Origin of the sequence: Bradyrhizobium sp. SYSU BS000235, assembly GCF_049747295.1 — a bacterium.
Taxonomy (GTDB): Bacteria; Pseudomonadota; Alphaproteobacteria; order Rhizobiales; family Xanthobacteraceae; genus Afipia.
Map to the genome: position 1 here is coordinate 683,563 of NZ_JBMHJM010000001.1, position 115,343 is coordinate 798,905.

The 115,343-nt window shown below is 59.6% G+C and carries 100 protein-coding genes and 1 pseudogene (2 of these 101 only partly in view); 44 read left to right on the forward strand and 57 right to left on the reverse strand.

Features of this window, described 5'->3' with window-relative positions; translation table 11 throughout:
• Nucleotides 1-4,233, forward strand: partial view of a methyl-accepting chemotaxis protein gene (locus ACP0KA_RS03160; RefSeq protein ID WP_424627383.1) — the 3' portion only. 1,065 nt of this gene lie to the left of the window's left edge; the window shows 4,233 of its 5,298 coding nt (coding positions 1,066-5,298); its start codon lies beyond the left edge, outside the window; the stop codon is at nucleotides 4,231-4,233.
• A gap of 110 nt (nucleotides 4,234-4,343) precedes the next feature.
• On the opposite strand, the gene ACP0KA_RS03165 is transcribed toward ACP0KA_RS03160, so the two are convergent.
• From ACP0KA_RS03165 to ACP0KA_RS03185, 5 genes are all read right to left on the reverse strand, one after another.
• Nucleotides 4,344-5,402 carry a SphA family protein gene (locus ACP0KA_RS03165; RefSeq protein ID WP_424627384.1) on the reverse strand — a complete coding sequence of 353 codons (1,059 nt, stop codon included), beginning with the start codon at nucleotides 5,400-5,402 and terminating at the stop codon, nucleotides 4,344-4,346.
• Between the two features lie 409 nt (nucleotides 5,403-5,811).
• A complete protein-coding gene (locus tag ACP0KA_RS03170; protein WP_424627385.1) occupies nucleotides 5,812-7,245 on the reverse strand; it encodes an outer membrane protein in 1,434 nt (477 codons plus the stop codon).
• Nucleotides 7,246-7,542: 297 nt separating this feature from the next.
• Nucleotides 7,543-8,385, reverse strand: a complete 843-nt coding sequence (locus tag ACP0KA_RS03175; protein WP_424627386.1) for an MlaD family protein — start codon at nucleotides 8,383-8,385, stop codon at nucleotides 7,543-7,545.
• Nucleotides 8,386-8,402: 17 nt separating this feature from the next.
• A complete protein-coding gene (locus tag ACP0KA_RS03180; protein WP_424627387.1) occupies nucleotides 8,403-9,173 on the reverse strand; it encodes an ABC transporter ATP-binding protein in 771 nt (256 codons plus the stop codon).
• Between the two features lie 8 nt (nucleotides 9,174-9,181).
• Nucleotides 9,182-10,315, reverse strand: coding sequence for an ABC transporter permease (locus ACP0KA_RS03185; RefSeq protein ID WP_424627388.1), 1,134 nt, complete (start codon nucleotides 10,313-10,315; stop codon nucleotides 9,182-9,184).
• Nucleotides 10,316-10,455: 140 nt separating this feature from the next.
• Between ACP0KA_RS03185 and dgcA the strand changes: the two genes are divergently transcribed.
• Nucleotides 10,456-11,448 carry an N-acetyl-D-Glu racemase DgcA gene (gene dgcA, locus ACP0KA_RS03190; protein WP_424627389.1) on the forward strand — a complete coding sequence of 331 codons (993 nt, stop codon included), beginning with the start codon at nucleotides 10,456-10,458 and terminating at the stop codon, nucleotides 11,446-11,448.
• On the opposite strand, the gene ACP0KA_RS03195 is transcribed toward dgcA, so the two are convergent.
• The gene (locus tag ACP0KA_RS03195) at nucleotides 11,437-12,645 is read right to left on the reverse strand and encodes an MFS transporter (RefSeq protein ID WP_424627390.1); all 1,209 of its coding nucleotides are present in this window, start codon (nucleotides 12,643-12,645) and stop codon (nucleotides 11,437-11,439) included. The two genes, dgcA and ACP0KA_RS03195, sit on opposite strands and share 12 nt — an antisense overlap.
• A 106-nt stretch (nucleotides 12,646-12,751) precedes the next feature.
• Between ACP0KA_RS03195 and ACP0KA_RS03200 the strand changes: the two genes are divergently transcribed.
• Nucleotides 12,752-14,554 carry a hypothetical protein gene (locus tag ACP0KA_RS03200; protein WP_424627391.1) on the forward strand — a complete coding sequence of 601 codons (1,803 nt, stop codon included), beginning with the start codon at nucleotides 12,752-12,754 and terminating at the stop codon, nucleotides 14,552-14,554.
• Nucleotides 14,555-14,601: 47 nt separating this feature from the next.
• Here ACP0KA_RS03200 and ACP0KA_RS03205 read toward each other — a convergent pair whose 3' ends face one another.
• From ACP0KA_RS03205 to thiD, 5 genes are all read right to left on the reverse strand, one after another.
• Complete coding sequence (locus ACP0KA_RS03205) at nucleotides 14,602-15,591, reverse strand: threonine ammonia-lyase (RefSeq protein WP_424627392.1); 990 nt, start codon at nucleotides 15,589-15,591, stop codon at nucleotides 14,602-14,604.
• 88 nt (nucleotides 15,592-15,679) lie between these two features.
• The gene (locus tag ACP0KA_RS03210) at nucleotides 15,680-16,738 is read right to left on the reverse strand and encodes a glycosyltransferase family 4 protein (protein ID WP_424627393.1); all 1,059 of its coding nucleotides are present in this window, start codon (nucleotides 16,736-16,738) and stop codon (nucleotides 15,680-15,682) included.
• Entirely contained in the window at nucleotides 16,738-17,538 is an 801-nt protein-coding gene (locus ACP0KA_RS03215) for a UDP-2,3-diacylglucosamine diphosphatase (RefSeq protein ID WP_424627394.1), read from the reverse strand. Before ACP0KA_RS03215 ends, ACP0KA_RS03210 begins: the two co-directional genes overlap by 1 nt.
• Before the next feature lie 57 nt (nucleotides 17,539-17,595).
• The gene (locus ACP0KA_RS03220; protein ID WP_424627395.1) at nucleotides 17,596-18,255 is read right to left on the reverse strand and encodes a class I SAM-dependent methyltransferase; all 660 of its coding nucleotides are present in this window, start codon (nucleotides 18,253-18,255) and stop codon (nucleotides 17,596-17,598) included.
• A gap of 104 nt (nucleotides 18,256-18,359) precedes the next feature.
• Entirely contained in the window at nucleotides 18,360-19,169 is an 810-nt protein-coding gene (gene thiD / locus ACP0KA_RS03225) for a bifunctional hydroxymethylpyrimidine kinase/phosphomethylpyrimidine kinase (protein WP_424627396.1), read from the reverse strand.
• A 152-nt stretch (nucleotides 19,170-19,321) separates the two neighbouring features.
• Between thiD and ACP0KA_RS03230 the strand changes: the two genes are divergently transcribed.
• On the forward strand, nucleotides 19,322-19,558 hold the full coding sequence (locus ACP0KA_RS03230) for an Lrp/AsnC ligand binding domain-containing protein (RefSeq protein WP_424627397.1): 237 nt from the start codon (nucleotides 19,322-19,324) through the stop codon (nucleotides 19,556-19,558).
• Nucleotides 19,559-19,585: 27 nt separating this feature from the next.
• On the opposite strand, the gene ACP0KA_RS03235 is transcribed toward ACP0KA_RS03230, so the two are convergent.
• Both ACP0KA_RS03235 and ACP0KA_RS03240 read right to left on the reverse strand, forming a co-directional pair.
• A complete protein-coding gene (locus ACP0KA_RS03235; protein WP_424627398.1) occupies nucleotides 19,586-20,557 on the reverse strand; it encodes a DMT family transporter in 972 nt (323 codons plus the stop codon).
• Between the two features lie 119 nt (nucleotides 20,558-20,676).
• Nucleotides 20,677-21,594 carry a c-type cytochrome gene (locus ACP0KA_RS03240; protein ID WP_424627399.1) on the reverse strand — a complete coding sequence of 306 codons (918 nt, stop codon included), beginning with the start codon at nucleotides 21,592-21,594 and terminating at the stop codon, nucleotides 20,677-20,679.
• Nucleotides 21,595-21,682: 88 nt separating this feature from the next.
• Here ACP0KA_RS03240 and ACP0KA_RS03245 point away from each other — a divergent pair, with 88 nt between their 5' ends.
• On the forward strand, nucleotides 21,683-22,108 hold the full coding sequence (locus ACP0KA_RS03245) for a CHRD domain-containing protein (protein ID WP_424627400.1): 426 nt from the start codon (nucleotides 21,683-21,685) through the stop codon (nucleotides 22,106-22,108).
• Between the two features lie 85 nt (nucleotides 22,109-22,193).
• Here ACP0KA_RS03245 and ACP0KA_RS03250 read toward each other — a convergent pair whose 3' ends face one another.
• From ACP0KA_RS03250 to ACP0KA_RS03280, 7 genes are all read right to left on the reverse strand, one after another.
• Complete coding sequence (locus ACP0KA_RS03250) at nucleotides 22,194-22,643, reverse strand: c-type cytochrome (protein ID WP_424627401.1); 450 nt, start codon at nucleotides 22,641-22,643, stop codon at nucleotides 22,194-22,196.
• A gap of 106 nt (nucleotides 22,644-22,749) precedes the next feature.
• Nucleotides 22,750-25,053, reverse strand: coding sequence for a xanthine dehydrogenase family protein molybdopterin-binding subunit (locus tag ACP0KA_RS03255; protein ID WP_424627402.1), 2,304 nt, complete (start codon nucleotides 25,051-25,053; stop codon nucleotides 22,750-22,752).
• Between the two features lie 72 nt (nucleotides 25,054-25,125).
• Nucleotides 25,126-26,655, reverse strand: a complete 1,530-nt coding sequence (gene murJ / locus ACP0KA_RS03260) for a murein biosynthesis integral membrane protein MurJ (protein ID WP_424627403.1) — start codon at nucleotides 26,653-26,655, stop codon at nucleotides 25,126-25,128.
• A 46-nt stretch (nucleotides 26,656-26,701) separates the two neighbouring features.
• Complete coding sequence (locus ACP0KA_RS03265; protein ID WP_424627404.1) at nucleotides 26,702-27,850, reverse strand: DegT/DnrJ/EryC1/StrS family aminotransferase; 1,149 nt, start codon at nucleotides 27,848-27,850, stop codon at nucleotides 26,702-26,704.
• 39 nt (nucleotides 27,851-27,889) lie between these two features.
• Nucleotides 27,890-28,903, reverse strand: coding sequence for a Gfo/Idh/MocA family oxidoreductase (locus ACP0KA_RS03270; RefSeq protein WP_424627405.1), 1,014 nt, complete (start codon nucleotides 28,901-28,903; stop codon nucleotides 27,890-27,892).
• Nucleotides 28,904-29,091: 188 nt separating this feature from the next.
• The gene (locus ACP0KA_RS03275; RefSeq protein ID WP_424627406.1) at nucleotides 29,092-30,504 is read right to left on the reverse strand and encodes a mannose-1-phosphate guanylyltransferase/mannose-6-phosphate isomerase; all 1,413 of its coding nucleotides are present in this window, start codon (nucleotides 30,502-30,504) and stop codon (nucleotides 29,092-29,094) included.
• Nucleotides 30,505-30,526: 22 nt separating this feature from the next.
• Entirely contained in the window at nucleotides 30,527-31,543 is a 1,017-nt protein-coding gene (locus tag ACP0KA_RS03280; RefSeq protein ID WP_424627407.1) for an NAD-dependent epimerase, read from the reverse strand.
• Between the two features lie 661 nt (nucleotides 31,544-32,204).
• On the opposite strand from ACP0KA_RS03280, the gene ACP0KA_RS03285 reads away from it, so the two are divergent.
• Complete coding sequence (locus ACP0KA_RS03285; protein WP_424627408.1) at nucleotides 32,205-33,170, forward strand: lysylphosphatidylglycerol synthase transmembrane domain-containing protein; 966 nt, start codon at nucleotides 32,205-32,207, stop codon at nucleotides 33,168-33,170.
• A 29-nt stretch (nucleotides 33,171-33,199) separates the two neighbouring features.
• Here the strand turns inward: ACP0KA_RS03285 and ACP0KA_RS03290 are convergent, their stop codons facing one another.
• Together ACP0KA_RS03290 and ACP0KA_RS03295 are read right to left on the reverse strand one after the other, a co-directional pair.
• Nucleotides 33,200-34,639, reverse strand: coding sequence for a glycosyltransferase (locus ACP0KA_RS03290; RefSeq protein ID WP_424627409.1), 1,440 nt, complete (start codon nucleotides 34,637-34,639; stop codon nucleotides 33,200-33,202).
• Nucleotides 34,640-34,918: 279 nt separating this feature from the next.
• Nucleotides 34,919-35,287: a hypothetical protein gene (locus ACP0KA_RS03295; protein ID WP_424627410.1), complete on the reverse strand. Its 369-nt coding sequence runs from the start codon at nucleotides 35,285-35,287 to the stop codon at nucleotides 34,919-34,921.
• 200 nt (nucleotides 35,288-35,487) lie between these two features.
• On the opposite strand from ACP0KA_RS03295, the gene ACP0KA_RS03300 reads away from it, so the two are divergent.
• A complete protein-coding gene (locus ACP0KA_RS03300; RefSeq protein WP_424631477.1) occupies nucleotides 35,488-36,492 on the forward strand; it encodes an MraY family glycosyltransferase in 1,005 nt (334 codons plus the stop codon).
• A 67-nt stretch (nucleotides 36,493-36,559) separates the two neighbouring features.
• Here the strand turns inward: ACP0KA_RS03300 and ACP0KA_RS03305 are convergent, their stop codons facing one another.
• From ACP0KA_RS03305 to rfaD, 4 genes are read right to left on the reverse strand one after another with little or no spacing between them, the layout of a single operon-like run.
• Nucleotides 36,560-38,473, reverse strand: coding sequence for an SDR family NAD(P)-dependent oxidoreductase (locus ACP0KA_RS03305; protein WP_424627411.1), 1,914 nt, complete (start codon nucleotides 38,471-38,473; stop codon nucleotides 36,560-36,562).
• Complete coding sequence (locus ACP0KA_RS03310) at nucleotides 38,470-39,780, reverse strand: O-antigen ligase family protein (protein ID WP_424627412.1); 1,311 nt, start codon at nucleotides 39,778-39,780, stop codon at nucleotides 38,470-38,472. Before ACP0KA_RS03310 ends, ACP0KA_RS03305 begins: the two co-directional genes overlap by 4 nt.
• A complete protein-coding gene (gene rfaE1, locus ACP0KA_RS03315) occupies nucleotides 39,777-41,249 on the reverse strand; it encodes a D-glycero-beta-D-manno-heptose-7-phosphate kinase (RefSeq protein WP_424627413.1) in 1,473 nt (490 codons plus the stop codon). Before rfaE1 ends, ACP0KA_RS03310 begins: the two co-directional genes overlap by 4 nt.
• Before the next feature lie 27 nt (nucleotides 41,250-41,276).
• On the reverse strand, nucleotides 41,277-42,257 hold the full coding sequence (gene rfaD, locus ACP0KA_RS03320) for an ADP-glyceromanno-heptose 6-epimerase (protein ID WP_424627414.1): 981 nt from the start codon (nucleotides 42,255-42,257) through the stop codon (nucleotides 41,277-41,279).
• Nucleotides 42,258-42,601: 344 nt separating this feature from the next.
• Between rfaD and waaF the strand changes: the two genes are divergently transcribed.
• The 3 genes from waaF to ACP0KA_RS03335 all read left to right on the forward strand — a co-directional run bounded on the left by waaF (nucleotide 42,602) and on the right by ACP0KA_RS03335 (nucleotide 44,875).
• The gene (waaF, locus tag ACP0KA_RS03325) at nucleotides 42,602-43,681 is read left to right on the forward strand and encodes a lipopolysaccharide heptosyltransferase II (RefSeq protein WP_424627415.1); all 1,080 of its coding nucleotides are present in this window, start codon (nucleotides 42,602-42,604) and stop codon (nucleotides 43,679-43,681) included.
• A 70-nt stretch (nucleotides 43,682-43,751) separates the two neighbouring features.
• The gene (locus ACP0KA_RS03330) at nucleotides 43,752-44,345 is read left to right on the forward strand and encodes a D-sedoheptulose 7-phosphate isomerase (RefSeq protein ID WP_424627416.1); all 594 of its coding nucleotides are present in this window, start codon (nucleotides 43,752-43,754) and stop codon (nucleotides 44,343-44,345) included.
• Nucleotides 44,342-44,875: a D-glycero-alpha-D-manno-heptose-1,7-bisphosphate 7-phosphatase gene (locus ACP0KA_RS03335; RefSeq protein WP_424627417.1), complete on the forward strand. Its 534-nt coding sequence runs from the start codon at nucleotides 44,342-44,344 to the stop codon at nucleotides 44,873-44,875. Before ACP0KA_RS03330 ends, ACP0KA_RS03335 begins: the two co-directional genes overlap by 4 nt.
• Before the next feature lie 3 nt (nucleotides 44,876-44,878).
• Here ACP0KA_RS03335 and waaC read toward each other — a convergent pair whose 3' ends face one another.
• A complete protein-coding gene (gene waaC, locus ACP0KA_RS03340) occupies nucleotides 44,879-45,829 on the reverse strand; it encodes a lipopolysaccharide heptosyltransferase I (RefSeq protein ID WP_424627418.1) in 951 nt (316 codons plus the stop codon).
• A gap of 182 nt (nucleotides 45,830-46,011) precedes the next feature.
• Between waaC and galE the strand changes: the two genes are divergently transcribed.
• From galE to ACP0KA_RS03355, 3 genes are all read left to right on the forward strand, one after another.
• Nucleotides 46,012-47,025, forward strand: coding sequence for a UDP-glucose 4-epimerase GalE (gene galE, locus ACP0KA_RS03345; protein ID WP_424627419.1), 1,014 nt, complete (start codon nucleotides 46,012-46,014; stop codon nucleotides 47,023-47,025).
• Between the two features lie 113 nt (nucleotides 47,026-47,138).
• On the forward strand, nucleotides 47,139-48,941 hold the full coding sequence (locus ACP0KA_RS03350) for an ABC transporter ATP-binding protein (RefSeq protein ID WP_424627420.1): 1,803 nt from the start codon (nucleotides 47,139-47,141) through the stop codon (nucleotides 48,939-48,941).
• A 59-nt stretch (nucleotides 48,942-49,000) separates the two neighbouring features.
• The gene (locus tag ACP0KA_RS03355; protein WP_424627421.1) at nucleotides 49,001-49,693 is read left to right on the forward strand and encodes a fumarylacetoacetate hydrolase family protein; all 693 of its coding nucleotides are present in this window, start codon (nucleotides 49,001-49,003) and stop codon (nucleotides 49,691-49,693) included.
• Nucleotides 49,694-49,757: 64 nt separating this feature from the next.
• Here the strand turns inward: ACP0KA_RS03355 and ACP0KA_RS03360 are convergent, their stop codons facing one another.
• A complete protein-coding gene (locus ACP0KA_RS03360; RefSeq protein ID WP_424627422.1) occupies nucleotides 49,758-51,056 on the reverse strand; it encodes an amidase in 1,299 nt (432 codons plus the stop codon).
• Between the two features lie 181 nt (nucleotides 51,057-51,237).
• Between ACP0KA_RS03360 and ACP0KA_RS03365 the strand changes: the two genes are divergently transcribed.
• Nucleotides 51,238-52,119 carry an alpha/beta hydrolase gene (locus tag ACP0KA_RS03365; RefSeq protein WP_424627423.1) on the forward strand — a complete coding sequence of 294 codons (882 nt, stop codon included), beginning with the start codon at nucleotides 51,238-51,240 and terminating at the stop codon, nucleotides 52,117-52,119.
• 110 nt (nucleotides 52,120-52,229) lie between these two features.
• Here ACP0KA_RS03365 and ACP0KA_RS03370 read toward each other — a convergent pair whose 3' ends face one another.
• From ACP0KA_RS03370 to ACP0KA_RS03385, 4 genes are all read right to left on the reverse strand, one after another.
• Entirely contained in the window at nucleotides 52,230-52,394 is a 165-nt protein-coding gene (locus tag ACP0KA_RS03370; RefSeq protein ID WP_424627424.1) for a hypothetical protein, read from the reverse strand.
• A 172-nt stretch (nucleotides 52,395-52,566) separates the two neighbouring features.
• Nucleotides 52,567-52,980 carry a cupin domain-containing protein gene (locus tag ACP0KA_RS03375; RefSeq protein ID WP_424627425.1) on the reverse strand — a complete coding sequence of 138 codons (414 nt, stop codon included), beginning with the start codon at nucleotides 52,978-52,980 and terminating at the stop codon, nucleotides 52,567-52,569.
• Nucleotides 52,981-53,190: 210 nt separating this feature from the next.
• Nucleotides 53,191-53,397 (reverse strand): hypothetical protein, encoded by a 207-nt coding sequence (locus ACP0KA_RS03380; protein WP_424627426.1) that lies wholly within the window; start codon nucleotides 53,395-53,397, stop codon nucleotides 53,191-53,193.
• 254 nt (nucleotides 53,398-53,651) lie between these two features.
• On the reverse strand, nucleotides 53,652-53,861 hold the full coding sequence (locus ACP0KA_RS03385) for a cold-shock protein (RefSeq protein WP_424627427.1): 210 nt from the start codon (nucleotides 53,859-53,861) through the stop codon (nucleotides 53,652-53,654).
• 269 nt (nucleotides 53,862-54,130) lie between these two features.
• Here ACP0KA_RS03385 and ACP0KA_RS03390 point away from each other — a divergent pair, with 269 nt between their 5' ends.
• A complete protein-coding gene (locus ACP0KA_RS03390; RefSeq protein WP_424627428.1) occupies nucleotides 54,131-54,370 on the forward strand; it encodes a transcriptional regulator in 240 nt (79 codons plus the stop codon).
• Nucleotides 54,371-54,437: 67 nt separating this feature from the next.
• On the opposite strand, the gene ahcY is transcribed toward ACP0KA_RS03390, so the two are convergent.
• The 4 genes from ahcY to ACP0KA_RS03410 all read right to left on the reverse strand — a co-directional run bounded on the left by ahcY (nucleotide 54,438) and on the right by ACP0KA_RS03410 (nucleotide 59,504).
• Nucleotides 54,438-55,862, reverse strand: coding sequence for an adenosylhomocysteinase (gene ahcY / locus ACP0KA_RS03395; RefSeq protein ID WP_424627429.1), 1,425 nt, complete (start codon nucleotides 55,860-55,862; stop codon nucleotides 54,438-54,440).
• A gap of 160 nt (nucleotides 55,863-56,022) precedes the next feature.
• Nucleotides 56,023-57,219 carry a methionine adenosyltransferase gene (gene metK, locus ACP0KA_RS03400; RefSeq protein ID WP_424627430.1) on the reverse strand — a complete coding sequence of 399 codons (1,197 nt, stop codon included), beginning with the start codon at nucleotides 57,217-57,219 and terminating at the stop codon, nucleotides 56,023-56,025.
• Between the two features lie 54 nt (nucleotides 57,220-57,273).
• Entirely contained in the window at nucleotides 57,274-58,617 is a 1,344-nt protein-coding gene (locus ACP0KA_RS03405) for a hypothetical protein (RefSeq protein ID WP_424631478.1), read from the reverse strand.
• A gap of 167 nt (nucleotides 58,618-58,784) precedes the next feature.
• The gene (locus ACP0KA_RS03410) at nucleotides 58,785-59,504 is read right to left on the reverse strand and encodes a hypothetical protein (protein ID WP_424627431.1); all 720 of its coding nucleotides are present in this window, start codon (nucleotides 59,502-59,504) and stop codon (nucleotides 58,785-58,787) included.
• 110 nt (nucleotides 59,505-59,614) lie between these two features.
• On the opposite strand from ACP0KA_RS03410, the gene ACP0KA_RS03415 reads away from it, so the two are divergent.
• Nucleotides 59,615-60,550, forward strand: a complete 936-nt coding sequence (locus tag ACP0KA_RS03415; RefSeq protein ID WP_424627432.1) for a GlxA family transcriptional regulator — start codon at nucleotides 59,615-59,617, stop codon at nucleotides 60,548-60,550.
• Between the two features lie 40 nt (nucleotides 60,551-60,590).
• On the opposite strand, the gene ACP0KA_RS03420 is transcribed toward ACP0KA_RS03415, so the two are convergent.
• Both ACP0KA_RS03420 and ACP0KA_RS03425 read right to left on the reverse strand, forming a co-directional pair.
• Complete coding sequence (locus tag ACP0KA_RS03420) at nucleotides 60,591-61,709, reverse strand: cobalamin-independent methionine synthase II family protein (protein ID WP_424627433.1); 1,119 nt, start codon at nucleotides 61,707-61,709, stop codon at nucleotides 60,591-60,593.
• 39 nt (nucleotides 61,710-61,748) lie between these two features.
• Nucleotides 61,749-61,826, reverse strand: a pseudogene (locus ACP0KA_RS03425) (ABC transporter ATP-binding protein); the annotation flags it as partial.
• A 217-nt stretch (nucleotides 61,827-62,043) separates the two neighbouring features.
• Between ACP0KA_RS03425 and ACP0KA_RS03430 the strand changes: the two are divergent.
• The gene (locus ACP0KA_RS03430) at nucleotides 62,044-62,502 is read left to right on the forward strand and encodes a host attachment protein (protein ID WP_424627434.1); all 459 of its coding nucleotides are present in this window, start codon (nucleotides 62,044-62,046) and stop codon (nucleotides 62,500-62,502) included.
• 9 nt (nucleotides 62,503-62,511) lie between these two features.
• Here ACP0KA_RS03430 and purU read toward each other — a convergent pair whose 3' ends face one another.
• Nucleotides 62,512-63,375: a formyltetrahydrofolate deformylase gene (gene purU, locus ACP0KA_RS03435; RefSeq protein ID WP_424627435.1), complete on the reverse strand. Its 864-nt coding sequence runs from the start codon at nucleotides 63,373-63,375 to the stop codon at nucleotides 62,512-62,514.
• 183 nt (nucleotides 63,376-63,558) lie between these two features.
• On the opposite strand from purU, the gene ACP0KA_RS03440 reads away from it, so the two are divergent.
• A complete protein-coding gene (locus ACP0KA_RS03440) occupies nucleotides 63,559-64,407 on the forward strand; it encodes a uroporphyrinogen-III synthase (RefSeq protein ID WP_424631479.1) in 849 nt (282 codons plus the stop codon).
• Nucleotides 64,408-64,508: 101 nt separating this feature from the next.
• Nucleotides 64,509-66,953: a CoA transferase gene (locus ACP0KA_RS03445; RefSeq protein WP_424627436.1), complete on the forward strand. Its 2,445-nt coding sequence runs from the start codon at nucleotides 64,509-64,511 to the stop codon at nucleotides 66,951-66,953.
• Between the two features lie 20 nt (nucleotides 66,954-66,973).
• Here ACP0KA_RS03445 and fcl read toward each other — a convergent pair whose 3' ends face one another.
• Complete coding sequence (gene fcl, locus ACP0KA_RS03450; protein WP_424627437.1) at nucleotides 66,974-67,924, reverse strand: GDP-L-fucose synthase; 951 nt, start codon at nucleotides 67,922-67,924, stop codon at nucleotides 66,974-66,976.
• 250 nt (nucleotides 67,925-68,174) lie between these two features.
• On the opposite strand from fcl, the gene ACP0KA_RS03455 reads away from it, so the two are divergent.
• The 13 genes from ACP0KA_RS03455 to ACP0KA_RS03515 all read left to right on the forward strand — a co-directional run bounded on the left by ACP0KA_RS03455 (nucleotide 68,175) and on the right by ACP0KA_RS03515 (nucleotide 82,899).
• Entirely contained in the window at nucleotides 68,175-69,410 is a 1,236-nt protein-coding gene (locus ACP0KA_RS03455; RefSeq protein WP_424627438.1) for a branched-chain amino acid ABC transporter substrate-binding protein, read from the forward strand.
• Between the two features lie 80 nt (nucleotides 69,411-69,490).
• Nucleotides 69,491-70,438 carry a branched-chain amino acid ABC transporter permease gene (locus ACP0KA_RS03460; RefSeq protein WP_424627439.1) on the forward strand — a complete coding sequence of 316 codons (948 nt, stop codon included), beginning with the start codon at nucleotides 69,491-69,493 and terminating at the stop codon, nucleotides 70,436-70,438.
• A complete protein-coding gene (locus ACP0KA_RS03465) occupies nucleotides 70,435-71,736 on the forward strand; it encodes a branched-chain amino acid ABC transporter permease (RefSeq protein ID WP_424627440.1) in 1,302 nt (433 codons plus the stop codon). The genes ACP0KA_RS03460 and ACP0KA_RS03465 overlap by 4 nt, the downstream gene beginning before the upstream one ends.
• On the forward strand, nucleotides 71,733-72,482 hold the full coding sequence (locus ACP0KA_RS03470; protein ID WP_424627441.1) for an ABC transporter ATP-binding protein: 750 nt from the start codon (nucleotides 71,733-71,735) through the stop codon (nucleotides 72,480-72,482). The genes ACP0KA_RS03465 and ACP0KA_RS03470 overlap by 4 nt, the downstream gene beginning before the upstream one ends.
• Nucleotides 72,482-73,177 carry an ABC transporter ATP-binding protein gene (locus ACP0KA_RS03475; RefSeq protein WP_424627442.1) on the forward strand — a complete coding sequence of 232 codons (696 nt, stop codon included), beginning with the start codon at nucleotides 72,482-72,484 and terminating at the stop codon, nucleotides 73,175-73,177. The genes ACP0KA_RS03470 and ACP0KA_RS03475 overlap by 1 nt, the downstream gene beginning before the upstream one ends.
• Nucleotides 73,178-73,406: 229 nt before the next feature.
• Nucleotides 73,407-74,228, forward strand: coding sequence for an ABC transporter ATP-binding protein (locus ACP0KA_RS03480; protein WP_424627443.1), 822 nt, complete (start codon nucleotides 73,407-73,409; stop codon nucleotides 74,226-74,228).
• A complete protein-coding gene (locus ACP0KA_RS03485) occupies nucleotides 74,225-76,153 on the forward strand; it encodes a long-chain fatty acid--CoA ligase (RefSeq protein ID WP_424627444.1) in 1,929 nt (642 codons plus the stop codon). The genes ACP0KA_RS03480 and ACP0KA_RS03485 overlap by 4 nt, the downstream gene beginning before the upstream one ends.
• Before the next feature lie 13 nt (nucleotides 76,154-76,166).
• A complete protein-coding gene (locus ACP0KA_RS03490; RefSeq protein ID WP_424627445.1) occupies nucleotides 76,167-77,060 on the forward strand; it encodes a branched-chain amino acid ABC transporter permease in 894 nt (297 codons plus the stop codon).
• Nucleotides 77,061-77,066: 6 nt separating this feature from the next.
• Nucleotides 77,067-78,140 carry a branched-chain amino acid ABC transporter permease gene (locus ACP0KA_RS03495; protein ID WP_424627446.1) on the forward strand — a complete coding sequence of 358 codons (1,074 nt, stop codon included), beginning with the start codon at nucleotides 77,067-77,069 and terminating at the stop codon, nucleotides 78,138-78,140.
• A gap of 58 nt (nucleotides 78,141-78,198) precedes the next feature.
• The gene (locus ACP0KA_RS03500) at nucleotides 78,199-79,479 is read left to right on the forward strand and encodes an ABC transporter substrate-binding protein (protein WP_424627447.1); all 1,281 of its coding nucleotides are present in this window, start codon (nucleotides 78,199-78,201) and stop codon (nucleotides 79,477-79,479) included.
• Between the two features lie 65 nt (nucleotides 79,480-79,544).
• Nucleotides 79,545-80,384, forward strand: coding sequence for an ABC transporter ATP-binding protein (locus ACP0KA_RS03505; RefSeq protein ID WP_424627448.1), 840 nt, complete (start codon nucleotides 79,545-79,547; stop codon nucleotides 80,382-80,384).
• Between the two features lie 27 nt (nucleotides 80,385-80,411).
• Complete coding sequence (locus tag ACP0KA_RS03510) at nucleotides 80,412-81,644, forward strand: phenylacetate--CoA ligase family protein (RefSeq protein ID WP_424627449.1); 1,233 nt, start codon at nucleotides 80,412-80,414, stop codon at nucleotides 81,642-81,644.
• 49 nt (nucleotides 81,645-81,693) lie between these two features.
• Nucleotides 81,694-82,899, forward strand: a complete 1,206-nt coding sequence (locus ACP0KA_RS03515) for a CaiB/BaiF CoA transferase family protein (protein WP_424627450.1) — start codon at nucleotides 81,694-81,696, stop codon at nucleotides 82,897-82,899.
• A gap of 380 nt (nucleotides 82,900-83,279) precedes the next feature.
• Here the strand turns inward: ACP0KA_RS03515 and ACP0KA_RS03520 are convergent, their stop codons facing one another.
• Together ACP0KA_RS03520 and ACP0KA_RS03525 are read right to left on the reverse strand one after the other, a co-directional pair.
• Nucleotides 83,280-83,435, reverse strand: a complete 156-nt coding sequence (locus ACP0KA_RS03520) for a hypothetical protein (RefSeq protein WP_424627451.1) — start codon at nucleotides 83,433-83,435, stop codon at nucleotides 83,280-83,282.
• On the reverse strand, nucleotides 83,432-84,835 hold the full coding sequence (locus ACP0KA_RS03525) for an amidase family protein (RefSeq protein WP_424627452.1): 1,404 nt from the start codon (nucleotides 84,833-84,835) through the stop codon (nucleotides 83,432-83,434). The genes ACP0KA_RS03520 and ACP0KA_RS03525 overlap by 4 nt, the downstream gene beginning before the upstream one ends.
• A gap of 156 nt (nucleotides 84,836-84,991) precedes the next feature.
• Here ACP0KA_RS03525 and ACP0KA_RS03530 point away from each other — a divergent pair, with 156 nt between their 5' ends.
• Complete coding sequence (locus ACP0KA_RS03530) at nucleotides 84,992-85,366, forward strand: hypothetical protein (RefSeq protein ID WP_424627453.1); 375 nt, start codon at nucleotides 84,992-84,994, stop codon at nucleotides 85,364-85,366.
• A gap of 53 nt (nucleotides 85,367-85,419) precedes the next feature.
• Here ACP0KA_RS03530 and ACP0KA_RS03535 read toward each other — a convergent pair whose 3' ends face one another.
• From ACP0KA_RS03535 to ACP0KA_RS03550, 4 genes are all read right to left on the reverse strand, one after another.
• Nucleotides 85,420-86,931 carry a tripartite tricarboxylate transporter permease gene (locus ACP0KA_RS03535; RefSeq protein WP_424627454.1) on the reverse strand — a complete coding sequence of 504 codons (1,512 nt, stop codon included), beginning with the start codon at nucleotides 86,929-86,931 and terminating at the stop codon, nucleotides 85,420-85,422.
• 23 nt (nucleotides 86,932-86,954) lie between these two features.
• A complete protein-coding gene (locus tag ACP0KA_RS03540; RefSeq protein ID WP_424627455.1) occupies nucleotides 86,955-87,497 on the reverse strand; it encodes a tripartite tricarboxylate transporter TctB family protein in 543 nt (180 codons plus the stop codon).
• Nucleotides 87,498-87,580: 83 nt separating this feature from the next.
• Nucleotides 87,581-88,564 carry a Bug family tripartite tricarboxylate transporter substrate binding protein gene (locus tag ACP0KA_RS03545; protein WP_424627456.1) on the reverse strand — a complete coding sequence of 328 codons (984 nt, stop codon included), beginning with the start codon at nucleotides 88,562-88,564 and terminating at the stop codon, nucleotides 87,581-87,583.
• A gap of 109 nt (nucleotides 88,565-88,673) precedes the next feature.
• Nucleotides 88,674-89,879, reverse strand: a complete 1,206-nt coding sequence (locus ACP0KA_RS03550) for a pyridoxal-phosphate-dependent aminotransferase family protein (RefSeq protein ID WP_424627457.1) — start codon at nucleotides 89,877-89,879, stop codon at nucleotides 88,674-88,676.
• A gap of 204 nt (nucleotides 89,880-90,083) precedes the next feature.
• Here ACP0KA_RS03550 and ACP0KA_RS03555 point away from each other — a divergent pair, with 204 nt between their 5' ends.
• From ACP0KA_RS03555 to ACP0KA_RS03585, 7 genes are all read left to right on the forward strand, one after another.
• Nucleotides 90,084-90,824 carry a GntR family transcriptional regulator gene (locus ACP0KA_RS03555; RefSeq protein WP_424627458.1) on the forward strand — a complete coding sequence of 247 codons (741 nt, stop codon included), beginning with the start codon at nucleotides 90,084-90,086 and terminating at the stop codon, nucleotides 90,822-90,824.
• A 53-nt stretch (nucleotides 90,825-90,877) separates the two neighbouring features.
• A complete protein-coding gene (locus ACP0KA_RS03560; RefSeq protein WP_424627459.1) occupies nucleotides 90,878-93,862 on the forward strand; it encodes an FAD-binding and (Fe-S)-binding domain-containing protein in 2,985 nt (994 codons plus the stop codon).
• A gap of 22 nt (nucleotides 93,863-93,884) precedes the next feature.
• Entirely contained in the window at nucleotides 93,885-94,316 is a 432-nt protein-coding gene (locus ACP0KA_RS03565; protein WP_424627460.1) for a GlcG/HbpS family heme-binding protein, read from the forward strand.
• A gap of 17 nt (nucleotides 94,317-94,333) precedes the next feature.
• Entirely contained in the window at nucleotides 94,334-95,518 is a 1,185-nt protein-coding gene (locus ACP0KA_RS03570) for a CaiB/BaiF CoA transferase family protein (protein ID WP_424627461.1), read from the forward strand.
• A 27-nt stretch (nucleotides 95,519-95,545) separates the two neighbouring features.
• Nucleotides 95,546-96,337 carry an enoyl-CoA hydratase gene (locus ACP0KA_RS03575; protein ID WP_424627462.1) on the forward strand — a complete coding sequence of 264 codons (792 nt, stop codon included), beginning with the start codon at nucleotides 95,546-95,548 and terminating at the stop codon, nucleotides 96,335-96,337.
• Nucleotides 96,338-96,368: 31 nt separating this feature from the next.
• A complete protein-coding gene (locus ACP0KA_RS03580; RefSeq protein ID WP_424627463.1) occupies nucleotides 96,369-97,019 on the forward strand; it encodes a glutathione S-transferase family protein in 651 nt (216 codons plus the stop codon).
• A gap of 89 nt (nucleotides 97,020-97,108) precedes the next feature.
• Nucleotides 97,109-97,888, forward strand: a complete 780-nt coding sequence (locus ACP0KA_RS03585) for an enoyl-CoA hydratase-related protein (RefSeq protein ID WP_424627464.1) — start codon at nucleotides 97,109-97,111, stop codon at nucleotides 97,886-97,888.
• 117 nt (nucleotides 97,889-98,005) lie between these two features.
• Here the strand turns inward: ACP0KA_RS03585 and ACP0KA_RS03590 are convergent, their stop codons facing one another.
• From ACP0KA_RS03590 to ACP0KA_RS03625, 8 genes are all read right to left on the reverse strand, one after another.
• Nucleotides 98,006-99,781: an ABC transporter substrate-binding protein gene (locus tag ACP0KA_RS03590; protein ID WP_424627465.1), complete on the reverse strand. Its 1,776-nt coding sequence runs from the start codon at nucleotides 99,779-99,781 to the stop codon at nucleotides 98,006-98,008.
• A gap of 66 nt (nucleotides 99,782-99,847) precedes the next feature.
• Entirely contained in the window at nucleotides 99,848-100,174 is a 327-nt protein-coding gene (locus ACP0KA_RS03595; RefSeq protein WP_424627466.1) for a DUF2160 domain-containing protein, read from the reverse strand.
• Between the two features lie 3 nt (nucleotides 100,175-100,177).
• On the reverse strand, nucleotides 100,178-100,984 hold the full coding sequence (locus tag ACP0KA_RS03600; RefSeq protein ID WP_424627467.1) for a carbohydrate ABC transporter permease: 807 nt from the start codon (nucleotides 100,982-100,984) through the stop codon (nucleotides 100,178-100,180).
• The gene (locus ACP0KA_RS03605) at nucleotides 100,984-101,886 is read right to left on the reverse strand and encodes a carbohydrate ABC transporter permease (RefSeq protein ID WP_424627468.1); all 903 of its coding nucleotides are present in this window, start codon (nucleotides 101,884-101,886) and stop codon (nucleotides 100,984-100,986) included. Before ACP0KA_RS03605 ends, ACP0KA_RS03600 begins: the two co-directional genes overlap by 1 nt.
• Nucleotides 101,886-102,971, reverse strand: coding sequence for an ABC transporter ATP-binding protein (locus ACP0KA_RS03610; RefSeq protein ID WP_424627469.1), 1,086 nt, complete (start codon nucleotides 102,969-102,971; stop codon nucleotides 101,886-101,888). The genes ACP0KA_RS03605 and ACP0KA_RS03610 overlap by 1 nt, the downstream gene beginning before the upstream one ends.
• An 8-nt stretch (nucleotides 102,972-102,979) precedes the next feature.
• A complete protein-coding gene (locus tag ACP0KA_RS03615) occupies nucleotides 102,980-104,059 on the reverse strand; it encodes an ABC transporter ATP-binding protein (RefSeq protein WP_424627470.1) in 1,080 nt (359 codons plus the stop codon).
• Nucleotides 104,056-105,600, reverse strand: a complete 1,545-nt coding sequence (gene glpD / locus ACP0KA_RS03620; protein WP_424627471.1) for a glycerol-3-phosphate dehydrogenase — start codon at nucleotides 105,598-105,600, stop codon at nucleotides 104,056-104,058. Before glpD ends, ACP0KA_RS03615 begins: the two co-directional genes overlap by 4 nt.
• Nucleotides 105,601-105,784: 184 nt before the next feature.
• Nucleotides 105,785-106,570 (reverse strand): DeoR/GlpR family DNA-binding transcription regulator, encoded by a 786-nt coding sequence (locus ACP0KA_RS03625; protein ID WP_424627472.1) that lies wholly within the window; start codon nucleotides 106,568-106,570, stop codon nucleotides 105,785-105,787.
• A gap of 251 nt (nucleotides 106,571-106,821) precedes the next feature.
• On the opposite strand from ACP0KA_RS03625, the gene ACP0KA_RS03630 reads away from it, so the two are divergent.
• Entirely contained in the window at nucleotides 106,822-107,994 is a 1,173-nt protein-coding gene (locus ACP0KA_RS03630) for an HlyD family secretion protein (protein ID WP_424627473.1), read from the forward strand.
• Complete coding sequence (locus tag ACP0KA_RS03635; protein ID WP_424627474.1) at nucleotides 107,981-109,564, forward strand: MFS transporter; 1,584 nt, start codon at nucleotides 107,981-107,983, stop codon at nucleotides 109,562-109,564. Before ACP0KA_RS03630 ends, ACP0KA_RS03635 begins: the two co-directional genes overlap by 14 nt.
• Before the next feature lie 9 nt (nucleotides 109,565-109,573).
• Here ACP0KA_RS03635 and ACP0KA_RS03640 read toward each other — a convergent pair whose 3' ends face one another.
• Entirely contained in the window at nucleotides 109,574-111,934 is a 2,361-nt protein-coding gene (locus ACP0KA_RS03640) for a transketolase (protein WP_424627475.1), read from the reverse strand.
• A gap of 134 nt (nucleotides 111,935-112,068) precedes the next feature.
• Here ACP0KA_RS03640 and ACP0KA_RS03645 point away from each other — a divergent pair, with 134 nt between their 5' ends.
• On the forward strand, nucleotides 112,069-112,533 hold the full coding sequence (locus tag ACP0KA_RS03645; RefSeq protein WP_424627476.1) for an Lrp/AsnC family transcriptional regulator: 465 nt from the start codon (nucleotides 112,069-112,071) through the stop codon (nucleotides 112,531-112,533).
• Nucleotides 112,534-112,601: 68 nt separating this feature from the next.
• On the opposite strand, the gene ACP0KA_RS03650 is transcribed toward ACP0KA_RS03645, so the two are convergent.
• On the reverse strand, nucleotides 112,602-112,826 hold the full coding sequence (locus tag ACP0KA_RS03650) for a hypothetical protein (protein WP_424627477.1): 225 nt from the start codon (nucleotides 112,824-112,826) through the stop codon (nucleotides 112,602-112,604).
• Nucleotides 112,827-112,945: 119 nt separating this feature from the next.
• On the opposite strand from ACP0KA_RS03650, the gene ACP0KA_RS03655 reads away from it, so the two are divergent.
• Nucleotides 112,946-113,566 carry a response regulator transcription factor gene (locus ACP0KA_RS03655; RefSeq protein ID WP_424627478.1) on the forward strand — a complete coding sequence of 207 codons (621 nt, stop codon included), beginning with the start codon at nucleotides 112,946-112,948 and terminating at the stop codon, nucleotides 113,564-113,566.
• A 12-nt stretch (nucleotides 113,567-113,578) separates the two neighbouring features.
• Here the strand turns inward: ACP0KA_RS03655 and ACP0KA_RS03660 are convergent, their stop codons facing one another.
• Nucleotides 113,579-115,343 carry the 3' portion of a PAS domain S-box protein gene (locus tag ACP0KA_RS03660; RefSeq protein ID WP_424627479.1) on the reverse strand. It continues 1,073 nt past the right edge of the window, so only the last 1,765 of its 2,838 coding nucleotides appear in the window; the start codon falls outside the window, past its right edge; it ends in the stop codon at nucleotides 113,579-113,581.

A 115,343-nucleotide genomic window follows, 5' to 3' on the forward strand; every position in this document is an offset into this window, starting at 1 on the left:
TTCGCTGACCTCGCCGACCGTGTCCATGACATGCTCAACGAGCGCATCGACAAGATGACCGCCGAGTTCGAAGAGCGCTCGGAGTCGCTCGTCGAGAGCATCACCACGCGGACGGAAGACATCATCGCCAACGTGTCGGACCGCGCCGAGAAGATTTACGACGCCCTCAAGACATCCAGCGACTCCCTGCTGGTCGAACTCGACCTGCGCGGCGACGACCTCGCGGCCAAGCTCGACGACGCAGGCAACCGTCTTGCTCAGCACGTCCTCGAGAGCGGCGACAAAGCCAGCGAGACGCTGGACGTTTCGGTCAACTCGCTTGTCGAGAAAGTCGTCGGTCACACCGAGAGCATGCACGAGACGCTCAGCAGCCAGATCAACTCGTTCGAAGGACTCGTCCGCGAACAGGGTGCTGAGCTCGCGGAGAAGTTCGCCCGCGATAGCGGCACGCTCGGCGCCCTCATTACCCGTCACGTTGCGGAATTCGACCGCACCGTCAAAACCTACGGCGGCGAGATCGTCGAGCGTATGGGTCAGCATACGCAGGGCATCGCCGACAGCCTGAAGGGCTACGTCGACACGTTCGATACCCGCGTCACGGAGCATGGCGAAAAACTCCACACCCGGCTTGATGAAAGCCTGTCCAACTTCCAGACCGTGGTCGAGACGCGCGTCTCGACCCTCGACGAGTCGTTCTCGTCCAAGGTCACCCAACTCGACCAGACCGTCGCGGGCAGCCTCAAGGCCGTCGAAGAAACCTTCGACACCCGCGCGACGGCGTTTGCCGAAACCATCGGCTCGAAGGCCGCCGGATTTACCGACACCCTCGAAACCCGTACGGCTGCGTTCACCGCGACCATCGACCAGCAGGCATCGACGTTCGCAGACACTATTGATAACCGGACCACGGCATTCACCGAGACCATCGAACGTCAGTCCTCCGCATTCGCGCAGACGATCGATAGCCGCACGACCGGTTTCACCAGCACGATCGATGGTCGCACCGCCGCGTTCACCGAAATCGTCGACGGCCGCACCCTCGCCTTCACTGAGGTCATGGATGGCCGTACCGCGGCATTCAAGAACGCCATCGACTCGCGCACTGCGGCCGTGACTGAGAAGATCGAGAGCGGCACCGCTGCGTTTACGGACGTGGTCGACGCCCGTACCGCTGCCATCACCGAGAAGCTCGAAGGCGGCACCGCCGCGTTTGCTGAGGCAGTCGATACCCGCACCGCTGCCGTGGTCCACGCCCTCGATAGCCGCACCGCCGCGTTTACCGCGATCGTCGATGCGCGCACCGAGGCCATGACGGACACGTTCGACGTCCGCACCGCCGCGTTGACGACGATCGTCGACGCCCGCACCGCCGCCATCGCCGAGACCTTCGACAACCGCACCATCTCGTTTGCGAACATGGTCGAAGCACGCACCGCGGCAATCACCGAGACACTGGACGAGCGCACGACGACGCTTGCCAATGTCGCCGACTACCGTACCCAGGCGATCATCGACTCGTTCGAGCAGCGCGCCGTCGCGTTCACGGACGCTGTCGCAAATCGCTCTTCCATCATCGCTGACACGATCGATGGTCGTGCGGCACAGCTGACCGGTGCAATGAGCGTGCATGCCAACAGCATCACGACTGCAATGACCAGCCACGTTGAAAACGTCACGGGAGCCCTGAGTTCGCATTTCGACGGTATCGCCGGCCAGATGAACGAGCGCGTATCGGAGATCCAGAATGGTCTCGAATACCGCATCGGCTCGGTCACGACCGATATCGGCGCTCGCATCCTCCAGTTCGAAACGCTGCTGGATACCCGCGTCGAAGCCGCAGCGAACCGGGTCACCTTCAACGGACAGAATGCAGCCGATCTGCTGGTCTCCCGTGCGGAAGAAATGACAAGCGCGATCAAGGTCCGCGTCGAGGAAGCCGAACGCGCCCTCACCACCCTGATGACCTCCACCACCGAAACGGTTCAGGGCGGCGCCCGCACCGCGCAACAGTCGCTGATCAGCCTCTCCGGCGAGGTCAGTGCGCAGCTGAAGAGCGTGTCCGGCGAAGTCGGTACACACCTGCGGGGCATCTCGGGCGAAGTGAGCTCGCAACTCAAGACCGTCTCAGGCGAAGTGGGTTCGCAGCTGAAGACCGTCTCGGGCGAAGTGCATGCACAGCTCAAGAACGCTTCGAACGAACTGGAGCGCAGCATCCAGACCACCGCGCGCGAAGCGGAAAGCACCATCATTACCGCGTCGACCACCGCGACCAGCCAGGTCAAGACGGCCTCCGCGGAAATCGAGCGCACCATCGTGGTTTCCACCGATCGCTTCGGCTCGACGCTGAACGGCAAGGTCGAGGCGATTACCGATGGCGTGCGTGCCCGCACCGAACAGCTCGCCCAGCTGGTCGACAGCAAGCGCGGCGCATTGGTCGATGCCCTTGCACTGAAGGCCGAGGATATCTCGTCCGTCATCCATAACGCAGCCGAGTCCGCGCTGAAGTCCATCGAGAACCAGGGCGGTGCTTTCACCGTCGCGATGATGAACAGCAGCTCCGACCTCGCCCGCCAGATCAACACCGCGAGCGAAATCGCGATCGGCGCCGTCAACAAGTCGCTGAAGGATCTCGAGCAGACATCGCGTTCGTCGATCGACCAGTCGCGCCAGGTGGCGACCGCCACCATCACCGAGCTGCAGGACACCAGCAAGATCCTGCGGACTGACACCCTTGCGCTGTTCGAGCGGCTGCGTGAAGGCAACATCCTGCTGCAGGAAGTGCTCACGGGCGCCCACGAGAACCTCAACTCGCTCGAGCGGACCCTCGTCACGCGCGTTGCCGAATTCGTCTCGACGATGAATGACGTCACCGCCCGCAACGGCGAGTCCACCGGTGCACTGGAACAGCAGCTCAGCCTGTTCAACGCCAAGACGGCAGGCGCATTGGAGAACCTCTCTTCCCTCGCCTCGCAGTTCGACAGCCATGGCCATTCGCTCATGGAAGCTGCGCGCATGGTCGAGCACAGCAATGGCCGCGCCAGCGATTCGCTCTCCGAGCGCAACGCGATGCTGGAACAGCTTGTGGCAACCATCGACCTGCGTACCTACGACCTCGACGAACGTCTGTCGCGCTTCACCAGACTATTGGACGACTCGCTGGTGGCCGCTGAAGCGCGGGCCCGCGATATCGCCCAGGTGGTCGCGCAGACCGCAGGAACCAGTGCGACCGAAATCGGCCGTCAGTTCGAAGCGGTCCGCTCCGCAGTCGAAGGCGAACGCCGTCAGACGTCGGAAGCCATGGCTGAACTGTACGAACAGGGCACTCGCGAAGCGGATGCCATGTTCCGTCAGGCCGCCGACAAGTTCGCTTCGATCGTGCACAGCATGAAGCAGATGGCGTCCGACCTGCACAGCGAACTCGACTCGACCCGCACCGAACTGCGCCGCGGCGTACTCGAGGTGCCGCAGGAGGCAGCCGAAAGCACCGCGCAGATGCGCAAGGTCATCGTCGATCAGATCGAGGCGCTGGCCGAACTCAATCGCATCGTCGCACGCCATGGCAAAGGTCTGGATGTCGCGACCACAACCAGCCGTTCCAGCCAGCGCGAGGACGAACTGATGGTGGCGGCGTCCAACGTCCGCAACGAGAGCATCTCGCGTCCGGCCCCCACGCCAGCGCCGCCTCCTCGTCCGCGCGATGTCACCAGCGCGTCGAGCTTGCCGCTCCCGGACCTCGGCGGACCGGCCCCTGCGCCACGCCGCACCGAACCACCGGCCGTCGGTCCGACTGCGGGCGACAACGGTCGCGATGGATGGCTGACCGAACTGCTGAACCGTTCCGACTCCGATGACGGTTCGCGCAGCCGCGGCCCGGCGCCATCATCCCGTCCCGCGAGCAACCCGCTCGAGGCACTGTCGCTCGACATCGGCCGATTGCTCGATCGCGACCTCGCCGTCGAGATGTGGGATCGCTATCAGCGCGGCGAGCGCAAGGCGTTCTCGAAGCGGCTCTACACGCCCGCAGGCCAGAAGGCCTTCGACGAAGTCGCACGCAAGTATCGCGCCGATCGCAACTTCAAACAGACGGTCGACCGTTACATCAACGAGTTCGAGCGCCTGCTCGACGAAGTTTCGCGTGATGAGCGTGGACCGGCAGCGCTGCGCAACCATCTCGTCTCGGAAACTGGTCTGGTCTACACCCTGCTCGCTCACGCCGCCGGACGGCTTGGATAATTTTCCGCAAGCAAGCGGACGGAAAAAAACGGAGGCTTCACAGCCTCCGTTTTTTATTTGCAGAATGGCTCAATCATCGGTGGCGACGCCTCGATCAGATCAACGACGACCTACTTCGAAACGAGATGTTTCGTCGGTGTAACAGTTGATTTGGGCGCCTCTGGCGAAATCGCAAACGTCAGCCAGACGTTCCAGCCCGACGGACGATTGGCGGCATCGAACTCGCCATAGCCTTTGAGGTTCACGTAGCCCTGCATATCCCCCACCGGGAACAAATATCCAATCTGAGGGCCGATGCCGAGAACCCGTGATTTGAAGCCACCGAACTGCGGGTTGCCGCCGGTGTCATCGGTAACCTGCTGATACGCATAGCCGACAAGACCAGCAAAGAGCTGCTTGGAGAAGAAGTGCGACGCCCCCCAGTCGAAATGAAAGTCGACACCGTTTTGATATTGCGTCGAAGGATTCTTGAAGTTGTAGGTGAAGCCGCCAACACCTGAGAACTCAAGGCCGGTCGCCGGATTGAGATAGGTGTAGCCAGCACCGAAATCGATCGCGCCGTGGCCGATGCCGATATTGGAAAGCCGCATGGAGTCATAGGACCCGACCGGGATATCACCGGTGCCATAGACCATGTAGTTGTGAACGCCGTCGTGCCAGCGCAGCGATGCCATCGGATAAAGGTCGCCAACAGAGACCGTTCTGTCGCTGAGAATGCCGCTTCGCGTCGCGGTGAACGGACCAACGGAAGCTGTCAAGGTACCGGCAAGGCTGGTCGGCGTCTGACCGAAGATACCGAGCATACTGACCGCGAACTGGCCACCGAGCACTGGTGTCGCAAAGGTATAGGTCGGTGTCATGAAAGCCAAGTCGCCGCGGCCATTCACAGTGAGGTCCAGATTGACATTAGCCGTTCGGTTCACCTGTCCGATTGAAACCTGTCGCGCGGCCGCGACGTTGCCCGAGGCCTCCACGCTGGTGTGATAGTACACCGTGCCCATGGACCAGCCCGGCACCTGCGGCGCGGCCGCAAGACTTCCGAACAGGCCGGGAACCCAGAACGAGATTCCGTTTTCATCGGCGCGTGAAGGTTCAGCACATAAGGTGAGAGCGGCGGCAGTCGTCGTGCATAACGCGATCCTGCGGATCGCAGGCTGAGTGACGGTCATTGCAGAAACTCCCCAAGCTCAGAGCGAATTCTTCAAGACACTTGCACTGTAAGACTGACTTATGACCCCTCCCCATCCGGCGGTAATTTCGGATGTTCTTCAGACTCAAAGCTTAGGTTGCCGCAATCTTGGCTGCAACAGGCGTCGCCATGAACTCGCTCTTTAGATCGTTTCCGGCGGAAAAAGTTTAAAGGTGTGACATCAATGCGAGGACATATGTCGCTGGCAACTGATGATGGACCTTGCTGAGTGAAAGATCGATACGAGCTACGGTCTGCGGAGCCACTTCAATTCTCTTTACAAACTCAACTGATTGTTCGCTTGCGGCTCGTCTTTCTAAGAGAAGCCGTAACCAGTAACGCCCTGATATAGATAGAAGTGGTCAGAGTGCTGACCCTTAGGAGATCCGTTATTTTTCGGGAAAGAGCAGCGACAATTCGGCCCGCAATTGCCAGTTCGGCGCGCCATCCGGTCTAATTGCGTTGTAATAACCGGAGATATACGCACTCACTGGCTGTTCACCTAGCCTGAACACGCGACCAATGCCGCCGCCAATCGGTACAGTCCACCGCTGATCCGATGCCGCCAACCAGTTCGCAGTAATAACTGGTGAGGTCGTCAGGAACCACCCGTGCGCCATGTTGTAATTGATAAACGGCTGCGCAAGAAATTGATTCACGTTCGTGCGCAACGGATTGCCGCCGACTGACCACTGGTTGTTGACCAAAACGCCGATCACCCAATGTCCCGGTGTTGTTAACAAGACGGCCGTCGGACCGAGCAGCACTTTCCCCTGTCCAAGGATAGGATCGCTCGCGGATGGAATCGTAAAGACCGGACCGAGGCCCCAGATCAGACTGCCCGGATGGGTGGGTGAGAAAAAGAACTGCTGAGTGATGTCACCAATGCCGTTCGTGTTGCTGTTAAGAATCGGGCTGGGTTGACTGATCAAGGGAATGATCGTGCGCGAGATCAAGTTCCAGTCTGCGTTGATATGCAGCGGCACGACCGGCTGAATGTTCAGAACTTCCTGGGTGCGGTTGAACGGCCCGGCGTTGAAGTTCGTGTTGCTTTGGAACGGAACACTGACGAGATCGGCGATCGGGTTCTGCGATTTCTTCGCCAGGTCTTCGTCCGCGGGTTTTGCAGAACTAGTAACGTCCGTGTGTTTGGCTCTCTCAGAGCCGCCGCTCTCGAATTTGTAGTTTGCACCGAACTTGACCATTTGAAGGTCGCGGTTCAACTGGATTGGCGGAGCCGTAGCCGAGGTCCAGTTCCCCAGCCCAATGAAATCGTATTCGAGTTTAAGCGTCCAATGCGGTTTGAACCCGTACTCGACACCCACTCCAGCCAGCCAACCTGAGTTGGTGTTGGACCCCTGCCAAGTGACGCCGGGAAAGTTCAACGAGGCATTGCTGTGCACCCAGCCACCACCGAATTTGCCGTACAGAAGCCAATTATCCTCCACGAGGCCAATGCGGCCTGCCACCGTTCCAATCCAGTTTTGGCTCACCGAGCCGAGCGTCGGTGTCGGAAGCGCGGGATGAGCAAATGTCGCCCCACCGAACTCACCTTCCACGCCAAACAAAAGATGACCGGCCTGGAAATTGTACCCGGCCTGAACACCGCCAATGAATTCGGTGAGGCCGCCATAGAAATTGTTGCCGGGAATGTTCAAGCTGCCGCCGGCCCACGCCCCGCCGAGATTTGCCCCGAGATAAAATCCCGACCAATTGTAAGGCAGTGCGGGAGGCGGCGGAGCCTTCACCGGCATGTCCGCGGCACGTGCTGTAGGACTCGCACAGACTGCAAGGAGAGCAACGGTTGCAAGGAACGACTTCATGACACCCCCTAAAGAAAAAGGGTAACAATGCTGCCAGTTCTTCCCGATGATGCTTCATTCAACTACAAGGCATTGCCTTTGGCTGTCTCTCACGCGACACACCCGACGAAAATCTCGATCCGTCAGGTTAGTTATCGCGCACGATGATAAAACAGACAGGAAGGCGTTCGACGAAGTTGCGCGTTTTTAGCATGAGGGTGGAAGCGCCCTATGCTGCGAAGAACAGTCAGCATTACGGACAAGGAATCCCCGAGCGCTGGCAGACAACATCAGCAGCAGACGAACGCTTCGTCGTGCTTATCGCCGCCGCGCGTTGGCGTCGTTCGGACTTGCCGGGCGTTGATCGTTGTTGCTCGACCCGAATAGCACGCGGGTCGGATTGCGGTCGAAGTTATTCACGGCGCGGCTGATATCGGCCAGCGTGCGGCGGCTGTCGCCGATCAGGACGCGACCGTCACTGATCAGGCCGGCAGAACGCTTGTCGAGATTCTCGGCCAGTTCGCGGAACGACTTGGCGGCGAGCTGCAACTCACCCTCTTTGCCGTCCTTGCTACCCATCAGCGCATCGACGCCGGCCATGATGCTGTCGATGCGTGCGCTGTTGCTGGCGAGACTCTTGGAGAACGCCTCGAGATTGCCCATGCTGACGCGCAGTGCTTCCTGGTTGTCGGTGACCAGCTTGTTGACGTTCTGCAGCGTGGCGCGCACGGCTTCGCCGATGTCCTGAATTGCGTTGGGATCTGCCGTCAATGTCGGCACGCCGTCGTCGGCCACTGGCACACCGCCTGCTTCGATCGAGCCGCCCTTCAGCGATATCGACGACACGCCAGTGAGACCGGCGAACTCGAGGCCGACCAGCGAGTCCTTACGGATCGGTGCTGACTTGTCGACGCTGGTGATCACCACCACGCGCTTGGGATCATCAAGCTTGATCGAGGTCACTTCGCCGATTTTGATGCCGTTGAAGTTGACGTTGCCGCCGGTCCGCAGACCCGAGGCCGCGCCCTCGAAGACAATGCGCAGCGGTGTCCGCTGGGCGGCGGCTCCAAGGTTCTGGAACCAGAAAACGAAGCCGAACGCGGCTGCTACCACAGCCAACGTAAACGCCCCGACCAGGACGAAATTCGCCTTCGTTTCCATCGACTTAACTCCAGAATCTACGCAACTACGGCCCGGGCGCGCTTGCCATGAAAATAGGCCCGCAGCCAAGGGTGCTGCGAGGCCAGCATATCGTCCATCGTGCCGACTAAAAGAACCTTGCGATCGCCCAACACTGCGATGCGATTGCAGGCTGTTTTAAGGCTGTCGAGGTCATGCGTTACCATAAAAACGGTCAGTCCCAAAGTGCGCTGCAGGGTCATGACGAGCTGGTCGAACTCTCCGGCGCTGATCGGATCGAGGCCGGACGTCGGCTCGTCGAGAAACACGATCTCGGGATCCAGAGCGAGCGCGCGTGCCAACGCAACGCGCTTGATCATGCCGCCCGACAGTTCCGACGGATAGCGCTCAGCGACCTCGGGCTTGAGACCCACCATCGCAAGCTTGGCGATCGCGATCTCGTCCAGGAGGCGCTCGGAGACCTTCATGAACTCGCGGACCGGAAACTGAATGTTCTGACGCACGTTCAGCGATGAGAACAGCGCGCCGTGCTGAAACAGCACACCCCACCGCCGCTCCACCGCACGACGCTGGTCTTCATTGGCCGCGTCCATGTCGACACCAAGCACTTCGACACGGCCGCTGAGCTTGGGGATCAGCCCGATGATGGTGCGCGTCAGCACGGATTTGCCCGCTCCCGATGCGCCGACAAAGCCGAGGATTTCACCGCGACGGACATCGAGATCGAGATGATCGAGGATCAGATTGTTGTTCAGCCTGACGGTGAGATCCCTCACCCGGATGATCGCATCGTCCGAATATGCCGCCATCGCGTGCCCTAAATATTGATCGCTGCGAAGAAGATCGCGAACACACCGTCCATGACGATCACGAAGAAGATCGATTTCACCACCGATGCCGTGGTGTGCTGGCCGAGCGACTCCGCACTGCCTTTGACCGCGGCACCTTCAACGCAGGCGACGATGCCGATCACCAGCGCCATGAACGGCGCCTTGATCATGCCGACGGCAAAGTGACTGATCGAGATTGCTTCCTTCAGGCGGGCCAGGAAGGACTCCGGCTGCACGCCGCCATACGCCCACGCCACCAAGCCACCGCCGTAGAGCGCCGCCATGCCGCCGAGGAAGGCGAGGATCGGCAAGGAGATGACCAGAGCGATGATGCGCGGCAGGATCAGAACCTCGGTCGGATCAAAGCCCATGGTGCGCAGCGCATCCACTTCCTCGCGCATCCGCATCGAACCGAGCTCGGCGGTGTAGGCGCTGCCCGAACGGCCCGCCACCATGATCGCCACCAGCAGCACGCCGATCTCGCGCAGCACCAGCACGCCGAGCATGTCGACCACGAAGACGTCGGCACCGAACTTTCGGAAATGGAAGATGCCCTGCTGGGCGATAATGCAGCCGATCAAGAAAGTGATCAGCACCACGATCGGGACGGCCCGCCAACACACCTGCTCAATGTGATGGATCAGCGAGGTGAAGCGAAAGCTCGTCGGATGCAGAAGAACACGAAAGCTGGCATTGAGGATCGCGCCCAGCATACTGAGCAGCGCGACCAATGTGCTCCCCAGTTCGGCGACGCTGCGGCCGATGGCGTCCAGCACGCTGAGAGGGCCGCGCCGTTCGCGGCGCCGGACGATGCCCGGGTTGACCTGGCGCACTTCCTCCACGAGGCTCGCGTAATTCTCCGACAGTCCAGCGATCTGCGGCTCAACGCCGCCCTGCGTGAGGCTGCGCCGCAGGCGTTCGATCAGCCACGCACCGAACGTATCCAGCCGCGATACCTGCGAGACGTCGATGACCACGCCGGGAGGACGACCTTTGAGCTTCTCGGTGCGCTCGACGATCTTCTCCAGGGCCGGTGCGTGATGGACGGTCCATTGGCCGGTCGCACGCAGCGCCAGGTTCGCCCCAACGGTCGCCTGTTCCAATGTGGGATTGCCGTTCAAAAGCCAACTCCTGCATCGATCCGTGTGTCCGGTCGATCCGGACAACCTACCATGATGCCAACAATCTGTACGGGGATGCCTTTAAGAGCCATAACTAGACCCCTCAAGCAACCCGCCTGTTCCGAATCGCATCAATTTCAATGATCACTGTGCCCTTGAAGCTTCACGCCCATATCGAGCGCTGGCCCATTGCCGGCGGCTTCACCATCAGCCGGGGGGCGAAAACAGAAGCGATTGTGATTGTGGCGGAGGTAAGTCGTGCCGGCCAGACCGGGCGTGGCGAATGCGTTCCCTACGCCCGCTATGGCGAGACCCCCGAGGGAACACTCGCGGCGATCCAGGCCATGCAGGCGGTCATCCAGGGCGGCATGGACCGGCAAACGCTCCAGCAGCGTATGCCCGCGGGGGCGGCCCGGAACGCGCTGGATTGCGCCTTGTGGGACCTGGAGGCCAAGGAAGCCGGGCAGCGGGCCTGGGACCTGATCGGTCCATCCGCCCCCCGCCCGCTCACCACGGCCTACACCATCTCGCTGGGCACGCCACAGGCCATGGCGGAAGCCACCGCCAAGGCCGCACACCGGCCGCTGCTCAAGATCAAGCTGGGTGGCGACGGCGACGAGGCGCGGATCGCCGCCGTCCGGCAAGCCGCCCCGAAATCCGAACTGATCGTTGACGCCAACGAAGCCTGGACCGAGGCCAATCTTGAACGCCACCTTGAGGCCTGCGCTGAGGCCGGTGTGACCATGATTGAACAGCCCCTCCCCGCGGGGCACGATCAGGCGTTGGCCCGGATCGCAAGGCCGGTCGCGGTCTGTGCCGACGAGAGCGTGCATGATCGTGCCTCGCTGGAAGGACTGCGCGAACGCTACGACGCCATCAACATCAAGCTCGACAAGACCGGCGGTCTCACCGAGGCGCTCGCGATGGCCGCTGCAGCCAAAGCGCTCGGCTTCGACCTCATGGTCGGGTGCATGGTGGCGACATCGCTGGCCATGGCCCCCGCCATGGTCGTCGCACAGGACGCGCGGGTGGTTGATCTCGATGGACCGCTGCTGCTGACCAAGGACCGCGACAACGGCCTGCGTTACGAGGGCAGCACGGTGTATCCGCCTGATGCGGGGTTATGGGGTTAAACGCTCATCGGAGAGCGAAGGCTGCGCATCGAGTCGACTGCGTACGACCGCCATGACAACGCCGCCGGCCAACGCCATCAGCGCCATGACGTAGTAGACGCCCTCGCCGACGCGGGCGTAGATCAGGCCGGATAAGACCATCGCCAGCGAATTGACCGCACCGATGGTGGCCACGAGATAGCCTTGTGCGCTCGCCAACAGATGATGCGGCACGCTGCGCACCAGCAGCGCGACGGTGCCGACCTGGGTGATGCCGAATGTCAGCCCGTGCAGCAATTGCACGGCCGTCAGCACGTCGATGCGCGGGTCCTGCGCCGTGATAACCCAGCGCACCACTCCACTGATGGCGCCAATGATGATGAGGATCGTGGGCGACACCGTGAAGCGCGGCGAGATGGCGAAAATCACAATCTCAGCCAACACGCCAAGCGACCAGAGCCCTGCGATGGTCAGCCCGCCGAGCCCTGCGTTCTGCCAGGTGATCGAGGCGAAGATGTAATAGGCCGCGTGGCTTGCCTGGATCAGCGCCGAGGCGCCGATGATCGACAGAAACAGCGGCTTGCGCAGCAATCCGCTGGCGCGCGTCAACGATGCCGCACCTCTGGTCGCCGCATCCAGCGGCACAAGACCGAGGCTGACGGTTGCGCTGAGGAAAGCGACGGCGACGATGGTCCAGATCAGGTTCTTCGAATCCAGGATATCGACTAGCCATCCGCAGCCCATCGCGCCGACGATGAAGGCGGCCGATCCCCACAGCCGCATCGGACCATAGTCGAGGCCGTAACGCGCTACGCCTTTCAGCGCGTAGCCATCCGTCAACGGACCGAGCGGCGTCCATGTGCAGGCGGTCAGCGAAAACACGATCAGGATCGCCAGCGGATGATGCAGCATGCCGACCGCAGTGAACCCCAGCGCCGTCACAAACGCCATCACCATCATCGTCTCGCGCAAAATCTGCCGGCGCTCGGCGAAGGCCGTCACAAACGGCAGGATAGTGAAGCGCGAAAACGACGGCACCGCCGTGATGATGCCGATCCATGACGCATCGACGCCGATGGCTTTCAGCCAGACCGGAAAAAACGGCAGATATGTTCCAACCACACCCAGCGTCGAGGCGTAAAACAGGCTGGTCCCGATCGCAAATCGACGCGCGACGGATTGCCCGGCGGGGTGCTTTTGTGATTCGCTGGTGCTCAACGTGGTTGCGATTCGCTGCTGTTCGTGCTGATCGTATCTACGCGTGTCCGCGATGTATGGACACCGGTTTTGCGTATGAATGTCTCCTGCTCAATTCCGGGTTTGCATGTCCAACACCGCTTTCGCCCTGTCGCCGATCTCCGCACGCGCCACCTCGCCGACCGAGGCCGACTTCGAAGCCATTCGCGAGGCGTTCGTCGAGACCGCGCGCGGCCGCTGGTTTCTTGAGGAATACACCAAGCGCAATCGCAACGCGGACACGGCGCTGGTGCTCGATGCCGTCGCGCGCATCGAGCGGACGCTGGTGGCCCAAAAGGAATTGAGGGCCGAAGAACCGCCGGCGCAGCCTGCGCCCGACCTCACCGAGACGCTGACTGCGATCAAGGCCATCATTGCCGCCGCCCGGCACAGCGCGGAAGCCGCGCTGTCCGATACTCGGATGGATGAGGCCCTGGCACCCACGCGCAAATGCGCCCGCGTCATCCGCGAAATCGCCTGGGGCCTGCGGGAGTCCGGTGCGGACGGCCGCATCTGCTCTCTGCTGGATTCCCAGGTCGACGCCATCAATGCCGCCTGTGATCGCATGCCGACGAGCGGCTTCCGCGATGACGTCCTTGGCGCATTTGATCTGGCGACTGTGCAGATCGATCAACTCGGTGCATCCGGAGAACAGAGCGCTGAAATCCGTCAATCCGACACAGCCTCGGTCGCCGACGAAGCGCGAAGTGCGTCAAGTGAGATCGTCGAAGAGGCATTGAACGTTTCAAGCCCCGTTTCAAATGACAACAACGCCGTCGCATTTGATGCTGCGGCGGAGAGCGCGTTGCCGGAGGATGCGTCATCAATGGACGCCGCGACGGCGTCAGCAGCCGACACGCACTCCGCTCCGTCGCAGGACACCGTCGAGACGATGGAGACCGTGACACCGGCGGCCTCGCAGTCCGACATCACCTCACAGGCTGATGCACAGGACGATGCGGTAGATCCGCCCGTGACGGCGGAAGCGACGGCTTCGGAAGCCAGTGATGGCATCACGCTGGACGAAAGCCTGTTCGATCTTTCAGCCGACTCCCCAGTGCAGGCAAGCAGCGATATTGAAACCAGTGTCGAGAAGCAGGACGTGGTTTCTGCCACGGAAATGGAGCGATCTGCCGCAATCGCGGCATCAACCGACGTGATGGTTGAAACGGCGGTAGCCGAGGAAACAGTCCAGCAAACAACACCGGAGCCCGACGTTGTGACGTCGGAGCTGGAGCAAAATCCAGCTCAATCTACGTCATCCGGCCCTTTCGCTGATGAAATCACCATCGTTCCGCAGGTCGTCGAATCCCTGGAGGCGATGGCGGATGTCGCAATCGAAGAGACTGCGTGCGACGACGCTCTCTCCGATCAGGACCAGGCCTCCGAGACCATTGAGATTGCCGCACGAGACGAACTGCCATCGGATGATGCGCCGCAGATCGCGGAAATGGCGGCGGAAGAACCAACAGAGCCTGTCGCGACTGTGGAGGCCGTAGCAGCCCCGACAGCCGCCGCAGAGCTAAGCGTGACACCGGACATGTCGTTCGCGGCGTCTTCAGAAGACGCACCACCCGTGGCGCCGAATGAGACAGCGAGCCTGTCCGCGAAAACTCTGCTGCCCGACAACATGCTGGGCGAGGCCATCGCACAAGCTGTCTATTCCACTGCGAGCATGCCTGTCGCGGCCGAGACGCCACCCACCTCTGTGGCGGACCACATGATGAGCTTCGCAGCAGGCGCGACACCTGATGCCATCGTGCCACCGGCCTCGCTAGGAGCGAGTCTGATCGCGAGCGGCATCGTGGCAAAGCCCGAGACACCACGTAACGACCCGCTCGCAGCCATCCGCCGTATGAGCCACGCCGAACGGATCGCGTTTTTCAGCTAGGCCTTGTGAGAGGTGTTAGCTGAAAAGTGCAGCTGGACATCCGGCCCTCAAGGATTCTCCTGGATCAGCCGCGCATACAGATCGGCATCGATGTTGCCGCCCGACAGGACAATCGCCACGGTCTTGCCCTTGGCATCCATGCGGCCTGCAAGCAAAGCCGCCAGCGCAACCGCTCCACCCGGCTCAACCACCAGCTTCAATTCGCGGAACGCAAAAGCGATGGCCCTGCCGACTTCGTCATCGGTCGCCGTCACGCCGCGCGCGCCGAGCGTGTGGTTGATGGCGAATGTCAGTTCGCCTGGGATGGACGCCATCAGCGCGTCGCAGATGGTGCGGCCCTCGGCGCGATGCGGTTCGCGATGCCCGGCGCGCAGTGAGCGCTCATGATCGTCGAAGCCTGCCGGCTCGGAGGTGATCAACTGAACATCGGCGAACTTCGCCTTGGTCGCGAGCCCAATCCCGGCCATCAATCCACCGCCCGATGCAGGCGCGGAGACAATGTCCGGCACGATGCCGAGGGCGGCGAGATCTTCGGCGATTTCGCGGCCAACCGTCCCCTGACCGGCGATCACCCACGGATCGTCGAACGGCGGAACGAGCGCGGCTCCGCGCTTTGTCGCGATGCCGCGGGCGATCTGATCGCGGTCTTCCTTGTCGCGGTCGTAGAGCACGACTTCCGCGCCATAGCCCTTGGTGCGTTCGATCTTGGAGACCGGCGCGTCAGACGGCATGACAATGGTCGCCGGCATCTTCAGCATTTGCGCCGCTGCGGCCACGCCCTGCGCATGGTTGCCGGACGAGAACGCGACCACGCCCGCATTGCGCGCCTCGGGGCGCACCGACGCAAGCTTGTTGTAGGCGCCACGGAATTTGAACGACCCGGTCCGCTGCAGCACTTCCGGTTTCAGGAAGACTCGCGCCCCCGTGACAGCGTCCAGCGCGGGAGATGAAATCAGGCGCGTCCGCACCGCTACGGGTGCGAGAACGCGAGCGGCGGCATCGACATCGGCGATTGTCGGAAGAGAAGACTCGGTCATAGGCTGGTTTTATCCCGCCCGGTGACGTGCAGGCAAGACTTCCAGCCGGGCAAGCCGCGAGCGTGGAAGCCGCGGCTCGGCGTACGCCTTAGGCTGCCGTGCGGACCCGCGCCAATATTCCGCGAAGCTTATCGCCCTTGGCAGGATCCGATGACCGCAACTGATTGACGTTGTCGATAAAGGCCCGCGCGCAAACCTCCCAGGTCTGCTTCAGGGCAAACTCGCGGCAGCCCTCGCGCGAGAGCGTCAGCGCCTGCAGGCACGCCGCCTTCAAATCATTGCTCAATACACCAACCGGCGCATCACCAATCACATCCAGCGGACCAGTTACAGGCAGCGCCGCGACCGGCACGCCGCTGGCCAATGCTTCCAACAGCACAAGGCCGAAGGTATCGGTCTTGCTTGGAAACACAAACACGTCGGCAGCGGCATAAGTGCTTGCAAGCTTCTCGCCCTGCATCGCGCCGAGGAACACCGCGTTCGGATATTTCTGCTCAAGCTCCGCACGCGCCGGACCGTCACCAACCACGACCTTGGTGCCAGGAAGATCGAGTTCGAGAAACGCCTCGAGATTCTTTTCGACAGCAACGCGGCCGACCGACAGGAACACCGGTCGAGGCAGTCCAAGATCGAACGGCATCGGGCGAAACTGCTTCGCATCGACGCCACGCGGCCACAACACGACATTGCGGAAGCCGCGGCCACGAAGCTCCTGCCCCAGCGCCGGGGTTGCCGCCATCACCGCGTGACTGGCACCGTGGAAATAGCGCAGCCCTGCCCAGACCCATGATTCCGGAATCGGAAACCGGGCAGAGACGTATTCGGGAAACCGGGTGTGGAAGCTGGTGGTGAACGGGATTTTCCGTTTCAGGCAGTAACGCCGCACCAAGATTCCAATCGGACCTTCGGTCGCGATGTGGATGTTATCGGGATGCGCGTCCTGGATCAGGCGAGCGATCTTGCCTGGCGTTGGAATGGCAAGGCGCAGATCGGGATAGCTCGGCAAGGCGACGGTGCGAAACGATTGCGGCGTGAGGAAGCTGATATCCACGCCCATCGACGCTGCGGCTTCCGCCATCATGGTCAGGGTGCGCACCACACCGTTAACCTGCGGGTGCCATGCATCGGTTGCGACGAGGATACGCATCAAGCGGCCTTCGCCGTTGCGACGCGGGGGACCGGCTCCGTTCGTTGCAATGGACCCGTCCAGGTCAGGATTTCGAAACGTCCGTCCTCGTGCTCGACCAAGGCGGTGCAACTTTCGACCCAGTCGCCGCAATTCATGTAGCGAATGCCATTCTCATCGCGGATCGTTGCGTAGTGAATGTGGCCGCAGATCACACCGTCCGCACCGTGACGCTTGGCTTCGCCGGCGAGCGTCTGTTCGAACGCGCCGATGTAGTTGACAGCGTTCTTGACCTTCAGCTTCGCCCATTGCGACAGCGACCAGTACGGCACACCGAACAACTTTCGGAAAGCATTCACGAGCCGGTTCATCTGGATTGCAAAGTCATAGGCCTTGTCGCCAAGGTGAGCGAGCCAGCGCGCGTTCTGCACCACAAGATCGAAGATATCGCCGTGGATCACCAAGTAGCGCTTGCCGTCAGCGCCTTCGTGAATGGCCTGCTCGACGACTTCAACACCACCGAAATGCGTTCCGTAATAGGAGCGGAGAAATTCGTCGTGGTTACCTGGAATGTAGAGGACACGCGCGCCTTTGCGGACGCGACGAAGCATCTTCTGCACGAAATCATTATGCGATTGTGGCCAGTGCCAGTTGGACTTCAGCGCCCAACCGTCGATGATGTCGCCGACAAGGTAAATCGTGTCGGCATCGTGGACGCGGAGAAAATCGAGAAGACGGTCGCATTGCGAACCGCGAGCTCCGAGATGAACGTCGGAGATAAACAAGGTGCGAAAGCGTCGTTCGGGACTGCTGTCGCTCATCGTCTGCCTTTCCATACGGCGCCCCTTACCAAAATCGTATGACAGCGTGATGAACGATCAGGCTGCCTTTGAGCTGGCGGTACGCTCGAAACAAACCAGCGTGTAAATGCCGAACGGAGCAACTTTGCGCCGTTCGACAAGGGTGGTGTTGTCATTTGATTGCGCCCAGGCTTGAAGCCGGGAGAACGGAAATTCCGGACGCAGACCGAGCGCGCGGGTCTTTTGTGCTGCCCAGCGCTCGACCGCTGCCGCCATGCCCACTTCCGAATAGAGATGATTAACGAGAATGATGCGGCCGCCCGGCTTCACCACACGGTGGCATTCGGACAGGACCCGCTCGGGATTGGCCACCAGCGTGATGACGAACTGCGCTACGACGCAGTCGAAGGTCGCGTCCTCAAAGGTCATGTTGTGCGCGTCCATCTGCTGGACGGCCTTCACGAACGGATACTTGCCGCTGGCCATTTTCTGCCGGGCCTTCTCCAGCATCGGCGCGCTCATGTCGATGCCGGTGATTTCCGTGCGGTTGTCGTAGTCGTCGAACGACAGTCCGGTTCCGACCCCGACTTCCAGAATTTTCCCGCCGATGGCGCGCGCCGCGGCGGCAGCAGCGCGGCGGCCCTTCACCATCACCGGCCCGCACACCGCATCGTAAATCGGCGCCCAGCGAGCATAGGCGGTTTCGACGATGGACTTCTCGAGATCGGTGGAGGTCATCTTCGTTCCAATAAGCAAAGTCTGACTGGAATCAGACGGTTTGAGCGCTTATTGGCGATTAACAGCAGAGTGCGACAAACTGGCGACAATGGGCCGCACGCCTGTCATCCTTCATTCTCGAAGGCGTGGAAATGGTGGATCGGCCCGTGGCCATGGCCCACTCCAAGCTGGTCGGCCTTGGCAATGGCGGCGCTGATATAGGCCTTGGCCTGACGGACGGCGCTTGCCAGATCCTCGCCTTTCGCCAGGCCGGCTGCGATGGCGGACGAGAGAGAGCAGCCGGTACCATGGGTGTTCTTCGTGGCAATGCGTGCCGCAGCCAACCGGACGATATCGTCCCCACTCAGGAGGTAATCGACGCTCTCCGGGCCCTCTCCGTGCCCGCCTTTGACGAGAACCGCGGCGCATCCCATGGCCAGCAAGGCCCTGCCCTGACGCTCGACGTCAGCCTCAGTCGCCGCGACAGTTTCATTGAGCAGCGCCGCCGCTTCCGGGAGGTTCGGCGTGATAATGGTCGCGCGCGGAAACAGCTTTGTGCGCACCGCATTGATCGCGTCCGGCGACAGCAGGCGATCGCCCGATGTCGCCACCATCACCGGGTCGACCACGACATATTTGGGTGACCAGCGATCGAGGCCCGCGACAATCGCGTCGATCACCTCATGACGGGAGACCATTCCGATCTTCACGGCTTTGACATCGAGATCGCTGAAGACAGCATCGATTTGCGCGGTGACGAAATCTGCGGGTACGTCGTGGATACCTGTCACGCCTTGGGTGTTTTGCGCTGTCAGCGCCGTGATCACCGAGGCGCCGTAGACGCCGAGCGCGGCAAACGTCTTGAGATCGGCCTGGATACCCGCGCCGCCACCCGAGTCTGAACCGGCAATGGTGAGCGCAATCGGTTTGCTCATAACGTTCCCAACAAAATCACGTGTTCGTCGACCCAGATCTCCCTGCTACAGGGTCTAGCGCGCAGGACCGAGCCCAGCAAGCCGACTTGCCACCGCGGATGATTTTAGGCTCTATGCGGAGTGAGTTTTATGGCATTTCCGGGAGAGTAGCGATGGTGCCCTTCTTTGTTCAGATCAAATGCAAATTGGGCCAATCCTATGCGGTTGCCAATGCGCTCGCGGAAGCCGAGATCGCCTCCGAGATCTATTCGACCGCGGGCGACTACGACCTGCTGGTGAAATTCTACGTCGAGAGCAGTACGGACATCGGCCATTTCGTCAACGAAAAGGTCCAGATCATTCCTGGCATTCAGGACACTTACACCATCATCACCTTCAAGGCGTTCTGACGGGAACAGCTTAGCAGACGGGACGGTTCAGGAGATTTTTGCGAGCACCGGTGCGTCCGGGTCCTTTTCGCCGTCCGCGATGGTTGCAATGGCGGCGACCGGCGTGTCCCGCAGCCGCTTCAGCCCCAGATAGCGCTCGCGCAGGATCACGAAGATGCCCGCGCCTGCGACCACTACGGCGCCGATGATGACGTAAAGCGTGGGCACCTCACCAAAAAACCAGTAGCCCAGCAGGAAGGCCCACAGCATGGCTGTGTAGTCGAACGGCGCGAGAAACGATGCCGGGGCGAACCGGTAGCTGTCGTTAAAAAAGATCTGGCCAAGCCCGCCGGTGATGCCCACTCCGATCAGCAAAACAACGTCTAACGTACTTGCGGGCATCCGCCAGCCGAACGGGGCGGTCAACAGCGAAACCAGCATCACCAGCAGCGTCATGAAAATGACGATGGACGACGTGGTCTCTGTCGCCGTAAGTCGCCGGATCTGGATCGACGCACCGCCGGAGGACAATGCGTTCAGCAGCGCAAATATCAGGCCGAGGATCACCGAGGACGTAAACGCAGCGTGCGCACCAAAGTAAGGCGTCAGCATCAGGACCACGCCGCCGAAGCCGATGACCACAGCCGACCAGCGATAGGCGTGCACTTTCTCCTTGAGAAACACGGCTGCGAGCACCACCGTGATCAGCGGCGCGACAAAGGCGATCGCCGTGAAATCCGCGATCGGAATTCGCGCAAGCGCCGCAAACGTGCAGAACGTGCCGACGACGCTGAAGATTCCACGCACCAGATGATCGGACGGCCGCTTCGTTGTCAGCGCACCGCGCAGTTGCCCCCGCCAGCCGAACACGATGAGCACCGGTATCAAGGCAAACAACGAACGGAAGAATGCAACCTGCCCCTCGGGATAGGCACCCGCGAGGTAGCGCACTTGCGCCCCCATGATCGCAAACATCAGCGTACTGATGACCTTGAAGGAAACCGCTCTGACAATATGCATTGAAGTGAAACGAATCCCGCAGCGAATGTGAATGGACAAAGCACGCAGCATGAGGCGGGAAAAGTCCCGTTTCCAGCATGACAAGATCCAGCGCTATGCAGTGGGAACGTATGACCAGCTCAGGCCTTCTTGGGCGGACGTGGCGGGCCTTCCACCGGCGGCAGTGACTTGAGATAAGTCGCCATCGCGCTGCGATCAGCATCGCTGAGCTGGGACGTGTTCTTGATCACCGGCACCATCAATCCGCCAGCGGTATCACCGTCCGGCAGTTCACCGGTCTTCAGGAAATAGGCGATGTCCTTATCAGACCAGTCCTTGAGCCCCTTCTGGGTGATGTTCGGGACCCACCCCTTGCCTTCCGGATTCGGTCCACCGGCAAATCGCTGCGACGACACAATGCCGCCGAGGAAATTGCGCGGGCTGTGACACTCGGCGCAGTGGCCGAGTGTGTTCACAAGATAGGCTCCGCGATTCCATTCCGCCGACTGCTTCGGGTCCGGCGCGAACGGCTTGTCGTCCATGAACAGGAATTTCCAGCCGCCGACCAGGCGGCGGATGTTGTAGGGAAACTCGATCTGATGCGGACGCGGCCTTCCCGACAAGGGCGGCAAAGTCTTGATGTAGGCAAACAGGTCGCGGATGTCCTGCGTCGTCGCATGCGTATAGGAGGCGTAGGGAAACGCGGGAAAATAGTGCTCGCCGCTGGGCGAGGTGCCCTTCTTCATGGCGGTGACGAAATCTGCTTCGGTCCAGTTACCGATGCCGTTCATTTTGTGAGGCGAGATGTTCGGCGCGTAGAACGTTCCAAATGGCGAATGAAGGGCGAGCCCTCCGCCCAGCATCGTACGTGGCTCGCCCGCAACCCCGTGGCAGGACGTGCAGCCACCGGCATTGAAAACGGCCTCTCCATGAGCGACGTCGGGCGTGTAGGCCGGCAGGGCTTCCGCCGAAACCACCGCAGGGATGGTGATGAACCAAAACGTCCCAAGGCCGGCAATAACAGCGGCGATCACAAGCACACATAGCTTCCGCCACATACGCGCCCCCAGAGAAAAGAAAGAACAGGAACCAAAAAACTCTCGCCGGTGTTCAAATCATATCCGTAATTCAATCAGGAGAGGAACCATGAACAACGGTTTCGCAATCACTACCTCGGTACTCAGCGTGCTGATCGCGTTCGGTGGCGCAGCACAGGCCGAAAAAATGACCATGAAGGTCAACCTTACAAGCGCAGCGGAAGTGCCTGCCAATACAAGTCCGGGCAAAGGCACGGCTGATATCAATTTCGATTCCGCGACCAAGGCACTGACCTGGAAGGTGACCTATTCAGGCCTCACCGGTCCCGCGACTATGGCACATTTTCATGGTCCAGCAGAAGCCGGCAAGAACGCGCCTATTGTTGTGCCTTTCAAAGACCCGGCCAGCGGTGCGGAAGGCAGCGCCACCCTGACGGATGCCCAGGCCGCGGACTTCATGGCGGGCAAGTACTACGTCAACGTCCACACCGCGGCCCATCCGGCCGGCGAAATTCGTGGACAGGTTACGAAATAGTCCAACGACCCGCGAACTTTCGGATGCAAAGAGAAAGGCGAGGACCGACGGCCCTCGCCCTTTGTGCATCAAATACCGTTGAAGATCAGCTGTTCTTCACGCGGAATGTTTCGTGGCACCCGGAGCAGGCCTTACCGATGGTCGGAAGGTTCACCTTCAGCGAATCAAGATCCTTCACCTGGGCCTTGGCCTCAGTCACGGCCTTTGCAAAACTGGCAATTTTGGCGTCGAAGTCGCTCTTGCTTTCCCAGATTTTCGGCGACGGGCTGTAGTCACCATCAGCCTTGGCCCCCTTCACGCTGTCAGGATAAAGCGTCGGCAACTTCTTTGCCGTGTCGTCAAGCTGAGCAAGCGCCGCGCTCACCGCTGCCTGATCATAAGGCTTCTCGCCCTTGACCATCGGGCTGAGAACGCCGCCCAGGTTCTTGCCGTTCGACTTCATCAGCGTCTTGCTCTGATTGACCAGATCTTGCTGAGCGGCGACGGCACCGATGCCGAAGAGAACAGCGACGCTCGCGAGGATAATACGCTTCATTCAGAAAAGCCCTCCGGGTTCATTACAACGACTTCGAAGATCACTAAGCCCACCATCCCTGTTGCAGCATGACAAGCCCAACATTTTTTTGCTGTGCAGGGAATTTTTACAGACGGTGCCGCCGCTGATGCTCGGCGATCGTCATCCAGACACGTTCGGCGGTCGCCGGCATGTCGATGTGATCGATCTTGTACTCGCGCCACAGCCCATCAATGATCGCGTTGACCACGGCCGGACATGAGCCGATCGCGCCCGCCTCACCCGCCCCCTTCACACCGAGCGGATTGGTCTTGCACGGCACATTGTGGGTCTCGAACGTTATTGACGGGCCGTCGGCTGCACGCGGCAGGGCATAGTCCATGAATGTCCCTGTCATGAGCTGGCCGTTGAGATCGTAGACCGCCTGCTCCATCAGGGCCTGACCGATGCCCTGGACCGTGCCACCGTGAACCTGCCCCTCGAGCAGAAGCGGATTCAGCGTGACGCCGAAATCGTCGACGATCACGTAATTCACGATGCGGATCCGGCCTGTCGCCGGATCGATTTCGACTTCCACGACGTGGGTGCCGTTCGGATAAGTGCCGTCCGCACTGTTGAATGCCTCGCTCGCCATCAGCTTGGACGGATCGGATGAGCGTTTAGCGATATCGGCAAACGACATTGAACGATCGGTACCGGCAATCTGCACAAAGCCATCGCGGATTTCGAGATCAGCCGCACTGGTCTCGAGTGCGTCGGCGGCGATCTCTTTCAGGTTTACACCGAGTTTGCGGGTGGCGCGCTGGACGCTCACGCCGCCTGAGGGGATCGAACTCGAGCCACCAGTACCAAGCCCCGTCGCCACGACATCAGTGTCACCCTGCAGGATATGAACGCGTTCAGGCGACAGTCCAAACTGCTCCGCCACAATCTGGGCGTACGCGGTCTGGTGCCCCTGCCCGCTCGATTGCGTGCCAATCAGGATGGTGACATCGCCGTTGGGATCAAGCCGCACCTGGGCAGTCTCGTCCTCTCCCATCGTGCCACAGACTTCGACGTAGGATCCAAGACCAATCCCGCGCAGCAGGCCTTGTTTCTTGGCCGCTTTGAGGCGCTTCGGAAATTCCTTCCATTCGACAATGTCCATCGCCCGCTTCAGATGCGCCGCGAAATCACCGGAATCGTACACCTTGCCGGTGGCTGTGGTGTACGGCAGCGCTTTCGGCGCGATGAAATTCTTGCGGCGGATCGCATCGGGCGTCATGCCAAGCTTGCGCGCGGCCGCATCCACAAGCCGCTCAACAACATAAGCCGCTTCCGGCCGCCCTGCACCGCGATAAGCATCAACCGGGACAGTGTTGGTGAACACCGCACGGATCCGGCAATAGAAGGCCTGAATGTCGTAAAGCCCCGGCAGCATCCCGGCGCCGCCGTGAGGAATGTAGGGGCCGAATGTCGAGAGATACCCGCCCATATCGCCCATCAAATCGACATCCATGCCGAGGAATTTGCCGTCGGCAGCAAGCGCCATGCGGGCGGTCGTCACATTGTCGCGTCCCTGGGCGTCACCCAAGAAGTGGTCCGAGCGCTCAGCTGTCCACTTCACGGTCCTGCGCAGCTTGCGCGCCGCCACGGCAACCAGCGCATATTCGCGATATGGAAACAACCGAGTGCCGAAGCCACCACCGACATCCGGGCAAATGACCCGCATCTTGTCCTTCGGAATTTTCAGCACATTCTCGCACAGGATATCGCGAAGGCGGTGACTGCCCTGACTGCCAATCGTTAGCGTAAAGTGCTCGCGTTTGACGTCGTACTCACAGACGACCGCTCGCGGCTCCATATAGTTCGTCACAACGCGTGGATTGACGATGGAAATCTCCGCGACCGCGTGCGCATCCTTGAAGGCAGCTTCGGTCTTCGCCTTATCTCCGATCGAGGTGTCGAACAACACGTTGCCCGGATGATCAGGCCAGACCTGCGGGGCATCCTTCTTGACAGCGTTGTTTAAGCCGATGACGGCCGGCAACGGCTTCCATTGCACAACGATTGCCTCAACCGCATCGCGCGCCTGATCCATAGTCTCGGCGACGACAAATGCGATGGCATCACCGACGTGACGCACCGTGTCCCGAGACAGGATCGGATAAGGCGGCGCGGTAAATGGCTCGTCCGGCAGATTGAACAAACACGGCAGGACGCCGAGATCGGCTGTATCTTCAGCCGTCAAAATCGCCGCCACACCGGGAAGCTTGCTGGCAGCGGAGGTATCGATCGTGAAATTCGCGTGAGCATGCGGCGAGCGCAGAACCAGTGCATGCAACACCGGCCCTGACGCATAGTCATCCGTGTAATGGCCCTTGCCGCGAATAAGAGGGTCGTCTTCCTTACGGGTGACGCTTTGACCGACGCCGAATTTTACGGAAGCCATGAATTCTCCAACTGCAATCTGGAACGCTTCTAATTCCATATTGCAGCGGATCACACCGAAGCGCAAATGACTTTAAGGGCGAATGAGCGCGCGCAGCCAGCGTCTGCCGAACAGAAGAATCACACAAACGCCATAGACAATCGCCCCGATCAAAATCAAGATTCCGAGAGCGGACTCGTCACGCAGCGACGTCATTCCTGCAAGAGCCGAAGCAGTCCAGCGCGACGTTGCCCACAGTGCGGCGGCCAGTATCACGCCTGATAACGCGAATTTAATCAGCGACATCAAGAAGGAGCGGTCGAATTCAAGATAATTGCGCCGCACTGCGAACAGCAACACCAGCAAGAGATTGATCCATGCACCGACCGCTGTCGCAAGCGCGAGACCGATCTGAGCAAGCGACCCCATCAACGCAAATTTCAGCACAAGATTTGCCGAGAGCCCGGTGAGAGACGCTTTTACCGGCGTCGCAGTGTCTTTGCGGGCGTAGAACGTGGCAACCGCGCTGCGGATCATCACGAACGGGATCAAGCCGATCGCATAGGCCGCGAGCGTCGCGCCCGCCGCCGCCGCGTCGGCTTTCGAGAACGCGCCACGAGCAAACATCGCGCGCATGATGATGTCCGGCACCGTCAGGAAGGCCGCGACAAACGGAACGGAGAACAGCAATGTGAACTCGAACGCGCGGCGCTGCGAGGCCATCGCGCCCGCATGATCGCCGGCGGTGATGCGGCGCGACATCTCCGGGAGCAAGACCGTACCAATGGCAATCCCGATCACACCGATCGGCAATTGGTTCAGGCGGTCAGCATAATACAATGCGGACAACGCGCCGGCCGCGAGGAACGTCCCGATAATCGTATCCGCGAACAACGCGACCTGCGTTCCCATGGATCCTAAGGTCGCAGGGCCAAGCGCGCGGAAAAACGCACGAACGTCGTCGTCGAGTTTGAGCGAGCTGAACGTCGGCAATACGCCGTTGCGTGCGGCATCGCCCGCAAGAAGGAAAAATTGCAGGAAGCCCGAAATGAGAACGCCCCATGCCGCGGCGTGGCCAGCGGTCGGAAAAAACGCAGCAAACGCCAACGTCGCCATCATGGACAGGTTGAGGAAGATCGGAGCGGCTGCAGCGCTCGCAAAGCGATGCATCACATTGAGCATGCCGCCATAGAGCGTGACCAAGGTGATCAGGAGCAAATATGGAAAAGTGATCCGCGTCAGCGTGATCGCAAGCTCGCGCTGCGCAGGATCGTCGGTGAATCCCGGCGCCAGGATGGCCATCGCCTGCGGCATGAACAGCAATGCCGCCGCGAGCAGCACGAGCTGGGTCACGAACAGGACGGTAAAAATCCGGTTGCCGAACAGCTTGGCTGACGGCGCACCGCCGCGACCATAGACATGCGCATAGGCCGGAACAAAGGCCGCGTTGAACGCGCCTTCGGCAAAGATCGCCCGAAAATGGTTCGGCAGCCGCAACGCCACGAAGAACGCGTCCGCGACCGGGCCCGCGCCGAGGATCGCCGCCAGCATGATGTCACGCGCGAATCCGGTGATACGCGAGAGAAGGGTATAACCGCCGACGGTGAAAATTCGCCCGAGCATGCGCCGCTTCTACAACATGCTGCGGCGGCGCAAAATGCTCAAATTATCAGCTAACCGCGTCGCACACAGCCTTGATGACGCGATCCTGGGCCGCCGGATCAAGGTAGGCATGCATCGGCAGGCTGATCACGTCCTGGGACAGCTTCTCGCTGACCGGCAAACCGCCTTCCGCCACTGGATAATGCTTGTAGGCGGTCTGCTGATGCATCGACTTCGGATAATAAATGGCCGTCGGAATGCCCTGCGCCTTCAGCGCATCCGCAAACACATCGCGCTTGGCGCTGTTGGGCAAGCGGATGGTGTATTGTGCCCAAACCGAGGTATTCCCTGCCGTGACGTTCGGCACGGTCACGATATCACCGAGTGTATCGGAGTAACGGCTTGCAACCCGGTTGCGTGCCGCGATCTCGTCCTCGAAAATCTTCAACTTCTCGATCAGGATCGCCGCCTGCATGGTGTCGAGACGAGCGGTCAACCCGAGGCGGACGTTGTCGTATTTCTCGCTGCCCTGCCCGTGCACGCGCACGCTGCGTAACCGCTCGGCGAGATCAGCGTCGTCAGTGAAGATCGCGCCACCGTCCCCGAAGCAGCCGAGCGGCTTGGCCGGGAAGAAGCTTGTTGCGGTCGCGAGACCGAAAGTTCCGAGCCGGCGGCCCTTGTAGGTCGCCCCGAACGCCTGTGCCGCATCGTCGAGAACGAAGAGACCTTCGCTCTTTGCAACCTTGCCGATGGCATCGTGATCAGCACTCTGGCCGAACAGATCGACCGGGATCACGGCTTTGACCTTGAGGCCGAGCTTGCGCGCAGTGCCAATGCCGACCTTCAGGGAGACGATGTCGATGTTGAACGTCGCTTCATCGACGTCGACAAACACCGGCGTAGCCCCCGTCAACGCGACGACTTCACCGGTCGCGCAAAACGTAAATGACGGACAGATGACGGCATCGCCCGGGCCAACGCCCTGGGCCATCAACACCATCAGCAGCGCATCCGTACCGCTGGCGCATGCGACAACATGCTTGGCGCCGCAGAAGGCAGCCAGATCGGCTTCGAGCTGGGTGACTTCGGGACCGTTGATGAACTGGCAATGCGTCAGCACACGCGAGACAGCATCATCGATCTTGCTTCCCAAACGACGGCGCTGGGCGCCGATATCGATGAAAGCCACAGGTTCTGGTCGCATATGCTGGTTCATGATGCCTTGCCGGACTGAAAATCAAATTGAGACGTGCTTTTAGCCCGCAACGACGCGGGGACCCTTGCGCAGCGGCTGCGCGATGGAGCCGGCCGGAGCCTCTAGGCACTTGATCGCGATCTCGAGACTGGCGACCCCTTCATCGCCTGTCACCGCTGGAGCCTTGCCCGAGCGAACTGCATCGAGAAATGCAATCAACTCGGCCCGCAGCGGCTCATCATGCCCTACCGACAGATGCCGCATCGAATAGCTCCCATCGCGCTGAAAGCCAAAACACTCCGTAACCTGGCGCGTGAGCAAGTCGCCTTGGATATACTTGCCGCGCGTGGCCACCGTCACGCTGCGCGCCTTGAACGGAGTGAGCCAGTTCGTATTGATGTGAGCGAGAACGCCGGACGCGGTGCGAAACTGCAGCAGTGCAATATCTTCACGCTCCGCCACGGCACTCGCCAATTGCGGCTGAACATCGATGATGTCGGACTCTGTGAACCAGCGGATGAGATCAATATCGTGCACGGCGAGATCGATGACGACGCCGACATTGGACATGCGCGGCGGAAACGGCCCGACGCGCGTTATGCCGATGGAAAGAATTTCCTCGTCCTTGATCGCCTGCTTGATCGCGGCCACGGCCGGATTGAAGCGCTCAACGTGCCCCACCATCAGCGTGACGCCGGCCGCACGGGCGGCGTCGACGATTTCGTGGCCTTCGTCAACCGACGGTGCGATGGGCTTTTCGACGAGAATGTGAACCTTGCGCGCAATACAGGCCAGCGACACCTCGCGATGAAGGTGGGTCGGCGCAGCAATGGTCACCGCGTCAACGCCCGCATCGAGCAGTTCTTCGAGCGTGTTGAACGTCCGGCACCCGATCATCTGCTCGGCGCGCGTGCGATGCGCAGCCAACGGATCGACGATACCCGTCAGGGACACGCCTGGCAGACCAGCCAACACGCGGGCATGGTTGGTCCCCATGACACCGGCACCGACCACGCCAACGCGCAACGTCTGCACGTCGCCCGGGTTGCCCTTAGCCGACACATTCGAACTCATCGATGAAACCCCTGAACTTCGCCACGCGGCGGCGCTCCCCCCGACCCGCGTCGAGACCGTCCTAGCACGCTGTCACATGTGTGGCGAACACCTGCCGCTGCAATTCCCTACACGTTTTGATGCAAAGAATTACACTTTTAGGTGAGTTATAACCAATTGAGAAGACTTATTTTTTCGGCGCGGAGCGCTTAGGAACGCCGGTAGTCATCCTCGATGCGGATAATGTCGTCCTCACCCAGATAGCTGCCGGTCTGGACCTCAATCAACTCCAGCGGAATTTTGCCGGGGTTTTCCATCCGGTGAGTCGCGCCGATCGGGATGTAAATCGACTCGTTCTCGTGCACGATCTTCTGCAGTTCGTTGACTGTGACGAGCGCCGTTCCGCGGACCACGATCCAGTGCTCAGACCGGTGGTGATGCTTCTGCAACGACAAACGGCCGCCCGCCTTGACGATGATGCGCTTCACCTGATGACGGTCACCGATATCAAGCGATTGATAGGAGCCCCAGGGCCGGTGAACCTTGATGTGGTCTTCCGTGACCTGAGGGGCCACCGTTCGCAACTTGGTCACTAGCCGCTTCAATCCGTTGGGATCGCTCTGGCGTGAGACCAGGATTGCGTCCTGCGTCGCGACCACCACGAGATCCTCAACGCCCTCAAGCGCGATCAGAGCCTTGTCTGACGACACGTTGCAATTGCGCGAGTCCTCGAACACGGCGACCCCCTGTGCGACGTTGCCGTCGGCGTCCTTGCCGGACAACTCCCACACCGCATGCCAGGAGCCGACATCGGACCATCCGCACGATACCGGGACCACCGCCGCCTGCTTGGTTTTCTCCATAACGGCGTAGTCGATTGAGATCGACTTTGCTTTGCCGAACGACTCCAGCGGAAGCGTGACAAATCCAAGATCACGTCCGGCGCTGTTGACCGCTTCATCCAACATGGCGACACTTTCCGCATCGACGCCGCGATATTCATCCAGCAACATTTTCGCGCGGAACATGAAGTTACCCGAATTCCAGAGATATCCGTCCGACACATAACCGGCCGCTGTCTCGGCATCAGGCTTCTCGACAAATTTTTCAACGGCCTGAACGTCTCCTGTGATGGCTTCGCCCGGACGAATGTAACCGTATTCAGTTGCTGCACGCTCGGGCAGCACGCCGAAGGTGACGATGCGCCCCTCCGCAGCAACGCGTCGGGCCCTTCTGCAGGCATCCACAAATGCGTTTGTATCGCGCACCACATGATCGGCAGCCAGCGCCAGCACAACTGCGTCTGGATCACGCATCAAAGCAAATGACGCCCCCGTCGCGATCGCGGGACCGGAATCGCGCCGCGCCGGCTCGAGCAGAACATCGGCCTCTAGACCGATCTCGTTCAACTGCTCCAGCACCATGAAACGATAACCAGCATTGGTGATGACAATCGGCCGCTCGAACAACTCAGGATCGCTGACGCGCAGCATCGTCTCCTGAAACGTTGAATTCGGACCAAACAAACGGAGAAACTGCTTCGGACGCCCTTCGCGCGAAGCTGGCCATAGACGGGTGCCAGCACCGCCGCACATGATCAGGGGAATGATACGATCGCTCATGTATCCTCAAGCAGTTAGATTCTTACAGTTGATGATAGTCCCGATACCACGTAGCAAACTTGGCAATACCATGTTCGATCGAGGTCGATGGACGAAAACCGACTTCGCGCATTAAATCATCAACGTCTGCATATGTCGCAGGCACATCACCTGGCTGCATCGGCAGCATTTCCTTGATCGCACTCCGTCCGAATTCCTTCTCGAGGATTGCAACCACCTTCATCAGTTCTTCAGGATTGTTGTTACCGATGTTGAAAATTCGCCAAGGCGCTGTGCTCGTTCCTGGATCCAACGCGGCGGCGCCCGGAGCGTCCTTTCCTTTCGGCGCATGATCGATCAATCGAACGATCGCCTCGGCGATGTCATCGATGTAGGTAAAATCCCGACGCATGTTGCCGTGATTGAAAAGCTTGATCGGCTTTCCTTCCACGATAGCCTTGGCAAAAATAAACATCGCCATATCCGGACGTCCCCACGGTCCATAGACAGTGAAGAACCTCAAACCCGTGGAAGGAAGGCGATAGAGATGGCTATAGGCGTGCGCCATCAACTCATTTGCTTTTTTTGAAGCTGCATAAAGGCTGATGGGATGATCGACGTTGTCGTGCACCGAAAATGGCAGCTTGGTGTTCGCTCCATAAACGGATGATGAGGAAGCAAACAACAAGTGCCGACAATCATTATGCCGGCATCCTTCCAGAACGTTCGTGAAACCTTCGAGATTCGCATCGACGTAGGCGTGCGGATGATCGATCGAATAACGCACGCCGGCTTGTGCGGCGAGGTGAATGACGACGGGGAACCGATGTTTGTCGAATAGCGCCTTCATCCCGGAACGATCAGCAAGATCGAGCTTCACGAAATCGAAGTTTGGATCATTCTTGAGAAGACTTAGGCGCGCATCCTTCAGTTTCGGGTCGTAGTAGTTGTTGATGCTGTCCAATCCGACAACGCGGCGACCAGCCTGCAGCAACCTCTGCGCGACGTGAAAGCCGATAAATCCCGCTGCACCGGTGACCAGCACTGCATCATTTGACATCTTTTCCACCATGAGACGACTACAACCGTTATAACACGACGCATGGTGGTAGCGTCGCACGATCAAGCTTTATCTTGACGTCAAGCACCAGCCCCTGCCCCTCTCTCAACAACTTCGAATGGCCCATCAATCGGCGCCGACGCGCTCTTAATTGTGCAGTTGCAACAATGACAGCTGGACCGGGCTGCAATGTGTCAAAACTCGTTCACGTCGCGCCACATTCATGCATCGTCTCTATAGCTGCCCGACACCGAGGGTTCGTGTGCACCTTTGATGACTTCGGCAATCCGAGTTTATTGAACAAGACAAACTCTCGTCTCAGACAAATATCGATTCAAACATCAAGGCGGCTAATTCATTTCCGACAATGAGCATCCCGACACCCAGGAATATTTTGGCTGTTGCGGCTCGACACAGAGCAGAGCAATTCAACATCGCCCTTATAGCCTCCCCGTTCCTATTGGCGCTATCCCAAAGCCGTCCGGTCCAATTGAATTTAAATGACTATTTCCGGTCACCACGGCGTGACCGTCGCAATAGGCCCCAGCTTTGCTATTGCCAGACCAATTCTAAAGCCATACGAAGGCCCTGAAAATAGGCCGACAACCATGGCGGTCTGCGCCGGTTTCGGCTGTCCTCGTATCAACAATCTCGGTCCGGAATGCGCGGATTTCTCCTTCTAGCCGCTCGGATATTGATCTCCGCGGCCCTCCTCTATTTCGCGCTGCGTGGCATCAATTTCACGGCCATACAGTCGCGCCTGAGCCAAATTAGTGTCGGCTGGGTGCTGCTTTCGGTTATCGCAACCATCTTTCAGATTTTCCTGGGCGCGCTGCGCTGGCGGGAAATCAGCGTGAACTGCGCTGCACCGCTCGGGACCGGGCAGGCCTTTCGCTACAACATGATCGGCACATTCTTCAACCAAACGCTGCCCTCGAGCATCGGCGGCGATGCCATGCGGCTTTGGCTGGTCAAGCACACCGGCGCCGGGTGGCGGGCGGCAGCGTATTCCGTGCTGGTGGACCGCGCGGTCGGACTGATAGCACTGGCCATCATTGTGGTCGCAAGCCTGCCATGGAGCTATCAGCTGATCAGCAATGATCACGGTCGAATTGCGCTACTGCTGATCGATCTGGGAGCTATTTCGGCTGGGCTGGGATTTCTGCTTCTCGGCCGCTTGCCGTGGTCTTGGCTAAAGACGTTTTGGCTTACGCATCATATCTACGCGTGTTCGGTTATTGCGAACCAGGTGATCTTCAACCGCCGCAGCGGCCCTAAAATAGCGGTTCTCTCGCTTCTCATTCATGTCATGGCTGTTGTCATCGCATGGTGCGCAGTGCGCTCCATCGCTGCGGCCGCCGGCTTTGAACAGCTGTTCATGCTGATCCCGCCGATCATGCTGATCACTATGCTGCCGATCTCGATTGCCGGCTGGGGCGTCCGCGAAGCGACGATGATGGTTGCTTTCGGCTATGCTGGACTGGCACAGACAGACGGCACAGTCGTTTCGCTTTTATTCGGAGCGTCGTCCTTCATTGTCGGCGCAATGGGCGGTCTTGTCTGGATACTGAGTTCAGAAAAAACGAGCCAATCCGACCATGTGCCGGACAGCCTGACGCAGATCTGACAAAGAGGCCGAAGTACCCACCCGGTTTGTTAGATCGCCTTGATCTTGAAGAAAGCGAAGACGACCATTTTCAGCAGCATCACGCCGTGGCGGAAGCGGGATATCTGGGTTTCACCATAAGATCGCGCCGCATAACGGATAGGCAGATCGATCGTTTTCAGATTCAGCTTCGACGCGCCGAAAATGAGATCAAAATCCCCAAACGGATCGAAGTCCCCGAAGTAGGCTTTTCCGTCGCGCAGTCGATAATAATCGGAGCGCCGCATGACTTTGGTGCCGCAAAGCGTGTCCGTATACCGTTGGTTTAGAAGCCACGAAAACAGGTAAGAGAAGATCTTGTTGGCGATGAGGTTCAGGAACCGCATCGCGTCATCTTCGAGAGGATACACAAGACGGGATCCATTGATAAACTCGCCCCGACCCGTCTTGATCGCCTCCCAGAATTTCGGCAGCTGCTCCGGCGGCATCGTGAGATCCGCGTCAAGAATCATCAATACGTCGCCGCGCGCAACATCGTAGGCCGTGAAAACCGCATCGGCTTTGCCCTTGCCGGGCTGGACCATGGTCTTGATGTCCTTATCGGGATATGCGGCTTTGACACGCTCCATTTCCTCAAAAGTGCCATCCTTGCTGTGGCCCTCGATGAAGATGATTTCCATGTCGTCGCAGAAAGCCGGTATCCGCTGAATAGCCGGCTCGATGTTACCGCGCTCATTGCGCGCTGGGATAACAACACTCACCGATTTCAAATCTTCATTCGCTGCTGGCACAGAGCGGCAAACCGAATAGTGGCGCAGTGCGAAAAACCGGAAGCCCGGCAAGACACTGATGAACCTGTTGATGATTTTTCCCAGCCCGAACAAAGAAACCGGCATCAACACACGCCGTTCCGATTTCACGAAATCAAAATCAGCAAGCTCGGCCAGGGCTGCGACATCCGCTGGCGCGAGAACATTCTGCTCGGGCAGAGGCATACGCCGACCAGTCTTCTCCGCCAGCTTCAGTACAGGTCGCCACAGGTGGGAGAAATATCCAATGACAATACGTGTTTCGCGTGTGCAGAGCGGATGGAGTTGCTCGAAGAATTTCTGAATGTCTTCGAGCGAGCCGATCGTATCCAAGACGAGAATGTAATCGAACTTTCCGCTGATCTCGGCAATCGCTTTAGGGTCTTCTGCATCACCGACCTTGAACGTCAGGTCAGGATGACGCTTGCGGGCTTCTTCAATGAGCGACGGGCTGAAATCGACTCCTAATCCGAATGCAGGCTCAAGCGCAGCAAGCGTGTCGCCGGTACCACAGCCGATTTCAAGAACACGCGCGTGTTTTGGAATCAAAAACCGCAAATAGGTTTCATCTTCGCGATGGAAAAAAGACGCCTTGCGCCGCCATTCCGAACGAGTAGCCGCAAATTTCTCCGAATGCGCGAGTATCTCCCGCTTCCGGGCCGAACTTGAAAATGGGGTCATTTGATTACGCTTGATCGGAAAGTCGTGGGAAATTGGCGAAAATTCGCTCCGGCGGCTTTATGCTCTGCCTGTCAGCATTTCACAAGTATCAGTACAGGTTGCAGCCGTTCGCCGCAAATCTGCAGTTCAGATTAACGATACCCCTAGCACCGATCGATGCGTGAACCATTTCCCGCCATGATGAGAGATTCGCAATCCGGGAACTTCCGTTGTAGAAGCTCGCGAATTTTGGACCTGTCGAGACGAATATTCGTTGAAGGGTAAACACGCCTTTCATCACTAAAAAGACGAAAACCTACGCGTTTCGCACCTGTCATTGATCACCGAAGGTCGCCAGCTCGCGACAGTTTCTCCCTTCACAAAGAAAGTGAAATAACGCATCTCATTGGAAAAACTTGCGCGGGAGCACACGGTCCATTTCTCCGGCCCTGACTGCGCTTCATTTGTCCCGATCTCGGAAATCTCCGAAGCACCAGCCCCCTTCATCGAGCTGGTAATTTTGTGAATCGCATCAAATAAAGTCCGCTGCTGCTTCGAATCTGGAGCAGGATCCGCCTGGACCGTCTCCTGCACGTCAAAAAAGAAGGTGCACCCACTCAGCAGCGATACAGCAAGCAAGGCCTGCATGAAACGAAAGACACTCGACACCACCAACTCCCGATATACCGCTTTACTATCGTTTGTTTCCGCGAAAGAAAAGCACGCAGTCCTCTCCAATAAATATCCGCTTGACTGAGCAGTACCTGGGATTCACCGGTGCCAGTGAAACGATATCCGCCCAAAGCGTTGCCACATATTGGAAGTCCGGCTAGATGTTCAAGATCATTCCGGCAAGCAATCCTGACAACATGAGTTTTTCCCTCGCAATAGCGATCTTGGCCGCATCCTGCGTTACCTGCGTATTGCTCATTATCGTCCTGCGCCCTCTTCTCCAGCGCTATGCCCTTGCGCGGCCAAACGCTCGTTCGTCACACGTCATTCCGACGCCGCAGGGCGGTGGCGTCGCCGTGATTGTGACTACGATTGCCGTGGCGGTGATTTCCGGCGCTATCATTGCACTGACGTTCGATGTCGCATTTTTCGCCTTGCTCATCTCGACCGTCTGTCTCGCAGCAGTTGGCGCTTTTGATGACTTGCGTCCCATGCCCGTGTTGCCACGCTTCACTCTTCAAGCGCTCACGGTGGCACTGATCCTCGCGACACTCCCGGAACAATTCCATCTGGTCAAAAGCATTCCTCTATGGGGCGAGCGAGCAATATTGCTGCTCGGCGGCCTTTGGTTCGTCAATCTTGTGAACTTCATGGACGGTCTCGATTGGATGACGGTCGCGGAAATTGTCCCAATCAGTATCGCGCTAGGCGTGTTCGGCTTGTTCGGCGTATTGCCGCCTGCTCCAACACTGCTCGCGGTCGCACTCTGCGGCGCAGTTATCGGTTTCGCTTTCTTCAATCGGCCCGTTGCCAAGCTGTTCCTCGGCGATGTCGGTAGCCTGCCTATCGGTCTGTTAGTGGGATGGTGCCTTCTGCACCTCGCTGGCAGCGGCCACCTCGTCGCCGCTGCCCTTCTCCCGCTCTATTATCTGGCCGATGCAACGATCACGCTGCTGAGACGGCTGCTGAACGGCGAGAGAGTTTGGATTGCCCATCGCACGCACTTCTATCAGCGCGCGACGGACAATGGCTTCAGCGTTCTGCAGGTGGTGACGGAGGTGTTTGTTCTCAACGTCGTCCTTGCCGTTCTGGCGACACTCATTCTGTTCACAACGTCGCCATATGCGCCCCCCCTTGCGCTTGCAGCGGGCATAGGCTGTGTCGCCTTGATGCTCATGCGCTTCTCCCGTCGCCGATCGTAGCCAATGTCCCGAATCCAAAGACTTTGCACTCCGAAGTTCGCCGTAAGGACTCGCGCGGAAAGCGGACTTATGCTGCCCCAGCCTTGAACTCCGGAACAGCGTCCTTAAGCACGGCGACAATCACATTGCGCTGCTCGCCACTGACGGCTTTTTGAAGGGTGATCAACCACGTCTGTAGCGCATCAAGCGGAGGCTCATTCGGACGCGCCGCAACGATCCCTTCGATGCCGATATCCGCTGTCGGCTCTTCATGGGCGAACAAGATTTCATTCATCCTTTCGCCCGGCCGCACGCCTGTAAAGACGATGTCGATATCGTAACCCGGCTGCAAGCCGGACAGCTTGATGATGCGCTCTGCAAGATCGACGATTTTCACAGGCTGTCCCATGTTCAGCACATAGACCGACACATCGGGGCGTACCGGAGCAAGAGCATGTGTGGCAGCTGTGACCACGAGGTCACATGCCTCGCGAATAGTCATGAAATAACGGACCATGTCAGGATGCGTCACGGTGACCGGGCCGCCCGCTTCAATCTGCGCCTTGAACTTCGGCACAACCGATCCGTTTGAAGCAAGGACATTACCGAAACGAACCGAAATCAGCCGCATCGGCATCTTACCGTTCACATCACCGGCCAAATGCCGGTCAAGCGCCTGACAATACATTTCGGCAAACCGCTTTGTCAGTCCAAGCATCGATACCGGCTCAATCGCCTTATCGGTCGAAATCATCACCATGGCCTGAGCACCGGCGGCCGCTGCGGCATCCGCGACATTGACCGTGCCGAAAATGTTGGTCTTGACACCTTCACCCCAGTCACGCTCCAGAATCGGGACGTGCTTGAGCGCAGCCGCGTGAAACACGATGTCCGGCTGAAACGCGCTCAACAGATGTATGATGCGTTCACGATCGCGAATATCCGCGATCCGACCTTCAATCTCGGCGTTGGGAAACTTGGCAATCAGACTTTCAGTCACCGCATGCAACGCGGGCTCAGCATTCTCGATAATCAGGAGACGTGATGCACCGAAAGTTGCCGCCCTGTCGCATATCTCCGAGCCGATCGAACCGCCACCGCCGGTCACGACGACAGACTTCCCGCGAACGAATTCCTCCAGGCGCTGGTAATCGATCTTCACACTCGGCCGGAGCAGCAAATCTTCGACTGCGACCGGAGCAAGCCTCGGCGTTTCGCCACTGGCTTCGAGCGACGGTAAGCGGCTCACAATCAGACCGAGCTTGCGCGCCCGCATCAAAACTGATTCCGGCGAAGCATCTGCTTCGAATGCCGACGGCAACATAACGACGCGTTCGATCGGCTGCTGCCGACGGACAAAGTCTTCGACAATGTCGGCGAGATAATCCACCCCGCTCAACACAGGAACACCACGGATCGCCTGCCCGCGATCGGCCTGCGACGGCGACAAGATGCCGACCGGCCACATCCGCCTCACCGCACCGCTTTCGATACCGCGCAGCAACACTTCGGCGTCCGCTGCACGGCCGATCAAGATTGTCGGCGTGGAATCTTGCTTACGTGCCTGATTGATTGTCCGCGTATACCGGAAATACCGGTAGGCAACGCGCGTGCCGCCGAGGGCAAATATCTGCAAAAACCAGTAGATGATGATCGTCGTCTTGCCGAAAAAGTACGTCCCGTAAACATTGGGAGCGATGAAAATATAATCGAGCACCAGCAGCGCTAACGCCAAAACCGTCGACGCTTTCACGATATTGAAAAGATCGGGCAGCGAGATGAACCGCCACTTCGTAACGGTCAGCTTGAAGACATAACAAACAACGATGCTCAGCAGAATGAAGTATGGCAAAATGCGCCAGAGCAGCGGCAAACGTTCCAGCAGCCCGCCGCCCTCAAAGCGAAGATAGAAGCTGGCAAGGACAGCAAATATCGTCGCCAGCGCATCGTGGGCCGCGATCAGAGCATTCCGCCATGTCAGGTTCGTAAAAGATCTGATCATGGTTGCATCAGCCCCTCTTCAGCAGAACCCGATATTGTTTTCGGACCAGTTCCAACTGAAGAACCGCGAATACGAGACAGCATGCCTCCAGTTACACCGACCGCCAGCACATAAATCCACCCCTCGCCAAAGTCAAAAAGATGGGAGTTGAAGAGAGAGCTCACGAAATTCTCAACCACCGCGGCCAAACCGATCCAGGAGATCAACCCGGGCGTTGAAAACATTTTCAAGTGCGCAAGCCACATTGCGTAAAGCACAACACAGCCAAGCAGCCCCCACTGAACGGCAACATTCAGTGTTTGGTTGTGAGGATTTCCAATAATTTCGGCTGAGACGCCTTTTTTTCCGACCGCATCTTTTTCAAACAGCGTTTTGGTCGATCCGGTGCCGTTGCCAATCAAAGGTGCGTTCTGGATGAATTTAAGCGACTTGCGCCAGTATTCGAGGCGCAGCCCCGTCGAGGTTGACGCGTTTTGGTCGTGATATTCCTCGTATTCCACCGCTACACTATCCGTCCGCATGCGTAGATAGGGCGATGATGCCCAAAACACCGCCCCCGCAGCAATTGCGACGGCAAGTATGATCAACACGCCTCGGCGCTTGAAGTGCAGTAGCGCAAAGACCAGAAGCAGAAAAGGCACGCAGACCCACACGGTCCTCGAGCTGACAACGAACGCCATGTTGCAAAGGAATGCGACGCTCACCACAAGCAATGCCGTTGCGCGCCGCTTGAAATTCGCACGCCACAAATAGACGGCGGCACCGAGCCCCCCAAAAGCGCACAGTGCAAATTCCTGGCTCTGCACGATATAGTTTTTCACCGGAACGCCCGGAGTGCGCGACGGATCAAAGGCCATACGGGGCGCGATAAAAATCAGCCACGAGGTCAGCATCATCAAGGTGCACGACCCTAAAAATGCGAGGACAACCCAAAATCCGCGCTGCGATGTTTCGAAATGGTAGATGAGCAGCGGAATCGCCAATAGCTTGGCCACCGGATTGATGCCGTGCAGCCGGGCAGCCCATGGGACATCCGTGGACCAAAGCGTTCCAACGACGGCCAACACAAACAATGCAAGCGGCAACGCAGACGCAGGCCGCTTCAGTGATTGCAAAAAGCGCTCCGCCTCGAGTGTCGGGAGCAATGTCAAAAACCAGAGAACAGCGAAAACCGCCACCAGTGACGTGGACCACGGCAATGACACCGCCAGAAGGATGATGAAGACATCCGCGGCTCTGGCCCATACCGCAGGACCGCGCCAAAGCGACGGGGCCACCGCGATATCGCTGGATGTATTTGCGGTCATGCCCTGTTCTCTCGCGCGCGCTTTACGAGCGATGTCGTACTATGCCCTGGCAGGATATCGACGAGCACAACCTCCCCGCCGTTTGCCGCGACGATTTCATGGCCGACCACCTGCTCGCGGGTATAATCGCCCCCTTTCACCAACACGCTTGGCTTGATCCGCGCGATGAGTTCCAAAGGCGTATCCTGTTCGAAGATCACGACGAGATCGACCGCTTCCAGCGCGGCAAGCACCTCAGCACGCGCGCGCTCATCCTGCACCGGCCGCTCGGGTCCTTTGAGCCGCCGCACCGATGCATCGCTGTTAAGACCGACAATCAAACGATCGCATGCGGCTCGCGCCTGGGTCACAACCCGGACGTGACCCGGGTGCAGGATATCAAAGCATCCATTGGTGAAGCCCACCCGCAGCCCTTCGCTGTGCCATTCAGCCAGGTGTGCATCCAGATCAGCCGTGCTCGACGCAATCTTCTCCTCCGCCGCGAGCGACGCGTGGGGCAGGATCTTGCGTCGCAGCTCGGCCAGCGAAACTGTCGCCGTTCCCGGTTTGCTCACCGCCACTGCGGCAGCGGATGTCGCGCAGCGCAGCGCGGTTTCCCAATCCGCTTTCGCCGCCAGCGTAACCGCCAAGGTCGCGACAACTGTATCACCCGCGCCTGACACATCGCGAACCTTCGCGGGTTGTGCAGGAACATGAATGAGGCTCCCATCGCGATGCGCGAGTGTCATGCCATGCTCGCTCTGCGTCACCAGCACTGCCTCGGCGTCGGCCGTGCGCAACGCTTCAATCGATGCCTCGGCGATATCGTCATCAGATTGGATTCGTCGTCGTGTCGCTTCAGCGAACTCTTTGCGGTTCGGCGTGAGGAGGGTCGCCCCACGATAAATTGCAAAATTCGCACTCTTCGGATCGACGATCACCTGCTTGCCAAGCTTACGCGCCGCATCGATGACATTGCGTATCACGCGAGCGGTGAGCACGCCTTTTGCGTAGTCGGACAGCAACACGACGTCTGCACGTGGCAAAGCGGCGACAACGGCGTCAATGAGCTTCTTCTCGATATCTTCGGATGCAGGGGCAGCCAGTTCCCAATCGGCCCGGAGCATGTGGGTGGAGAAGTGCTCGGACACGAACCGTACCTTCCGCGTCGTGGGCCGGGCCGGGTCGATGACCAGAGCCAGCTCAATCAGCTTTTCCTTCGCGAGTTCCGACTTGAGCACGCTGCCCGCGGCATCGTCGCCGATCAGGCCGACAAAAATACAACGCGCGCCCAGCGAGGCGATGTTGCGCGCGACGTTGCCGGCACCACCGACGTTAAGCTCGCTCCGCTGAGCCGCAATCACCGGCGCCGGCGCTTCGGGTGAAATGCGCGAAACCTCACCATAGACGAATTCGTCCAACATCAAATCGCCGACGCACAACACGGTCTGGCGGCCAATCGCTTGCGACAGCGCGTCAAAATCAAACATGAGAACGCCTGTGTCCTTTATGCACGATCAGCGGTAGCGATCAGCTTGGTCGAGGAAGCCTTTGACATAACTGCCAACGGCATCTTCAAGCTTGGTGAAACCGCCATTGTAACCTGCACGGCGAAGGTGATCGACCTCAGCTTCGGTGAAGTATTGATAACTGCCGCGAATTTGCTCCGGCATGTCGATGTATTCGATGTTCGGCGCAGTGCCGAGCGCACTGTAGGCCGCGAGGATCAAATCCCGAAAACTGCGGGCATGGCCGGTACCGACGTTGAAGATGCCATTCACGGAGCGCGTCGCCAGCAACCACATGATCACGCGGACAACGTCATCGACATGAATGAAATCGCGCCGCTGGTCTCCATCGGCAATTCCATCACGATGCGATTTGAACAACTGCACGACACGTCCCGATTTGACATCATCAAACCGGCGCGCCAGCACGCTCATCATCGTGCCTTTGTGATATTCATTCGGACCGAACACATTGAAGAACTTAAGACCGGCCCATTGTGGCGGCATTTTTTCGCCCTGCACGAGACGTTCAGCGACCGCCATGTCGAACAGATGTTTGCTCCATCCATAGAGGTTCATCGGCCGCAGCTTCCTGAGCGCCTCCAGGGAAGCATCATCGCGGAAGCCTTGATCGCCGTCGCCATAAGTCGCGGCCGACGAGGCGTAGATAAACGGTGTCCCGCTCGCCGTGCACCAGTCCAGCAGACGCATCGACAGCCGAAAATTTGTCTCGATGACAAGATCGCCGTCGGTCGCCGTGGTTTCCGAGATGGCGCCGAGATGAATGATCGCATCGAGCTTCCGGCCGCTTAACCACTGCATCAGTTCCGCGGGAGGAACGACGTCGGCCAATTGGCGCTTGGCCAGATTGCGCCACTTCCCGTCAGTCCCCAAAAAATCGCAAACGGCCACGTCCGCGCGGCTCGCATCATTGAGCGCGGCAACAACGTTCGATCCGATAAACCCGGCTCCACCGGTCACCAGCAGCATGAAGAATCCCGCCCAGTTGATGTTCGTGTGGTAGTTCAGGAGTTCGCTTCATTTTCCGGCGCGCGCTTCAAGCGAACTTCTGAACCTAAACCACACTCAGATCATAAATTTGCTAGTGTTCTTTCGAATCCAAAGTTCGCTATGGAATGCGCCGAACTATGAGGCAAGCTTTGGATTCGAGGCACTCGCCACCTTTGACTCACTCCAGCCCGGCAGGCAACTCAACTCGCCGTCTGTAATGTGAACAGTTTCCGCATCTACAAAATGCCGACTGGACGGCGCGCAAACGACGCGCTAACCGGCTGATTGTGCAGGACTCCTGCTTCTGTAGGCTCACATAATAAATGAATAAAGATTCATTTTTAGGCGAGATGGGACTGCCCCCCGATCCGGCAGAGACCAGTCCAGTCCTGATCATTCCATACATGTGGATCGGCGACTTCGTCCGCGGCCACACCGTTGTTCGGGTGCTCAAGGAGCGCTGGCCTAACCGGCCTGTGGACCTGCTGACCACGAGCCTATGCGCGCCACTCGTCGATTACATGCCCGGCGTCCGCAGAGGGATTGTCTGGGATCTGCCTCGCGGCCGGCTGGCGCTGGCCAAGCAATGGGCGTTGGCGAAACAGTTCCGGGAGGCGGGTTACGGCACGGCCCTGGTGATGCCCCGGACCTGGAAGTCGGCCATTGCACCAGCGCTCGCCGCGATCCCGCAACGGACCGGCTTCGTCGGCGAGGTCAGGTTCGGGCTGATTAACGATTGGCGCTGGGGCGAGAGAGCCATGCCCCGCTTCATCGACAAGAATGCAACCCTCGCGCTTCCTGCGAATGCACCGCTGCCGAAGACAGAATGGCCGGTGCCGCAACTGATGGTTCCAGCGGATCAGGTGGCGGCGTGGCGCGCAGCAAATGGACTGGGCACCAGTGCCGCTATCGCCCTCGCCCCAGGCTCGGTGGGCGCCTCGAAACGCTGGACCTATTATGCGGAAATAGCGCGCATGTTCACCGAACGCGGACTGAACGTCTGGGTGGTCGGAGGACCGGGCGAAAAGACCATCGCGGCCGACATCGTCCGCGCGGGAGGTCCGTGCGTTCGCGACCTGACCGGGACCGACCTGCGCAACGGCATCATGGCGATGGCCGCAGCCAAACTCGTGATCTCGAACGATTCGGGGCTGATGCACATCGCTGCCGCCATCGGCACGCCGACCATGGGCATTTTCGGCCCGACCAGTCCCTATCACTGGATGCCGCTCAACGGCCTTGCCGCCACGGTCAAACGGCCGACCGACCTGCCCTGCCAGCCGTGCCACCGCCCAATCTGCACGGCCAACGACCATCACTGCATGCGCGATATCCCGGCATCGGATGTCGTCAACATCGCGCAGGATGTCATGACGAGGGCCGCGGCCAACGCCCCCGCGTAACGTCGGGACCTTGCGCAGACAGGGTCCGCTGACTACCAATGATCAACGATTTCAACGAACACGGTGACATGTGAGCAAGGATCGGATCGCCGCGCATTTTCAAAGCTCGTTTGCCGGCCTGTCCAATGCCGTGCAGAGCCGCGAACTGCTTACCACAGCGCACACCATCGCCAATGTCACCGCCGATGCCTTACGCGCAGGAAACAAGCTGCTCCTGATCGGCAATGGCGGCAGCGCGGCTGATGCCCAGCACATCGCCGCAGAAATCGTCGGACGCTACAAGCAGGAACGTCCCGGCTGGGCGGCGATCGCGCTCACCACGGATACGTCCGCCCTCACCGCCATCGCCAACGATTACGGTTTCGAGCAGGTCTTCGCGCGGCAGGTTCAGGGCCTCGGCAAGCGCGGCGATGTGCTGTTCGCGCTGACCACGTCGGGTCGCTCGCCCAACATTCTCGCTGCTTTACGCGTTGCACGCGATCTCGGCATCACCACCATTGGATTTACCGGCCTGAAGGGCGAGAGCATGCGCGCGGCATGCGACCATCTTCTGGTCGCGCCGAGCGAAGACACACCTGTCATCCAGCAGATCCACATGATGGTGATGCACGCCATTTGCGATGACGTCGAGGAGGCGATGCTGCGCGGAAAACAGAAGGCATGAGCGGCAATTCTGCTTCGCAACTCAAGCCCGCGGCTTTTCTCGACCGCGATGGCGTCGTCAACCATGACGATGCCTATATCGGGACCCGCGACAGAATCCGCTGGATGCCCGGGGTTGCCGGCGCGATCCGCAAGCTGAACGACGCCGGCTATCTCGTCTTCCTCTTCACCAACCAGTCGGGTGTCGCGCGTGGTCTTTTCACCGAAGACGATGTTCGCACCCTGCACGCCTGGATGTGCAGCGAACTCGCGCGCGAAGGCGCACGTATCGACGACGTGCGCTATTGTCCCCATCACCCTGATGGAACAGTGCCGGCCTACACCAGCGAATGCGATTGGCGTAAACCGCAACCGGGAATGCTGCTCGATCTCATAATGCACTGGCCGGTCGACAAGGACCGCAGCTTCGTGATCGGAGACAAGGATCGCGATCTCGAAGCCGGCGCAGCGGTCGGCATCAAGGGATTTCTGTTTTCTGGCGGAAATCTCACGGATTTCGTCGATACGATTCTGGCGCAGCAACAACGCTGATCGTCAAGCAGCAGCGAGCAACTTCTGCGCGGCTTCGATCACGCGCTCGAACGAGGGATACATCCCCTTTCCGCCGATCACAGTCATCGGGCCGCTTCCAACCGGCCCCGTAAGTCCCGGGTCTGTCGCGAGAAACACGGCAATCAGTGGCACGCTATACGCCGCCGCGAGGTGAAGCAGCCCGGTGTCGACGCCAACCACTAGTGATGCATTGGCAATGACCTTTGCCGTCGCATCGAGCGGCTGGCGATCGAGCACACGACTTCCCGGAATCGCTGCAACGAGCCGCTCACAACGCAGGCGCTCGCGCTCCGATCCCCACGGCAGCAACACATCGAGGCCTTGTCCGCGCAACCACTTTCCGATTCCGATCCAGTCGACCTCGCGCCACTCCTTGGCGGCTTTCGACGTTCCGTGAAGCAGCACCGCATAACGCGACGCTTCATCTTTCGGCGGCCTGATCAATCCATAGTCGATCGCATCATCGGGCGAGTAACCGAGACTCAGTCCGGTCAACAGCCGGTTGCGCGTCACCGCATGCTGATTGCGCGCTACCTTGTGCGTGACATCGTAGAAGCGCGATGCGATCGGCTCGCGAATGCTGGCTGCATCATAACCGTGCCGTTCGCCTTGCGCGGTCCGCGCGATCAAGGCCGAGCGAATAAGCCCCTGGGTGTCGATCACCTTGTCCGCATTCACCGCTCGCATGCGCGCCTTGAACGCAGATATGTCGCGCCATGTCGACGATTGCAGAAGCTGCGAACGCCAGCGGCGCGTCGACACCGAAATCACATCGTCAACGCCCGGATGAAGCTTCGCCAGCGGCGCAAACGCCTCTTCCACGACCCACGTGACGCGAGCCTCGGGATAGCGCCGTCGCGCATCGGTCATGGCGGGCATTTGATGCACCACGTCCCCGAGGGAAGAGGTCTTTATGAACAGAATATCGCGCATCGGACGAGTGTCAGAGGTTTGGCGTTACATTTCGGAAACCATAAAGCAGGTTCCTGCCCGAAAAGCCATGAAATGAGCCCGAAAAGCTGACGGCTTAATACTTCAATTCCACCGTTAGGCGGCACGATGCCGGCAAATTGAAAGTGCCGCATGTCGTGCCGGCTTCGACGAGAGATTGAAATATGACCGTACTTGTGACCGGAGGCGCTGGCTATATCGGCAGCCACACAGTTCGAGCACTGGCGGATGCCGGTGAAAGCGTCGTCGTGATCGACAATCTTTCGACCGGCTTTTCGCATTTCCTTCCCGAGAACGTGCCGCTGTTCATCGGCGACGCTGCTGACGAAAATCTCGTCGAGGGTGTCATCGCCCAGCACAATGTGGAATCGATCATTCACTTCGCTGGCTCGGTAGTCGTCCCGGACTCCCTCCGCGATCCGCTCGGCTACTACCGCAACAACACCATGACCACGCGCAACCTGCTCAACGCCGCCGTGAAGTGCAACGTCAGCCGTTTCATCTTCTCGTCCACCGCAGCGGTCTACGGCAATCCGGATTACATGCCTGTTCCCGAGGAGGCTCCAACGCGTCCGTTGTCGCCCTACGGGTCATCGAAGCTGATGACGGAAATCATGCTCCACGATGTCGCCAGCGCGCATGGCATGAACTATGTCGTTCTCCGCTATTTCAACGTCGCAGGCGCCGACCCGCAGGCGCGCATCGGGCTCGCGACGGTTGGCGCCACGCACTTGTTGAAAATCGCGGTCGAGGTCGCAACCGGACAGCGTGCCAAGATCGACGTCTTCGGAACCGATTACCCCACCGCCGACGGAAGCTGCATTCGCGACTTCATCCATGTCACGGATCTCGCGCAGGCACATCGCGCAGCCCTGGCTTACCTCAACCAAGGTGGCCCATCGGTCACATTGAACTGCGGCTACGGCCGCGGCTATTCGGTGCTGGAGACCATCGAGGCGGTGCGCCGCGCATCGGGGCGCAATTTCGCCGTCCAGTATGCGGATCGCCGGCCCGGCGACATCATGACGATGATCGCTGACACCACACGGATTCGGGCGACCCTGGACTGGACCCCGCAATACGACACTCTCGACACCATCGCCCGTCATGCCCTGGCGTGGGAGGAAAAACTGCTCGGCGAGCGTGGAACCGAGCCCCGGCAGGCCCTTTCAGCGTAGTGCACAATTCGCTGAAAATCCCTGTTTTTACTTGAATATTCGCCCCATAGCGGGCATTGAGACGGACGTTTCGCACAAACCCTGACGGGCGCTTGACCGTCAATGGAACGCGGATGACCGAGCTCCCAAGAAAAATTACCGACGACCCGTATGGCGCCGCGGCGCTGATCCGCCGCCTGATCACCGAACAGGGCCTCCATTACTGGCGGCGCTATCTCGTTGCGTTTGTGCTCATGGCCGTTTCGGCCGGCGCAACGGCGGGATCCGCATGGCTGCTCGGTGAGGTGATCAACAAGACCTATATCGATCGCAGCGTTCCCGGCATCATTTCGCTGTCCCTCGTCATCATCGTGCTGTTCGCGGCCAAGGGGGCCGCAACCTACGGTCATAGCGTGATCCTGGCCCGGATCGGCAACGCCATCCTCGCCAACAACCAGCGCCGGTTGTTCGCCAAGCTGATGCGGGAAAACATCGGCTTCTATTCGGACCGCCACTCGTCGGAGTTCCTGGCACGACTGACTGCGGGTGCACAGTCGGTCACGCAGGTCCTCAACCTGCTGATCAGCGCCGTCGGCCGCGATTTCCTGTCGCTGGTCGGCCTCGTCGCGGTGATGGTGATCCAGGATCCGTGGATGTCGATCTCCGGCCTGCTGGTCGCGCCGCCGGCCATGTTCTTCATCCGCAAGCTGGTGCGACGGATCAAGCACCTCGCCCACGATCAGTTCACCGGCACCACCGACATTCTGGAGACCATGCAGGAATCCCTGCAGGGCATCCGCACCGTCAAAGCCTTCACACTTGAAGACACGATGCAGGCCCGCATCGACAACAGCATCGCTGCGGTCGAAGCCAACGCCAACAAAATGTCACGGGTGCAGAGCCGGTCCAGCCCGTTGATGGAAACGCTTGGCGGTTTTGCCATCGCAGGTGCGCTGATGTACGGCGGCTACCGCGTCATCGCCACCGGTGCTGCGCCCGGACAGTTCTTCTCGTTCCTGACGGCATTCCTGCTGGCCTATGAGCCGGCCAAGCGGCTTGCCCGCCTCAACATCGAGCTCAACAGCTATCTGGTCGGCGCCCGCAAGCTGCTCGAGATCGTCGACAGCCCGGCGAGCGAACCGGACGACGGCGACAAGCCGGCATTGACGCTGACCAAGGCGCAGGTCGAATTCCGCGACGTGACGTTTGCCTATCGGAACAACGAGACCGTTCTCAACCGCATGAGCTTTGTCGCAGAGCCCGGCAAGGTCACTGCGCTGGTCGGCCCGTCAGGCGGCGGCAAGTCCACGGTGCTGGCGCTGCTGCTTCGCTTCTACGAGGTGAAGTTCGGGGCCATCGTCATCGACGGCCAGATCGTCTCGGACGTCTCGCGCCGTTCGCTGCGCCAGCAGACCGCCTATGTCGGCCAGGACGTCTACCTGTTCCGCGACACCATTCGCGAGAATATCGCCTTCGGCAAACCCGGCGCGACGGATGCCGAAATCATTGCGGCTGCAAAGGCCGCCTGCGCCCATGACTTCATCATGAGCTTCCCGCTCGGCTACGACACGCCGGTCGGCGAGCATGGCACGCAACTCTCCGGCGGCCAGCGCCAGCGCATCGCCATCGCCCGCGCGCTGGTGAAGAACGCGCCGATCATCCTGCTCGATGAAGCCACCGCTGCGCTGGATTCCGAATCCGAGAAGCTGGTGCAGGAAGCGATTGAGCATCTGTGCCAGAACCGCACCACCATCGTCATCGCGCATCGCCTGCATACCATCATGCATTCCGACCAGATCCTGGTGGTCGAAGGCGGCCAGATCGTCGAGACCGGCCGGCATGATGACCTGCTGCGAAGCGGCGGGCGCTATGCCTCGTTCTTCCGGCTGCAGCATCGTGAAGCGCCGCCGCTAGCCACCATCGCGGCGAGCGCGTAAGGTCCCGCAATTAACCCTGCCGTCTCCTTCCCGTCTCCTTCCCACCATTCGGATGTCCCATGAGTGCCAGCGCTTTCGTCATTCCTGCAGCCCCGCAGCCATCCCTTCCCGTCGCGGGCGAGGCCAAATCATTTCCGGTTCGTCGCATCTGGTGCGTCGGCCGCAACTATCTCGAACACATCCGCGAGCTGGGCAATGACGAGCGTCAGCCGCCCTTCTTCTTCGCCAAGCATGCGGACATGATCGTCGGTGAAGGTGCAACCATCGCTTATCCGCAGTTGACCAAGGACTTCCAGCACGAGGTCGAGATGATCGTGGCGCTGAAGAGCGGCGGCATGAACATCACGCCGGACAAGGCGCTCGATCACGTCTACGGCTACGGGGTCAGCATCGACCTCACCCGCCGCGACCTGCAGATGGCGTCCCGCAAGAAGGAACAGCCTTGGGAAATCGGCAAGTCGTTCGACCAGTCGGCCCCCTGCGGCGCGCTGCGCCCAGCGACCGAAATCGGCCATCCGGCAAAGGGCAAGATCTGGCTGTCGGTGAACGGTACCGAAAAGCAAAAGGGCGATCTGTCGGAGATGATCTGGAACGTTCCTGAAATCATCTCGAAGCTGTCCCTCCAAGTGTCGCTCGGCGCGGGCGACATCATCATGACTGGAACGCCCGCAGGTGTCGCCGCGCTGCAGCCCGGCGACAAGATCGAATGCGGCATCGACGGCATCGGGACCCTGAAGGTCGCGATCGCTTAAAGCTCTTCGCTGGTGTGGCGTCTCGCAATTGCCGACGTCCACACCAGCATTTGAGTTCAGCCGCTTAAGCCGCCAGCGCCTTCTCCACCGCTGCGGCCATCGCCAACAGCGCGCGGTCGTTGCCATGACGGCCGATCAGCATCAGTCCGCATGGCAGCGCGTTGTCGAACTTCATCGGCAATGACACGCCGCATACATCGAAGAAATTCCAGATCGACGTGTTGCGCAGCGCCTGCACGTTGCGCTTGAGGTAAGTCTCCTCGACCGAAATCTCCTGCAGCGTCGGCGCCACGATCTGCGTCGTCGGCATCACCAGCACATCGACCTCATCGAACACCTTGTCCATCTCGGCGATGGCGATGGCGCGATCACGCATGTTGAGGATGTAGTCCGCCGCACTGATATCCTTCGAGCGCAACAGCCGTGCGCGCACATTGGGGTCGTAGCCTTCGGCGGCTTCCTTCAAGAGATCACGATGGATCGCGAACGCTTCAGGCGGCGCAATGCCACCGCGCTCGTTGATCGCGTGCATCTTGCTGAGCGCACTGAGCGTCACGTCCCGGCCCGACTTCCACTTGGACGACAATTTCGCCAGCGCCTGCGGATACGTCTTGCCCACAATGTCATCGAGCCCCTCGATCGGGAGCCCCTGCGCGAAGCCCGCGCGGATGCTGCCGATCTCGCGCGCCTCCAGCGGCGCAGGTTTCTCGTCGGCAATCACGGCGTCGGTGGCAGCGCATTCCGCGACGCTCTTGGCCAACGGCCCGATAGAGTCCAGCGTGAACGACAGCGGAAACGCGCCTTCGCGCGACACACGCTTGACGGTCGGCTTGAAGCCCACCACGCCGCAGAAGCCCGCGGGGATACGCACCGAGCCGCCGGTGTCGGTGCCGATGGCGATATCGCCGATGCCGTCAGCCACCGCGACGCCTGCACCCGAAGACGAACCGCCAGGCACGCGCGAACGGTCCGCAGGATTGCCGGGCGTACCGTAATGCGGATTGGCGCCGAGGCCGGAATAGGCGAATTCGGTCATGTTGGTCTTGGCAACAATCACCGCGCCGGCATCGCGCAGACGCTTGACGATGACTGCGTCCTTGGTGGCGGGCTTGTTACGCGGCGCCAAAACGATCGAGCCCGCGCGGGTGACTTCGCCCTCCACGTCGAACAGGTCCTTGATGGTGAACACCGTACCGTCGAGCGGCCCGAGCGCCGAACCCGACTTGGCACGGGCATCCGCGGCGTCGGCCGCTTTGCGGGCTGCGTCGGTATAGACCGTGAGGCAGGTGCGGCTGCCTTCACCGGCAGGATCATTGATGCGCACGAGGGCTTGTTCGAGGCGGTCTCGGGAGGATGTCGTCATGATGAGCTTGTCGTCCGGGAGATAAGGAAAAGGTGGGAAGATGTCTGGTAGCGCATTTTGGGGCGCAGTGCCCGAAATTATTTAAAAAGGGTGCCGTACTCATCGCCTCTGCTAAGTGATGCCCGTCCGCTGGTCCAACCACCCCTGCTATGCTTCACTGCCTTTTTTTTCGAGGCTCCACATGCCCTCCTCCGAAATCGACGCCATCCGCGCGCTGCTCGTTGCAAAGGCCCGGCCAGTGGGATGGGCGCAGCGGCGCGAGCGGCTGGACGAGATCGGATCGGTCTGGCCCGTTGCCGATGACATCACACTCTCAAATGTCGAACTCGACGGCATTCCCGGCGAATGGTCGCTTGCCCCCGGCAGTGACGCGACACGCGTGCTGCTGTTCTTCCACGGCGGCGGGTATTGCTCGGGCTCGATCACAAGCCATCGCCGCATGGTGACGGAAGCCGGCCGCGCGGCGAAGGTTCGTACACTTGCGCTCGGCTATCGCCTTGCGCCGGAACATCCGTTTCCCGCGGCACGCGACGACGCCATGGCGGCGTGGCGCTTTCTGCGCGCGCAAGGCTATGCGCCTTCGCAGATTGCCATCGGCGGCGACAGCGCCGGCGGCAATCTCACAGCCGTGCTGATCAACCTGTTGCGCGACCAAGGCGGACGCCCGGCCTGCGCGTGGCTGGTGTCGCCCTGGACCGACCTCACCATGTCGGGCAACTCGCTCGCCACCAAGGACGCAGTCGATCCGATCATCCACAAAGTCTATCTCGGCGAACTCGCCGATGCGTTTGTGCCGATGGGTATTGAGCGCAACGATCCGCGCATCTCGCCGCTGTTCTCCGATCTGCACGGCTTTCCGCCGACGCTTATTCAGGTCGGCTCGCACGAGACGCTGCTCGACGATGCCACGCGCTTTGCGGCGGCAGCCGGCGCGGCGGATGTGGATGTGACATTGGAGGTCTGGCCCGAGATGATCCACGCCTGGCCGCTGTGGAATGCCCACCTCGAACCTGGCCGCCACGCGCTCGCCCAAGCAGGCATGTTTATCCGGCACCATATGTGAAGGCCTGCCGCTGATTCCGCCGGACTCAGGCCGGACTCAGTAAGAGCGCTTCTCGAAGAGAGATGTGAAGGAATGAAGAGATCAGCGCGTGATTAGGATCCTGAGCCGGATCACCATCGCACTGTCTGACTTGGCACGATAAATGACGCTTGCGTCGCTGGGGTTGACCTTTCGAAGTAAATGCGGACGCCCGCCAGGACGATGATCGTCAAGGCAAGCGCCGCAATCAGCTCGATCAATCGCTGATCGTGCCAGCCATCGCCTATATTACGCATTGGATTTGACTCCACGTGCAGATGACAAATCAATGCACGCGGAGATCAGGAAGTTCCCAGTGCAAACGCAGCAAAGCATGCTGCGATGCAGAGGGGTTTTCGCTTAGCTTTTAAAGTTATTTCACCGGTAGAGGCCGTGCCGTCGCTTCGATAGCCTGCGGCGGCCTACCCCTTACTTCTTCAACACCACCGTGGGCTGATCCTTCTCAGCGATGTCGATCACCAGCAGCTTGAGCGGCTCCTGGCCGGGATTCAAGCCGCGATGCCACTGGCCGACAGCCTCCAGGATGAAGTCGCCGGTTTTGAAATCCTCGGTCTTGCCGGTGTCATCGTTGATGACCCGAAGCGAGCCCGACAGCACATAGCCGTAACGGGGAAACGGATGCTTGTGTTCGGGCAACGCGGCGCCGGGTGCGATCTCGTAAGTCGACACCACAACCTGCGCATCCTTCTGCGGCAGCACGATCGGCTGGCCGCTGGATGTCACTGTCGTCGACAGAACGCGCTTCACCACGACTTGCTGGCCTTCCGCATGCAGCGGCGCCGCGAGCAGCATCAAACCAGAAGCAATCAACGCAGACCTCATCTCGGTATCTCTCTCAAAATCACGCGACACACATCGCGCGCCAATATTCTGGAGAATTGTTACCGGCGTATATATGGCGCTGTATAAGCGCTGCCATCACGGTTGATTGTTCGATGATCAAAAACACGAAACCCCGGCTCGCGCCGGGGTTTTGTGAGAAGCATTCTATTAGGAGCACTGATATGGGCCGCCGGATATCCGGCGGTTTCATCACAAGGGCCGGCTGAGCTGGTCTTCCGTCACAACCCGTTCGACGTTCTCGGTCTTGCTTCGGATGCGATAGCGGATGCGACCATCGGCTTCGACCGGCATGCGCGCGATGACGGTATAAACGTTGGAGCGGATGTTGTCGGCACGGCCTTGTGGCCCCTGCTGCTGATGACAGACATCGTCATCCTTGGAAAAAAGGTGCGCCATCCGATTCGTCCTGTTGGCTGTTTGACTTCGCAATGTTTACCACTTTTGGCTGACAAAAGGAGATAAATAACGCGGTGCGCGCGGACAAAACGCGAGTGGCGACAAGGAGTTCGCCTCGTGAAATGCCCAAACAAAAACCCCGCCACTGCTGACGGGGTTTCATCAAATCGTTCCAGTACATCCGTGAAACGACTTTGAGCCAGCTTAAGGAACGCCGTTCCGGTACATCCGCGGAATGGCGCCTGAACTGCCTGTTAGATCAGGGAGAGATTTTCTGCGCTGACCTTGCCGCGCATCTTGTCGGTCTTGATCTCGTAGGAGACCTGCTGACCTTCCGCGAGGCCCGTCAGGCCTGCACGTTCAACCGCGCTGATGTGAACGAACACATCGGTGCCGCCGTCATTCGGCTGAATGAAACCAAAGCCCTTTTGGCCGTTGAACCACTTCACTGTACCTGTCGTCATTTTGCTATCCTCTAGGCGCACGCATGCGCATTGCCGCGCAACATCGCGCGAACCGATCCAATTTTCAGCGATGTTTTGGAAAGGGGCCTGAGGCGCTTTAACAAAAGCAATGCCAGCAATCGAACTCAATTACACACTAATAGGTTACAGCGCGAAAGCAAGGCTTCAATTGTGTTCACTCGGGGGCAGGATCCCCTCCTTTGAACCTCGTAATACGCGCCAGAAACCCCATATATCGCAATGGGACGCCTACAACGAAAGCAGGTGCGATGACAAAACAGCCGACGACCTCCCAGCTTGACCGTGCCGAACGCATGCGCATTGCTGCTGAAGCTGGGGCTGAGGCCCGCGCCCACTTTCAGGCTCAGGACATTGCCATCCGCAAGAATATGGAGCGGCTTCGCGCGATGCGCCTTGCGAAAGAAGCTGAAGACGCTGCCAGCGCTCCGCCAGAGGTCGCGCCTAAACAGCGCGTTGAAAGGAAAAGGCGGCCGAAGTCGTTTACATGACATGAAGGTTGCTTCACCAAAAAAAACGGCCCGGACATCCGGGCCGTTTTCTTTTGGTGTCACATGCTCAGTAGCGGTAGTGATCCGACTTGTAGGGTCCTTCCTGCTTCACGCCGATGTAGTCGGCCTGATCGCGGCGCAGTTCGGTGAGCTTCACGCCGATCTTGGCGAGATGCAGCCGCGCAACCTTCTCGTCGAGGGACTTCGGCAGCACGTACACTTCCTTCTTGTACTTGCCGTCTTTGTTGTTCGCGAACAATTCGATCTGCGCCAACGTCTGGTTGGTGAAGGACGCCGACATCACGAAGGACGGATGGCCCATCGCGTTGCCGAGGTTCACGAGCCGGCCTTCCGACAGCATGATGATGCGATGCTTGTCGGGGAATTCGATCTCGTCGACCTGCGGCTTGATGTTGGTCCACTTCAGGTTACGCAATCCGGAAATCTGGATCTCGTTATCGAAGTGCCCAATGTTACAGACGATGGCGCGATCCTTCATCGCACGCATATGATCGACAGTGATGATGTCCTTGTTGCCGGTAGCGGTGACGAAGATGTCGGCGATTGGCGCAGCATCTTCCATCGTCACAACCTGATAGCCTTCCATCGCCGCCTGCAGCGCGCAGATCGGATCGACTTCAGACACCATCACGCGGCAGCCGGCCTGACGCAACGAGGCCGCCGAACCCTTGCCGACGTCACCGAAGCCGGCGACCATCGCGACCTTGCCCGACATCATCACGTCGGTGCCGCGGCGAATGCCGTCGACCAGCGACTCACGGCAACCGTAGAGGTTGTCGAACTTCGACTTGGTGACAGAGTCGTTGACGTTGATCGCAGGCCACAGCAGCGTGCCCGCCTTCTGCATGTCGTAAAGGCGATGCACGCCCGTGGTGGTCTCTTCCGAGACGCCCTTGATCGACTTGGCGATCTCCGCGAAGTAGCCCTTCGGCTTTTCCTTGAGCTGTTTCTTGAGCAGCGCGAAGAACACTTCTTCTTCTTCCGAACCGGGCTTGTCGAGGAACGCGGTATCGCCGTTCTCCGCCTTCAGGCCGAGATGGACGTACATGGTGGCGTCGCCGCCATCATCGAGGATCATGTTGGGGTGGCCACCACCATGCCAGTCGAACAGCTTCGCAGTATAATCCCAGTAGTCCTTTAAGGTCTCGCCCTTCACGGCGAACACCGGAATGCCGGCGGCGGCGATCGCGGCGGCCGCGTGATCCTGTGTCGAATAGATGTTGCACGAGACCCAGCGGATGTCGGCGCCGAGCGCCTTCAGCGTTTCGATCAGTACACCGGTCTGAATGGTCATGTGCAGCGAGCCGGCAATACGCGCGCCCTTCAGCGGCTGCTTCGGGCCGTATTCCTCGCGCGTCGCCATCAGGCCGGGCATTTCGGTTTCGGCCAAGGAGAGTTCCTTGCGGCCGAAATCGGCGAGGCCGATGTCGGCGACAATGTAATCGGTAAAACCGGCGGGTGGTTTGGTCATGCGATCTTTCCTGCTGTGCGCCCTCTGCCATTTGCGGACCAGGGCTGGAGAAAGGGCCGGCGTTCACCGGCCCTGCGTTCTTGAATGCCGTCAGCAATGCTCTTCACAGCGCGTCATGCGCTCCCTCCTCCCGCCAGCGGGAGGAGGTGAAGAGCGACGCTTAAACCGCGCGCTTGAGCGCGTCAGCGAGATCGGTCTTTTCCCACGAGAAGCCGCCATCGGCGTCCGGCGTTCGGCCGAAGTGGCCGTAGGACGACGTGCGCGCATAGATCGGCTTGTTGAGGTCGAGGTGCTTGCGGATGCCGCGCGGGGTAAGATCCATCGATTCCGCCACGGCCTTCTCGAGCTTGTCCTCGGAAACCTTACCGGTGCCGTGGGTGTCGATGTAGATCGACAACGGGCGCGCAACACCGATGGCGTAGGAGAGCTGCAGCGTCGCCTTGTCCGCGAGGCCGGCCGCAACGATGTTCTTGGCAAGATAACGCGCGGCGTAAGCAGCCGAACGATCCACCTTGGTTGGATCCTTGCCGGAGAACGCGCCACCGCCGTGAGGCGCCGCACCACCGTAGGTGTCGACGATGATCTTGCGGCCGGTGAGACCGGAGTCGCCATCGGGACCGCCGATGAAGAACTTGCCGGTCGGATTGATGTGCCAGACGGTCTTGCCGTTGATCCAGCCTTCCGGCAGCGCCTTGCGCACGTACGGCTCAACGCGCTCCCGCACCTGGTTCGAGGTCATGTCCTCGACGAGATGCTGATGCGAGACGACGATCTCGCGCACGCCGACCGGCTTGCCGTTTTCATACTGCACGGTGACCTGGCTCTTGGAGTCCGGACCCAGCACCTTTTCGACGCCCGAGTGACGCGCTTCCGAAATCAGGCGCAGGATCTTGTGCGCGTAGAAGATTGGTGCCGGCATCAGTTCCGACGTTTCATTGGTGGCGTAACCGAACATGATGCCCTGGTCGCCGGCGCCCTCTTCCCTGTTGGTGCCGGGCTGCAGCGCATCGACGCCCTGCGCGATGTCCGCGGACTGCGGATGCAGCAGGATATCGATGTCGCAGGTGTCCCAGTGGAAGCCGTCCTGCTCGTAGCCGATGTCCTTGATGGCGTTGCGCACCACCTTTTCGATCTGATCGTTGGTGACTGACGAAGGCCCGCGGGTTTCGCCCGCGATCACGACCTTGTTGGTGGTGGCGAGGGTTTCGCATGCCGCACGGATCGCCCATGGATCGATACCGGCCTTCGGCCCTTCGCGGTAGAACAGATCAACGATCTCGTCCGAGATACGATCGCAGACCTTGTCCGGATGACCTTCGGACACCGATTCGCTTGTGAACAGATAAGACGCGCGCATCAACTAATCCCTTCAAGATGGACCCTGTGGTCCGTTCGGATTTCAACCAGATTCCTAATCACGACGACGCGAGATGACGTAGGACTCATCAAAGAACCAAAGACCGTTATGCTTGCGCAGCACGTCCCTGGTGGCATCAAGATAACGGCCGCTTTGGGTCACGTCCGTCAGACGGTCGTCTTCGACCTGAGCGACATACACCGCCGCATTCCAAGCTGCAAAGGCCGTGGAGGTGCCGATCGGCCCCATGACCTCGTTGGGCAAGGCTTCCATATCGTACCGGAAGATCGACCGGTTATCCGCATAAGCATTGAAGTTGAGCTCGCGCCCCGACGAGCCGAGCTCATACTTCACGGCGCGCAGCAACTCATGGCGGCTGACCGCAAAAGGATTTTCTCCCGGCCAGACCGACTGCACGATCTCCATGCCGGGATCGTTGCCGTAAGAATGAATCCCGATCAAACGCCCCCCCGCGCGCAGCGACCTTGCCAGCGGCGCGACGATCCGCTTGGCGCGGAAATTGAGCGATGATCTGGCGCGGTATGGTTGCGAGGCGATCACAAGATCAAAATTGGCTTCGACCCGCCCTGCCCGGGGAATGATCGAATCCAGCAGGAAGCGATGATCCTCGCGGTAAATCACCAGCGCGATCGGCCGCTCATAGACCGGCATACCGGAACGCGCGCTGACGCTGGCGCGCCAGTTCTCTTCCAAAAAGGCCTGCAGATCCGTGATCTGCGCTTCGAATTCGCCGGATGACGCACCCTGCAGCGCGACTTCACGCCAGATCATGCCGGCCGCCGCGGTCGGCGACTTCGGCGCCAGCCAAGGCGCTTCCGCGTAGTTCATATTAGTGAGAACAAAGACCGTAGCGGGATGCTCGAACAACCGGTCGGGGACCTTGTCCAAGGTCAGCCGGACGTCCTCCAGGCTGATTTCCTTGCCTGCGACGTAGAACGGCATGTTCGGGTAACGCATGTGCATTGCGCGCATCACCCGCGCCAGCACCGTTCCATCGCCCACACCGGCGTCGAATACCCGCAATGCAGGCGGCCGAGGATGAATGCTTCCCAATTCCAACGCCACACGCTCGGCAATCACCCGCTTCTCGCCGCAGGTGTGAACGAACAACAGATATTTCTGACGGTTCTCGAAGAAGCGGAAATTGCCGGTCGGATCGCGACGCTCGATGGGCGGTTCCGGCACGGTGATCACCGGCGCGCCATCCCCAAGAAAGCCTGTAATCCGCTCCAGCGTATCGACGGTAATGCGCTTGCCCTCGCGCAACCGATGCACGAGCTTCCCGTCGTTGACCGCGCGGCGGCCAAACGTCGATTCCGCCATACCCGCCTGACGGCAGTATTCGGAGATCTGAGCGAGGAGCTGGTCGTTTTTCATCAGATCAGTGGGCAGCATTCAAGTGGGCAGAAAATAGTGGGCAGAAAGATATTGCCACACGCTTCCTACCACCATCTGCCCACGATTTAAACTGCCCGCTGCAAGAAATAAGGGGGCGGCTGGATAACTCCAGCCACCCCCCGATCAATCAAATCCGGTCTGGTACGTCAGGTGAAGTGCACGTCGCTGATGTCGATCGAGACCATCAGCGGGTCGAGCGCCGGGCGATGGTCGTCGCCGCGGGTGTAGGCGCGACGCGTCGACGGCAGCTTGATGCCATCGGCTTCAATGTAATCGAAAACAAGCTGAGCACCGGGAAAGCCGCCCGCGACATCCAGATCGTAATCGTGGCGGCGGAGCAGAAAGTCCTCGCCGAAATAGAAGTGCTGGATATCGCTATGCGTTGCGATGGACTTCGGGAAATTGGCCCGGACCACGCGCCACGTCTCGCTGCCTTCGTGCCAAGGCGCAAGCTCCGACACTTCAACGCCCGGCATGGTCAGCAGAAACGGCGTCGTGAGATATGTCCACAATGCGTAGCCGTTGAAATACGCCCTGTGCAGGGGATCCCACGGTGTCAGCTTCTCATGGCCGGCGAAGGACTGGCGCGGATTGCTGCGCTCCGCGACGACCTTGCCATCGAGCTTCTCGATGGCAATCCGGTCCGGCGTGAACCGTGTACGCTGGTCCGCGGCGCCGTAAGGGGTGACGGATGCAATTTCCTCATGCAGCCAAACGCTCATGCGCCGGGGATTGGCATCCTGCACCAGGCCCTTCATGCCCCACAGAGCACCGCCGCTGACAATGGTCGCCTCCACCTTGGTGAAGGACGTCCAGCGATCAAGACCGCCGTGGGCTGACACAATATCTGCAAGCAAGTTCTTCATGGCCTGGCTCTCCATCCCGTTGGATGCCCTAGAAGCTTACGTCCTTGCCGCATTGGCACAAATGTCCTATTTGCAACTAATTCGGACACGGATTTCAGAGGAAGGCAACGATGAGGCGGATCGGCTATATCGCGGCGCCGGACTTTCATTTCATGAGCCTTGCGGCCCTCTCCGTGTTCGAGATCGCCAACCGCACGGCGCCCCAGCGCACTTACGACGTGCGCCTGCTATCGGAAGCAGGAGGGCTGCTCACAAGCTCCATCGGCATGAGCATCCACACCCACCATTTCGACGAGACGAAGTTCGACACACTGATCGTCGGCGGCGGTTTGGGGATCGTCGAAGCAACCCCTGCTCTTGTAGCCTTCGTCCAAAGCGCCCAAACGCAAACACGCCGCATGGCCTCCGCCTGCTCAGGCGCGTTCGTCCTCGCAGAAGCCGGATTGCTGGATCATCGCCGAGCCACGACGCACTGGCTCCACGCCCACGAACTCAAAAGACGCTATCCCAAGGTGTCGGTGCAGGAAGACCGGATCTTCATCAACGATGGTCCGGTCTGGACTTCGGGAGGAGGCAGCGCCGGCGTCGATCTGGCGCTCGGAATGGTCGAGCAGGATCTGGGCGACGACATTGCCCTCACTGTCGCCAAGAAGCTTGTCCTGTATCATCGCCGCGCCGGTGGCCAATCGCAGCATTCGACTCTGCTAGACCTCAGCCCGAAGTCGGATCGCATCCAAAGTGCCATCGCGTATGCACGGCGCAATCTCAACAAGCCATTGTCGATCGGAGAGCTTGCGGCCGTGGCGAACCTCAGCCCGAGACAATTCAGCCGCGCATTTCACGCTGAGACCGGTCAGTCACCCGCGAAGGCGATTGAAAAAATGCGCGTAGAGGCCGCGAAGCTGATGCTGGAGCAAGGGCGCCATCCGATCGAAACGATCGCTGATGAAACCGGCTTCGCGGACAGAGAGCGCATGCGGCGCGCGTTTTTGCGCACCTTCGGTCAACCTCCGCAAGCGATCCGGCGAAACGCCCGCTCAGGCTGATTAGACGCCCGCTCAGCGGGTATTGCCGGCATACAAGCAGTCAGGTCGTCCCCCAGACGTCCTTCGCAATATCAGCCACCAGCCGCAGCTTGGACCACTGCTCTTCTTCGGTGAGGATGTTGCCCTCTTCAGTGGATGCGAAGCCGCACTGCGGTGACAGCGCGAGCTGGTCGAGCGAGACGAACTTTGCGGCTTCCATCACGCGCTGCTTGATATCGTCCTTGCGCTCGAGCGCGCCGGTCTTCGAGGTGACGAGACCGAGAACGACGATCTTGTCGCCCTTGGGCAGGAACCGCAGCGGCTCGAAACCGCCTGCCCGCTCCGAGTCATACTCCAGGAAATAGCCGTCATAGTTTGTCTCTGCGAGCAGCGTCTCCGCAATCGGCTCATATCCTCCGGATGACACCCAGGTCGAACGGAAGTTGCCGCGACAGATATGCGTTGTGATCGTCATGTCCGCGGGCCGCTCGGCAATCGCGTAATTGATGACGCGGGCATAGACCTGCGGAAGGCTGCCGACATCGTCACCACGTGTCCGCAGCTTTCCCAGTTCTTCCTCCGAACACAGATAGCCCCACGCCGTATCGTCGAATTGCAGATAGCGGCAGCCGACGTCATAAAATGCTTTCACGGCCTTGCGATAAGTCTTGGCGAGATCGACGAAGAAATCATCCAGGCTTGGATAGGCGTCCTGCGAAATCGCTGCGCGGCCGCCGCGGAAATGCAGCACCGAAGGCGATGGAATCGTCATCTTCGGCATCACGCGCACAGGATCGCAACGGTCCTTGAGCAGTTTGAAATGCTCGATCATCGGATGATCTGCGGGGAAATCCAGCCTGCCGGTTACACGCACGCTTTCACCGCGCGTGGTCATGCCGGCGAACTGAATGCCATCCGTCTTGTAAAGCTCGCACCCGGTCAGGTCTTTGAAGAAATCAAAGTGCCACCACGAGCGGCGAAATTCGCCGTCGGTCGCAAACTTCAAACCGGCCTGCTGTTGCCTGCGCACGGCCTTTTCGATTTCAATGTTCTCAATGCGTTGAAGATCAAGTTCGGAAAACTTGCCCGCCGCGAAGCTTTCCCGCGCATCCTTCACCCATTGCGGCCGTAACAGGCTGCCGACATGATCGGCACGAAACGGCGGCTTCAGCCTCTGCATTCCAGTCTCCGAAATCGCCGGGCGCTCTCAACGCTCGAGCACGATTGTGCCGCGTTCCAATATCACAATCCGGCCCGCGAGACCGAGTATCTTTTGAGCATGTTGTTCGACTGCCAAAAATCGCTCTACGCCCTTCGGGCGACGAAATATTTTGTAAACCTTATCGACACGCCATGTCCTGGCGGCGCCACCGATGTCATGTCTCAACGGTGAATTTGGACCCCACGACACCCAACCGAAGGGCACCGCGGCTGCAACCAGCGATATTCCGCCCCTGGGAACGAACACCTGATCGGGCCGTTGGTGCTCCAAGCCAAAAAGGAGCGATCGGTACATGTCCAAAAACACGTACATCCGAATCCCCCACAACGCCTATGTCCTGGTTGGGGATGGTCGAAAGGCCCTATTTCTCCGCAATGAAGGCAACGAACTCACACCGCGGCTGAAGACGGAGCAAGTTTTCGTCAACGACAATCCACCGACGCGTGACCAGGGATCGGATCAGCCGGGCCGGACGTACGCCAGCGTTGGTGCGCGACGAAGCAGCATGGAGCAGGCCGACTGGCACACCATTGAGGAGCAGCGGTTTGCGCGTACCATTGCCGACACGCTGGAAACTCTGGCGCGGAACAAGAAGATTCCAGGCTTCATCATCGCAGCCCCGCCCCGCACGCTGGCGGAACTGCGCCAATCCCTCAACGGCAGCGTCAAGCAACGCATCATCGCCGAGTTGGACAAGGACTTCACCGGCCATCCGGTCGATGAAATCGAAAAACACCTCACCGCTGCATAGTGTGGTGGTTTAATCCGTAAACACAACCGTCTTGAGGCCATTGAGGATCACGCGATCCTCGAGGTGATAGCGCATCGCGCGGCCAAGCACGCGGCGCTCGATATCGCTTCCCTTGCGGACCAGGTCTTCCGGTGCGTCGCGGTGGCTGATGCGCTCCACATCCTGATCGATAATCGGGCCCTCATCGAGAGCGCTCGTGACGTAATGCGCCGTGGCGCCGATCAGTTTGACGCCGCGCTCATGGGCCTGATGGTAGGGCTTGGCGCCCTTGAAGCCGGGCAGGAATGAATGGTGGATGTTGATGCAGCGCCCCGACAATTTGTCGGCGAACTCCTGCGACAGCACCTGCATATAGCGCGCCAGCACGACGAGATCGGACTTTGTGTCCTCGACCAGCTTCCACACAGCGGCTTCCTGCTGCGGCTTCGTCTCCTTCGTGATCGGCAAGTGGTGAAATGGAATGCCGCCGAAATCCAGACCGTCATATGTCTCGCGCGGATGGTTTGAGACGATCGCGGTCGGAATCATCGGCAGATCGCCAGTTCGCCACCGATAGAGAATATCGACCAGGCAGTGGTCGAACTTGGAGACCATCAACAGAACGCGCTGATGTGTCGAGCGATCGCGGATTTGCCAGACCATGCCGAACGGCTGTGCGATAACCCCGAAGCCGGCGCGAACCGTCGCCAGTTCCGACGTCGCGCCCGGCGTCTCGAACATCACCCGCATGAAGAATTGGCCGGTCTCGGTGTCGCTGTATTGCTGGGCATCGAGAATGTTTTGCCCGTTGGCGAACAGAAAGGTCGAAACGGCCGAGACGATGCCCGGACGATCCGGGCAGGACAAAGTCAGTACGAATTGTTGCTGGGACATGAAGGACCGCTACGGGAATGCATGACTTGCGGCGAACGCCGCAAAGGAACCAAGATTTGCGCCTTCCTCTATCACCTGCACCCCAGTTTCGCCAATCCTGTTATCACGAAGACGCTGGAAAGCAGCAGCGCCCGCCAATAGGTTAGCGGGACGAAACACATGGATTTCATCCGGAAGGACGCTATGGCGGAGAGACTGAACGGATACCGAATCTTGATCCTGGAAACCCGTGAGGAGGCGCAATTCTCCCGCCTCCTGCAGGATCAAGGCGCCAGCGTCCTGCAATGCCCGATGTTTGCCATCCACGATGCCCCTGACCCCGCCCCTATCGAGACATGGATCCGGCAGTGCATCGCGCGACCGTTCGACGATCTGGTGCTGATGACCGGAGAGGGCTTGCGGCGGTTGATGAAGGTCGCGCGGCGCATGCAAGCCGACGAAGACTTCATCGCCGCGATCGGCAAGGCACGGACATTCGCGCGCGGGCCGAAGCCGGTTCGCGCGCTGCGCGAAATCGGACTGGAAGCCCAGGTTGTGACCGAAACGCCGACGTCCGAAGGAATGGCCGATATGCTGTCGCGCCACGCGTTGAAGGATCACCGCATTGGCCTTCAACTCTATCCCGACAAGGATCACCACAAACTCATTGCAGCGATCACATCACGCGGTGCGACCGTCGAACCGGTGCTTCCTTATATTTATGATGCGGAAGCTGCCGACGCCAATATCGTCTCCGCGATCGAAGAGATGGTCCATGAACGCGTCGATGCCATCGCCCTGACAAGCTCGGGACAGGTTCGCCGCCTGATCGACGTCGCAAAAGCCCACGGTCTCGATGAACAATTGCGAGCCGGTCTGGCGAAGACACCGATTGCCTCGGTTGGGCCCGTTGTCTCCGACGAGTTGAAGGAGAACGGCCTGCGTACGGACATCTTTCCCGCCAACGATGCTTTTTTCATGAAGCCGCTGATCAGCGCGATGGCACTGGCGCTGAACAAATCACCACCGCGCATGGCACGACACCCGACCTGACTCTCCCGGCATTGAGCTTGACGAATGAATTGATAAGCTGCGTTGCGCGCATACGATATCGCGACAACAAGAAGCTGCAGAAAAGAAAACTGGGAGTGCATATGTCGGACTTGCCACTGTCGAAGTTTCGCGTGGTCGAAATCGGAACGGGCGACACGCTCGGTTACTGCGGCAAGCTGTTCTCGGACTTTGGCGCCGACGTCATCAAGATCGAACCACCAGGCGGCGATCCCGCACGCCGGATCTCACCCGTTGTCGATGCCGGCAACGGGCAGAGCGAAAGCATCACCTTTGCGTGGCTGAACACCAACAAAAAGAGCATCACGGCCGATCCTGAAAATCCAGTGGATGCAAACAGAATTCTGGCGCTGCTCGCGAGCAGCGATCTGCTGCTCGATGCGCGCCATCCCGACATTGTGGAATCATCGCTGATTTCCCATGACCGCCTGCGCCAATCGGACCCCGGCCTTGCGATTACCACCGTCTCCTGGTTCGGCGAAAGTGGGCCATACCGTAACTACGAGGCAACCGAAGCCGTCTGCCGCAGTCTCGCAGGTCTTGTGAAGCTCGTCGGACCGATTGAAGGCCCTCCCGTTCTGCCGCGCGATGGGCAAGTCGGTGTCGTTGGAGGTTTGACAGCCTTTATCCCGAGCCTCGCGGGCCTCTTCGGTCATGCCGATGGCGCACGCCGCTTCGCCGTCAACAACCTCGAGGCGATGCTGCAAATCAGCGAATTCGACACCGGTCTTGCGCTAGAGATCGGCTTTTCACGCCCGCGCCCCGGTATCAATCGCTTTGGCCGCGGCTATCCAAGCGGCGCCTTTCCCACCAAACATGACTGGCTCGGCGTTACCGTTGTCACTCCGGCGCAATGGATCGCGTTTTCCAAAATGATCGAGCGGCCGGACTTGGGAGTGGAATCAAAATACTCCTCACACATCGGGCGTTTCACACATGCCGACGAGTTGAAGCAAATCATCTCGCCGATCCTGCTGACACGCACCGCGATGGAATGGTTCGAGAAAGGCATTGAACTGCGCCTTCCCCTCGCCGTCGTTCCCGACATGAAAGAACTCTTGGCACAGGACGTTCATCGCAGCCGCGGCGCATTCGGACCTGTGACGATCGGCACCGCTTCGTTTGAGGGACCCGTCTTACCGCAGCATCTGACGCGCGCATTGCCGCGCGCAAACGGACACGCGCCGCTGCCCGGAGAAAACAAGATAACCGATCTGGCCGCGCATCAACGTGCAGCGACACGCGCAGCCACCCCACAGGATGCCCTGCCGCTGAAGGGGTTGCGCATCATCGATCTCACCATGGGCTGGGCGGGACCGACCGCAACACGCCAGATGGGCGACCTCGGCGCTGACGTGATCAAGGTGGAGTCGTGTCAGTATCCGGACTGGTTTCGCGGCACTGACACGAGGCCGCCGTACCACGAAGAGCGGACCTATGAGAAGACCTACTGGTTCCAGATGAACAACCGCAACAAGCGCGGCATCACACTGGATCTCACCACCGAGAGAGGCTTGTCGTTGCTCAAGCGTCTGATGAAGGACGCCGACGCCGTGATCGACAACTATGCTGCCGACGTCATGCCGCGGCTCGGCCTCGACGTACAGACAATCCTGGGCATCAATCCGCGACTGATTGTTGTGACGATGCCGGCCTTCGGAATGTCGGGACCATGGAGCGGCGTGCGTGCGTATGGATCGACATTGGAGCAGGCTTCGGGTCTGCCGTCAGTCAACGGCGGCCCCAATGATCCCCCAACCATGCTGCACGCTGCGCTCGGCGATCCGATCGGAGGCCTCAACGCCGCCGCCGCCTTGATGCTCGGCTTTATGCACCAAAAGATCACCGGCAAGGGCCAACACATCGATCTCAGCCAGGTGCAGTGCATGCTGCCGATGGTGGCGCCATCGATCCTCGAACAGTCCGCGACCGGTGCCACCAGCACCCGCCTCGGAAACCGCCATCCCCGGTTTGTACCGCACGGTTGCTTTCCGGCTCTTGGCATCGACCAATGGGTCACGTTGGCTGTCCGAACGGACGATGAGTGGCAGGCCTTGTGCGGTGTGATGCGGCGACCGGACCTGGCGGAAAATTCTGAACTGGCCACTGTCGCGGGACGTCGCCAGCACGAGGACGCCATCGAAACGGCCATCCGCCAGTGGCTCGCCGACGTCCGACCGGACATCGCAATGGTATCGCTTCAAAGCGCAGGAATTCCGGCCGGTATTGCAAAACTCCCGCAAGACCTCGCGGCGGATCCTCATTTGCTCAGCGTCGGCCATTGGCAACCGCGCGAACGTCCGTTCATGGGCCCGCACCTCCTGCCGTCGGTCGCTTATCGCGAAGGAAACGCAACACAGCCTTATGCGATCGACCACCTCGCCCCGACGCTAGGCCAGCACAATCACGACGTATTGAGTGGAGTGCTGGGCTTGTCCGATAAGGACATCGCCGAATTGGCGCGCGACGAAATCATCGGCACGACAGCCACAATGCCCAAGAAGCGGACCGCCCGCGCGGCGGAATAATTCCCTATGCGAAAAGCAGATCAGGTACCCGGCTTGCGCTCCAGAAACGCCCGGTAAGCGAGCTTCATGCCTTCCTCAAGCGAGGTCCTGGCTTTCCAGCCAAGTTCCGCAAGACGACTGACATCGAGCAGCTTACGCGGAGTGCCGTCGGGCCTGGATGGATCGTAGACGATCTCGCCGGTATAGCTCACGGTTTTGGCAACGACGCGCGCGAACTCCGCAATTGTAATGTCTTCACCCGTTCCGACGTTGACCAGCGTCCCGCCGGAATAGTGACGAAGCAGATGAATCGATGCGTCTGCCATGTCGTCAACGTAGAGGAATTCACGCCGCGGTGTTCCTGTCCCCCACACGGCGACACTTGGGGCACCCGCCTCCTTTGCCTCGTGGAAGCGGCGGATCAACGCCGCAACAACGTGACTGTATTCCGGATGGTAGTTGTCGCCCGGACCGTAGAGATTGGTCGGCATGAGACTGATAAAGTCGCTGCCATACTGGCTGCGATAAGCCTCCACCATCTTCACGCCGGCGATCTTGGCGATCGCGTAAGGTTCGTTGGTCGGCTCCAGCTCGCCTGTCAGCAGCGAATCTTCGCGTAACGGCTGCGGCGCCAGCTTCGGATAGATGCAGGATGAGCCGAGAAACAGCAGCTTTTCGACGCCGTTAACGTGAGCCGCATGAATGACGTTTGCCGCAAGCTGCAGATTTTCATAAATGAACTCGGCACGCAGGGTGTTATTCGCATGGATGCCGCCGACTTTGGCCGCGGCATGGAGAACAACCTGAGGTCTGGCTTTTTCGAACCAGCGATTGGTCTCGGCCTGATTCAGCAAGTCGACCTCGCTGCGCTGGACCGTGAGGATGTCCACATCTTCTCGCGCCAGACGGCGCACCAGAGCGCTTCCGACCATGCCGCGATGGCCCGCAACGAAGACTTTCTTCCCCTTTAGTTCAAAAGGCACTGCAGCCATATCAACTCCGAGCCATGCAAATCAGTGTCGTCCGTCGGTCATGTTTCGCTCTGCGGACCACGCATGGCGAAGCTGTGCGTATCACCTCAGAACCCCGCGGGCAAATTAAGCATTCTCGCCACAGTGAAGAGACCGGGCTTGCGGCGAAAGAGCGCTTGGACCACAATCATCCCATGAATGGCTGACGCGCGTCGGGCTCATAATCGATGCCGCAAAAAAAGCCAGCCGTTAAATTCAGGGAGAGAGAGACATGCGTAAACTTATGATCGCCGCGGCCTTCGCGTTTCCGTTGATGGGCGGAGCGGCGCTGGCCCAGGACACCGTCAAGATCGGATATATCGATCCTTTGTCAGGTGGTGGCGCAAGCGTCGGCGAAGTCGGATTGAAGACCTACCAGTTTCTTGCTGACGAATTGAACGCCAAGGGCGGCATTCTCGGCAAAAAGGTCGAGATCGTTCCGCTCGACAACAAAACCAATCCGCAGGAAAGCCTGATTCAGGCCCAGAAGGCGATCGACGGCGGTGTTCGCTACATCACCCAGGGCAACGGCTCCTCGGTCGCCGGCGCGCTGATCGATTTCGTTTCCAAGTACAATGAACGTAACCCGGGCAAGGAAGTCCTGTACTTCAACTATGCCGCGGTCGACCCGGTCTTCACCAACGACAAGTGCAGCTTCTGGCATTTCCGTTGGGACGCCAACTCCGACATCAAGATGGAAGCGCTGACCAACTACATCAAGACAACGCCGTCAGTGAAGAAGATCTATCTGATCAACCAGGACTACTCGTTCGGTGAATCGGTCCGTACAACGGCGAAGAAGATGCTCGCCGCCAAGCGTCCCGATATTCAGATCGTCGGCGACGAACTGCATCCGCTGCTCAAGATCACCGACTTCGCGCCTTATGTTGCGAAGATCAAGGCATCCGGTGCCGACAGCGTCATCACCGGCAACTGGGGTCAGGATATTGCATTGCTGCTCAAGGCCGCTGCAGACGCCGGCCTCAAGGTCAACTGGTTCACATACTACGCAGGCGGCGCCGGCGGCCCGACCGCGGTCAAGCAGGCCAACCTGAACCATCAGGTGTTCCAGATCACCGAGGGTTACGCCAATATCGATCACAAGGACTCGGTCGAACTCGAAAAGGCTTTCCGGGCGAAATACAACGGTCAGACGTTCTGGTATCCGCGCGCTGCTAACGAGATGCGGATGTTTGCCGCAGCTGCTGAAAAGGCCAAGTCGCTCGATCCGGTCAAGGTCGCAGCCGCACTTGAAGGCATGCAGTTCGAAGTGCTCAACGGCGGCAAGGGCGTGATGCGGAAGGACGACCACCAGTTCTTCCAGCCGATGTACATCTCTTCGCTCGGCGAACGCACCGAGAAGGAGCCCTTCGACGAAGAAAAGACCGGCTGGGGTTGGAAGACGGTCGCCAAGGTCGACACCGACCAGACCATCCTGCCAACCACCTGCAAGATGGAACGGCCGTAACCCTTTCCCTTACGTAATCTGTATCCGCCCGGGTGGGGACCCCCGGGCGGATACAGCTTCAATCTTCCAGGGGTGGGAACGTGCTCGAGCTTATCGTTATATCTACGCTTAACGGCATCCTGTTCGGGATGTTGCTGTTTCTCATGGCAAGCGGCCTGACAGTGATCTTCAGCATGCTGGGCGTGCTGAACTTCGCGCACGCAAGCTTCTACATGCTTGGGGCATTCTTCGGATTCCAGATCAGTCGCTGGTTCGGATTCTGGCCTGCGCTGATCATCGCGCCATTGCTGGCCGGCCTGCTTGGTGCGGCCGTGGAGCGCTATGGCCTGCGCCACGTCCACAAGAACGGTCACGTCGCTGAGCTGCTGTTCACCTTCGGCCTCGCGTTCGCCATCGAAGAAATCGTGCAGATCATTTGGGGCAAGAGCCCCGCCGACTTCCGGGTGCCCGAGTCGCTGGATTTTCCTGCCTTCACGGTGTTTTCAACCAACTACCCCGCCTACAAGATCTTCATGTTGGCGGCTTCGATCGCGATCTTCGTCGGTTTGCTGATCGCGTTGAAGAAAACCCGTATCGGCTTGATTGTGCAGGCGGCCCTCACCCACCCGCATATGGTCGGCCATCTTGGACATAATGTCGGACGCGTCTTCATGATGGTGTTCGGTGTCGGCACGGCGCTCGCTGCGGTCGCCGGTGTGATCGCCGGGCCTGCACTCGTGACCCAGTCGAATATGGCTGCCCTGCTTGGCCCGATCCTGTTCGTGGTGGTCGTGGTCGGCGGACTTGGCTCCTTGCCCGGCGCGTTCATCGCATCGCTGCTGATCGGCTTGATCCAGACCTTCGCCGTTTCGATGAACGGCTCGCTGGCTGAAGTGTTCGGTCCGCTCAGTCCCGACTATGCCAGGACGTGGCTCGCCGACATCTGGAACGTGACTGTCGCGCAGATCGCGCCGATCATGCCCTACGTGCTGCTCGTTCTCATTCTTGCATTCCGCCCGATGGGCCTGATGGGGACGCGCGACACATGAGCGATGTGATCTCGAGTGCGGCCCCTCCGCGGCCCGCGATGACAGACAAACTTAAATTCTACGGACTGTGGGTTGTGGCAGCCTTGCTGCTGTTGCTACTGCCGAAGGTCTTCAGCTCCGGCGGATCGCTGACGACATTCAGCCTGATCGGGATCTCGATCATTTTTGCGCTGTCCTACAATATCCTGCTTGGACAGACCGGGATGCTGTCGTTCGGGCACGCGGTGTATTATGGCCTCGGCGGCTTTCTCGCGATCCACGCCATCAACATCATCGGCGCGCACAAATGGCCGATCCCGCTGCCGGTGGTCCCGCTGATCGGCGGGCTGACGGGTCTCGTATTCGCCGCCCTGCTCGGCTGGGTCTCGACGGCACGCAGCGGCACGGCCTTCGCCATGATCTCGCTGGGCGTTGCCGAGCTCGTCGCGTCCTCCGCGCTGATCCTGAGAACGTTCTTCGGTGGCGAAGCGGGCGTCTCCGCAAACCGCACGAAGGTGCTGCGCCTGTTCGACTGGAGCTTCGGCCCACAAATCCAGATCTACTATCTGATCGCGGCGTGGACGTTGATCTGCATGATCGCGATGTACGCCCTGACCCGTACGCCGCTGGGCCGCATGTGCAATGCCGTGCGCGACAACCCCGAACGCGTGCAGTTCGTGGGTTATGATCCGCACGTCGTCCGCTACATCGCGTTCTGCTTCTCGGGATTTTTCGCAGGCATCGCGGGCGCTCTGGCCGCGATCAACTTCGAAATCGCCAACTCGGCATATCTCGGCGCGGTCCAATCCGGAACGGTGCTGTTCTCCACCTACATCGGCGGCATCGGATTCTTTATCGGCCCGGCTGTCGGTGCGGTGTTCGTCACGCTGCTGTCGCTTGGGCTGAGTGACCTCACCAGTGTCTGGCAGCTTTACTTCGGCCTGTTCTTCATTGCCGTGGTGATGTTTGCTCCGGGCGGCATCACCGGCCTTTTGATGAAGCACCGGCCGCTGGTGCTGGCAGGCACACTGGGCAAGGTCTTGCCGTCCTATCTGATTGCGTTCGTGCCGACGCTGGCGATGATCACCGGCCTGATGATGGCGATCGAGACCGTGGTCCATTACACGGTCAATCCGGAAGACAGTCCGAACATCAAAGCCTTCGGCATCAGCTTCGATGCTGCGAGCCCGGTCACATGGGGTCTCGCTGCCGTCTTGATCGTGGCCGGTTTTGTGATCGCGCGTAAGACATGGACGCGCGTGAGTGAAGCCTGGGACAATGCCCTCAACGCCGCGCGCGAAAAGGGATTTGCCGCATGACCAATGCCATTGAAATCCGCGACGTGCAGAAGAGCTTTGGCATTACCAAAGTCATTCGCGACCTCAATCTCCAGGTCGCGCAAGGAGAGCGACACGCACTCATCGGCCCGAACGGCGCCGGCAAGTCGACGACGTTCAACCTGATCAGCGGCTATATGAAGCCCACATCCGGCAGCGTATTGCTGCGGGGCGAACTGATCTCCGATCTGCCGCCATATCAGATCAACCGCCGCGGCCTATCCCGCAGCTTCCAGGTCACCAACGTCTTCGCCAAGATGACGGTATGGGAAAATATTCGCTGCGCCGTGTTGTGGGCCACCGGTCATCGCTACGCATTCTGGAAAAACGTCGACCGCCTCCCCGAGGTGCGCGACCGCACCGCGCAGATCCTGCAGGACATCAATCTCGTCTCGCGGCGTGATGTTCCGGCAGGCCTGCTGACTTATGCCGAGCAGCGCGCGCTGGAGATCGGCATCACCATCGCCGGCGGCGCGGATGTCATTCTGCTCGACGAGCCGACCGCCGGCATGAGCCACGCCGAAACCGAGCGCGCGGTCGCGCTCATTCGCCGCCTGACCGAAGGACGCACCCTCCTCATCGTCGAACACGACATGAGCGTGGTATTTGGATTGGCTGACCGCATTTCCGTGCTGGTCTACGGCAACATCATCGCCTCGGGAACACCCGAGGAAATACGCAACAACCCGAAGGTCAGGGAAGCCTATCTCGGTGAGGAGGCTGCCTGATGCTGGAAGTCCAGGACCTTCACGCCTACTACGGCAAGAGCCACATCTTGCAGGGCGTGGACATGCATATCGGCGCCGGCGAAGTGGTGAGCCTGCTGGGCCGCAACGGCGTCGGCCGTTCCACCACCGTCAAAGCGATTATGGGCGAAGTGCCGCCTCAAGGCTCGATCAAGTTCAAGGGCAAGGACATTGCCGGGATGCCGAGCTACAAGATCGCGCATCTCGGTCTCGGCTACGTCCCCGAACATCGCGATATATTTCCCGCGCTGACCGTGCGCCAAAACCTGTTGCTTGGCGTCAAGAATCCCAAGCATCCGGGCAAATGGCGTCTCGACGACATGCTGGAGATGTTTCCGAACCTCAAGGCCCGTGCCGATACCGCCGCCGGCGTCCTTTCCGGCGGCGAAAAGCAGATGCTGACAATTTGCCGCACTCTGATGGGCGATCCGGAACTCGTCATGATCGACGAGCCCACCGAGGGCCTGGCGCCCCTGATCGTTCAGCAGGTCGGCGACCTGATCGCGGAAATTGCGCGTCGCGGCGTCGCGATTTTGCTGGTCGAGCAAAAGCTGTCCATTGCCATGCGGATTTCCCATCGTCTGTACGTCATGGGACATGGCCGCATCGTCTTCGAGGGAACTCCTGACGACCTGAAGGCCAATCAGGCCATTCGCAAGGAGTGGCTCGAAGTCTGATATAATTTGCAGAAACCGCAAAGCCAGTTGTGCAAGAATACCCGCTCGCAAAGCTGCCTGATACCGTTAGTCGAATAGGTTTCAGCCGAAAGACAAGCTAGGCTAATTTTCGCTGAGCGGAAAAATCCGCCGGCCACACGAAAAATGAGCGCCAAAGGCGCCGGTGTGATGATCCCGAGGCGAGAGGCATTTTGAACAGCTTCCTCCCGGGTCACGTGGGGAGGATGAAGTGGCATACGCACTTGAGGTGCGAGGCGTCTCATTGCGGTTCGGCGGCGTACGCGCGCTGACCGATGTCAATTTCGCCGTCAAGGAAGGCGAGTTGTTTTCCATCATCGGCCCCAACGGCGCCGGCAAGACATCGATCGTGAACTGCGTGTCGGGCCGTTACACCCCGACCGAAGGGCAATTGTTCTATCAAGGCAGCGACATCACCGGCCTCAAGCCGAATGCCCGTGCCGCCCTTGGAATTGGCCGCACGTTCCAGAACCTGGCGTTGTTTCACCACATGACAGTGCTCGACAACATCATGGTCGGGCGACACCATCTGCTGAAAAACAATTTTATCACGGGATCGCTGTACTGGCTGACCGGCGCGCGCCGCGAAGAACTCGAACATCGCCGCAAGGTGGAGGAAATTATCGACTTCCTCGACTTGCAGTCGGTCCGCAAAGCCGTTGCCGGTACGCTCTCCTATGGCCTGCGCAAGCGCGTCGAACTCGCCCGCGCCATGGCCCTGGAGCCGAAACTCATCCTTCTCGACGAGCCGATGGCCGGCATGAATTTCGAGGAGAAGGAGGACATGGCGCGCTACATCGTCGATCTCAATGAAGAATACGGGATGACGGTGATGATGATCGAGCACGACATGGGCGTCGTGATGGATATCTCCCACCGCATCACCGTGCTCGATTTCGGCCGCAAGATCGCTGAAGGGCTTCCCGCCGACGTGCTGTCCGATCCACATGTCCGTCGTGCCTATCTCGGCGAAGAAGACGACATCCCAGGCGATTCCGATGACGCGCCGCCGGTCGCGGAGGCCACCGCATGATGGATTATGCGGGCCGCGTGGCGCAGGCTGATACCTATCCGAAGCTGTTGCGGCTGAATGCGAAAGAGCACGGCCGTGAGATCGCGCTGCGCGAAAAAGACTTCGGGTTGTGGCGCATCTTCACCTGGGACGATTATCAGAACCGCGTCCGCGACTTCACACTGGGCATGATCGAACTCGGCATCGGCCGCGGCGATGTGATCGGCATCATCGGTGATAACCGGCCGGACTGGGTCTCCGCCGAAATCGCCGCGCATGCCATCGGCGGCATGAGCCTCGGCATGTATCGCGAATCGCTCAGTGAGGAGGTCTTGTATCTTCTCACCTATGGCGAGACCAAGCTGGTGTTCGCCGAAGACGAAGAGCAGGTCGACAAGCTGCTCGAACTCGGCGGCCGAGCCCCGCACCTGTGTCACATCGTCTATTCCGATCCGCGCGGCATGCGGAAGTATGACGACCCGCGCCTGATCAGCGCCGACGAACTTGCAGAAATGGGGCGCGAGCGCGCGGCACGTGAGCCGAGCCTCTACGATCAGATGGTTGATGCGACCCGTGGCGAGGACGTCGCCATTCTCTGCACCACCTCGGGCACGACATCGAATCCGAAACTCGCGATGCTCGCGGCGGGACGCGTCCTAAGCCACTGCGCAACGTATCTCAGCTTCGACCCCAAGGGCCCGGAGGATGAATACGTCTCGGTGCTGCCGCTGCCCTGGATCATGGAGCAGGTCTATGCGCTCGGCAAAGGGCTGCTCAGCCGGATGAAGGTGAACTTCGTCGAGCAGCCCGACACCATGATGAACGACTTCCGCGAAATCGCGCCGACCTTTGTGCTGTTCGCGCCGCGGATCTGGGAGGCCATCGCTGCGGACGTCCGCGCGCGGGTCATGGACTCATCTCCGATGAAGCAACGGCTGTACGCCGCGGGCATGAAGGCCGGTCTCGCCGCGCTCGATAAAGGCGAGCGGTCGATAGTGGCCGAAACCCTGCTGTTTCGTGCCTTGCGTGACCGGCTGGGCTTCACGCGGCTGCGCTCGGCGGCAACCGGCGGCGCCGCTCTTGGTCCGGATACGTTCAGGTTTTTCCGCGCCATGGGCGTGCCGCTGCGGACCCTCTATGGCCAGACCGAAACGCTTGGCGCATTCACACTTCATAAGGCGGACGAGGTCGATCCTGACACCACCGGTGTGTCGATGGCCGAAACCATCGAAATCGAGATCCGGGAGCCGGATGCCAACGGCGTCGGCGAAATCGTCGTACGCCACGCCAATATGTTCCTTGGCTACTACAAAAACGAAGCTGCCACGGTGGCCGACTTGCGCAATGGCTGGATGCATTCCGGCGATGCGGGCTATTTCAATCCTGCCAAGCAGCTTGTCGTCATCGATCGCATCAAGGATCTTGCACAAACGTCGCGTGGCGACCGGTTCTCACCGCAATACATCGAGAACAAATTGAAGTTCTCGCCCTATGTTGCCGAGACCGTGGTGCTGGGCGACGGGCGCGACTACCTCGCCGCCATGGTCTGCATCCGCTTCTCGATCGTCTCTAAGTGGGCGGAGAAGAACCGGATATCCTTTACAACCTATACCGACCTCTCCTCCCGCCCCGAAGTCTATGACCTGCTCCGCAAAGAAGTCGAAGCGGTCAACGCCACGTTGCCGCCCGCACAGCGCATCGCGAAATTCCTGCTGCTCTACAAGGAGCTCGATGCTGACGACGGCGAATTGACACGCACCCGCAAGGTCCGCCGCAGCGTCATCAACGAGAAATATGCCGATATCATCGACGCGATTTATGGTGACCAGCCCGATATCGACATCGACACCGTGATCCGCTTCCAGGACGGTACAACGCAGCGCGTCCGCACCACCCTCCCGGTCGTCGATCTCAGGCTGCAAACCCCAGCCCAAGCCGCGGAATGAAGGTGAGCCTGCGATGAACACCCAGCTTCTGATCCAGCTTCTGATCAACGGGCTCGTCGTCGGCACGCTGTATGGCGTCGTCGCGATGTCGTTTGTGCTGATCTACAAAGCCACCCAGGTCGTCAATTTCGCGCAAGGTGAACTCCTGTTGATCGGCGCCTGGGTCTGCTGGTGGCTATTGACGAAGTACCACGTCCCGTTCTGGGTCGGGATGCCGATCACGCTGGTCTTCATGTTTGTGTTCGGCATCCTCATCCAACTTGTGATCCTGCGCCCCATGGTCGGCGAACCGATCATCTCGGTAATCATGGTGACGATCGCGCTGTCGACGGTGTTCTCGGCGCTGATGAAATGGATCTTCGGCGTCAATCTGCAGCCGTTCCCGCGCATCTTCGATACGCAACTCGTCAACATCTTCGGACTGCAAGTCCAGACCGTCTACCTTCTCAGCCTCGCGGTCTCGATCGCGATGATGGGCGGCATGGCATGGTTTTTCCGCGTGTCGAAGTACGGTCTCGCCATGCGCGCCACCGCATTCAATCAGCAGGTCGCGCAGTCGCTTGGTATTTCCGTGAAAAGCGTATTCGCCATGGCCTGGGCCATATCGGCGACCGTATCGGCGGTTGCCGGCGTGGTTGTTGCCGTCGTTAATGGCGTCTCGGCCGGCCTTTCCGCTTACGGTATTAAAGTCTTTCCGGCGGCCATTCTCGGTGGCCTCGACAGCGTCGGCGGCGCAGTCCTCGGCGGCATCATTATCGGACTCCTCGAAAACGTCGCCCATTTCGTGGACAGCGAATATCTGCACTGGGGCAATCTGTTCGAGGTCGCGCCCTTCTATGCATTGATCATCATCCTGATGATCAAGCCCTACGGCCTGTTCGGCACCAAAGATATCGAGCGGATCTAACGCACCATGGCAGGCCAGAATCTTCTTCCCGCAGGCGACTTTCGCACCTCATACGCAGCGGACACCACCGTCTTTCCGACGACCACGAGCCGCAACGCGCTGATCGCCGGTATTGTGCTGATCTGCTTCGCACCGTTTGTTTTGAACGAATACACGTTAAGCCTGCTGATCCAGATCGGCATCTTTGGAATTGCGGCCCTCGGACTCAACATCGTCGTCGGCTTTACCGGGCAGATTTCCATTGGCCACGCAGCCTTCTTCGGCTTTGGCGCATTCACCTCGGCCTATCTGTCCAACAGGTTCGGAGTCCCCGTTTTCTTCTGCATTCCGCTTGCTGGTGTGGTCACTGCCGCTGTGGGACTGATATTCGGATTGCCCGCTGCTCGCTTGAAAGGGCTTTACCTTGCGATCGCGACGTTGGCTGCGCAATTCATCCTGCTCGACTTCTTTTCCCGCGCGGAGTGGTTCACCGGCGGCAGCGTGCCTGTCATCGCGGAACCATTCTCGCTCTTCGGCCATCCGATCCGCGGCGACCGCCAATATTTCTACGTTGTGCTGGCCTATGTGATCGTCTGTTATCTGCTCGTCACAAATCTGATGCGGACGCGCGACGGCCGCGCCCTGGTCGCGGTGAGAGACCATTACCTCTCGGCCGAAATCATGGGCATCAACCTTACCAAATACCGCACGCTGTCATTCGGCCTCGCCGCCTTCTTTGCCGGCGTCGGCGGGGCGCTTTACGCCCATTACAATCAGGTCGTCTCCAACGAAGGCTTCGGCATCGACCGTTCGATTATTTTTCTTGCCATGATCATTATCGGCGGCGTGGGCTCGATCATGGGCACCCTGATGGGCACAGCCTTCATGGTGTTGCTCCCGGAATCCATGGAATGGATAAGCGCGGCCTTGAGTGGCAGCGCGATCGACCACGCCTTGGGCCTGAAGCACAACATCGCATTCTTGCGCGAGATGGCCATCGGCGTCATCATCATCATATTTCTGATCTTCGAACCGGATGGATTGGCTCACCGGTGGCGGCAGATCAAGGCATACTGGAAGCTTTACCCGTTCTCGCATTGAGGTCGGAACGGCGTTTAAAAATAATAAGACCTCGAGAGGAAACCGGAGGATTATTCTGATGACTGTTAAAGTTCTTCTCGGCACCGCTGCCGTCGCACTCATGCTCGGCGGCACGGCGGCCTCGGCACAATCAGCCATCTCGCTTGGACATCTGGCCGACTATTCGGGGGCGACTTCGGACGTCGGCACCCCGTTCGGACAAGGTGTCGCCGATGCCTATGCATGGGTCAACAAGAATGGCGGGATCGCCGGCGCCAAGGTCAATGTCGATACCGTCGACTACGGCTATCAGGTGCCGCGCGCAATTGCGCAATACAAGAAGTGGTCCGGCTCCGATAAGGTCGCCGCCATCCTCGGCTGGGGCACCGCCGACACCGAAGCCCTCACAGGCTTCCTTGCCCAAGACAAGATTCCCGACATTTCCGGCTCGTATTCGGCAGCGCTCTCCGACCCGACCGGCGCAAGCGGCAAGGCCAAGGCTGCGCCCTACAACTTCTTCTACGGTCCGAGCTACTCGGACGCCTTGCGCGGCATGCTGACGTGGGCGGCCGAAGACTGGAAGTCGAAGGGCAAACCCGGCAAGCCGAAATACGTTCACATGGGAGGCAACCACCCCTACCCGAACGCTCCAAAGGCCGCGGGTGAAGCCATCGCCGCAGAACTCGGCTTCGAGGTGCTTCCGGCAATCGTGTTCGCACTCACTCCCGGTGACTACAGCGCGCAATGCCTAACCTTGAAGAGCTCCGGCGCGAACTATGCCTATCTCGGCAACACTGCAGGCTCCAACATCTCCGTGCTGAACGCCTGCAAAGCGGCAGGCACCGACGTGCAGTTCATGGGCAATGTCTGGGGCATGGACGAGAACGCAGCCAAGGCGGCTGGCGCTGCCGCGGACGGCGTGGTGTTTCCGTTGCGCACCGCTGTCGCCTGGGGCGGCAATGCGCCCGGCATGAAGACTGTGCAGGAAATTTCCAAGATGTCGGATCCTGACGGCAAGGCTTATCGCCCGGTGCACTACATCGCGGGCGTCTGCACGGCGCTTTACATGAAGGAAGCCGTCGAATGGGCTGCCAAGAACGGCGGCGCGACCGGCGAGAAGGTCAGGAACGGCTTCTATCAGAAGGCCAACTGGGTCCCTGCCGGAATGGAAGGCGTCTGCAATCCGTCCACCTGGACCGAAAAGGATCATCGTCCGACGCTGAAGGTCGACATCTATCGCATGAAGGTGTCCGGCCCGACCGATGCTTCGGTTGCCGACCTCGTCAAGAACGGCACCATCAAGCTCGAGAAGGTGAAGACGGTCGATCTGCCGCGCAAGCCGGAATGGCTCGGCTGGTAAGCTAAACACAGACGCCGCTCCGCCACGTGCGGAGCGGCGTCTTTTCCGAAACCGGGAAACGTACTGTGCAGACAATCGCCGACGCAACCGCCACACCGATACCCGCGGCAGCCGCTGCACCATTGCTGGCCGTGCGCAATATCGAGGTGGTGTACGACAACGTCATCCTCGTGCTGCGCGGACTGAGCCTCGACGTGCCAAAAGGCGCAATCGTTGCGCTATTGGGTGCAAACGGCGCGGGCAAGTCCACCACGTTGAAGGCGATTTCCGGATTGCTGAAAACGGAAGATGGCGAGGTGACGCGCGGCGAGATTGTTTTCGACGGAGATCGGATCGACGGCATTGATCCCGACAAGATCGTTCGCCGCGGTATTTTTCAGGTGATGGAAGGCCGCCGCATCATTGCGGACATGACCACGCTCGAAAATCTTCGGCTCGGCGCTTACACGCGCAGCGATAAGAACGTCGACGCCGACATCGACATGGTGTTCAAGTATTTCCCCCGTCTCAAGGAACGCACAGGTCTTTCCGGATATCTCTCCGGCGGTGAGCAGCAAATGCTGGCCATCGGCCGCGCCATGATGGCACGACCGAAGATGATCCTGATGGATGAACCCTCGATGGGTCTTTCGCCGCTGCTGGTCAAGGAGGTCTTCAGCATCATCAAGCAGATCAACCGCGACCTGGGCGTAACAATTTTGCTTGTGGAGCAAAACGCCCGCGCCGCGCTGTCGGTCGCAAGCCATGGCTATATCATGGAGCAGGGTAAAGTCGTGCTCGATGGCACCGCCGATGAATTGCGCGACAACGAAGACGTCAAGGAGTTCTATCTTGGCGGCGCCGGAGATCAGCGCAAGAGCTTCAAGAACCTCAAGAGCTTCAAACGACGCAAGCGTTGGCTTTAAACCATCCTCCTCGCGAGATTTGAATCCATGTCCCACCATTACGATGCCCTAGAGACGCGAGCCCCGTCCGAACGAGACTCCGATCTCTTCTCACGCCTGCCGGATGTTCTGCGCGCCGCAGCGAAGGCGCCTGCCTATGCCGAACGTTTCCAAGGAATCGACCTGGCAGCGATCACCGACCGCACCGCGCTTGCCGAGCTCCCCGTGCTCCGGAAGTCCGAACTGCCGGCCCTGCACAAAGCGGCGCCGCCATTCGGTGGCCTCGTGCCTTCGCCTATCGGCTCCTTCAGGCGCCTGTTCACGTCACCCGGCCCGATCTTCGAGCCTGAATCGACCCATAGCGATCCCTGGCGCGGCGCACGCGCCCTGTTCGCCGCCGGTTTTCGGCCCGGCGATGTGGTGCTCAACACCTTCAGCTATCACCTCACACCGGGCGGATTTATTTTCGACACTTCGGCTCGCTCGCTCGGCTGCGCCATCATTCCGGCCGGACCAGGCAACACCGAGCAGCAATTTGAATTGATTGAGGCTTATCAACCGATTGCCTACACCGGCACACCGGATTTTCTGAAAATTCTGCTCGATGGGGGCGAAAAAGCGGGACGCGACGTGTCCTCGCTGAAGCGAGCACTGGTGTCCGGTGCAGCATTTCCGAAATCGCTGCAGGAAGAAATGAAGTCACGCGGCATCGACGCTTATCAAATGTTCGGCACCGCGGACCTCGGCGTTGTCGCCTATGAGACATCGGCGCACGTGGGTCTCGTTGTCAGCGAGGATATCATCGTCGAAATCGTTCGCCCCGGCACCGGCGAACCTGTCCCCGACGGAGATGTCGGCGAGATCGTCGTCACCACACTCGATCCCCAGCGTCCGTGGATACGGCTGGCACTCGGCGATCTAAGCGCGGTACTTCCCGGGCAAAGCCCTTGTGGCCGCACGAATATGCGGATCAAGGGCTGGATGGGCCGGGCCGATCAGACCACCAAGGTCAAGGGCATGTTCGTGCGCCCGGAACAAATCGCGGAAGTCGGCAAGCGGCATCCTGAGCTTGGCAGGCTGCGCTTGGTCGTCACCCGCGACAAAGAGGTCGACATCATGACGCTCGCGGCGGAATTTTCCTCTGCTGATGATGCCTTGCGCGACGCTATTGCATCGACCCTCCGTGCTGTGACAAAGCTGCAAGGCGGTGTCACTCTGGTCGCGCCCGGCTCCCTGCCGAACGACGGCAAGGTGATTTCGGACGAACGCAAACACGAGTAACCAGAAACGACCGATCAAAATCGGACTGGAAGAACCAAGGAGAAGCCGAATGGCTCAAGGAATTTTCGAAGGCCTCAAGGTCATCGATTGCGCAAGCTTCATCGCGGCCCCTTCAGCAGCAACTGCACTGTCGGATTTCGGTGCCGATGTCATCAAGATCGAGCCCCCGGGCGCAGGTGATCCGGTCCGCAACCTGCCCAAACTCCCCGGCTATCCGATCAGCCCGCACAATTACGCCTGGATGCTTGAAGGCCGTAACAAGAAGAGCCTTGCGCTCGACCTCAGCAAGCCGGAGGGACACGAGGTCGTGCGCCGCCTTGTCGCCGAGGCCGACGTCTTCATTACGAATTTCCCGCCGGGCGTCCGCAAGAAACTTGGCGTCACCTACAAGGATCTGGCGCCGCTTAATGACCAGCTGATCTATGCATCGTTCAGCGGCTATGGCGAGACCGGCGCCGAAGCCGACAAGCCGGGTTTCGACAGCAATGCGTGGTGGGCGCGGTCAGGCCTGATGGACCTTGTCCGCGAAACCAACGAGACGACGCCTGCACGTTCGATGCCTGGCATGGGCGATCATCCCTGCGCCATGTCGCTGTACGCCGGCATCGTGACCGCTCTCTACCAGCGCGAGCGCACCGGCAAGGGCACGCAGGTGATGTCGAACCTGATGGCCAACGGTATCTGGTCTAACGGCATTTATGCCCAGGCCGCACTTTGCGGCGCGACATTCCAGCAACGCCAGCCGCGCCATCGCGCATTGAATGCCGTGACCAACCATTACAAGTGCAGTGACGGCCGCTGGATCATCCTGTCGCTTCTCAACGAAGAGAAGCAGTGGCCGACATTCGTGAAGGTCATCGACCGTGAGGACTTGGCCGCCGATCCGCGCTTCGAGACCAAGATGGCCCGCCACAACCATTCGGCGGAGCTGATCACCATCCTCGATGACGTGTTCGTCAAAAGACCTCTCGCAGAGTGGCGGAAGGTTCTGGACGGCAATGGTCTGATCTTCGGTGTGGTCGGCATCGCTGCCGACATCCCGGATGATCCACAGATGCGCGAGACCGAAGCGGTCGTGCCGTTCTCCGATAGCGATCTGAGGACGATCAACACACCGATCTTTATTGAGGGAGCCAAAAAAGTCCCGCCGCGGATGGCGCCCGACGTCGGCCAGCATAGCGACGAGGTATTGGGTGCCGCCGGCTTCACCGCGGCAGAAATCGCCAAGATGCGCGCCGCCGGGATCATCGCGTAATCACCGGCGACTCTCCACAATAACCGCGTACCGCTTCCGCTGATGTTTGCTGCGGGAGCGGTCCCCGTGTGGGGGTTCAGAGGTTCGCTCTATTTTTCCCGCGAGTCCTTCCTGCGAACTTCTGAACCTAAACCACACGAGAATCATGAAATTTTCGAGTGTCCTCTCGAATCCAAAGTTCGCTACAGAGCGTGCTGCACGATGAGGCGAACTTTGGATTCGGGACACTCGAGTCATTTCCGGTGGAAAAATCCGGCAGGTTGAAAGATTCCTGCGAACAATCCCGAGGTCCGTGCATTGATACGCGCGGGCGGGCGCACAGGAGTCGGATCATGACCACTGCGAAAGCAGCGATGGCGGTCGTCTCGTTCAGCGAAGAATTAAAACACGCCCGCGAACTCGTCGATGAAGGCCATCGCCTTCTTCATGTTGCAAATCGCGATCTCAAGGCCGGGCGTATTCTGGTCAGGCGCACACAAGAGCTCCTGACCAGCAGCGAAAGTGTCTTTCGCGCCAAGCGCCGCCTTCAGGATCAAGCCGAAATGGGATCGATCGGGCTTGGCGGCGTCCCGCCGGCCTCGATGGCCTCGCCCGCCGACAGGCAGAGATCTTCCCGGTAGCGTCCCGCCACGATCTGGACACCCACCGGGCTGCGGCCGACCAGCCCCGTGGAAACGGTGAGCCCCGGCATGCCGATGAAAGGCAGTGCAATCTGCGGCATTTGTGCCCGCCAGACCCGGGCGAACGATGCGTCGTCCTTCAAATCCAGCTGCCATGGGAATGGCAGCTCTCCACACGGCGGCATGACGATAACGGCATATTTCTCAAAGAACAGCTGCCAGTCACGAACCAGTGTCGCCCGGCGCGTCAGCGCCTTTGAGAACGTCGCGAAGTCCAGTGATCGCGCGGTCTTCTCATGTCCGCGCAGCACGGTCAGCGCTCCCGGATCCCCTTCCCGCTTTGCAGCATCGACCATGGCGTCATAGCCATCAGCGAGCCAAAGCTTGATCTGCCACTCTGCCGCTTCCTCGAATGGAGGAATGTCAGTGACTTCCTCGACGGTCCAGCCTGCTCGTTCCAGCCGCTTCCCCGCATCGGCAACCGCAGCGCTAACCTCCTTGGTGGTCTCAAGCCCACCCGGACGCAAGCACAGCGCCGCCCGGCGTGGCGCCGCCGGACCTTCCAGCGGCGCGGGCACCCACCACGGGTCGCGCGGATCGCGTTGGGACATGGCTGCGAGCGCCAGCCGCAAGTCACCCACCGTGCGGGCAAGCGGACCTGACACCGCCGTGATCTGCCCTCCGATCGAGCGCTCAGGGAGCGAGGCATTGAATGCCGGGATACGTCCCACCGTCGGACGCAGGCCATGAACACCGCAAGCATAGGCGGGATAACGGATCGAGCCCGCGATGTCGGTGCCGTGTGCAATATGCCCGATACCCGCCGTCACAGCCGCGGCCGCCCCGCCAGACGATCCGCCCGGCGTGATCGCCGGATCGCGCGGATTTTTAGTTTCGCCGTGCAACAAATTTGTCGTGAACCAGCGATAGGAAAAAGCAGGCGTGTTGGTCCGGCCGACGATGACAGCACCGGCCTTGCGCAAATTATCGACGACGGGATTATTGAACTGCGCCACAAGGTCACGCTGCAAGCCCACACCATTCGTAGTAGCGAATCCAGCCTGGTCGACATTGACCTTGACTGTGATGGGCACTCCGGCCAGCAGGCCGGCGTCCTCGCCCTTCGCAATTGCGGTATCGATCGCTTCCGCCTGCGCGAGGGTTTCTTCAGGACGATGATCGACGACGGCATTGATTGCAGGGTTGACCGCATCGAGGCGCGCGAGAGCCGCAGTGGCAGCTTCCTTTGCGGAAATTTTTCGGGATCGGATTTGCGATGCCAGGTCAGTAGCTGAGAGGCGCCAGATGTCTTTCATTGCGGTCCTGTCCAAATGCAATTGTCGGTCGAAGAACGTCGCGACTATAGTAGCCGCGAATTCTTTCTGCTCAATGCTTTGTCTTTTTATTTTGACGATTGCGAACAACCCCGCCGCTGCGATTGCGGGACATTTTCTGAAAGCCGGGAGTGCAACATGAAAACCAGCCTCAGCTCAGCCATCGCTGTTGCCGTCTTTTTAACTGGCGTGAACATACATCCTGTGAACGCGGCGGAACCGGGCGACAAAGTCACTGTGACCATCGAGCGATGGCGTAAACCGGGAAACAACAACATCGGAACGGCCGATATCACCGTTAGCAATGACAACGGCTTCGCGGTGAAGGACATCCGCGTGAGGTGCGAGTACATGTCCAAAGTAGGTGAACGAAAGATCGAAACCGAGCAAAATATCCCGGTTACGGTCAAGGCAAACACCAAGAAAAAGTTCAAGAAGACAAAATTCGCCTACATCGACACCGATAAGGCGGAAGGGGCCTGCAAGGTCCGCGGCGCGACGCAAATCCAATAATCGTGAACGCCATTTCACCTCATTGCAAAGCATGAGGTGAAATGGCGCGTGAACTAGGCGTTCGCCGGCGCTCTGCGACGGCCGAAGCTCTCGATTACACGATCAATCAACGGCCAGAACAGCAGAACGATCGCGAGCGTCGTGATCGAACCGACCAATCCGTTCGACCAGAACACCGAGACGTGACCGCCTGATCCGATCATCGCCAACCGGAAAGCATCTTCCGCGCGGCTGCCCAGCACCAGCGCCAGCGTGAACGGGGCCAGCGGAATGCCGATCTTCTTGAACACATAGCCAACCACGCCGAACAGCAGCATGAGCCAGATGTCGAACATTGCATTCTGGATCGCATAGGCACCGATCGCGCAGGACACCACGATCATCGGCGCGATGGCTGCGAATGGCACACGCAGAATGGATGCAAAGATCGGCACCGTGGTGAGTACCAGCGCAAGGCCGACGACATTGCCGAGATACATCGACGCGATCAGACCCCAGACGAAGTCCTTATGCTCGACGAACAGCAACGGCCCTGGATTCAGTCCCCATACCATCAGGCCGCCAAGCAATATTGCCGCTGTGCCCGAGCCTGGGATGCCGAGCGCAAGCATCGGCAGCAGCGCCGCGGTACCCGAGGCATGCGCCGCCGTTTCGGGCGCGAACACGCCCTCGATACGTCCCTTGCCGAAACTGTCCTTGTCCTTGGAGAAGCGCTTGGCCAGGTTGTAACCCATGAACGACGCGGCAATGGCGCCGCCCGGCGTGATGCCGAGCCAGCAGCCGATGACCGACGATCGGATCAACGTGGCCCAGTACTTCGGCAAGTCTTTCCAGACATTCAACACAGTCCTCAGGCTGATGCGGGCGGCATGTCCGCGCAACGCCAGCCGCTCCTCCATCGTGAGCAGAATTTCGCTGATGCCGAACAGACCAATCACCGCGACGAGGAAGTTGATGCCGCGCATCAGGTCGGCAGATTCAAACGTCATGCGGAGCTGACCGGATACCGTATCGAGGCCGACGCCCGCAAGCAGCAGGCCCAGCGCCATCGAGATGACGGTCTTGTGCTTGGCCTCGCGCCCAAGCCCGACGAAGGAGCAGAACGTCAGCAGATAGACGGCGAAGAATTCCGGCGGGCCGAAGCGGAGCGCAAAGGATGAAATCGCCGGCGCAAGAAAAGTGATCAGCATCACCGCGGCGAGCGAGCCGATAAAGGACGACGTAAACGCCGCCGTGAGCGCTTCAGCCGCTTTGCCCTGCTGCGCCATCGGATAGCCGTCGAAGGTCGTCGCGACTGACCAGGCTTCGCCGGGAATGTTGAACAGGATCGACGTGATGGCGCCGCCGAACAATGCGCCCCAATAGATGCAGGACAGCATCACGATGGCCGATGTCGGATCCATCGTGAAGGTCAGCGGCAGCAGGATCGCCACGCCGTTGGGACCGCCGAGGCCAGGCAGCACGCCGACGAAGATGCCGAGCACCAGGCCGACCATCATCAAGGCAAGAATCTTCCAGGTGAAAAGTACTGCGAAGCCGTGCAACAGCAGACCTAATGCTTCCATGACCCTGTCCTACCGGCTGTATCTTAGCGGCCCAAGGCCGCTTCGAGCGGTCCCTTCGGCATGATGACGTCAAACGCGATATCGAACGTCACGAACATGATGGCGACGAAGATGAAAGCCGTAAGCAGCGACTTCCACCACGCAATCTTCCCAATGATCGCCATGAAGCCCGCGATGAGAAGGAAGCTCGCGACATAGAGCCCAAGCCATTGCATGGCGAAGCAAAACAGAAACGTCGGCACGAACACTTGCAGCACACGGCGAAGCTGGGCGCGGGTGACGAAGGTCTCCGCCGGCTCGCTGCGCTTCACCAGCACGCCGACCAGGCCATAAAGCGAGGCTCCGCCGAGGATGATTGAAAGATAGAACGGGAAATAGCCGGCCTGCGGCCCAGTATCATCCCACGACGCACCGGTGCGCCAGTTATCCCAGCCAAGCAGGATTGCCAAAGCACCTAACAACACCATCACCACCGCTTCAACCGTGCGGTTGTCGGCAACGGCGGGAGAACTTTCCTCAGGCGCCGTCGGATCCTCGACAACGATTTCGATGTCTTGATTTGCCATGGTGAAATTGCCGCAGGTTCGCTTGAAGCAGAGAACTGGATCCGGTGCCGCCAGGAGACGGCACCGGATGACGAATGCGTATCTTACTTCGCGACGAAGCCGGCTTCGGTCATCAGCGACTTGTTGACGGCGTCGTCTTCTTCAAGGAATTTCAGCATCTCCTTGCCGTTGATATAGACCGGCTTGAGAGCCTGCTTTTCCATGTATTCCTTGTATTCAGCAGTCTGCGTCACCTTCTTGAAGAGATCGTCGTAGAACGCGACCTGCTCAGGTGTCACCTTGCCGGGCAGGAACATCGCGCGCAGCATCAGGTACTGCATGTCGAGACCTTCTTCCTTGCAGGTCGGCACGTCATTCCACGACTGCGTCTCGGTCACCTTCGTCTTGTACGAGATGCGCTCTTTGTCGAAGACGCAGAGTGCCCGCACCTGTCCCGCACGCCAGACTTCGAGATTTTCCGACGGATTGTTGACGTTCGCATCAACATGGTTTCCGACAAGCTGCGTCGCTGCCTCGCCGCCCGACTTGTACGGCAGATAGGAGAACTTCGCGCCGGTCTTCTTTTCCATGAAGACCGTAAGCACGTGGTCCTCACGCTTCGAACCGGTGCCACCAAGCTTGAACGGGGAACTTGCCGCCTTTGCCGCTGCAATGAAATCCTTCACGGTCTTCGGACCGCTCGCGTTGTCCCACAGCACGAACTGGTCCATGGCGATGACGGAGACGGGCGTCAGATCGCGCCAGTTGAACGGAATCTTCGCCGACAATGGCAGCATGTAGATCAGCGAATAGGCGATCAGGATCTTGTTGGGATCGCCATCGCTGCCCTTCATATACATCAAGGCTTCCGCGCCCGACGCAGCGCCTTTGAGCGTCACGATCATGGGCTGTTTCATCAGATTGTTCTTCTGAATGGCGGCTTGCATCATGCGCGCCATCTGGTCGGACGCGCCGCCTGCACCTGCGGCGACGACGATTTCGACCGGCTTTGTGGGCTCCCAGGCCATAGCGGGCGTAGCTACCGCCAGCGTTGCAAGCACACTTGTAGCCTTGATGAGATTCTTCATGCCGTTTCTCCCTGTGTCGTTTTGTAAGCCCGGTCTGACCGGACCGAACCCTTTGTTGCTTCTCCGCTATCCTGCGGATTTCACAGCATCAATTCAAGCGTCGCCGAGATCAGGCGACTGCTGCTTTCGTCGCGGCTGTACCGCTTCCGGTCAGCACATTCATTGCCGCCATCACGCCACCGGCCTTATGCGGCACCTTCGCGAGCCCGAGCGCCATCTCGACGCCCGCGAGCGTGCCCATCAGCATCAGGTCGTTGAAATGACCGAGATGACCGATGCGGAAAACCTTGCCCTTGATCTTGCTGAGGCCCGCGCCCAGCGACATGTCGAAGTTATCGAGCGTCACCTTGCGGAATTGGTCGGCATCGTGTCCTTCAGGCATCACGACTGCGGTCAGAATCGGAGAATATTCGCGCGGATCAAGGCAGAGATTTTCCAGACCCCACGCATCGACCGCGGCGCGCGCCGCCGCTGCATGCCGCTTGTGACGGGCGAACACATTGTCGAGCCCCTCCTCCATCAGCATGGCGATGGCTTCCTTGAGACCGTAGAGCATGTTCGTCGCCGGCGTGTAGGACCATGAACCGGTCTTGTTGGCGGCAATAATCTCATGCCAATCCCAATAGGATCGGAGCATGCTGTTGTTTTTCGACGCTGCGAGCGCCTTGTCCGACACCGCGTTGAAGCCAAGGCCCGGCGGCAGCATCAAGCCCTTCTGCGAGCAGGATACAGTGACATCCACGCCCCAGCCGTCGTGATCGTAGTCGATCGAGCCGAGCGACGAGATGGTGTCCACCAGGAACAATGCGGGATGCTTCGCCGCGTCGATCGCCTTGCGAATCTCATGAATACGGCTGGTGACGCCGGTGGACGTTTCGTTGTGCACCACCATCACAGCCTTGATGGCATGCTGCTTGTCCTGCGACAGCCGCGCTTCGATGTCTTCAGGGGACGCGCCATGGCGCCAGTCACCCGGCACGAATTCCACGTCCAGCTTCAGCCGGTCCGCCATCGCGCGCCACAGCGTCGCGAAGTGTCCAGTTTCGACCATCAGCACCTTGTCACCCGGGGACAGCGTATTGACGATCGCGGCTTCCCACGCGCCGGTACCGGACGACGGATAGATGATGACGGGGTTCTTTGTCTTGAAGACCTTCTTGCTGCCCTCGATCACCTCAAGCCCGAGTTGAGCGAACTCCGGTCCACGATGATCGATGGTCGGCATATCCATCGCACGCAGCACGCGATCCGGAACGTTGGTCGGACCCGGGATTTGAAGAAAATGCCGCCCGGTGTGGACTGTGCTGTTGGACATGACGTGCGGCGCTCCCGATATTTTGCATGCAAATTTTGTGCGATGCGAGATTTTGTTGGGGCAGATTGTATTCAGATTATTCTTTTTCACAACCCAAAAATCCGCTACGTCTAGATTTGTGGATATTAGAGAGCGTGACGCGCACCAATTTCTGGAATTTTCGAATCCAGCACGCGATCCCCACAACCCCGGAGGCATCAGATTTTGAATAATCTTTTGAGGGCCACATCGCTGGAGATTGTCGAGACCCAGCCCGCATCGCTGCACAGCGACCTGCTGAGCCAAATCCGCGATTACATTGTCGAAGGCCATCTCGAGCCGGGCAGCCGAATCCCCGAGCGCGAACTGTGCGAACGCTTTGACGTGTCCCGCACGCCCCTCCGTGAGGCACTCAAGGTTCTGGCCTCAGAGGGATTGATCGAACTTCTTCCCAATCGCGGCGCGCGCGTGCGTCAGTTTTCTGAAGCCGACATCCGCAATCTGTTTGAGCTGATCGCAGGCCTCGACTTCATTGCCGGGCGCGCTGCCTGCGAACGCATTTCGGACGAAGCCATCGCCGCAATCGAACGGATGCACCTGGAGATGTATGCCCACTACCTGCGGCACGAACTCGCGGACTACTTCCGCCTGAACCAGAAGATTCATCAGGCCATCGTGGATGCCGCCGCGAACCCGTTCCTGAGCGCGAACTATGCAAACGCAAACGCCATCGTCCGACGGTTGCGATATTCGGCGAACCTCATTCACCGCGACCGCCTGAGCGACGCCATGCGCGAGCATGAAGCCATTGTCGATGCCCTTCGCCGCCGCGACGGCGAGAAAATGGGTAAACTGATGTTCGACCACATGCGCGGCAAATGCGAAGCGGTGTGTGAATACGTTCGCGAGCACCAGCCCAAGAGCAGTCCGCCTGCCGATGTGTCGGCACTGCGCGACACGCCCTGAAATCAACGGGCGCTTTGAAGCGCCCGCTCAGCTCATCCTGATCGAGATCCATAATGGCTCAGCAGAAGGCCGCACAGAAACCAACCACCGCGCAGGACAGCGCCCTCGCCGCACGCCTGTCGCGCGAAATCACCGGCGATGTGCTGTTTGATTCCTTCAGCACCGGGCGCTACGCCACCGATGCCTCCTTCTATCAGATCAAGCCGCTCGGCGTGGTCGTGCCCCGCACCATGGACGAGGCGCTGCGCGCGCTGGCGATCGGGCGCGATGACGGACGCATTGTCACCCCGCGCGGCGGCGGTACCTCGCAATGCGGACAGACCGTCAATGAAGGTCTCGTTGTCGATTTCTCCAAGCACCTCAATCGCATTCTCTTGCTGGATGTCGAGAAGCAGACCTGCGTGGTCGAGCCGGGTATCGTGCTCGATGATCTCAACCGCCAGCTGAAGAAACATGGACTGTGGTTTCCGGTCGATGTCTCCACCGCATCACGTGCCACCATCGGCGGCATGGCCGGCAACAACTCCTGCGGCGGACGGTCATTGCGCTACGGCACCATGCGCGACAACACCATCTCGATGGACGCGGCGCTCGCCGACGGGACACTTTTGCATTTCGGCGAGGTCGCACGCGACACGGCGTGGCAGAACACCGAGCAGCCGGGCCGCGACCTGTTCCGCGATATGCTGGCGCTCGGCGACCGCGAAGCCGGCGAGATCGCGGCGCGTTTCCCGCATGTGCAGCGGCGCGTCGGCGGCTACAATCTCGATGCGCTGACGCCACGCCCGACCAACAATATGGCTCATCTTCTCGTGGGCTCGGAAGGTACTCTCGCCTTTACCACGAAAGTCGAGCTCAAGCTGTGGCCGCTGCTCGGCAGCAAAGTATTCGGCGTCTGTCACTTCGGCAGCTTCTACGAGGCGATGGATGCGGCACAGCATCTCGTCAAGTTGAAGCCGATTGCTGTCGAGCTGGTCGACAGCACCATGATTGCGCTTGGCCGTGACATCGCAATGTTCAGGCCGACCATCGAGGCCGTGGTGCGCGGCGAGCCGGAGGCTTTGCTGGTCGTAGAATTCGCTGAACCGGATCAGGCTGCAAATCTTGCCAAGTTGAAGCAGCTCAGCGAGCTGATGGGCGACCTCGGTTTCGGCTGGGACCAGCCGAAGCGGCGCTGGGGCGGCGTGGTGGACGTCGTCGAGCCTGCGATGCAAGCCGCGATCTCGGATTTCCGCACATCCGGCCTCAACATCATGATGTCGATGAAGCAGGAAGGCAAACCTGTCTCCTTCGTCGAAGACTGTGCTGTGCCGCTGCCTCACCTTGCGGATTACACCGAACGCCTGAACAAGGTTTTCGAAAAGCACGGCACGCGCGGCACCATGTATGCCCACGCTTCCGAGGGATGCCTCCATGTCCGCCCGGTTCTCAATCTGAAGCTGGACAAGGACGTCAAGGCGATGCGTGCCATCGCCGAAGAAGCCTTCGCCATGGTCCGCGAGTACAAGGGCTCGCATTCCGGCGAGCATGGCGATGGCATTGTCCGCTCCGAATTTCACGAAACCATGTTTGGCTCGCGCATCGTTCACGCCTTCGAGGAAGTGAAAGAGCGTTTCGATCCGGACAACACGCTCAACCCCGGCAAGATCGTCCATCCGCCGCGCATGGATGATCGCTCGCTGTTTCGCTACAAGCCCGACTACAAGGTGCAGGATTTCAAGACGGCCCTCGACTGGTCGGCCTATCCGGGCGCAGCCGGCGGCTTTCAGGGCGCCGTCGAGATGTGCAACAACAATGGCGCCTGCCGCAAGCTGGAAGGCGGCGTGATGTGTCCGTCCTACCGCGCCACGCGGAACGAGAAGGACGTCACGCGCGGCCGCGCCAACACGCTGCGGCTAGCGATCTCCGGACAGCTTGGCCCTGATGCTCTGACATCCGACGATATGATGGAGACGATGAAGCTGTGCGTCTCCTGCAAAGCTTGCCGTCATGAATGCCCGACCGGCGTCGATATGGCCAAAATGAAGATCGAGGTGCTGGCTGCGCGCGCCGACAAATATGGTTTGTCGTTGCGCGACCGGCTGGTTAGCTACCTGCCGCATTATGCCGGGTTCGCATCGCGCTTCGCGCCGCTGGCGAACCTCCGCAACAAGAGCGCGACATTGCGCTGGCTGCTGGAGAAATTCGCCGGCATCAGCGCGCAGCGCGATTTGCCGGCCTGGCGGCGCGACACCTTCAATCCCGCGGCGGAGGCCTATGGACCAACCACCGGCCACGAAGTGGTCCTCTTCGCCGATACGTTCAATCGCACCTATGAGCGCGAGAATCTCGACGCCGCCCTGCGCGTGCTCGTTGACGGCGGTTACCGGGTCCACCTGCCCCGCGCCGCCGACGGCGGCCGGCCGCTGTGCTGCGGCCGCACGTTCCTGTCGGCCGGGCTTGTCGATAATGCCAAGGCTGAGCTGAAACGCGTGGTTGAGACGCTGATGCCTTTTGCTGAGCGTGGCGTGCCCATCGTGGGACTCGAGCCGAGCTGCCTGCTGACGCTGCGCGATGAGTTGCTGTCGCTCCGTTCCGATGACGCGGCGAAAACCGTCAGCAAGAATGCTCTGCTGTTCGAAGAGTTTCTGGTGCGCGAGGCGGAGGCCGGTCGATTGCAGCTTCCGCTCGGCGCCATCGACAAGAGCGCCCTCGTCCATGGCCACTGCCATCAGAAATCCTTCGGCGCATTCGCGCCGGTGGAGAAAATCCTGCGTCTTATCCCCGGCCTGAAGGTGACGAAGATCGAATCCAGCTGCTGCGGGATGGCCGGCGCATTCGGCTATGGCGCCGATACCTATGATGTCTCCCTCGAAATGGCCGAGGCATCATTGCTGCCCGCTGTGCGCAGTGCAGCCGATAACGCGCTGATCGTTGCGGACGGCACATCCTGCCGCCATCAAATCAAGGATGGCTCGGGTCGCGGCGCGTTGCATGTGGCCCGCGTCCTTGCCATAAGCCTCGATCAAGGTACCGCCAAAAACCCCGCTCTTTCATAAAACCATCAAGAAGGATTGCCTCATGACCGACCTCACCCTCGATGTCGCCCGCAAGATCGTCGATGCCGCGCTCGCCAAGAGCAAGGAGTTGAAGATCAACCCGCTGGTGGTTGCCGTGCTCGATGCCCGCGGCTGCATCAAGACCGTGATGGCCCAGGACGGCACCAGCCTGCTGCGCGCGGAGATTGCACACGGCAAGGCTTACGGTGCGCTGGCGCTCGGCATGGGCTCCCGCGCCATTTTCAAGCGAGCGAACGAGCAGCCCTATTTCGTCGATGCCATCAACACCATGGCACGCGGCCAGTTGGTCCCGGTGCCCGGCGGGGTCCTCATCAAGGACAAGGGTGGTGTGCTTCTGGGGGCTATTGGCATCAGCGGCGATACATCCGATAACGATGAAATCTGCGCACTGGCCGGCATCGAAGCCGCCGGTCTTGTCGCGAACGCCGGATAATCTCCACGGAGAGCCATATGACGTTTCCGAGGGCCTCGCAGGCTCTAGCCCGCTTCACAGTGCTGGACCTGACCAGGATACGCTCCGGTCCGACTGCTGTACGCCAGCTCGCCGACTGGGGCGCGAACGTCATCAAGATCGAGGCGCCGACGGATCTCGCGGACAGCGAACAGCCCGGCGGCCCTCGCCATGGCCCCGATTTCCAGAACCTTCATCGCAACAAGCGCGCGATGACGCTGAACCTGAAAGACCCGAAGGGACTGGAGGTTTTCAAGCGCCTCGCCGCAAAGGCCGATGTGATCGTCGAGAACTTCCGGCCCGATGTCAAAGCCAAGCTCGGCATCGACTACGACAGCATGCGCAAGATCAATCCGCGCATCGTCTATGCCAGCATCTCGGGCTTCGGCCAGGATGGTCCCTACAGCAAGCGCCCCGGCTTCGACCAGATTGCGCAGGGCATGGGCGGCCTGATGTCGATCACCGGCCTTCCGGGCCATGGGCCGGTGCGCGCCGGGATTCCGGTGGCCGATCTCACCGCAGGCTTATTCTGCGCGCTTGGCATTCTCACCGCCCTACTGGAACGCGATGTCTCCGGCGAAGGGCAATGGATACAGACTTCGCTGCTGCAGGCGATGATCTTCATGCTCGATTTCCAGGCCGCACGCTGGCTGATGGAGAACGAGGTGCCCAAACAGGCCGGCAACAATCATCCCACCAGCATTCCCACCGGCGTGTTCAAAACCCGCGACAGCTACATCAATATCGCCACCACCGGCGGCAAGATCTGGGAGCGTTTCGCGAAAGCGATCGAAGCTCCCGACTTGCTGACCAACCCCGACTACGCAACCATCACCTCACGGTCCAAGAACCGCGACACGCTCAATGCTGCGATCGAGACCCACCTGACCAAGCGGACGACCGATGAATGGGTCGGGATCCTCAACGCAGCAGGCGTGCCCTGCGGACCGATCTACTCCATCGATGAGGTATTTGATGACGAGCAGGTCAAACACCTCGGCATCGCGCAGGACGTCCCGGAGACCGACACCCGCCTCGTCGGCCAACCCTTCACCTTGTCACGCACGCCGAGCCGCATGGCCGCACGCCCCCCGCTCGTTGGAGAGCAGACAAAGGACGTGCTCACCGAATTCGGCTTCAGTGACCAAGAGATCGCCTCGCTTCAGCAAAGCAAGGTCGTCTGAATTCTTCCAGTTTCAAGGACCTCGACAATGACCCAGACCGACAAGGTACTCTCCCGCAAAGACGGCAACGTCGGCTACATCATCTTCAACAATCCTGAGCGCCGCAACGCAATGTCACTGGAGATGTGGCAGGCCTGTACCCGGTTGATGGGTGAATATGCCAAGGATCCCGAAATTCGCGTCGTCGTGCTCGCGGGCGCCGGCGACAAGGCCTTCGTGGCCGGAGCCGATATCTCCAAATTCGGCGATGAACGATCATCCGAAGAAGGCGTGAAACGCTACAATGAAGCTGTTGAAGCTGCGTACGCGAGCGTCCACGAATTTCCCAAGCCGACCATCGCGCAGATCCGCGGTTTCTGCGTCGGCGGCGGCATGGGACTTGCCAGTTGCTGCGACCTGCGCATCTGCTCGGAAGATGCGCGCTTCGCAGTACCGGCTGCAAAGCTCGGCCTCGGCTACGGCTATCCCGGCGTGAAGCGGCTGATGGACGTGGTCGGCCCATCTTTCACCAAGGAAATCTTCTTCACCGCGCGGCAGTTCGACGCCATGGAGGCCGTCGAAATGGGCCTCGTCAATCGCATGGTCGAGAACTACGACCTCGAATCCTACGTGAAGAGCTATGCCGACACGATCGCCGCCAATGCGCCTCTCACCGTCGATTCAATCAAGTTCATCGTCGGCGAAGCTTGCAAGGATGAACTGAAGCGGGACATGAAACGCTGCGAGGACGTGGTCACGCAGTGCTTCAAGAGCGCGGATTATGAAGAAGGCCGGACCGCCTTCATGGAGAAGCGCAAGCCTGTCTTCAAGGGACGCTGATGCACCGCGGTGAAAGGGAGAACTTGCGAGAATGCTGACTCTCTATCACTGCGCCAACGCCCGCTCATTCCGGCCGCTCTGGACGCTCGAAGAACTCGGCCTGTCCTATGACCTGCGGATGCTGCCGTTTCCTCCGCGTTTTCTCCAACGGGAATATCTCGAACTCAATCCGCTGGGAACGATCCCGCTTCTGATCGATGGCGAGACGCGGATGACCGAGTCCGCGGCCATCTGCCAATATCTGGTCACCCGCTACGGCCCCTCGCCGCTGGCAGTGACGCCGGATGAACCTGCCTATGGCGCATTTCTGAACTGGCTTCACTTCGGCGAAGCGACGCTGACGTTTCCGCAGACGATCTACTTTCGCTACGCCCAACTCGAGCCCGACGAACGCAAGAACCCTCAGGCTGCGGCGGACTATGCGCGCTGGTTCCTGGCTCGTCTTCGAGGCGTTGAGGCCATCGTATCCCACTCGGACACGATCTGCGCCGGACGTTTCACCGCAGCAGACATCTCGGTTGGCTACGCGCTGATGTTCGCGCAATCCAACGGCCTGGCGGCGCAATTCACACCAGCCATCCAAGCCTACTGGTTCCGCCTCAAGGAACGGGCAGGCTTTCGCCGCGCCATCGCATCCCAGAACAGCGCCGGCATCGAACAAAAGGTCCCGGTGACCAGCTAGATAGAGCGGCGCTCCTCGGCTAAAACAGCAGCATGATCGAAGTCTGATCCCGCAACGCTGCATCCCAAGAAACGCCAAGGACAAGAACAATGACGTACGAATTCGCCAAGGTCGAACGCAAGGGCCGCATCACGATCGTGACGCTCAATCGCCCCGAAGTCATGAATGCCATGCATTCACCGGCGCACTTTGAATTGCATCGCGTGTTCGACGAGTTTGCCAACGACCCGGAGCAGTGGATCGCCATCGTGACGGGCGCCGGCGAAAAGGCATTCTCCGCCGGCAACGACCTGAAATGGCAAGCCGCAGGCGGCAAACGCGGCTGGGACAAGAGCGGCTTCGCGGGACTGACCGAGCGCTTTGATTGCGACAAGCCGATCATCGCGGCTGTCAACGGTGTTGCCATGGGTGGCGGATTCGAGATCGCACTGGCCTGCGACCTGATCATTGCAGCAGAGAATGCGGTGTTTGCACTGCCGGAACCGCGCGTCGGCCTTGCCGCCCTCGCAGGTGGATTGCACCGCCTGCCGCGTCAGATCGGCCTCAAGCGCGCCATGGGCATGATTCTCACCGGCCGTCATGTGTCGGCCCGCGAGGGATTCGAACTCGGTTTCGTCAATGAAGTGGTGTCTCAGGGGCAGGCGCTGGCAGCCGCCGAGCGCTGGGCGAACCTGATCCTGCAAAACGGTCCGATGTCCATCCGCGCGTCAAAACAGACCATCCACCGCGGGCTTGGCGTTTCGCTCGAACAGGCGCTGGCCGAACAGCGTGATTATCCAGCGGTCAAGGCGCTTGCCGCGTCAGAAGATTACATCGAAGGTCCAAAGGCCTTCTCCGAGAAGCGCGCGCCGCAGTGGAAGGGACGATAACGTCCATCCAGTTCTGCCTTGAAGTACAGGCGGCTCGGCTTACGGCCGCACGCCACATTTGCAAAAGAAAAAAGGCCGGGATTGCTCCCGGCCTTCTCGTGGATTCCTTGCGAAATCTTACTTGGCTGCGGCACGCTTCGGCGGTGTCGCCGGCCACGACTTGATCAGCGTATCGTAGTCGACGGTCTCGCCCTTCGGCTTTTCGTTGGCCAACTTGCGCTGAGGCGCAATGTTGCCGTCCTTCTCGGACTTCGCGAACCAATACTCGGCCGTCTGCTTCGGATTGAGCTTGGGCCCGCAGGCGCCCTGCACGCCCGACTTCTCGAGACGCTCCATCACGGAGTCCTGCGCTGCCGCGAGCGAATCCATCGCGGCCTGCGCTGTCTTCGCACCGGACGAGGCATCGCCGATGTTCTGCCACCACAGCTGTGCCAGCTTCGGATAATCAGGCACGTTGTTGCCGGTCGGGGTCCACTGCACGCGTGCGGGCGAGCGGTAGAACTCGATCAGACCACCGAGCTTCGGTGCACGTTCGGTGAACGATTTGTCCCAGATGTCCGACTCGCGCGTGAAGGTGAGACCGACATGGCTCTTCTTCAGGCTCACCGTCTTTGAGTTGATGAACTGAAGGTAGAGCCAGGCGGCCTTACGGCGATCAGCAGGCGTCGACTTGAGCAAGGTCGCTGAACCGGCGTCCTGATAGCCGAGCTTCATGCCTTCCTTCCAGTAGGCGCCATGGGGCGAAGGCGCCATGCGCCACTTCGGCGTGCCGTCAGCATTCATCACCGGCAGGCCGGGCTTCACCATGTCCGCGGTGAAGGCGGTGTACCAGAAGATCTGCTGCGCGATATTGCCCTGTGCAGGCACAGGACCCGACTCTGAGAAGGTCATGCCCTGCGCCTGGGGCGGAGCGTACTTCTTCAGCCAGTCGAGATATTTGACGATCGAGTATACTGCGGCAGGGCCGTTGGTGTCGCCGCCGCGTTCGATCGACGAACCGACCGGCCGGCAGCCTTCCATGCGGATACCCCATTCGTCGACCGGCTTGCCGTTCGGAATGCCCTTGTCGCCATTGCCGGCCATCGAGAGCCATGCATCGGTGAACCGCCAACCGAGCGACGGGTCCTTCTTGCCGTAGTCCATGTGACCATAGACTTTGACACCGTTGATTTCCTTGATGTCGTTGGTGAAGAACTCGGCAATGTCTTCATACGCCGACCAGTTCACCGGCACGCCGAGTTCGTAGCCATACTTGGCCTTGAACTTCGCCTTGAACTCCGGATTGGTGAACCAGTCGTAGCGGAACCAGTACACGTTCGCGAATTGCTGATCCGGAAGCTGATAGAGCTTGCCGTCCGGTGCGGTCGTGAACGACTTGCCGATGAAGTCATCGACATCGAGCATCGGATCGGTGACATCCTTGCCCTCGCCGGTCATGTAGTCCGACAGCACCACCGTCTGATTGTAGCGGAAGTGCGTGCCGATCAGGTCGGAATCGTTGATCCAGCCGTCATAGACGTTCTTGCCGGACTGCATCTGTGTCTGCAGTTTTTCGACGACGTCACCTTCCTGGATGAGATCGTGCTTGAGCTTGATGCCGGTGATCTCGGTGAACGCCTTGGCGAGCGTGCCGGATTCGTATTCGTGTGTCGTGATCGTTTCCGAGACGACATTGATTTCCATGCCCTTGAAGGGTTCAGCAGCCTTGATGAACCACTGCATCTCCTTCATCTGGTCTTCCTTCGAGAGCGTCGAAGGATGGAATTCACTGTCGATCCACTTTTTCGCTGCCGCTTCATCCGCGAAGGCTGGAGCGGTGATTGCAGCCGAGGCTGCCATCAGCGCCATCGCGCTTGTCATCGTCAAAAGACGATTTCGTGTTGTATGTCGCATGGTTTCCTCCGTTGAAACACAAACTCCAGGTCCGGGTTGATCCCAGATCTGCCTCTCTCCACCCGTCTAGACGTTGCGAAATATGACAACGGCCGTGACGAGCGAAATCACGCTGGCGAGCCACAGGCTCGATATCTCGACGCCTTCGCCGATCGGAAGCGTCGCAATCGAACCGGCGCCGACAAAGCCAATCCACAAAAGATGAATGACCGCTGCTGTAATCAGCGAAATAAACAAACGATCGCCCCGAGTGGTCGGAATTTTCAGAATGCCAACGCGTTCTGCTTCCGGATATCGGACCGCAAGCCAGGTCATGGTTGCAAGCGTTGCTGCCAGAAGGCCGAAGAAAATCGCGGTCGGCAGCGTCCAGGCCATCCATGCGATGTTTTCCATGGTTCACACCCGTCCAAGCGCGAAACCGCGCGCGATGTAGTTGCGCACAAACCAGATCACCAGAGCCCCTGGAATGATGGTCAGGACGCCGGCAGCCGCCAGCAGTCCCCAATCCATACCTGAGGCCGAAATCGTCCGTGTCATAGTCGCTGCGATCGGCTTGGCGTTGACCGAGGTCAACGTGCGCGCGAGCAACAACTCGACCCACGAGAACATGAAACAGAAGAAAGCCGCCACACCGATGCCGCTTGCAATCAGGGGCATCAGGATCTTCACGAAGAACCGCGGGAAAGAATAACCATCCAGGAATGCGGTTTCGTCGATCTCTTTCGGCACACTCGAAATGAAACCTTCGAGGATCCACACCGCCAGCGGCACATTGAAAAGACAGTGGGCCAGCGCCACCGCCCAGGGCGTGTCGAACAGATTGATCGCCGAATACAAATTGAAGAACGGTAGCGCGAACACCGCCGGCGGCGCCATGCGATTGGACAGCAGCCAAAAGAACAGATGCTTGTCACCGAGGAAGCGGTAGCGCGAAAAGGCGTAAGCCGCGGGGAGCGCGAACGAGATTGAGATGATCGTATTGATGATGACGTATTGCAGCGAGTTGATGTAGCCGGAATACCAACTCGAATCTGTAAAGATGCGCTTGTAGTGCACAAGCGTCGGATGGGTCGGCCAAAGAGTCATGGTGGTCACGATCTCTGTATTGGTCTTGAAGCTCATGTTGATGAGCCAGTAGATCGGCAACAACAGAAAGATCAAAAACAGCAAGAGGATAATGCGGCGCCCGGGAATTGAATGCATCACGCGCCTCCTGCTTCCGGGGTGCGTTCATTGTCGGCGTTCGTCATCACCGTGTAGAACACCCAGCACACGATCAGGATAACGAGGTTATAGACGATCGACAGCGCTGCAGCCTTGCCGAGGTCGAACTGCCCCAGCGCGATCTTCACCAGTTCAATGGAGACGAACGTGGTGGAATTGCCGGGACCACCGCCGGTCACCACGAACGGCTCGGTGTAGATCATAAAGCTATCCATAAAGCGCAACAAAACTGCGATCAGCAGCACGCGTTTCATTTTCGGCAGCTGAATCGCCGTGAAGATGGCCCAGCGAGAAGCACCGTCGATCTGCGCCGCCTGATAATAGGCATCGGGAATGGACTTCAGCCCCGCGTAGCACAACAGCGCCACGAGACTGGTCCAATGCCAAACGTCCATGACGATGATGGTGGCCCACGCATCGAAACTGTTGGACACGTAATTATAGTCCAGGCCCATCTTGTTAAGCGCATAGCCCATCAGGCCGATGTCGGGGCGTCCGAAAATCTGCCAGATCGTGCCGACCACGTTCCATGGGATCAGCAGCGGCAGCGCGAGGATCACAAGACAGGCCGCGACGCGCCATCCCTCGCGCGGCATCGAGAGCGCAACGAGAATTCCAAGCGGGACTTCGATGGCGAGAATGATCGCCGAGAACATCAAATTGCGGCCGAGCGACGCGAGAAAACGCGATCCGAGATCCGTCGACGGATCGAGCAGTTCCTTGAACCAGCCGACACCATTCCAGAAGAACTGATTGTTGCCGAACGTGTCCTGCACGGAATAGTTCACAACGGTCATCAGCGGCAGGATCGCGGAAAACGCCACGATCAGAAAGACCGGGAGTACCAGAAGCCAGGCCTTGTTATTGATCGTCTTGTCCATCAGGCGCGCCCCTCAACCAGAACGCTATCGGCATAAACGTGAATATGAGCCGGATCGAACACAAGGCCGGCGGTGTTGTCCGAAATTGAAAATCCGTTGGGCACGCGCGCGGCGAATTTGACGTCACCGATACGCGCACGCGCAAAACGGACACGCCCAAGGTCGTCGATCCGTTCAATCTTAGCGGTCAACAACCCTGGCGCTGGGGGCGCCACGCTCACAAATTCCGGGCGAACACCGATTTCGATGCGCGCACCAGATGGCAGATTGTCATAAGTGCTATTGAGAGCGATCGCATGACCGTCGATCCGCGCCTCGCGGCCTTTGACCTCGGCCGGCACGATGTTCATGCCTGGCGAGCCGATGAAGTAGCCGACGAAAGTGTGCGCCGGCTTGGCGAACAGCTCTTCGGGCGTCCCGCTCTGCACCACACGGCCGTCATGCATCACCACCACCGTATCCGCAAATGTCAGCGCCTCGGTCTGATCGTGGGTGACGTAGATCATTGTGAGATCGAGCGCCTGGTGCAGCGCCTTGAGCTTCGAGCGCAGTTCCCATTTGAGATGCGGATCAATCACCGTCAGCGGTTCGTCGAACAGCACCGCCGCGACGTCAGGGCGTACCAGCCCGCGGCCAAGAGAGATTTTCTGCTTCGCATCGGCACTCAGCCGCACCGCCTTGCGATTCACGAACGGCGTGAGATCGAGCAACTTCGCGATCTCGGCCACACGCGCGTCGATCTCGCCGCGCGGCAATCCGCGGTTTTTCAGAGGAAACGCCAGATTTTGCCCCACGGTCATGGTGTCGTAGATGACCGGAAACTGAAACACCTGCGCGATGTTGCGTTCGCGCGTGGACAGCGACGTGATATCGACGCCGTCAAACAGCACCTTGCCGCGTGACGGCGTGACGATCCCAGAGATGATGTTCAGCAAAGTCGTCTTGCCGCAGCCCGAAGGACCCAGCAGCGCGTACGCGCCCCCCTGCCGCCACGTCATGGTCATTGGCTTCAAGGCATATGAGGCGGCGTCGGCGGCATCACCTCCGTAGGAATGGGCAAGATCAACGAGATCAATGCGGGCCATGGCACGCCTCACATGGACCGCGGCGCGGCAACGAGCCGCCCCGAACCGTCAAAAATGAAAAGATCATCCGGGTTGAGGACCGCATTGAGCTCCTGTCCGGGTAAGAACTCATGGATGCCTTGCAGCACCGAAACCCAATTATAACCATTGCGGTTGAGGTGAACGAAGCTCTCCGAACCCGTGATTTCCGTGACCGAAACCTTGGCGGAAAATGCATGCCGCCCCGGCACCGCACTTGCGACCTCAAGCTGGTGCGCGCGAAAGCCGACATTGTATTGCCCGTCCTGCAGTCCCTCGAACAATCCGGTGGCCGGCGCGCGCTCACCACCGGCATAAAGGATGGAGCCATTCTTCTTCTCGATCCCAACCGTGTTCATCGGCGGATCGGAGAATACTTCCGCAACGCGAACGGTGTCCGGGCGGCGATACACCTCGGGCGTCGCTCCGACCTGAAGGGCCTGCCCTTCCCACATGCAGATGGTGCGCCCCCCGAGCAGCAACGCCTCTGAAGGTTCAGTGGTCGCATACACAAAGATGGCGCCGGACGCCTCAAAAATGCGCGGCAATTCGGTGCGCAATTCCTCGCGCAGCTTGTAGTCAAGATTGGCGAGCGGTTCGTCGAGCAACACGAGATCGGCGCCTTTGACCAGCGCCCGTGCAATCGCCGTTCGCTGCTGCTGGCCGCCCGAGAGCTGGAGCGGCGTGCGATTCAAGTAAGGCTCAAGCTTAAGCAGCTTCGCAGCGTCATGGACTCGTTTGTCGATCTCCGCGCGTGGCTTACCTTGCACGCGCAAGGGCGACGCGATGTTCTCGAAAACTGTCAGTGTCGGATAATTGATGAATTGCTGATACACCATGGCAACTGAACGCTTGCGAATATCGGCGCCAGTGACATCCTTGCCATCGACAAGAACGCGGCCCGACGTCGGCTTGTCGAGGCCGGCCAGCAGCCGCATGATCGACGTCTTGCCGGACAATGTCGGCCCGAGCAGCACGCTCAACGTGCCGCGCTCAAGCGTCAGCGACACATCGCGAATCCACGCAACACCGCTGACTTCCCGCGAGACGTTGTCGAGAGCGACGCTCATGTACGGCCTCCCGCCTCCATCACGGGCCGGGCGGCCCCATTGCGATGGGTGGTCATCCAGTCGTCGAGCGCCTTCACTTCATCAGGCGACAGGCGCAGACCGAGCTTGGACCGTCGCCAGACAACATCCTCTGCGGTGCGAGCGAACTCGTGCGTCATGAGATATCGGACTTCACGCTCCGTGAGCGTGTCTCCGAACAATTGCCCGAGATCCGATGCCGTCGAGACATCGCCAAGAACCTTGCTGGCCCGCGTACCATAGGCGTGCGCCAGACGAAGCGCGAGAGCGCGCGACAGGAACAAATGGTCGCGGATCAATTCATCCGCTAGCGCCGGAACGGCTGAGACATCGAAATCGCCACCCGGCAACGACGCCTTGCCGGTCCACCCAGCCTGTTCCTTAGTACCACGAAGATACGGCGCCAGTCGTTCGAGCGCTTCTTCAGCAAGCCGACGATACGTTGTGATCTTGCCGCCGAAGATCGACAGCAGCGGCAGGCCGCCCGGCGCATCGAATTCGAAAACATAATCGCGCGTCGCCGCTTTTGCTTCGCTCGCACCGTCATCATACAGCGGCCGAACGCCGGCATAGGCCCACACGACATCCTTCGGCTTCACGGGCTTGGCGAGATAATCATTCACCGACTGGCAGAGATAGGCGATTTCCTCGGCCGACGCGCGCACCTTGGCGGGGTCACCGTCGTAGTCACGATCAGTGGTGCCGATCAGCGTGAAATCATTTTGATAAGGAATGACGAAGACGACGCGGCCGTCGGCATTTTGGAATGTGTAGGCCCGATCATGGTCGTACAGACGTGGCACGACGATGTGCGATCCCTGGACCAACCGGACTTTGGCCTTGGCATCAATGCCGGCGCGCCGCACCAGCACGTCTTCAACCCACGGACCACCGGCATTGACCAGCACGCGTGCCATGATGCTGTCCCGCGCACCCGTGAGCGTGTCTTCCAACGTCACCTGCCAGCAGTCATCCAGCCGCTTTGCCTCAACTGCCCGAGTCCGCGTGCGGATCACGGCGCCGCGGTCCGCTGCATCTCGCGCATTGAGGACCACAAGCCGGGCATCATCAACAAAACAATCGGAATATTCAAAGCCGCGGGTGAAGCGCCCCGGCGCCAATGACCTCCCAACCTCGTCACGCCGCAAATCGAGCGAACGTGTCGCCGGCAACAGATGCCGGCCGCCGAGATGGTCATAAAGAAACAGACCAAGCCGCAGGAGCCAGGCCGGTCTCAGGCCCGCGTGATGCGGAAGCACAAATCGCAGCGGCTTGATGATGTGGGGCGCGATTTGCCAAAGCACTTCACGCTCGATCAAGGCCTCCCGAACCAAGCGGAACTCATAATATTCGAGATAGCGCAGGCCGCCGTGGATCAGCTTGCTCGACCACGATGACGTGCCGCTGGCCAAGTCGTTCATTTCACAAAGAAAAACAGAATTTCCGCGACCCGCAGCATCCCGCGCGATGCCACAGCCGTTAATCCCTCCGCCAATGATTGCGAGGTCGAAAACCTGTTCCAATGCGCTTCCCCGGCGATCGCTCTTTTCGAATTAAGCGATTTCACTTTCGATTCTGATTAGATCACAACCAAAACCGAAAGCAAGCGACAAAGGAACCGAACGTGCGGCTGTCACCTGCAGCCGCCGCGGCCAGAGCCGCCGACGGGACGACAACCAACGTGATCGAAACGAAAAGGCGGATTGTTTAGAGATCGGCGAGCTTGTCCGGCATCGCCTCGATGACCTCAATACCGCGACTGGTGCAGATATTTTGCAACCCAGCAGGCAATGCAACGTCGGTCACGAAGGTCTGGATCTGGCTGAGATGGGCGATACGGACCGGCGCACTGCGCCGAAGCTTGGTGCTGTCCGCAACCAGCATCACGCTGCGCGCATTGGCGATGATCGCCTGGGCCGCCTGTACTTCGCGATAATCGAAATCAAGCAACGCGCCATCCCCGTCGATCGCCGACGCGCCGATAATGGCGTAATCCACCTTGAACTGTGTAATCAGATTATCGGCCGTTGACCCGATCACCGCCCCGTCCGAGCGCCGCACGGTGCCGCCGGCGACGATGACTTCGATGCGTGGATGACGATAGAGCATCATCGCGACGTTCAGATTGTTGGTAATGACCAGCAAGTCCTCATGCGAAGTCAGCGCGCTCGCAACTTCTTCAGTCGTCGTGCCGATATTGATGAAGAGCGAGCACCCATTCGGGATTTGTGCCGCCGCAGCTACACCGATTGCCTTCTTCTCTTCCGCGGCAACAAAACGGCGCGCCTCGTAGGCGACGTTCTCGACACCGGACGCAATGATGGCACCGCCGTGAACCCGCGTCAGCGAGCGGCGATCGCACAGATCGTTAAGATCCTTGCGAATGGTCTGCGCAGACACCTCAAACCGCCGCGCCAGATCCTCTACCGTCACCCGCCCCGACGAACGCGCGATGTTGAGAATGTCAGACTGGCGGCTGGATAGCTCGGTCATTCAACACCCGATCCTAAAGTGGACCAATGGTGATGATGTTCGCCTCTCCGGTCAACTCGCGATTTTGCGGAGGTTGAGACACGGAGAGACCGGTTCACGCGGACCCTGGCGCATTCCCACAACCGCTGTACAACAAAGAAATGTCAGCGACATTGGAGCTGTTGCAGCTTGAAGGCATCCGTCTTTCCGCCGATAATCCGCACGACACTTAAATTTCTGATTCATGCGTAAGCCGACGTTGTGGGACACCAATGACACAGTTGAATCCCATTCGCGAGCCAGAAACCCCGGCCACGTCTCCCGCCTCGGCCGATGATCCGCCGGCCTCCTCTTCATCGACCAATGCGATGCGTCGTCTTGCGATCCCGGTATTGGCCGTGGTTGCGACCTTGACCTTTGTTGCGCTGGCAACGGCACGGTGGGATACGTGGACCGGCAATGCCAGCGTCCAGACCACCAATGACGCTTATATTCGCGCGCAGACGACCCGATTGAGCAGCCGCGTCGCTGGTGAGGTGCTCACGGTCGCCGTTGAGGATTTCCAGCGCGTCAAGGCCGGCGAACTGCTGATTCAAATCGACCCGGCGGACTACGAAGCCCAGGTCGCGCAGGCAGAGGCTTCCGTCGGTGCCGCTCAAGCCGCGCTCGACAACCTCGATAATCAGGTTGAACTCCAATACGCCACCATCGCTCAGGGTGAAGCGCAGCGTGTGTCTGCAGAAGCCCGTGAGGTCGAAGCACGCCAGGAGCAGGAACGGCAGGAATCATTGACCAAAACGGAAGCAGGGACGCGGCAGAAACTTGAGCAGGCGATCGCCGACTACGCCAAAGCACAGGCCGACGTGAAGGCTAGCCGCGCGGTCATTGCTGCCCAACGTCATCAGCTTGAAGTGCTGGCGGGCAACAAGAAACAGCGCCATGCAGATTTGCTCGGCGCGAAGGCGATGTTGGCCGCAGCTCGCCTTCGCCTTGGCTACACCAAAATCACTGCACCGTTCGATGGCGTTATCGGCGAGCGGCAGGTTCAGCCGGGCGATTATGTCAATATCGGCAGCAACCTGATCAATGTGGTGCCGCTACCCAATGTCTACGTCATCGCGAACTACAAAGAGACCCAGCTGACCCATGTGAAGCCCGGTCAGCCTGTCGAGATCACGGTAGACACTTTCCCGCACCAAACGTTGCGCGGCCGGGTCGAGCGTATTTCACCCGCTAGCGGATCCCAATTTGCACTTCTGCCGCCGGATAACGCGACCGGCAACTTCACCAAAGTGGTTCAGCGTATCCCTGTCCGCATTGCGCTCGACAAGGATCAACCGCTGCTCGAAAAACTTCTTCCCGGCATGTCAGTCGTCAGCCGGATTCGCGTCGGCGAGACCGCCGCGTCCGAAGCCAGCGGAACCGGCACCAATGGCAGCAAGTGAGGTCATCCGCAGCGGTCCGGTATCGCTTGGCGGGACGTCCGCTAGGCCGTGGTTTGCCGCCGGTGCGGTTCTGTTCGGGGCGTTTCTGGCCAATTTCGACAGTCGCCTCTTTACGATTGGATTGCCAGATCTCAAAGGCGGCCTCTCGCTTGGCTTCGATGAAGGCGCCTGGCTGAGTACCGCGGCAATCGGATCTCAAATCCTGATCGCTCCAGCGGTCGCATGGCTCGCCACAGCATTCGGTCTTCGCCGTGTGCTGGGCATTCCAAGTCTCATCTATGCCGTAGTATCGCTCCTGATCCCGCTCACACGGGATTACAGCTTGCTGATGGCGCTCTGCGTTATCCATGGCCTGCTGCTGGGAACATTCGTTCCTGCGACCTTGATGATCATTTTCCGCAACCTGCCAATGAAATGGTGGTTGCCGGCCATTGCACTCTACTCGATCCGTGTCGGCTTCACCCTGAACTCTGGCATTTCGCTCGTCGGCTTCTATGTCGATACCGTCGGCTGGCAATGGATGTTTTGGCAGGACATCATCGTCGCACCGCTATTGGGATTACTTGTCTACTTGGGAACACCGCACGACCCCGTCAACCGCGAGCTGGTTCGCGAAGCTGACTGGGGCGGCATGCTGCTTCTGGGCACCGGATTCGCGTTGATTTACGCCGGACTTGATCAGGGCAATCGACTGAACTGGTTCGACTCCGGGATCATTATTGCGATGCTCTCAGGCGGCGTTTTTCTGTTGGTGTGCTTTTTCATCAACGAGTCTCTCGTCAAAAGCCCTTGGGCGCACGTCAAGATACTGTTCTCGCGCAACATCGGCCTCGCGCTCGTGGTCATCCTTTTGTACACGCTCACGGGTCTCTCCAACTCGTCTCTCGCACCGAATTTTCTGACCGCCATTGCACAGCTCAGACCCGAACAGACCGGCTCGCTGTTCCTGATTTACGGCGTCCTGCCGATGGCGGTGACCCTGCCCCTATCGATCTACCTGATGCGGCGGATGGATCCGCGCATTGTTCTGATCATTGGACTGACGGCCTTTGCGGTGGCTGGACTACTGGGAACCCAAGTCACCAATGACTGGGCCATCAACGATTTTATACCGGTGGTCCTGCTGCAATCGCTCGGGCAAGCCTTCACACTCTTCCCGATCATTATCATTGCCGTCTCCAATTCCGATCCAACCCGCGCGACCGCGTTCGCTGCTTACATCCAAATCATGCGCCTCGGCGGCGCGGAGATCGGCATCGCACTGATGGGGACATGGCTGCGCGTACGTGAGCAGCTTCACTCCAACCTTTTGGGGCAACACGTCGCCAATGGCAGTGTGGACGTGACACATCTGTTGGCGAAACTGTCGAGCTATTTCACAAGTGACGACGCCGCGAGCGCACCAGCACGCAGCATTGCAACATTGGCTTCACGCGTTCAGCGCGAGGCCAACGTCCTTGCTTATATTGACGGGTTTTGGCTGACTGTCTGGTTTGCGATCGCCGGACTTGCCTTTACGGCCTTCATCGGGCGATCGCCTCCCGGCCCATTCACGCCGAAAGCAAACTGACGAGCAGGATCAAACTGCAAGCTTGCGGTGACGGATCGGCGCACCGAATGTCAGGCTTGCGGCCGCATCGATGATCGTGTTGGCGTCGAGACCATAGTGCTTATAAAGGTCACCGATGGTTCCGGTCTGACCGAAATGCTCAACACCGAGCGCTTCCACACGATGACCGTGGACGCTGCCGAGCCATGCCAGCGTGGCAGGATGACCATCGACCACCGTGATCAATCCGCAGTCACGCGGTAGCGGAGCCAGCAATTGCTCGATGTGACTGGGTTCACGGGGGCCGCCATTGCGGCGACGCTTGCGTGATGCTGTCCAGCCTCCGTGCAGCCGGTCGGCCGACGTGATCGCAAGCAAGCCGATATCGCGGCGGTCTTCGCCCAGCAATCCGGTCGCCTCGATGGCTTCCGGGGCCACCGCACCGGTATAGGCGATGAGCAGCTCGGCGTTGGGCCCCGGCTTGCGCAACCAGTACGCTCCCGCGGCAATATCGTTCTCCAGTTCGGGCGTCATCGTGCGCTGAACCTGATCGAGCGTTCGCGTCGACAGCCGGAGATAAACCGAACCGCCCTCCTCGTCGCGCTGCATGTGCTCGAAGCCCCAGCGCATGATGACGGCCAGTTCGTCCACGAAGGCCGGCTCGAACGAGGCCAAGCCATCCTGTGCCATTCCGATCAACGGCGTTGCGATCGACTGATGCGCGCCGCCTTCCGGCGCCAGCGTGATGCCCGAAGGTGTCGCAGCCACCATGAAGCGTGCATCCTGATAACAGGCATAGTTCAACGCATCGAGGCCACGCTCGATAAACGGATCATACAACGTCCCCACCGGGAGCAACCGCTCGCCGTTGATCGAATGTGACAAGCCCAACGCAGACAGCGCGATGAACAGGTTCATCTCTGCGATGCCCAGTTCGATATGCTGCCCCTTCGGCGAGTAATCCCACGCAAACGTCGAGGGAATCTTCTCCTTGCGGAACAGGTCGACCTTCTCGGCCATGGCGAACAGGCCGCGACGATTGACCCACGGGCCGAGATTGGTCGACACGGTGACGTCAGGCGATGTGGTCACGATGCGCTCGGCCAGCTTGGTTTCGCTGCGCGCGAGCTCGTTGAGGATCAGGCCAAACCCTTGCTGGGTCGACATCCGCGGCGCCAACGAAACCGACAAGCGCTCCGGAACGTCGATCTTTGGCGCATCGAGACGCCGCGTCCCTTCGCGCGCGAAAGCGACGTCCTTGAGGTACGCCTCGATGCGCGAGGCATCCAGCGGCAATCCCTCCAGCCGATCCCATTCATGACCCGGACGGATGTTCTGCGCCTTGCGGAACGCCTCCATCTGGGTAACCGTCATCAGGCCCGCATGGTTGTCCTTGTGTCCCTGGAACGGCAAGCCGACGCCCTTGATGGTATAGGCGATGAAGCACACCGGGCGATCATGATCGACGGCTTCGAAAGCCTCGAGCACACTCGCCATATCGTGGCCACCGAGATTGGACATCAGCGCCAGCAATTCTTCGTCGCTGCGTTTTTCGATGAGCTTGGTGACGGCTCCCTGATCGCCGATATCGTCGAGCAAATGTTTGCGGAACGCTGCGCCTCCCTGGAAGCATAGTGCCGCGTACATCTGGTTTGGGCATGTATCGATCCAGCGACGAAGCGCCTCGCCGCCCGGCTCCGCGAATGCCGCCTGCATCAGCTTGCCGTATTTGACGATCACCACGTCCCAACCGAAGTTGCGGAACATGGTCTCGAACTTTTCCCAAAGCCCTTCACGAACCACCGCATCGAGGCTCTGGCGATTGTAGTCGACGATCCACCACGTATTGCGCAGGCCCTGTTTCCAGCCCTCCGCTAACGCCTCGAAAATATTGCCTTCGTCGAGCTCCGCATCGCCGACCAGCGCGATCATGCGCCCTTCCGGCCGCCCCTTCATCCAGCCATGCGACGTGACGTAGTCCTGCACCAATGACGAAAACAGCGTCTGGGCGACGCCGAGCCCGACCGACCCTGTCGAGAAGTCCACATCGTCGGTGTCCTTGGTGCGCGACGGATAAGACTGCGCCCCCTTGAAGCCGCGGAAATGTTCGAGCTTGTCGCGGGTCTGGTGTCCGAGCAGATATTGGATCGCGTGAAAGACCGGGCTGGCATGCGGCTTGACCGCAACGCGGTCTTCCGGCTTCAGCACGCCGAAATAGAGAGCCGACATGATTGTCGCCAGCGAGGCCGAGGAGGCCTGATGGCCGCCTACCTTCAGGCCGTCCGAGTCAGGGCGAACATGATTGGCGTGGTGGATGGTCCACGACGACAGCCACAGCGCCTTCTTCGCAAGGGCGGACAGAATTTCCAGACGGGACGGTTCGATAGCCATGGCAGCACCAGCAAAATGATTGAGCCACAATGCTAGTCCTCTCCCAGCGCCGAAATATCTCAAATCATATCGACGGCGATCCCAATATTAGTATAAATTCTCACAGAAATGTAGCTGATTGAGATTTTATCCCAATGACCGACCTGGATGCGATTGACCGAAAAATTCTCGCGATTCTACAGGCTGATAGCCGGGTGACCATGCAGGAACTCGCCGACCAGGTCGGCCTGTCGGTGTCGCCGTGCCACCGCCGCGTCAAGCTGTTGGAAGAGCGCGGCGTCATTACGCGCTATATCGCCATGGTCGATCAGAAGTCGGTCGGTCTTCCGGTCAGCGTCTTCATTTCCATCAAACTGGAACGCCAGAAAGAGGAAGACCTCAATCGCTTCGCGCGGGCCATTTCAAAATGGAACGAAGTCCTGGAGTGTTATTTGATGACGGGGAACCGCGACTATCTGTTACGCGTCGTCACCGCGGACCTGCCGTCCTATGAAGCTTTCATCATCAACAAGCTGACAAGGCTCGACGGGATTGCCTCGATCGAATCGAGCTTCGCACTCAGCCAGGTCAAGTATTCGATCGCGCTGCCAGTCCAATGAGCAAAGGCGGCATCCCAGCCCCCTGTCGGGAAAGCGATTTATTCCGACAAATTCGACGTTCGTCCGATTTACTCCCAATCAAGTTCGTCGAGAATCTGCTCTCTGACGATCTGAATTGAATGCTCGATCTGTCTCGCATTGAGGACAGCCTGATATGCCTCCAGAACACGAAGATCGTGGATGGCCAGCGTGAGTTTCCCAAGCCCCAGATCAGGCACGATGTCGTTCAGCACGGCCACGCCATCGGCTAAACCTTCAATGTCGTGCCGGTCTTCACTTTCGCCGGATGCCATTCGCATGAGATTCTCCTTCGCTGGCATCGTTAGGGGGATTAAGCTACCTACCTCTTAAGTAAGGAACCCGTACAAATACGGGTCCGACAAGAAAATGGGACTGAAACGGGATGGGGTTTGTGGGCGGAAACGGTGCTGAGATCTACGTGGTTGATGACGATCCGGCGATACGAAAAACTTTAACGGCTATTTTTTCGGCCAAAGGCTACGAAGTCATCTGCTTCGCTGACGGCGCGGCGCTTCTGGCCACGGCAAGACAGAAAACCCCGGCCTGTATTATTCTCGACGTCCATATCCCCGGACGATCAGGCCTGGATATTCTGAAAGAACTCAACGCCGACGACTATCCAGCCCCAATTTTCATTATGTCGGGTCAAGGCGACATCGCCATGGCCGTTGACGCCATCAAGAATGGAGCGCTCGACTTCATCGAGAAGCCGTTCCGCGGAAGTATCGTGACCGAAAAGGTCCGTGATGCGATCGACGCCTTTACCCGCCGGCAAACGGCGAGTCCGGCCGCGAATTCGTCTCGGTTTCATTTTCCCGGCCGCGAGCCATTGACCCGGCGCGAGAGCGAAGTGCTGGCGCAGTTGGCGGCAGGGGCATCGAACAAGGAAGTCGGTCGTCAGCTCGGCATCGGCACGCGCACCGTCGAATTCCATCGCGCACGGCTTATGGAAAAGCTCGGCGCCAGAAACCTCGCCGACCTCATGCGCATTTATCTCAGCGGAACGTCCTGACCGGCAACTTTATCAATTCGCTTTGTCGCCGCCATCAAGAGCCAGCCTGATCATGCGCGCCAGATCGGCCTTGCGATAAGGTTTTGCAAGCAGAAGAATACCGGGATCCAATCGCCCGTGGTGAACGATCGCATTCTCTGTGTATCCCGATGTATAGAGAACCTTGAACTCGCCGCGCAGCTTGCGCACCTCTTCGACCAACTGCCGACCGTTCATTGAGCCTGGCATGATGACGTCGGTAAACAGCAAGTCGATCGTCGGATCGCTGCGAATGGCGTCGAGCGCCTCTTCCGCATTGGCCGCAGAAAGCGTGCGATATCCCAAGCTGCGAACCTGGGTGACAACATAATTTCGGACGAGAAGATCGTCTTCCACCACGAGAATAAGCTCGTTGCCGCCGATCGCTTTCTCAACGGGATCGACCTCGATCGCCGCAGCCGAAAGTTCCTTGCTCTTCGGCAGATAGAGCTTGATCGTCGTTCCGTGCCCCTCCTCGCTATAGACCTTGATATGGCCTTCCGACTGTTTGACGAAGCCATAAACCATGCTGAGGCCAAGCCCGGTGCCTTTGCCGATGTCCTTGGTGGTGAAAAACGGCTCGAATACCTTGTCGATAAGATGCGCGGGAATGCCCGAACCGGTGTCGCTGATGGCGATCAAGACATATTCGCCGGGCTTCACCTCGCTGTGCTGACCGGCATAGATCTCATCGAGATAGCTGTTGATCGTCTCGATGATCAGCCTCCCGCCCTGCGGCATTGCATCGCGCGCGTTCAAAGCGAGATTGAGAACAGCGGTGGTCAACTGGTTCGGATCGACGTAAGCAAGCCAGGGGTCATCCGCGAGCAACGTCTCGATTTCGATCTGCTCCCCGAGGGTCGGACGCAGCAATTTGCTCGTGGTCAGGATCAAGGTGTTGACGTCGATTTCCCGCGGCTGCAGCGGCTGCCTTCGCGCGAACGCTAGCAAATGACCTGTGAGATCGGCTCCCCGCGCGGCAGCTTCGTCGATCATATGCGCGATGCTCGCAAGCTCAGGACGGTCGGCGACGCCTTCGGCAAGGATCTCGATGGTTCCGGTAATGACGGTCAGGATATTGTTGAAGTCATGCGCCACGCCGCCGGTTAACTGGCCGACAGCGTCCATCTTCTGCGCCTGCCTAATCTGGTTTTCCGCGGCGATCTTATCGGTCAAGTCGCGGATGAAAGCATTGAACACATGTCCGCCTCGGCGCTGGAACACCGTGACGCTGAACTCAACGCGCACTTCCGCGCCATCCCGTCGTTGCGCCTCGATCTCGAAACGGCTTCCGTGAATCGCGCGCGCGTCATGTAACAGGCGCGAGAGCGCCTGCCTGTGGTGCGCACGATGAGCCTCAGGAACAATCAGTTCACCGAGATCGCGCCCAAGCGCCTCTTTCCGCGACCATCCAAAAATTCGTTCCGCCTGCGAATTCCAATCGATAACAATCCCGGAGTTGCTCATTTGCACGAAGGCGTCGAGCGACGTTTCGATGATACCCAGCGCCATTCGTTCGCTTTCAGACAGCGCCTCCTGCGCCAATCGCACCTCCGTAAGGTCGCGGGCAATCTTGGTCGCTCCGATAATTTTTCCGTCGCGCGCTTTGATTGGAGAAACGCTCAGTGAAAGCAGTATTTCGCGTCCACTTTTGGCGATCCGTCTCGTTTCGTGTGTGCCGACGACGTCGCCCTGACGAATGCTTTCCAGGATCACCCGCACTTCCGACCGGCGCTCCGCGGGGACGATGAGATCGATA

Bases quoted from the DNA above. Each gene is read 5' to 3' on its own strand.
- ACP0KA_RS03640 (WP_424627475.1), bottom strand. From the start codon at position 111,934: ATGGCTATCGAACCGTCCCGTCTGGAAATTCTGTCCGCCCTTGCGAAG.
- ACP0KA_RS03250 (WP_424627401.1), bottom strand. From the start codon at position 22,643: ATGAAGCGTATTATCCTCGCGAGCGTCGCTGTTCTCTTCGGCATCGGT.
- ACP0KA_RS03550 (WP_424627457.1), bottom strand. From the start codon at position 89,879: ATGTCCAACAGCACAGTCCACACCGGGCGGCATTTTCTTCAAATCCCG.
- waaF (WP_424627415.1), top strand. From the start codon at position 42,602: ATGAATAAAGATTCATTTTTAGGCGAGATGGGACTGCCCCCCGATCCG.
- ACP0KA_RS03360 (WP_424627422.1), bottom strand. From the start codon at position 51,056: ATGACGACATCCTCCCGAGACCGCCTCGAACAAGCCCTCGTGCGCATC.
- thiD (WP_424627396.1), bottom strand. From the start codon at position 19,169: ATGAGCAAACCGATTGCGCTCACCATTGCCGGTTCAGACTCGGGTGGC.
- ACP0KA_RS03335 (WP_424627417.1), top strand. From the start codon at position 44,342: ATGAGCGGCAATTCTGCTTCGCAACTCAAGCCCGCGGCTTTTCTCGAC.
- ACP0KA_RS03630 (WP_424627473.1), top strand. From the start codon at position 106,822: ATGACACAGTTGAATCCCATTCGCGAGCCAGAAACCCCGGCCACGTCT.
- ACP0KA_RS03370 (WP_424627424.1), bottom strand. From the start codon at position 52,394: ATGCGTAATATAGGCGATGGCTGGCACGATCAGCGATTGATCGAGCTG.
- ACP0KA_RS03595 (WP_424627466.1), bottom strand. From the start codon at position 100,174: ATGGAAAACATCGCATGGATGGCCTGGACGCTGCCGACCGCGATTTTC.
- ACP0KA_RS03485 (WP_424627444.1), top strand. From the start codon at position 74,225: ATGATGGATTATGCGGGCCGCGTGGCGCAGGCTGATACCTATCCGAAG.
- ACP0KA_RS03560 (WP_424627459.1), top strand. From the start codon at position 90,878: ATGGCTCAGCAGAAGGCCGCACAGAAACCAACCACCGCGCAGGACAGC.
- ACP0KA_RS03500 (WP_424627447.1), top strand. From the start codon at position 78,199: ATGACTGTTAAAGTTCTTCTCGGCACCGCTGCCGTCGCACTCATGCTC.
- ACP0KA_RS03385 (WP_424627427.1), bottom strand. From the start codon at position 53,861: ATGACGACAGGTACAGTGAAGTGGTTCAACGGCCAAAAGGGCTTTGGT.
- ACP0KA_RS03180 (WP_424627387.1), bottom strand. From the start codon at position 9,173: ATGGCGGCATATTCGGACGATGCGATCATCCGGGTGAGGGATCTCACC.
- ACP0KA_RS03210 (WP_424627393.1), bottom strand. From the start codon at position 16,738: ATGCGTATCCTCGTCGCAACCGATGCATGGCACCCGCAGGTTAACGGT.
- ACP0KA_RS03565 (WP_424627460.1), top strand. From the start codon at position 93,885: ATGACCGACCTCACCCTCGATGTCGCCCGCAAGATCGTCGATGCCGCG.
- ACP0KA_RS03585 (WP_424627464.1), top strand. From the start codon at position 97,109: ATGACGTACGAATTCGCCAAGGTCGAACGCAAGGGCCGCATCACGATC.
- ACP0KA_RS03310 (WP_424627412.1), bottom strand. From the start codon at position 39,780: ATGACCGCAAATACATCCAGCGATATCGCGGTGGCCCCGTCGCTTTGG.
- ACP0KA_RS03645 (WP_424627476.1), top strand. From the start codon at position 112,069: ATGACCGACCTGGATGCGATTGACCGAAAAATTCTCGCGATTCTACAG.
- dgcA (WP_424627389.1), top strand. From the start codon at position 10,456: ATGATCACTGTGCCCTTGAAGCTTCACGCCCATATCGAGCGCTGGCCC.
- purU (WP_424627435.1), bottom strand. From the start codon at position 63,375: ATGTCCCAGCAACAATTCGTACTGACTTTGTCCTGCCCGGATCGTCCG.
- ACP0KA_RS03610 (WP_424627469.1), bottom strand. From the start codon at position 102,971: ATGGCCCGCATTGATCTCGTTGATCTTGCCCATTCCTACGGAGGTGAT.
- ACP0KA_RS03255 (WP_424627402.1), bottom strand. From the start codon at position 25,053: ATGGCTTCCGTAAAATTCGGCGTCGGTCAAAGCGTCACCCGTAAGGAA.
- ACP0KA_RS03300 (WP_424631477.1), top strand. From the start codon at position 35,488: ATGAGTTTTTCCCTCGCAATAGCGATCTTGGCCGCATCCTGCGTTACC.
- rfaD (WP_424627414.1), bottom strand. From the start codon at position 42,257: ATGCTGCTGGTGACCGGTGGAGCCGGGTTTATCGGATCGAACGTTGTT.
- ACP0KA_RS03615 (WP_424627470.1), bottom strand. From the start codon at position 104,059: ATGAGCGTCGCTCTCGACAACGTCTCGCGGGAAGTCAGCGGTGTTGCG.
- ACP0KA_RS03580 (WP_424627463.1), top strand. From the start codon at position 96,369: ATGCTGACTCTCTATCACTGCGCCAACGCCCGCTCATTCCGGCCGCTC.
- ACP0KA_RS03590 (WP_424627465.1), bottom strand. From the start codon at position 99,781: ATGCGACATACAACACGAAATCGTCTTTTGACGATGACAAGCGCGATG.
- metK (WP_424627430.1), bottom strand. From the start codon at position 57,219: ATGCGCGCGTCTTATCTGTTCACAAGCGAATCGGTGTCCGAAGGTCAT.
- ACP0KA_RS03410 (WP_424627431.1), bottom strand. From the start codon at position 59,504: ATGAAGAACTTGCTTGCAGATATTGTGTCAGCCCACGGCGGTCTTGAT.
- ACP0KA_RS03270 (WP_424627405.1), bottom strand. From the start codon at position 28,903: ATGAGTTCGAATGTGTCGGCTAAGGGCAACCCGGGCGACGTGCAGACG.
- ACP0KA_RS03530 (WP_424627453.1), top strand. From the start codon at position 84,992: ATGAAAACCAGCCTCAGCTCAGCCATCGCTGTTGCCGTCTTTTTAACT.
- ACP0KA_RS03495 (WP_424627446.1), top strand. From the start codon at position 77,067: ATGGCAGGCCAGAATCTTCTTCCCGCAGGCGACTTTCGCACCTCATAC.
- murJ (WP_424627403.1), bottom strand. From the start codon at position 26,655: ATGCTCGGGCGAATTTTCACCGTCGGCGGTTATACCCTTCTCTCGCGT.
- ACP0KA_RS03570 (WP_424627461.1), top strand. From the start codon at position 94,334: ATGACGTTTCCGAGGGCCTCGCAGGCTCTAGCCCGCTTCACAGTGCTG.
- ACP0KA_RS03525 (WP_424627452.1), bottom strand. From the start codon at position 84,835: ATGAAAGACATCTGGCGCCTCTCAGCTACTGACCTGGCATCGCAAATC.
- ACP0KA_RS03430 (WP_424627434.1), top strand. From the start codon at position 62,044: ATGTCCAAAAACACGTACATCCGAATCCCCCACAACGCCTATGTCCTG.
- ACP0KA_RS03605 (WP_424627468.1), bottom strand. From the start codon at position 101,886: ATGGACAAGACGATCAATAACAAGGCCTGGCTTCTGGTACTCCCGGTC.
- ACP0KA_RS03205 (WP_424627392.1), bottom strand. From the start codon at position 15,591: ATGACCGAGTCTTCTCTTCCGACAATCGCCGATGTCGATGCCGCCGCT.
- ACP0KA_RS03215 (WP_424627394.1), bottom strand. From the start codon at position 17,538: ATGAGCGACAGCAGTCCCGAACGACGCTTTCGCACCTTGTTTATCTCC.
- ACP0KA_RS03415 (WP_424627432.1), top strand. From the start codon at position 59,615: ATGAGGCGGATCGGCTATATCGCGGCGCCGGACTTTCATTTCATGAGC.
- ACP0KA_RS03575 (WP_424627462.1), top strand. From the start codon at position 95,546: ATGACCCAGACCGACAAGGTACTCTCCCGCAAAGACGGCAACGTCGGC.
- ACP0KA_RS03230 (WP_424627397.1), top strand. From the start codon at position 19,322: ATGGTGCCCTTCTTTGTTCAGATCAAATGCAAATTGGGCCAATCCTAT.
- ACP0KA_RS03420 (WP_424627433.1), bottom strand. From the start codon at position 61,709: ATGCAGAGGCTGAAGCCGCCGTTTCGTGCCGATCATGTCGGCAGCCTG.
- ACP0KA_RS03365 (WP_424627423.1), top strand. From the start codon at position 51,238: ATGCCCTCCTCCGAAATCGACGCCATCCGCGCGCTGCTCGTTGCAAAG.
- ACP0KA_RS03220 (WP_424627395.1), bottom strand. From the start codon at position 18,255: ATGACCTCCACCGATCTCGAGAAGTCCATCGTCGAAACCGCCTATGCT.
- ACP0KA_RS03490 (WP_424627445.1), top strand. From the start codon at position 76,167: ATGAACACCCAGCTTCTGATCCAGCTTCTGATCAACGGGCTCGTCGTC.
- ACP0KA_RS03165 (WP_424627384.1), bottom strand. From the start codon at position 5,402: ATGACCGTCACTCAGCCTGCGATCCGCAGGATCGCGTTATGCACGACG.
- ACP0KA_RS03380 (WP_424627426.1), bottom strand. From the start codon at position 53,397: ATGGCGCACCTTTTTTCCAAGGATGACGATGTCTGTCATCAGCAGCAG.
- ACP0KA_RS03245 (WP_424627400.1), top strand. From the start codon at position 21,683: ATGAACAACGGTTTCGCAATCACTACCTCGGTACTCAGCGTGCTGATC.
- ACP0KA_RS03535 (WP_424627454.1), bottom strand. From the start codon at position 86,931: ATGGAAGCATTAGGTCTGCTGTTGCACGGCTTCGCAGTACTTTTCACC.
- fcl (WP_424627437.1), bottom strand. From the start codon at position 67,924: ATGGCTGCAGTGCCTTTTGAACTAAAGGGGAAGAAAGTCTTCGTTGCG.
- ACP0KA_RS03285 (WP_424627408.1), top strand. From the start codon at position 32,205: ATGCGCGGATTTCTCCTTCTAGCCGCTCGGATATTGATCTCCGCGGCC.
- ACP0KA_RS03170 (WP_424627385.1), bottom strand. From the start codon at position 7,245: ATGAAGTCGTTCCTTGCAACCGTTGCTCTCCTTGCAGTCTGTGCGAGT.
- ACP0KA_RS03600 (WP_424627467.1), bottom strand. From the start codon at position 100,984: ATGCATTCAATTCCCGGGCGCCGCATTATCCTCTTGCTGTTTTTGATC.
- ACP0KA_RS03515 (WP_424627450.1), top strand. From the start codon at position 81,694: ATGGCTCAAGGAATTTTCGAAGGCCTCAAGGTCATCGATTGCGCAAGC.
- ACP0KA_RS03275 (WP_424627406.1), bottom strand. From the start codon at position 30,504: ATGAGCGATCGTATCATTCCCCTGATCATGTGCGGCGGTGCTGGCACC.
- ACP0KA_RS03280 (WP_424627407.1), bottom strand. From the start codon at position 31,543: ATGTCAAATGATGCAGTGCTGGTCACCGGTGCAGCGGGATTTATCGGC.
- ACP0KA_RS03350 (WP_424627420.1), top strand. From the start codon at position 47,139: ATGACCGAGCTCCCAAGAAAAATTACCGACGACCCGTATGGCGCCGCG.
- ACP0KA_RS03440 (WP_424631479.1), top strand. From the start codon at position 63,559: ATGGCGGAGAGACTGAACGGATACCGAATCTTGATCCTGGAAACCCGT.
- ACP0KA_RS03355 (WP_424627421.1), top strand. From the start codon at position 49,001: ATGAGTGCCAGCGCTTTCGTCATTCCTGCAGCCCCGCAGCCATCCCTT.
- ACP0KA_RS03235 (WP_424627398.1), bottom strand. From the start codon at position 20,557: ATGCATATTGTCAGAGCGGTTTCCTTCAAGGTCATCAGTACGCTGATG.
- ACP0KA_RS03635 (WP_424627474.1), top strand. From the start codon at position 107,981: ATGGCAGCAAGTGAGGTCATCCGCAGCGGTCCGGTATCGCTTGGCGGG.
- ACP0KA_RS03445 (WP_424627436.1), top strand. From the start codon at position 64,509: ATGTCGGACTTGCCACTGTCGAAGTTTCGCGTGGTCGAAATCGGAACG.
- ACP0KA_RS03650 (WP_424627477.1), bottom strand. From the start codon at position 112,826: ATGGCATCCGGCGAAAGTGAAGACCGGCACGACATTGAAGGTTTAGCC.
- ACP0KA_RS03290 (WP_424627409.1), bottom strand. From the start codon at position 34,639: ATGACCCCATTTTCAAGTTCGGCCCGGAAGCGGGAGATACTCGCGCAT.
- ACP0KA_RS03240 (WP_424627399.1), bottom strand. From the start codon at position 21,594: ATGTGGCGGAAGCTATGTGTGCTTGTGATCGCCGCTGTTATTGCCGGC.
- ACP0KA_RS03510 (WP_424627449.1), top strand. From the start codon at position 80,412: ATGTCCCACCATTACGATGCCCTAGAGACGCGAGCCCCGTCCGAACGA.
- ACP0KA_RS03305 (WP_424627411.1), bottom strand. From the start codon at position 38,473: ATGATCAGATCTTTTACGAACCTGACATGGCGGAATGCTCTGATCGCG.
- ACP0KA_RS03390 (WP_424627428.1), top strand. From the start codon at position 54,131: ATGACAAAACAGCCGACGACCTCCCAGCTTGACCGTGCCGAACGCATG.
- waaC (WP_424627418.1), bottom strand. From the start codon at position 45,829: ATGCGCGATATTCTGTTCATAAAGACCTCTTCCCTCGGGGACGTGGTG.
- ACP0KA_RS03540 (WP_424627455.1), bottom strand. From the start codon at position 87,497: ATGGCAAATCAAGACATCGAAATCGTTGTCGAGGATCCGACGGCGCCT.
- ACP0KA_RS03465 (WP_424627440.1), top strand. From the start codon at position 70,435: ATGAGCGATGTGATCTCGAGTGCGGCCCCTCCGCGGCCCGCGATGACA.
- ACP0KA_RS03175 (WP_424627386.1), bottom strand. From the start codon at position 8,385: ATGGAAACGAAGGCGAATTTCGTCCTGGTCGGGGCGTTTACGTTGGCT.
- ACP0KA_RS03475 (WP_424627442.1), top strand. From the start codon at position 72,482: ATGCTGGAAGTCCAGGACCTTCACGCCTACTACGGCAAGAGCCACATC.
- ACP0KA_RS03375 (WP_424627425.1), bottom strand. From the start codon at position 52,980: ATGAGGTCTGCGTTGATTGCTTCTGGTTTGATGCTGCTCGCGGCGCCG.
- ahcY (WP_424627429.1), bottom strand. From the start codon at position 55,862: ATGACCAAACCACCCGCCGGTTTTACCGATTACATTGTCGCCGACATC.
- ACP0KA_RS03470 (WP_424627441.1), top strand. From the start codon at position 71,733: ATGACCAATGCCATTGAAATCCGCGACGTGCAGAAGAGCTTTGGCATT.
- ACP0KA_RS03200 (WP_424627391.1), top strand. From the start codon at position 12,752: ATGTCCAACACCGCTTTCGCCCTGTCGCCGATCTCCGCACGCGCCACC.
- ACP0KA_RS03545 (WP_424627456.1), bottom strand. From the start codon at position 88,564: ATGAAGAATCTCATCAAGGCTACAAGTGTGCTTGCAACGCTGGCGGTA.
- ACP0KA_RS03455 (WP_424627438.1), top strand. From the start codon at position 68,175: ATGCGTAAACTTATGATCGCCGCGGCCTTCGCGTTTCCGTTGATGGGC.
- ACP0KA_RS03625 (WP_424627472.1), bottom strand. From the start codon at position 106,570: ATGACCGAGCTATCCAGCCGCCAGTCTGACATTCTCAACATCGCGCGT.
- galE (WP_424627419.1), top strand. From the start codon at position 46,012: ATGACCGTACTTGTGACCGGAGGCGCTGGCTATATCGGCAGCCACACA.
- ACP0KA_RS03405 (WP_424631478.1), bottom strand. From the start codon at position 58,617: ATGAAAAACGACCAGCTCCTCGCTCAGATCTCCGAATACTGCCGTCAG.
- rfaE1 (WP_424627413.1), bottom strand. From the start codon at position 41,249: ATGTTTGATTTTGACGCGCTGTCGCAAGCGATTGGCCGCCAGACCGTG.
- ACP0KA_RS03265 (WP_424627404.1), bottom strand. From the start codon at position 27,850: ATGAACCAGCATATGCGACCAGAACCTGTGGCTTTCATCGATATCGGC.